This is a genomic window from Metallibacterium sp. (genome assembly GCF_054637675.1).
Genome location: NZ_JBTSRB010000002.1, coordinates 57,213 through 156,393 on the forward strand (window position 1 = coordinate 57,213; position 99,181 = coordinate 156,393).

At 67.5% G+C, this 99,181-nt stretch carries 89 protein-coding genes, 2 tRNA genes and 1 pseudogene (1 of these 92 running past the window's edge); 52 read left to right on the forward strand and 40 right to left on the reverse strand.

From position 1 onward, the window contains the following. From dnaG to ACYDAT_RS01050, 12 genes and pseudogenes are all read left to right on the forward strand, one after another. On the forward strand, nucleotides 1-207 hold the final stretch of the coding sequence (gene dnaG / locus ACYDAT_RS00995) for a DNA primase (protein ID WP_461441265.1). It extends 1,512 nt beyond the left edge of the window; 207 of the gene's 1,719 nt are visible here — the last part of the coding sequence; the start codon falls outside the window, past its left edge; its stop codon occupies nucleotides 205-207. Nucleotides 208-520: 313 nt separating this feature from the next. Continuing rightward, nucleotides 521-1,405, forward strand: a complete 885-nt coding sequence (locus ACYDAT_RS01000) for an NAD(P)-dependent oxidoreductase (protein WP_461448231.1) — start codon at nucleotides 521-523, stop codon at nucleotides 1,403-1,405. A 69-nt stretch (nucleotides 1,406-1,474) separates the two neighbouring features. Further along, nucleotides 1,475-1,801 carry a divalent-cation tolerance protein CutA gene (gene cutA / locus ACYDAT_RS01005; protein ID WP_461441263.1) on the forward strand — a complete coding sequence of 109 codons (327 nt, stop codon included), beginning with the start codon at nucleotides 1,475-1,477 and terminating at the stop codon, nucleotides 1,799-1,801. A gap of 29 nt (nucleotides 1,802-1,830) precedes the next feature. Then, nucleotides 1,831-3,732: a protein-disulfide reductase DsbD gene (dsbD, locus tag ACYDAT_RS01010; protein WP_461448232.1), complete on the forward strand. Its 1,902-nt coding sequence runs from the start codon at nucleotides 1,831-1,833 to the stop codon at nucleotides 3,730-3,732. A 12-nt stretch (nucleotides 3,733-3,744) separates the two neighbouring features. Beyond that, nucleotides 3,745-4,290 carry a TlpA family protein disulfide reductase gene (locus tag ACYDAT_RS01015; RefSeq protein WP_461440648.1) on the forward strand — a complete coding sequence of 182 codons (546 nt, stop codon included), beginning with the start codon at nucleotides 3,745-3,747 and terminating at the stop codon, nucleotides 4,288-4,290. An 89-nt stretch (nucleotides 4,291-4,379) separates the two neighbouring features. Further along, complete coding sequence (aroQ, locus tag ACYDAT_RS01020; protein ID WP_461440649.1) at nucleotides 4,380-4,826, forward strand: type II 3-dehydroquinate dehydratase; 447 nt, start codon at nucleotides 4,380-4,382, stop codon at nucleotides 4,824-4,826. Between the two features lie 53 nt (nucleotides 4,827-4,879). After that, nucleotides 4,880-4,966, forward strand: a pseudogene (locus ACYDAT_RS01025) (acetyl-CoA carboxylase biotin carboxyl carrier protein); the annotation flags it as partial. 114 nt (nucleotides 4,967-5,080) lie between these two features. Beyond that, nucleotides 5,081-5,566: an acetyl-CoA carboxylase biotin carboxyl carrier protein gene (accB, locus tag ACYDAT_RS01030; protein WP_461440650.1), complete on the forward strand. Its 486-nt coding sequence runs from the start codon at nucleotides 5,081-5,083 to the stop codon at nucleotides 5,564-5,566. A gap of 123 nt (nucleotides 5,567-5,689) precedes the next feature. Then, nucleotides 5,690-7,060, forward strand: coding sequence for an acetyl-CoA carboxylase biotin carboxylase subunit (gene accC / locus ACYDAT_RS01035; RefSeq protein WP_461440164.1), 1,371 nt, complete (start codon nucleotides 5,690-5,692; stop codon nucleotides 7,058-7,060). 180 nt (nucleotides 7,061-7,240) lie between these two features. Further along, the gene (locus ACYDAT_RS01040) at nucleotides 7,241-7,678 is read left to right on the forward strand and encodes a rhodanese-like domain-containing protein (RefSeq protein WP_461441260.1); all 438 of its coding nucleotides are present in this window, start codon (nucleotides 7,241-7,243) and stop codon (nucleotides 7,676-7,678) included. 69 nt (nucleotides 7,679-7,747) lie between these two features. Further along, nucleotides 7,748-8,650, forward strand: coding sequence for a 50S ribosomal protein L11 methyltransferase (prmA, locus tag ACYDAT_RS01045; RefSeq protein WP_461440158.1), 903 nt, complete (start codon nucleotides 7,748-7,750; stop codon nucleotides 8,648-8,650). An 80-nt stretch (nucleotides 8,651-8,730) separates the two neighbouring features. After that, nucleotides 8,731-11,385 carry a M16 family metallopeptidase gene (locus ACYDAT_RS01050; protein WP_461448233.1) on the forward strand — a complete coding sequence of 885 codons (2,655 nt, stop codon included), beginning with the start codon at nucleotides 8,731-8,733 and terminating at the stop codon, nucleotides 11,383-11,385. Nucleotides 11,386-11,522: 137 nt separating this feature from the next. On the opposite strand, the gene uvrD is transcribed toward ACYDAT_RS01050, so the two are convergent. The 5 genes from uvrD to polA all read right to left on the reverse strand — a co-directional run bounded on the left by uvrD (nucleotide 11,523) and on the right by polA (nucleotide 18,853). After that, nucleotides 11,523-13,712 carry a DNA helicase II gene (gene uvrD / locus ACYDAT_RS01055; protein WP_461448234.1) on the reverse strand — a complete coding sequence of 730 codons (2,190 nt, stop codon included), beginning with the start codon at nucleotides 13,710-13,712 and terminating at the stop codon, nucleotides 11,523-11,525. A gap of 70 nt (nucleotides 13,713-13,782) precedes the next feature. Then, nucleotides 13,783-14,001 (reverse strand): hypothetical protein, encoded by a 219-nt coding sequence (locus ACYDAT_RS01060; RefSeq protein WP_461440161.1) that lies wholly within the window; start codon nucleotides 13,999-14,001, stop codon nucleotides 13,783-13,785. 46 nt (nucleotides 14,002-14,047) lie between these two features. After that, a complete protein-coding gene (locus ACYDAT_RS01065; RefSeq protein WP_461440162.1) occupies nucleotides 14,048-14,617 on the reverse strand; it encodes a TIGR00645 family protein in 570 nt (189 codons plus the stop codon). A 66-nt stretch (nucleotides 14,618-14,683) separates the two neighbouring features. Further along, nucleotides 14,684-15,748, reverse strand: a complete 1,065-nt coding sequence (locus ACYDAT_RS01070; protein WP_461448235.1) for a saccharopine dehydrogenase family protein — start codon at nucleotides 15,746-15,748, stop codon at nucleotides 14,684-14,686. Nucleotides 15,749-16,114: 366 nt separating this feature from the next. Next, entirely contained in the window at nucleotides 16,115-18,853 is a 2,739-nt protein-coding gene (gene polA / locus ACYDAT_RS01075) for a DNA polymerase I (protein ID WP_461439891.1), read from the reverse strand. 120 nt (nucleotides 18,854-18,973) lie between these two features. Between polA and ACYDAT_RS01080 the strand changes: the two genes are divergently transcribed. Beyond that, nucleotides 18,974-19,420 carry a DUF2782 domain-containing protein gene (locus ACYDAT_RS01080; protein WP_461439892.1) on the forward strand — a complete coding sequence of 149 codons (447 nt, stop codon included), beginning with the start codon at nucleotides 18,974-18,976 and terminating at the stop codon, nucleotides 19,418-19,420. Nucleotides 19,421-19,433: 13 nt separating this feature from the next. On the opposite strand, the gene purH is transcribed toward ACYDAT_RS01080, so the two are convergent. The 3 genes from purH to ACYDAT_RS01095 all read right to left on the reverse strand — a co-directional run bounded on the left by purH (nucleotide 19,434) and on the right by ACYDAT_RS01095 (nucleotide 22,761). Next, entirely contained in the window at nucleotides 19,434-21,014 is a 1,581-nt protein-coding gene (gene purH / locus ACYDAT_RS01085) for a bifunctional phosphoribosylaminoimidazolecarboxamide formyltransferase/IMP cyclohydrolase (protein WP_461448236.1), read from the reverse strand. Nucleotides 21,015-21,141: 127 nt separating this feature from the next. Beyond that, entirely contained in the window at nucleotides 21,142-21,420 is a 279-nt protein-coding gene (locus ACYDAT_RS01090) for a helix-turn-helix domain-containing protein (RefSeq protein ID WP_461439894.1), read from the reverse strand. A 135-nt stretch (nucleotides 21,421-21,555) separates the two neighbouring features. Next, nucleotides 21,556-22,761 carry a zinc-ribbon and DUF3426 domain-containing protein gene (locus tag ACYDAT_RS01095; RefSeq protein WP_461441257.1) on the reverse strand — a complete coding sequence of 402 codons (1,206 nt, stop codon included), beginning with the start codon at nucleotides 22,759-22,761 and terminating at the stop codon, nucleotides 21,556-21,558. Between the two features lie 90 nt (nucleotides 22,762-22,851). On the opposite strand from ACYDAT_RS01095, the gene ACYDAT_RS01100 reads away from it, so the two are divergent. The 5 genes from ACYDAT_RS01100 to ACYDAT_RS01120 all read left to right on the forward strand — a co-directional run bounded on the left by ACYDAT_RS01100 (nucleotide 22,852) and on the right by ACYDAT_RS01120 (nucleotide 27,966). After that, nucleotides 22,852-24,366 (forward strand): S8 family serine peptidase, encoded by a 1,515-nt coding sequence (locus ACYDAT_RS01100; RefSeq protein ID WP_461439896.1) that lies wholly within the window; start codon nucleotides 22,852-22,854, stop codon nucleotides 24,364-24,366. A 283-nt stretch (nucleotides 24,367-24,649) separates the two neighbouring features. Beyond that, nucleotides 24,650-24,940 carry a co-chaperone GroES gene (gene groES, locus ACYDAT_RS01105; protein ID WP_297899370.1) on the forward strand — a complete coding sequence of 97 codons (291 nt, stop codon included), beginning with the start codon at nucleotides 24,650-24,652 and terminating at the stop codon, nucleotides 24,938-24,940. 58 nt (nucleotides 24,941-24,998) lie between these two features. Further along, nucleotides 24,999-26,648: a chaperonin GroEL gene (gene groL, locus ACYDAT_RS01110; protein WP_461439897.1), complete on the forward strand. Its 1,650-nt coding sequence runs from the start codon at nucleotides 24,999-25,001 to the stop codon at nucleotides 26,646-26,648. A 192-nt stretch (nucleotides 26,649-26,840) separates the two neighbouring features. Next, complete coding sequence (locus tag ACYDAT_RS01115; protein WP_461439898.1) at nucleotides 26,841-27,116, forward strand: hypothetical protein; 276 nt, start codon at nucleotides 26,841-26,843, stop codon at nucleotides 27,114-27,116. Between the two features lie 85 nt (nucleotides 27,117-27,201). Further along, nucleotides 27,202-27,966, forward strand: coding sequence for an SCO family protein (locus tag ACYDAT_RS01120; protein ID WP_461448237.1), 765 nt, complete (start codon nucleotides 27,202-27,204; stop codon nucleotides 27,964-27,966). A 9-nt stretch (nucleotides 27,967-27,975) separates the two neighbouring features. Here the strand turns inward: ACYDAT_RS01120 and ACYDAT_RS01125 are convergent, their stop codons facing one another. After that, the gene (locus tag ACYDAT_RS01125) at nucleotides 27,976-28,782 is read right to left on the reverse strand and encodes a TatD family hydrolase (RefSeq protein WP_461448238.1); all 807 of its coding nucleotides are present in this window, start codon (nucleotides 28,780-28,782) and stop codon (nucleotides 27,976-27,978) included. A gap of 85 nt (nucleotides 28,783-28,867) precedes the next feature. Here ACYDAT_RS01125 and hrpB point away from each other — a divergent pair, with 85 nt between their 5' ends. Next, nucleotides 28,868-31,381, forward strand: a complete 2,514-nt coding sequence (gene hrpB, locus ACYDAT_RS01130; RefSeq protein ID WP_461448270.1) for an ATP-dependent helicase HrpB — start codon at nucleotides 28,868-28,870, stop codon at nucleotides 31,379-31,381. Between the two features lie 254 nt (nucleotides 31,382-31,635). On the opposite strand, the gene glmU is transcribed toward hrpB, so the two are convergent. Continuing rightward, nucleotides 31,636-33,012, reverse strand: a complete 1,377-nt coding sequence (gene glmU / locus ACYDAT_RS01135) for a bifunctional UDP-N-acetylglucosamine diphosphorylase/glucosamine-1-phosphate N-acetyltransferase GlmU (protein WP_461440312.1) — start codon at nucleotides 33,010-33,012, stop codon at nucleotides 31,636-31,638. A gap of 148 nt (nucleotides 33,013-33,160) precedes the next feature. On the opposite strand from glmU, the gene ACYDAT_RS01140 reads away from it, so the two are divergent. Then, on the forward strand, nucleotides 33,161-33,961 hold the full coding sequence (locus ACYDAT_RS01140) for a sel1 repeat family protein (RefSeq protein WP_461448239.1): 801 nt from the start codon (nucleotides 33,161-33,163) through the stop codon (nucleotides 33,959-33,961). A 144-nt stretch (nucleotides 33,962-34,105) separates the two neighbouring features. Beyond that, nucleotides 34,106-34,312 (forward strand): LPS translocon maturation chaperone LptM, encoded by a 207-nt coding sequence (gene lptM, locus ACYDAT_RS01145; RefSeq protein WP_461440311.1) that lies wholly within the window; start codon nucleotides 34,106-34,108, stop codon nucleotides 34,310-34,312. On the opposite strand, the gene ACYDAT_RS01150 is transcribed toward lptM, so the two are convergent. After that, nucleotides 34,219-34,446: a hypothetical protein gene (locus ACYDAT_RS01150; RefSeq protein WP_461448272.1), complete on the reverse strand. Its 228-nt coding sequence runs from the start codon at nucleotides 34,444-34,446 to the stop codon at nucleotides 34,219-34,221. The genes lptM and ACYDAT_RS01150 overlap by 94 nt on opposite strands. Between ACYDAT_RS01150 and dapF the strand changes: the two genes are divergently transcribed. The 4 genes from dapF to ACYDAT_RS01170 all read left to right on the forward strand — a co-directional run bounded on the left by dapF (nucleotide 34,360) and on the right by ACYDAT_RS01170 (nucleotide 37,733). Continuing rightward, on the forward strand, nucleotides 34,360-35,154 hold the full coding sequence (dapF, locus tag ACYDAT_RS01155) for a diaminopimelate epimerase (RefSeq protein ID WP_461448271.1): 795 nt from the start codon (nucleotides 34,360-34,362) through the stop codon (nucleotides 35,152-35,154). The two genes, ACYDAT_RS01150 and dapF, sit on opposite strands and share 87 nt — an antisense overlap. A 73-nt stretch (nucleotides 35,155-35,227) precedes the next feature. Continuing rightward, on the forward strand, nucleotides 35,228-35,905 hold the full coding sequence (locus ACYDAT_RS01160; RefSeq protein WP_461440310.1) for a DUF484 family protein: 678 nt from the start codon (nucleotides 35,228-35,230) through the stop codon (nucleotides 35,903-35,905). Beyond that, entirely contained in the window at nucleotides 35,902-36,798 is an 897-nt protein-coding gene (locus ACYDAT_RS01165; RefSeq protein WP_461440309.1) for a tyrosine recombinase XerC, read from the forward strand. Before ACYDAT_RS01160 ends, ACYDAT_RS01165 begins: the two co-directional genes overlap by 4 nt. 137 nt (nucleotides 36,799-36,935) lie before the next feature. After that, nucleotides 36,936-37,733 carry an AMP nucleosidase gene (locus ACYDAT_RS01170; RefSeq protein ID WP_461448240.1) on the forward strand — a complete coding sequence of 266 codons (798 nt, stop codon included), beginning with the start codon at nucleotides 36,936-36,938 and terminating at the stop codon, nucleotides 37,731-37,733. A 147-nt stretch (nucleotides 37,734-37,880) separates the two neighbouring features. On the opposite strand, the gene grxD is transcribed toward ACYDAT_RS01170, so the two are convergent. After that, nucleotides 37,881-38,495: a Grx4 family monothiol glutaredoxin gene (gene grxD / locus ACYDAT_RS01175; protein WP_461440307.1), complete on the reverse strand. Its 615-nt coding sequence runs from the start codon at nucleotides 38,493-38,495 to the stop codon at nucleotides 37,881-37,883. Nucleotides 38,496-38,623: 128 nt separating this feature from the next. Here grxD and hslV point away from each other — a divergent pair, with 128 nt between their 5' ends. From hslV to ACYDAT_RS01195, 4 genes are all read left to right on the forward strand, one after another. Further along, on the forward strand, nucleotides 38,624-39,163 hold the full coding sequence (gene hslV, locus ACYDAT_RS01180; protein WP_461441755.1) for an ATP-dependent protease subunit HslV: 540 nt from the start codon (nucleotides 38,624-38,626) through the stop codon (nucleotides 39,161-39,163). Nucleotides 39,164-39,311: 148 nt separating this feature from the next. Beyond that, nucleotides 39,312-40,655 carry an ATP-dependent protease ATPase subunit HslU gene (gene hslU, locus ACYDAT_RS01185; protein WP_461440373.1) on the forward strand — a complete coding sequence of 448 codons (1,344 nt, stop codon included), beginning with the start codon at nucleotides 39,312-39,314 and terminating at the stop codon, nucleotides 40,653-40,655. Between the two features lie 107 nt (nucleotides 40,656-40,762). Beyond that, the gene (locus ACYDAT_RS01190) at nucleotides 40,763-41,377 is read left to right on the forward strand and encodes a hypothetical protein (RefSeq protein WP_461440374.1); all 615 of its coding nucleotides are present in this window, start codon (nucleotides 40,763-40,765) and stop codon (nucleotides 41,375-41,377) included. Next, the gene (locus tag ACYDAT_RS01195; protein WP_461440375.1) at nucleotides 41,374-41,727 is read left to right on the forward strand and encodes a gamma-butyrobetaine hydroxylase family protein; all 354 of its coding nucleotides are present in this window, start codon (nucleotides 41,374-41,376) and stop codon (nucleotides 41,725-41,727) included. Before ACYDAT_RS01190 ends, ACYDAT_RS01195 begins: the two co-directional genes overlap by 4 nt. Before the next feature lie 12 nt (nucleotides 41,728-41,739). Here the strand turns inward: ACYDAT_RS01195 and ACYDAT_RS01200 are convergent, their stop codons facing one another. Further along, complete coding sequence (locus ACYDAT_RS01200) at nucleotides 41,740-42,639, reverse strand: LpxL/LpxP family acyltransferase (RefSeq protein WP_461440378.1); 900 nt, start codon at nucleotides 42,637-42,639, stop codon at nucleotides 41,740-41,742. 138 nt (nucleotides 42,640-42,777) lie between these two features. Between ACYDAT_RS01200 and dtd the strand changes: the two genes are divergently transcribed. From dtd to ACYDAT_RS01235, 7 genes are all read left to right on the forward strand, one after another. After that, on the forward strand, nucleotides 42,778-43,218 hold the full coding sequence (dtd, locus tag ACYDAT_RS01205) for a D-aminoacyl-tRNA deacylase (protein WP_461440376.1): 441 nt from the start codon (nucleotides 42,778-42,780) through the stop codon (nucleotides 43,216-43,218). A gap of 97 nt (nucleotides 43,219-43,315) precedes the next feature. Next, nucleotides 43,316-45,169, forward strand: coding sequence for an RNA polymerase sigma factor RpoD (gene rpoD / locus ACYDAT_RS01210; protein ID WP_461440377.1), 1,854 nt, complete (start codon nucleotides 43,316-43,318; stop codon nucleotides 45,167-45,169). A gap of 241 nt (nucleotides 45,170-45,410) precedes the next feature. Then, nucleotides 45,411-45,486: transfer RNA gene (locus ACYDAT_RS01215), tRNA-Ile, on the forward strand. Nucleotides 45,487-45,820: 334 nt separating this feature from the next. Then, nucleotides 45,821-46,273 carry a MarR family winged helix-turn-helix transcriptional regulator gene (locus ACYDAT_RS01220; protein WP_461448241.1) on the forward strand — a complete coding sequence of 151 codons (453 nt, stop codon included), beginning with the start codon at nucleotides 45,821-45,823 and terminating at the stop codon, nucleotides 46,271-46,273. Between the two features lie 58 nt (nucleotides 46,274-46,331). After that, nucleotides 46,332-46,907: an isochorismatase family protein gene (locus ACYDAT_RS01225; RefSeq protein WP_461448242.1), complete on the forward strand. Its 576-nt coding sequence runs from the start codon at nucleotides 46,332-46,334 to the stop codon at nucleotides 46,905-46,907. Nucleotides 46,908-46,954: 47 nt separating this feature from the next. Next, the gene (locus tag ACYDAT_RS01230) at nucleotides 46,955-48,640 is read left to right on the forward strand and encodes an MFS transporter (protein ID WP_461448243.1); all 1,686 of its coding nucleotides are present in this window, start codon (nucleotides 46,955-46,957) and stop codon (nucleotides 48,638-48,640) included. 328 nt (nucleotides 48,641-48,968) lie between these two features. Further along, on the forward strand, nucleotides 48,969-49,793 hold the full coding sequence (locus ACYDAT_RS01235; protein WP_461448244.1) for a DUF929 family protein: 825 nt from the start codon (nucleotides 48,969-48,971) through the stop codon (nucleotides 49,791-49,793). Between the two features lie 171 nt (nucleotides 49,794-49,964). On the opposite strand, the gene radC is transcribed toward ACYDAT_RS01235, so the two are convergent. Further along, entirely contained in the window at nucleotides 49,965-50,633 is a 669-nt protein-coding gene (radC, locus tag ACYDAT_RS01240) for a RadC family protein (RefSeq protein ID WP_461440041.1), read from the reverse strand. A gap of 167 nt (nucleotides 50,634-50,800) precedes the next feature. On the opposite strand from radC, the gene coaBC reads away from it, so the two are divergent. The 3 genes from coaBC (at nucleotide 50,801) to ACYDAT_RS01255 (ending at nucleotide 55,032) form a co-directional block, all read left to right on the forward strand. Next, the gene (gene coaBC, locus ACYDAT_RS01245) at nucleotides 50,801-52,039 is read left to right on the forward strand and encodes a bifunctional phosphopantothenoylcysteine decarboxylase/phosphopantothenate--cysteine ligase CoaBC (protein ID WP_461448245.1); all 1,239 of its coding nucleotides are present in this window, start codon (nucleotides 50,801-50,803) and stop codon (nucleotides 52,037-52,039) included. Beyond that, nucleotides 52,036-52,491 carry a dUTP diphosphatase gene (gene dut / locus ACYDAT_RS01250; protein WP_461440039.1) on the forward strand — a complete coding sequence of 152 codons (456 nt, stop codon included), beginning with the start codon at nucleotides 52,036-52,038 and terminating at the stop codon, nucleotides 52,489-52,491. The genes coaBC and dut overlap by 4 nt, the downstream gene beginning before the upstream one ends. Before the next feature lie 174 nt (nucleotides 52,492-52,665). Continuing rightward, a complete protein-coding gene (locus ACYDAT_RS01255; protein WP_461448246.1) occupies nucleotides 52,666-55,032 on the forward strand; it encodes a phosphomannomutase/phosphoglucomutase in 2,367 nt (788 codons plus the stop codon). A gap of 244 nt (nucleotides 55,033-55,276) precedes the next feature. On the opposite strand, the gene ACYDAT_RS01260 is transcribed toward ACYDAT_RS01255, so the two are convergent. The 4 genes from ACYDAT_RS01260 to def all read right to left on the reverse strand — a co-directional run bounded on the left by ACYDAT_RS01260 (nucleotide 55,277) and on the right by def (nucleotide 58,813). Beyond that, on the reverse strand, nucleotides 55,277-55,951 hold the full coding sequence (locus ACYDAT_RS01260) for a DUF4124 domain-containing protein (protein WP_461440037.1): 675 nt from the start codon (nucleotides 55,949-55,951) through the stop codon (nucleotides 55,277-55,279). 83 nt (nucleotides 55,952-56,034) lie between these two features. After that, complete coding sequence (gene rsmB / locus ACYDAT_RS01265) at nucleotides 56,035-57,354, reverse strand: 16S rRNA (cytosine(967)-C(5))-methyltransferase RsmB (RefSeq protein WP_461441771.1); 1,320 nt, start codon at nucleotides 57,352-57,354, stop codon at nucleotides 56,035-56,037. Then, entirely contained in the window at nucleotides 57,351-58,286 is a 936-nt protein-coding gene (gene fmt, locus ACYDAT_RS01270) for a methionyl-tRNA formyltransferase (RefSeq protein ID WP_461441772.1), read from the reverse strand. The genes rsmB and fmt overlap by 4 nt, the downstream gene beginning before the upstream one ends. Nucleotides 58,287-58,303: 17 nt before the next feature. Next, on the reverse strand, nucleotides 58,304-58,813 hold the full coding sequence (def, locus tag ACYDAT_RS01275) for a peptide deformylase (RefSeq protein ID WP_461448247.1): 510 nt from the start codon (nucleotides 58,811-58,813) through the stop codon (nucleotides 58,304-58,306). Between the two features lie 216 nt (nucleotides 58,814-59,029). Here def and ACYDAT_RS01280 point away from each other — a divergent pair, with 216 nt between their 5' ends. Together ACYDAT_RS01280 and dprA are read left to right on the forward strand one after the other, a co-directional pair. Then, nucleotides 59,030-60,178 carry a LysM peptidoglycan-binding domain-containing protein gene (locus ACYDAT_RS01280; protein ID WP_461448248.1) on the forward strand — a complete coding sequence of 383 codons (1,149 nt, stop codon included), beginning with the start codon at nucleotides 59,030-59,032 and terminating at the stop codon, nucleotides 60,176-60,178. 136 nt (nucleotides 60,179-60,314) lie between these two features. After that, on the forward strand, nucleotides 60,315-61,445 hold the full coding sequence (gene dprA, locus ACYDAT_RS01285) for a DNA-processing protein DprA (protein WP_461448249.1): 1,131 nt from the start codon (nucleotides 60,315-60,317) through the stop codon (nucleotides 61,443-61,445). A gap of 314 nt (nucleotides 61,446-61,759) precedes the next feature. Here the strand turns inward: dprA and purD are convergent, their stop codons facing one another. The 3 genes from purD to ACYDAT_RS01300 form a co-directional block, all read right to left on the reverse strand. Further along, on the reverse strand, nucleotides 61,760-63,043 hold the full coding sequence (gene purD, locus ACYDAT_RS01290) for a phosphoribosylamine--glycine ligase (RefSeq protein ID WP_461448250.1): 1,284 nt from the start codon (nucleotides 63,041-63,043) through the stop codon (nucleotides 61,760-61,762). A gap of 128 nt (nucleotides 63,044-63,171) precedes the next feature. Then, nucleotides 63,172-63,843: an SDR family NAD(P)-dependent oxidoreductase gene (locus ACYDAT_RS01295; protein ID WP_461440614.1), complete on the reverse strand. Its 672-nt coding sequence runs from the start codon at nucleotides 63,841-63,843 to the stop codon at nucleotides 63,172-63,174. Nucleotides 63,844-63,845: 2 nt separating this feature from the next. After that, nucleotides 63,846-64,490: a class I SAM-dependent DNA methyltransferase gene (locus ACYDAT_RS01300; RefSeq protein ID WP_461448251.1), complete on the reverse strand. Its 645-nt coding sequence runs from the start codon at nucleotides 64,488-64,490 to the stop codon at nucleotides 63,846-63,848. 257 nt (nucleotides 64,491-64,747) lie between these two features. Between ACYDAT_RS01300 and ACYDAT_RS01305 the strand changes: the two genes are divergently transcribed. Further along, nucleotides 64,748-68,506: an EAL domain-containing protein gene (locus tag ACYDAT_RS01305; protein ID WP_461448252.1), complete on the forward strand. Its 3,759-nt coding sequence runs from the start codon at nucleotides 64,748-64,750 to the stop codon at nucleotides 68,504-68,506. A gap of 29 nt (nucleotides 68,507-68,535) precedes the next feature. On the opposite strand, the gene ACYDAT_RS01310 is transcribed toward ACYDAT_RS01305, so the two are convergent. The 10 genes from ACYDAT_RS01310 to ACYDAT_RS01355 form a co-directional block, all read right to left on the reverse strand. Beyond that, entirely contained in the window at nucleotides 68,536-69,894 is a 1,359-nt protein-coding gene (locus ACYDAT_RS01310) for an AMP-binding protein (protein ID WP_461448253.1), read from the reverse strand. Nucleotides 69,895-69,950: 56 nt separating this feature from the next. Continuing rightward, nucleotides 69,951-72,476, reverse strand: coding sequence for a DNA topoisomerase I (locus tag ACYDAT_RS01315; protein ID WP_461448254.1), 2,526 nt, complete (start codon nucleotides 72,474-72,476; stop codon nucleotides 69,951-69,953). Nucleotides 72,477-72,569: 93 nt separating this feature from the next. Beyond that, nucleotides 72,570-73,619 carry a glycosyltransferase family 9 protein gene (locus tag ACYDAT_RS01320; protein WP_461448255.1) on the reverse strand — a complete coding sequence of 350 codons (1,050 nt, stop codon included), beginning with the start codon at nucleotides 73,617-73,619 and terminating at the stop codon, nucleotides 72,570-72,572. A 109-nt stretch (nucleotides 73,620-73,728) separates the two neighbouring features. Further along, entirely contained in the window at nucleotides 73,729-75,450 is a 1,722-nt protein-coding gene (locus ACYDAT_RS01325; RefSeq protein ID WP_461439054.1) for a sensor domain-containing diguanylate cyclase, read from the reverse strand. Nucleotides 75,451-75,642: 192 nt separating this feature from the next. After that, a complete protein-coding gene (locus ACYDAT_RS01330) occupies nucleotides 75,643-75,921 on the reverse strand; it encodes a hypothetical protein (protein WP_461448256.1) in 279 nt (92 codons plus the stop codon). 91 nt (nucleotides 75,922-76,012) lie between these two features. Further along, nucleotides 76,013-76,879: a beta-lactamase induction protein gene (locus tag ACYDAT_RS01335; RefSeq protein WP_461439052.1), complete on the reverse strand. Its 867-nt coding sequence runs from the start codon at nucleotides 76,877-76,879 to the stop codon at nucleotides 76,013-76,015. Nucleotides 76,880-76,999: 120 nt separating this feature from the next. Beyond that, the gene (gene nudC / locus ACYDAT_RS01340; RefSeq protein ID WP_461439051.1) at nucleotides 77,000-77,899 is read right to left on the reverse strand and encodes an NAD(+) diphosphatase; all 900 of its coding nucleotides are present in this window, start codon (nucleotides 77,897-77,899) and stop codon (nucleotides 77,000-77,002) included. After that, nucleotides 77,896-78,264, reverse strand: a complete 369-nt coding sequence (gene erpA, locus ACYDAT_RS01345; RefSeq protein ID WP_461439050.1) for an iron-sulfur cluster insertion protein ErpA — start codon at nucleotides 78,262-78,264, stop codon at nucleotides 77,896-77,898. The genes nudC and erpA overlap by 4 nt, the downstream gene beginning before the upstream one ends. A gap of 31 nt (nucleotides 78,265-78,295) precedes the next feature. After that, nucleotides 78,296-78,694 (reverse strand): bactofilin family protein, encoded by a 399-nt coding sequence (locus tag ACYDAT_RS01350; protein WP_461439049.1) that lies wholly within the window; start codon nucleotides 78,692-78,694, stop codon nucleotides 78,296-78,298. Next, complete coding sequence (locus tag ACYDAT_RS01355) at nucleotides 78,675-79,415, reverse strand: DUF6776 family protein (RefSeq protein WP_461448257.1); 741 nt, start codon at nucleotides 79,413-79,415, stop codon at nucleotides 78,675-78,677. Before ACYDAT_RS01355 ends, ACYDAT_RS01350 begins: the two co-directional genes overlap by 20 nt. A 132-nt stretch (nucleotides 79,416-79,547) precedes the next feature. Between ACYDAT_RS01355 and ACYDAT_RS01360 the strand changes: the two genes are divergently transcribed. The 3 genes from ACYDAT_RS01360 to ACYDAT_RS01370 are packed head-to-tail and all read left to right on the forward strand — an operon-like array spanning nucleotide 79,548 to nucleotide 85,004. After that, nucleotides 79,548-79,964, forward strand: coding sequence for a CopD family protein (locus ACYDAT_RS01360; protein ID WP_461439047.1), 417 nt, complete (start codon nucleotides 79,548-79,550; stop codon nucleotides 79,962-79,964). 35 nt (nucleotides 79,965-79,999) lie between these two features. Further along, nucleotides 80,000-82,606, forward strand: coding sequence for a response regulator (locus tag ACYDAT_RS01365; protein ID WP_461448258.1), 2,607 nt, complete (start codon nucleotides 80,000-80,002; stop codon nucleotides 82,604-82,606). A gap of 10 nt (nucleotides 82,607-82,616) precedes the next feature. Beyond that, nucleotides 82,617-85,004, forward strand: coding sequence for a hybrid sensor histidine kinase/response regulator (locus tag ACYDAT_RS01370; RefSeq protein ID WP_461441783.1), 2,388 nt, complete (start codon nucleotides 82,617-82,619; stop codon nucleotides 85,002-85,004). A 19-nt stretch (nucleotides 85,005-85,023) separates the two neighbouring features. On the opposite strand, the gene ACYDAT_RS01375 is transcribed toward ACYDAT_RS01370, so the two are convergent. Then, nucleotides 85,024-85,569, reverse strand: coding sequence for an RNA pyrophosphohydrolase (locus ACYDAT_RS01375; RefSeq protein WP_461439044.1), 546 nt, complete (start codon nucleotides 85,567-85,569; stop codon nucleotides 85,024-85,026). 116 nt (nucleotides 85,570-85,685) lie between these two features. Between ACYDAT_RS01375 and ACYDAT_RS01380 the strand changes: the two genes are divergently transcribed. From ACYDAT_RS01380 to ACYDAT_RS01390, 3 genes are all read left to right on the forward strand, one after another. After that, nucleotides 85,686-85,762, forward strand: a tRNA-Met gene (locus tag ACYDAT_RS01380). Nucleotides 85,763-85,973: 211 nt separating this feature from the next. After that, a complete protein-coding gene (locus ACYDAT_RS01385) occupies nucleotides 85,974-86,186 on the forward strand; it encodes a hypothetical protein (RefSeq protein WP_461448259.1) in 213 nt (70 codons plus the stop codon). After that, complete coding sequence (locus ACYDAT_RS01390) at nucleotides 86,183-86,467, forward strand: type II toxin-antitoxin system RelE/ParE family toxin (protein WP_461448260.1); 285 nt, start codon at nucleotides 86,183-86,185, stop codon at nucleotides 86,465-86,467. The genes ACYDAT_RS01385 and ACYDAT_RS01390 overlap by 4 nt, the downstream gene beginning before the upstream one ends. Nucleotides 86,468-86,545: 78 nt before the next feature. Here the strand turns inward: ACYDAT_RS01390 and tyrA are convergent, their stop codons facing one another. After that, on the reverse strand, nucleotides 86,546-87,679 hold the full coding sequence (tyrA, locus tag ACYDAT_RS01395) for a bifunctional chorismate mutase/prephenate dehydrogenase (protein WP_461439042.1): 1,134 nt from the start codon (nucleotides 87,677-87,679) through the stop codon (nucleotides 86,546-86,548). A gap of 278 nt (nucleotides 87,680-87,957) precedes the next feature. Here tyrA and ACYDAT_RS01400 point away from each other — a divergent pair, with 278 nt between their 5' ends. The 4 genes from ACYDAT_RS01400 to ACYDAT_RS01415 are packed head-to-tail and all read left to right on the forward strand — an operon-like array spanning nucleotide 87,958 to nucleotide 93,439. Beyond that, nucleotides 87,958-89,904 (forward strand): pyridoxal phosphate-dependent decarboxylase family protein, encoded by a 1,947-nt coding sequence (locus ACYDAT_RS01400; protein WP_461439041.1) that lies wholly within the window; start codon nucleotides 87,958-87,960, stop codon nucleotides 89,902-89,904. A gap of 16 nt (nucleotides 89,905-89,920) precedes the next feature. After that, nucleotides 89,921-91,411 carry a UbiD family decarboxylase gene (locus ACYDAT_RS01405; protein ID WP_461448261.1) on the forward strand — a complete coding sequence of 497 codons (1,491 nt, stop codon included), beginning with the start codon at nucleotides 89,921-89,923 and terminating at the stop codon, nucleotides 91,409-91,411. Beyond that, nucleotides 91,338-92,522, forward strand: coding sequence for a ubiquinone anaerobic biosynthesis protein UbiU (gene ubiU, locus ACYDAT_RS01410; RefSeq protein WP_461448262.1), 1,185 nt, complete (start codon nucleotides 91,338-91,340; stop codon nucleotides 92,520-92,522). The genes ACYDAT_RS01405 and ubiU overlap by 74 nt, the downstream gene beginning before the upstream one ends. Before the next feature lie 11 nt (nucleotides 92,523-92,533). After that, the gene (locus ACYDAT_RS01415; RefSeq protein WP_461439038.1) at nucleotides 92,534-93,439 is read left to right on the forward strand and encodes a U32 family peptidase; all 906 of its coding nucleotides are present in this window, start codon (nucleotides 92,534-92,536) and stop codon (nucleotides 93,437-93,439) included. Here the strand turns inward: ACYDAT_RS01415 and ubiT are convergent. The 7 genes from ubiT to petA all read right to left on the reverse strand — a co-directional run bounded on the left by ubiT (nucleotide 93,415) and on the right by petA (nucleotide 98,845). Further along, a complete protein-coding gene (ubiT, locus tag ACYDAT_RS01420) occupies nucleotides 93,415-93,936 on the reverse strand; it encodes a ubiquinone anaerobic biosynthesis accessory factor UbiT (protein WP_461448263.1) in 522 nt (173 codons plus the stop codon). The genes ACYDAT_RS01415 and ubiT overlap by 25 nt on opposite strands. A gap of 48 nt (nucleotides 93,937-93,984) precedes the next feature. Continuing rightward, nucleotides 93,985-94,356 (reverse strand): chorismate mutase, encoded by a 372-nt coding sequence (locus ACYDAT_RS01425; protein ID WP_461448264.1) that lies wholly within the window; start codon nucleotides 94,354-94,356, stop codon nucleotides 93,985-93,987. A 121-nt stretch (nucleotides 94,357-94,477) separates the two neighbouring features. Beyond that, nucleotides 94,478-94,834 carry a hypothetical protein gene (locus ACYDAT_RS01430; RefSeq protein WP_461439036.1) on the reverse strand — a complete coding sequence of 119 codons (357 nt, stop codon included), beginning with the start codon at nucleotides 94,832-94,834 and terminating at the stop codon, nucleotides 94,478-94,480. Further along, on the reverse strand, nucleotides 94,831-95,643 hold the full coding sequence (locus ACYDAT_RS01435) for a cytochrome c1 (protein WP_461448265.1): 813 nt from the start codon (nucleotides 95,641-95,643) through the stop codon (nucleotides 94,831-94,833). The genes ACYDAT_RS01430 and ACYDAT_RS01435 overlap by 4 nt, the downstream gene beginning before the upstream one ends. A gap of 89 nt (nucleotides 95,644-95,732) precedes the next feature. Continuing rightward, a complete protein-coding gene (locus ACYDAT_RS01440; RefSeq protein WP_461448266.1) occupies nucleotides 95,733-97,166 on the reverse strand; it encodes a cytochrome b in 1,434 nt (477 codons plus the stop codon). Nucleotides 97,167-97,249: 83 nt separating this feature from the next. After that, entirely contained in the window at nucleotides 97,250-98,068 is an 819-nt protein-coding gene (locus tag ACYDAT_RS01445) for a c-type cytochrome (protein WP_461448267.1), read from the reverse strand. Between the two features lie 27 nt (nucleotides 98,069-98,095). Then, complete coding sequence (petA, locus tag ACYDAT_RS01450; protein WP_461448268.1) at nucleotides 98,096-98,845, reverse strand: ubiquinol-cytochrome c reductase iron-sulfur subunit; 750 nt, start codon at nucleotides 98,843-98,845, stop codon at nucleotides 98,096-98,098. Nucleotides 98,846-99,181: the final 336 nt, after the last annotated feature.

Sequence of the window (99,181 nt, forward strand, 5' to 3'; positions counted from 1 at the left end):
GCCCTGCACAAGCTGGCGTTGATCGACTTTCCCGAGGCCCACGATCTGCGTTCGGAGTTTCTCGGCGCGCTGGCCCAGCTCACCCGCCAGGCGCACGCCGAGCGCCTCGATCAATTGACCAAGAAATTGCAGCAGCAGGGCTTGAGCGCGCCCGAGAAAAGCGAGCTGCAGGCGCTGCACGCGATGCGCCGGCACGGGCAGGCGTGATCAGGGCCGGGACCGGCAATCGGCAACTGGCAACCGAATGGATCCGGCCCGGATGAATCGGACCATGTGACGCGGGCACGGCGCGCGCAGCCCCACTTCGTCACGCCCGCGCAGAGCCTGCCCTCGCGAAGGCGGGGGCGGGTATCCAATGCAGCGCACGGCACCTGTGCGCGTCCGGGGATGAAGGGAACAATCGAGTTCGCTCGAGCTTCCCCGCTGCCATCGCTATTTTCACGCCACTCCATCACCACACTGTTGCGCACAGCGCTGCAGGCTTCGTGGTGCAATGACGTTTTGCTCCGTGGGGACAGACATGCAGATCGGATTTCTGGGTACCGGCGGCATGGGCGCGGCGATCGCGCGGCGTCTGCAAGCGGCAGGCCACGAAGTGCATGCTTGGAACCGCACACCGGCAGCGCTGCAACCGCTGTTGGCTGCGGGGGTGAAGGCGGCGGCGGATGCGGCCACGGCCGCGGCGCAGCCGGTGGTGTTCAGCATGCTCGCCGACGACGCGGCGGTGTTCGCCGTGCTCGAGCAGGGCGGTGCACTGGCGGCATTCAAGCAGGGCGCAGTGCACGTGAACATGGCCACGATTTCGGTGGCGGCCGCGCAAAAAATGCAGGCGTTGCATGTGCAGCGTGGCGTGGGTTACGTGGCGGCGCCGGTGTTCGGCCGCCCCGACGCCGCGGCATCCGGCAAGCTACACGTGCTGGCGGCCGGCGCGCCGGATGCGCTGACGCGCGTGCGCCCGCTGCTGGAGGCCATCGGCCAGCGCGTGTGGCCGTTCGGCGATGATCCGCTGCGCGCCAACGCGGTCAAGCTGGCCGGCAATTTCATGCTGGCAGCGGCGATCGAAAGCATGGCCGAAGCCAGCACGCTGGCACAGGCGCATGGCGTGGCCGCCGCGGATTTTCTCGGCTTGATGAGCGAGACCCTGTTCGCCAGCCCGGCTTATCGGGGCTACGGCGCACTGATCGCGCAGCGCCGTTACGAGCCGGCCGGTTTTCGCCTGCGCCTGGGTTTCAAGGACATCAGCCTGGCGCTGGCCGCGGCCGATGCCACGGTGGTGCCGATGCCGTTTGCCTCGGTGCTGCGCGAAAATTTTCTCGACGCGCTGGCGCACGGTGCCGGCGAGCGCGACTGGGCGGCGTTGGCCGAGGTCAGCGCGCGCCGCGCCGGGCAGGACGCTGGCGCATGACGCAACGCCCGCGCATCCGCAATGCCGACAGTGCGATGATCGGCTTTCCGTCTGTTTCCGTGATCACGCATGCAAGCCCTGCTGGTGTTGTGCACCTGCCCCGACGAAGCCAGCGCCGCGTGCGTGGCCGAGGCGCTGGTGGCCGAGCGTCTGGCTGCCTGCATCACGCAGGTGCCGGGCGCGCGCTCGGTGTATCGCTGGCAGGGCGCCATCGAGCACAGCGTCGAGGTGCAGTTGTTGATCAAGACCACGCCGGCGCGCTTGGCGGCGTTGCAGGCGCGCCTGCTGGCCTTGCATCCGTATGAGATGCCGGAGATCCTCGCGCTGCCGGTGGTCGCGGGCCACGCGCCGTATCTCGACTGGCTGGATGCGCAAGTGACGCCGCCCACGCCGTGAATTTCACCTTGCAACGAAGCCAATTACCGATGAATCGTTTGTTCTTGTTGCTGTCAGTGCTGTTGAGTCTCGCGGGCGTCGTCACGCCGGCGCAGGCCGCCGACGGCCTGCTGCGTTTCAATCAGGCCTACCGGCTCAGCGCGCGCGCCGAGATTGGCGTGGCGCATCTGGACTGGGCCATCGCGCCGGGCTATTACCTGTATCGCGATCGCACGCACTTCAAGGCGCTGGATGCCGGCGTCACCCTGGGCAAGCCCGCGTTTCCGCAGGGCGTGGTGGAGAACGATCCCTACCTGGGCCGCCTCGTGGTGTTCTACAAGCACATGGACGCGACCCTGCCGTTCAGCGCGCCCGCCGGGCTCAAGGTGCTGCGCCTGGCGGTGACGTATCAGGGTTGCCATGCGGTAGCGCCGCAGATCTGTTTTCCGCCGCATACCGAGGCGCTGAACCTGCCGATCGGTGGCGCCATGGTGCAGGCCGGCAAGGCCGCCAACGCCCTCGCACCGCCAGCGGCTGGCGGCGCGCGGGCGGCGTTTGGCGTGGCCGCACCGAGCAGCGCCGCGGCACAGGCATTCGCCGCGCCGGCAGCAGCCGCGACGCCGTCGGCGTCAAGCAGCGCCGCGCCGGCCGGTGAGGCCGGACGTCTGGCCGGCTTGCTGGGCAAGGATCGCGTCTGGGCGCTGTTGTTGTTTTTTCTCGGTGGACTGGGCGTGGCCTTCACGCCTTGCGTGCTGCCGATGCTGCCGATCCTATCCGGCCTGATCGCCGGCGGCGGTACGCGTGCGCGGCCGGGGCGGGCGTTCGCGCTGTCGCTGGTGTACGTGCTGGGTGCGGCGCTGGTGTACGCCGCGGTCGGCCTGATCGCGGGTCTGGCCGGTACCAATTTGCAGGCGGCGCTGCAGAACGGCTGGGTGATCGGCGCCATGGCACTGCTGTTCGTGCTGCTGGCGCTGAGCATGTTCGGGCTGTACGAACTGCAATTGCCGGCACGCCTGCAGACGCGTCTGGCCGGGGCCGGCAATCGCCAGCATGCGGGCTCGCTGCTGGGCGCGGGGGTGATGGGCGTGCTCTCGGCGCTGATCGTCACCTCGTGCGTGACGCCGGTGCTGGCGGCCGGGGTGATCTACATCGGCCAGCAGGGCAGCGCGGTGTTTGGCGCGCTGGCGCTGTTCGTGTTCGGGCTGGGCATGGGCTTGCCGCTGCTGGCCTTTGGTACCGCGGCCGGCGCCCTGCTGCCGCGCGCTGGCGGCTGGATGAATACGGTCAAGGCGGTGTTCGGCGTGCTGTTTCTGGTGCTGGCGATCGGGATGCTGGATCGCGTCCTGACGCCGGGCTGGATTCTGGCGCTCAGCGGCCTGCTGCTGCTGGGCTGCGCGGTGTATCTGGGCGTGCTGCAGCGCTTGCCCGCCGAGGCCGGCGGCTGGCACAAATTGCGCATGAGTCTGGCGCTGATCCTGCTGCTGCTGGGCGCGGCGGAACTGGCCGGCGCGCTGGCCGGCAGCCGCGCGCTGCTGAATCCGCTGGCCGTGTTCGCCGGCACGGGCGTCGCGCCGCAGTCGTCCAGCGCGCTGCACTGGCAGCGCGCGACCACGCCGAGCCAGCTCGATACCGCGCTGGCGCGGGCGCGCGCTGCGCATCAGGGCGCGATCGTCGATTACTACGCCGATTGGTGCGTGGCGTGCAAGGAAATGGAGGCGACCACGCTGGTTGATCCCGCGGTCGAGCGCGCCATCGCCCCGCTGCGCCTGATCCGCGTCGATGTCACCACCGATGACGCCGCCAGCCGCGCGTTGCTCAAGCGCTACGACTTGCTGGGTCCGCCAGCCACGCTGTTCTTCGCGCCCGATGGGCGGGAGCAGCGCGCCGAGCGTCTGATCGGGACCGAGGGCGCGGTGGCCTTCTTGCAGCGCATCGATCGCGCCGGGCTGTAAACAGCAGCGCGCATGCGGAACCTGCCGGTTGTGATCCTGATTCTGGCCCTGGCGGCGGCGCTGGCTGGCTGGGTGTTGCAGCGCGCGCTGCAGCCACAGCCGCAATCCATGCTGGCCGTGCCCGAGGCGCCCGCGTTCGACGCCGGCGCGCAGCGCCCCGATCCGCTGCTGACCGATCTCGACGGCCGCCCGGTACGTCTGGATGCGTGGCAGGGCAAATGGCTGCTGCTGAATTTCTGGGCGCCGTGGTGCCCGCCGTGCCGCGAAGAACTGCCGCTGCTGCGCGCCCTGCAGCAGCGCGCGGCGGCGCATGGCCTGCAGGTGATCGGCATCGCCGAGGACACACCCGCGGCGGTGCAAGCCTTCCTGAAAGCCACGCCGCTGGATTATCCGGTGTTGCTGCCGGGCGCCGATCACCCCGGTCTGGCCTTCGGCAATACCCGCCAGGGTCTGCCCTACAGCGTGCTGATCGCACCGGATGGGCGTATGCTCAAGCGCCACTACGGCGCCTTTACCGCGCCGGAGTTGAGTGCTTGGCTGCCTCCAACGTTACAATAGCGACGAACGTCGTCGAATGGCGCCGAACTGGACAAGTTTTGCGCGACGGTCCAGACTTCTCCACCCGGTTTTGACTCTGGACGACTGGCGTGGCGCAACTGCTGGCCCTGCACGGCCCCAACCTCGATCTGCTCGGCAGCCGTGAGCCCGGCTACTACGGCCACACCACGCTGACGGCCATCGACGCCGAGCTGCGCAGCGAGGCCGAGCGCGCCGGGCACCAACTCAGTGCCTTCCAGTCTGGCGCCGAGCATGCCCTGATCGAACGCATCCACGCCGCGCGCCGTGAAGACGTGGTCGGCATCGTGTTCAACCCCGCCGGCTACACGCATACCAGCGTGGCGCTGCGCGACGCGCTGCTGGCCGTGGCCATTCCGTTCGTCGAGGTGCACCTGTCCAATCCGCAGGCGCGCGAGCCGTTCCGGCAGCACTCGTATTTCAGTGACATCGCCATCGGCACGGTGGTTGGCTTCGGGGCGGACAGCTATCGCCTCGGCCTGCTTGGTTTGATCGCCCACTTGGCGCGCGCGGCTTGAGCCGGATACCGCGCGCCCGTCATCCCTTTCCTTTCCGCCGCACGAGGCCCCGCATGGATCTGCGCAAAATCAAGAAGCTGATCGACCTGCTGGAAGCATCCAATCTCGCCGAGCTTGAAATCAAGGGCAAGCCGGAAGCTTTCGCGTGATGCGTTGAAGCGCATCACGCGCCGGCGAGCGCCCGGCCAAGGAGGGCCGGGCCGGCGCCACGCACCAGGGACGGTTCGTCATCAATAATTTCATCGAGGCCGCTCATGGATCTGCGCAAAATTAAGAAGCTGATCGACTTGCTGGAAGCATCCAATCTAGCCGAGCTTGAAATCAAGGAAGGCGAGGAAGTCGTGCGTTTGTCGCGCGTGCCCAAGAGTGGCGTTGCCGCACCAGCCGCGGCGCCGGTGACGCATATGCACATGCCGACGTCGCGCACCGAGGACGCCGCGCCTGCGCCGGTTGCGCCGGTTGCACACGCGGCTCCCGCAGCACACCCCGGACCCGCCCTGCCCGCCGGACACGTGGTGCGCTCGCCCATGGTCGGCACCTTTTATGTTGCCGCCAGCCCCGAGGCGGCACCGTTCGTCAAGGTCGGTCAGAGCGTCAAGCTGGGTCAAACCCTGGGCGTGATCGAGGCGATGAAGATGTTCAACCAGATCGAGGCCGACAAGAGCGGCACGGTGGTCGCCATCCTGGTCGAAAACGGCCAGCCGGTGGAGTTCGACGAACCCATGTTCGTGATCGGCTGATGATCCTGCGCGGGCCTCGATCCTTGCCACGCGAAAAACGCATCGCAGCGCGCTGGCGCCGCCGTGCCGACATCCCGGCTTGGGTCGAGTCCCGAGTCCCGAGTCCCGAGTCCCGGTGTCCCCATGCTTGAAAAAGTCGTCATCGCCAACCGCGGCGAAATCGCGCTGCGCATCCTGCGCGCCTGCCACGCGCTGGGCATCAAGACCGTGGCCGTGCACTCGGTGGCCGATCGCAACCTCAAGCATGTGGCCATGTCCGACGAGGCCCTCTGCATCGGCCCGGCGGCGCCACGCGAGAGCTATCTCAACGGCCCGGCCATCATCGCCGCCGCCGAGGTGACCGACGCCGACGCGATCCATCCCGGCTACGGCTTTCTCAGCGAGAACGCCGATTTCGCCGAGCAGGTCGAGCAGTCAGGCTTCGTGTTCATCGGTCCACGCGCCGAAACCATTCGCCTGATGGGCGACAAGGTCGCGGCCATCCGCGCCATGCAGGCCGCCGGCGTGCCCTGCGTGCCCGGCTCCGGCGGACCGTTGCCGGCCGATGACATGGACACCTGCCGCCGCTGCGGCCGCGAGATCGGTTACCCGGTGATCATCAAGGCCGCCGGCGGCGGCGGCGGTCGCGGCATGCGCGAGGTGCGCGGCGAGGCCGATCTGGAAGCCGCCGTGCAGATGACGCGCAGCGAGGCGCAGGCGGCGTTCGGCAATCCCGAGGTGTACATGGAGAAGTTCCTCGAGAACCCGCGCCATATCGAAATCCAGGTGCTGGCCGACGGCCAGGGCCACGCGATTCATCTGGGCGAACGCGACTGCTCGATGCAGCGCCGCCACCAGAAGGTGGTCGAGGAAGCGCCGGCGCCAGGTTTGTCCAGCGGGCAGCGCGAGCGCATCGGCAAGGTGTGCGTGGATGCCTGCCTGCGTATCGGCTATCGCGGCGCCGGCACCTTCGAGTTTTTGTATCAGGACGGCCAGTTCTATTTCATCGAAATGAACACGCGCATCCAGGTCGAGCATCCGGTGACCGAGCTGGTGACCGGCATCGATCTGGTGCGCGAGCAACTGCTGATCGCCGGTGGCGAACCGCTGCGCATCCAGCAGAGCGACATCGTGATGCGCGGTCACGCCATCGAGTGCCGCATCAATGCCGAGGATCCCGATACGTTCATGCCCTCGCCCGGCTGCGTGAGCAACTTCCACGCCCCTGGTGGCCCCGGCGTGCGCATGGATACGCATCTGTATTCGGGTTATCGCGTGCCGCCCAACTACGACTCGATGATCGGCAAGCTGATCGTGCATGGCGCCGACCGCGACATCGCGCTGGAGCGCATGCGCGTGGCCCTGGGCGAGCTGATCGTCGAGGGCGTGAAAACCAATATCCCGCTGCAGCTGCGCATCATGGCCGATGCCGGTTTCCGCAAGGGCGGGCAGAACATCCACTACCTCGAAAAGCGCATCACCGAGCGCAAGGACAAAAGCATCAAGCTGGGTTGAAGCAGGCCGTGAAGCTACGAAACGCTCACGCCGGGCCGGCGCGACGCGCGCCAAGCGCATTTGTTCAGGTCCGTTTGGAACCGCGCGTCACGGCGCTTGTCCATGCCATGGTGCGTTGCGAGATCGCCCGCGAGCGCGCACCCTTCCTGCAGCCCGCGCGCGGCACCGAATGGACTTGCGATGAACCCGAATTCCGAACGCCAGGCCACTGCGCAGGCCGTTGCGCCCATCGAGTGCAGTGCTGCCGAGGCACTGGCCCTGGCGCGTCAGGGCGCGGCCTGCCTGATCGACATCCGCCAGCCCTTCGAGCTGGAACTGAAGGGCACGCTGCCCAACGCGTTGCACGTGCCGTTCTTCCTGTTCAAGCAGCATCTGGGCTTGAATCTGGACGAGGAAGAACAGGAGATCCTCGACGCCGACGCGCCCGGCGAGCTGGACATGCGTGAGTTCGTCGGCACGATCGAGCAACTTGAGCAGCGCCGTGACACCCCGCTACTGTTGGTGTGCAACAGCGGGCGCCGCAGCCTGATCGCCGCGCACCTGCTGCGTGGCATCGGCTATCCACAGGCCTACTCGGTGCAAGGCGGCATGCACGCGCTGCTGCACGAGATGGCCTGAGATCCGCCTGCTTTGCGGGCACGCGCGGATGTCCGATCATGGCGCCTGCCCAGCCATCACGCAGCGCGCATGCCCTTCCTCGAACTTGCATTCACCCTGCCCAGCAGCCAGCAGCAGCGTGCCGAACAGGCGCTGGAGGATCTCGGCGCGCTGGCCGTGACCCTCGCCGACGCGCGCGCCGACACGCCCGACGAGCGCGCCATCCTCGAGCCCGGCGTGGGTGAGACGCCGCTGTGGGAGGCGGTGCGCATGCAGGCCCTGTTCGCCGATGGCGCCGATCGGCGCGGGTTGCTGGCGGCGCTGACCGAGCTGCTGCCCGAGCTGGCGCCCGAGCACATCGAATTGCGCGTGGTGGCGGACCGGGACTGGACGCGCGCGTGGATGGATCGCTATCAGCCAATGCGCTTCGGCCAGCGCCTGTGGGTGTATCCGTGGAACATCGAGCCCACGGATCTGGACGCCGAAGCCGTGGTGCTGCGTCTTGATCCCGGGCTGGCCTTCGGCAGCGGCACGCATGCGACCACGGCGCTGTGTCTGGAGTGGCTGGAAGCGCAGGATCTGCGTGGCAAGACGGTACTGGATTACGGCTGCGGCTCGGGCATCCTCGCCATCGCCGCGCTGAAACTGGGCGCCGCGTACGCGCTGGGCGTGGACAACGATCCGCAGGCGCTGACCGCCAGCGCCGACAACGCGCGGCGCAACCGCGTCGACGCGCAGCTTGCGCTGTATGTGCCCGAGGCATTGCCCGCACCGCGCTGCGATGCGCTGGTGGCCAACATTCTCGCCGCTCCGCTGCTGGAACTGGCGCCTCGGCTGCTGGCCGCGCTGGCGCCGGGTGCACCCTTCGCGTTATCCGGAATCCTCATCGAGCAAGCCGAGGAATTGCGCGCGCATTACGTCACGCTGGGCGCGTTCGAGCTGAGCATCGCCCATCGCGAGGACTGGGCGCGGCTCAGCGGTCGGCGTGGCTGAACACACGGCGGCGGGAACCGGTCGCGCTGTGTGCTGTCAGTAAGATAGCGCCATGCGGCGCGGCCTCGCAGGGAGATCGCATGCAGACCCTCTCACGCTGGATGAGCGCCGCATGCCTGTTGCTGCTGCCGCTGGCGGCCGCGGCGGCTTCGTCGGGCGTGGTACGCGCCACGCTGGACAACGGCCTGCGCGTGGTCATCGTGCGCAATACGCTGGCGCCGGTGGTGACCACGCAGGTCAGTTATCTGGCCGGATCGGACGAGGCGCCGGCGGGCTTTCCCGGCACCGCGCACGCGCTGGAGCACATGATGTTCCGCGGCAGCCCGGGGCTGAGCCGCGATCAGTTGGCGGTGATCGGTGCCGGCATGGGCGGCGATTTCAACGCCTTCACCACGCAGGCGGTGACCTCGTACTACTTCACCGCGCCGGCGCAGGATCTGGACGTGGCGCTGCACATCGAGGCGCTGCGCATGCGCGGGCTGGATCTGAGCCCGGCGGGATGGGCCAGGGAGCGTGGCGCGATCGAACAGGAAGTCGCGCGCGATCTGTCCGATCCGTTCTACGTGTTCAACACGCAACTGTTGGCGGCGATGTTCAAGGGCACGCCTTACGCGCACGACGCGCTGGGCACGCGGCCCTCGTTCAACAAGACCGGGGCGCCGTTGCTGAGAAAGTTCTATGACACCTGGTATGCGCCCAACAACGCGATTCTGGTGGTGGCCGGCGATGTCGATCCGCAGACCACGCTGGGCGAGATCAAGACCCTATTCGGCGCGATTCCGCGCAAGACGCTGCCGGCGCGGCCGCGCTACGACTTCCAGCCGGTCAGCGCGGGCACGCTGCGCTATCCCACCGATTACCCGGTGGGCGTGGCGGTGCTGGCGTATCGCATGCCCGGTCTGAGAGCCAGGGACTACGCCACCGCCGATATTCTGGCGCGCGTGCTGGGCAGCCAGCGCGGTGATTTGTATGCGCTGGTGCCCGCGGGCAAGGCGTTGTTCGCCAGCTTCCAGAGCCAGTTCCTGCCGCGTGCCGGCATCGGCTACGCCGTGGGCGCGTTCCCCAAGGGCGGTGACGCCGAAGCGCTGCTGGCGCAGATGCGCGCGATCCTCGCCAAATACGCTGCGGATGGCGTGCCCGCGGATCTGGTCGATGCCGCCAAGCGCAAGGCCATCGCGCAACTAGCGTTCCAGAAAAACTCCATCACCGGGCTGGCCAATGCGTGGACCAACGCGCTGGCCTTTCAGGGCCTGGACTCGCCCGAAGACATGGCTGCAGTCTATGCCGCGGTGACTCCGGCCGAGGTCGATCGCCTCGCGCGCAGCGTGCTGCAGCCAGCGCATGTGATCACCGCGATTCTCACCCCGGAGCCCTCCGGCAAGCCCATTGCCGGCAAGGGCTTCGGTGGCGCCGAAAGCTTCGCCGCGGCGCCCGAGAAACCCGTGGCGCTGCCGGCCTGGGCCAACGCCGCGCTCAATCGGCTCGAGTTGCCCAAGTCCACGCTGCAGCCGTATTCCACGACGCTGCGCAACGGCCTGCGCCTGATCGTGCAGCCGGAGAGCATCAGCGACACCGTGACTGTGCTCGGCAGCGTGCGCACGCAGACCGACCTGCAGCAGCCCAAGGGCCAGGACGGCGTCGGCGAGGTGCTCTCGGGCCTGTTCAACTTCGGCACGACGACGCTGGACCGGCTGGCGTTTCGCAAGGCGCTGGACGACATCGCCGCCAGCGAGAACGCCGGTTACAGCTTTGCCATCGCGGCGCCGTCCGCGCACTTCGCGCGCGCGGTGCAACTGCTGGCCGGCAACGAACTGCACCCGGCCTTGCCCGAGGCCGCGTTCAAGATCGTGCAGCAGCAGACCGCGCAGGCGCTGGCCGGGCAGATGGAAACCCCGGATTACCTTTTCGCGCGCGCCATCAACGAAGCGCTGCTGCCGCCGAACGACCCAGCGCTGCGCGAGGCCACGCCGGCCTCGGTGCTGAAGCTCAGTTACAGCGATGTCAAAAACTACTATGCGCAAACCTTCCGCCCCGATCTGACCACGATCGTGGTGATCGGCAAAGTCACCCCGGTCGTGGCCGAGCGCGTGATCGCCGCGCGGTTCGGCACCTGGCACGCAGGTGGCCCCAAACCCGATCTGAACCTGCCGGCAGTGCCGCCGAACCCGTCCACGCAACTAGTCGTGCCGGACAAGACCAGCGTGCAGGACACCGTGGCGCTGGTGCAAAACACGCCGCTGACGCTGCGCGATCCGGCGCGCTACGCGCTGACCGTGGGCAATCAGGTGCTGGGTCAGGGCGGCTTCGCCTCGCGTCTGTGGCGCGATCTGCGCGTCAAGACCGGGTTGGTGTACGGGGTCAGCTCCAGCTTCGATATCGGACGCACGCGCTCGACCTATCGGGTGACGCTGGGCTGCGATGCGGACAAGGTACGCAAGGCGCGCGCGATCGTGGTGCGCGACATCGAGCAGATGCAGCAGCAGCCGATCAGCGCGCTGGAACTCAAGCGCGCGCAGGGCATGCTGATCCGGCGCATCCCGCTGGGCGAGTCCAGCGTCAACGCCATCGGTGGCGCGCTGCTGTACTACGCGCAGCACGATTTGCCGCTGGATCAGGCCCGCATCGCCGCGCAGCAATATCTGCAAGTCACCGCGCCGGAAATCCGGACTGCTTTCGCCAAGTACATCCGGCCCCAGGATTTCGTCGAGGTGGTGAAGGGACCGGCGCCGCGCTGAGCCTTGAAGCCGGGAGTGGATAGTGGGGAGTAGGTAGTAGGTAGTAAGCAGTAGGGAACCGGTGACGGGAACGATTTGTTTGCCTGCGGTTGTTTTCCCCACTCCCCACTCCCCATTCCCGATTACCGGCTCCCGAGTCAGCACGCCTCCAGCTTGGCATAAGCCAGCACCAGCCATTTGCTGCCGGCCTGCGCGAAGTTGATCTGCACGCGTGTGTGTGCGCCACCGCCCTCGGCGGCGGTCACCACGCCCTCGCCGAATTGCGCGTGGCGCACGTGCTGGCCGAGACGCAGCGCGGGCAACTCCAGTTCCTCTTCCACTTCGCGCGCGTGCGATGGGGCGTACAGCGGCCGGCTGACCTGCACGCGCGGGCGCACCTCATCGATCAGCGCCGCGGGCAGCTCGGCGAGGAAGCGCGACGGCCGCCCCAGCATCTCCGTGCCATGCAGGCGTCGCGACTCGGCGTAGCTCAGCAGCAGGCGCTGACGCGCGCGCGTCAGGCCGACATAAGCCAGACGGCGCTCCTCCTCCAGACGGCCATCCTCGTCCAGCGATTTCTGGCTGGGGAACAGGCCTTCCTCCAGCCCGACCAGAAACACGATGGGAAATTCCAGGCCCTTGGCCGCATGCAGCGTCATCAGTTGCACGCAGTCCTGCCCGGCCTCGCCCTGCGCCTCGCCAGCTTCAAGCGCGGCGTGGCCGAGAAAGCTGGCGAGCACACTCAGACCAGCTTCGGTGTCCTCGGCGCTGGGCTCGAAACGGCCGGCGACGTTGCCCAGTTCGTCGAGATTTTCCACGCGCGATTCGGCATTGCCGCGGCTGTCCTTTTCGTAGAACGCGCGCAGCTCGGACAGCGCCAGCATCTGTTCGACGTGCTCGGCCAGGGTCAGCCCGCCGCTGGCATCCGGTGCGCTGGCGGCGATGCGCTGGATCAGTTCCATGAAGCCGCGCAGCGCGTTGCCGGCGCGCGCGCTCAGCGCGGACTTGTCGGCCAGCAGCAGGCTCGCCGCCTGCCACATCGACACGCGCGCCGCGCGCGCCTGCGTGCGCAGCGTGTCCAGGGTGCGCTCGCCCAGGCCGCGCGGCGGCGTGTTGACCGCGCGCTCGAAAGCGGCATCGTCGTGGTGATTGGCGGGCAGACGCAGATACGCCAGCGCATCGCGGATTTCGGCGCGCTCGAAAAAGCGCAGGCCGCCGTACACGCGATAACCGATGCGCTGCTGCATCAGTTGTTCCTCGAACACGCGCGACTGCGCATTGGAGCGATACAGGATCGCGCAGTCCTCGGCGCGGCCGCCGCCATCGAGATGCTCGGCGATACGCTGCACCACGTGGCGCGCCTCGTCCAGCTCGTTGTAGGCGGCATACAGCGCGATGCGCGCGCCGTCCTCGCCGGCGGTCCACAACTGCTTGCCGAGGCGCGTGCCGTTGTGCGCGATCAGCGCATTGGCGGCCTTGAGGATGGTCGCCGTGGAGCGGTAGTTCTGCTCCAGACGCAGCGTGCGCGCGCCCGGGAAATCGCGCAGGAAGTGCTGCACGTTTTCCACGCGCGCGCCGCGCCAGCCGTAGATGGCCTGGTCATCGTCGCCGACCGCGAACACCTGACCGCTGTTGCCGGCGAGCACGCGAATCCACGCGTATTGCAGGGTGTTGGTGTCCTGGAACTCGTCGATCAGCAACTGGCGCCAGCGCTCGCGGTAGTGCGTGAGCAGGGCGGACTGCTCCAGCATCAGCTCGTGCGCGCGCAGCAGCAGCTCGGCGAAATCGACCAATCCGGCGCGGTGGCAGGCATCCTCGTAGGCGCGGTAGATGTCGATCAGCGCGCGCGTTTGCGGGTGGCCGCGATCCTCCAGCATGTCCGGGCGCCGGCCTTCGTCTTTCCAGGCGTTGATCTGCCAGGTGGTCTGGCGCGGCGGATAGCGCGCTTCGTCCAAGCCGAGGCCACTGATCACGCGCTTGAGCAGGCGTTGCTGGTCGTCGGCATCGAGGATCTGGAACATCTGCGGCAGTTTTGCTTCCTGCCAGTGGCGGCGCAACAGGCGGTGGGCGATGCCGTGGAAGGTGCCCACCGACAGACCCTGCGTGCGGCCTTGCAGCAGCGTGTCCAGGCGCCCGCGCATCTCGCCGGCGGCCTTGTTGGTGAAAGTCACCGCGAGGATCGCCCACGGCGGCACGCGCTCGACCTCGATCAGCCAGGCGATGCGGTGGGTCAGCACGCGGGTCTTGCCGGAGCCGGCCCCGGCCAGCACCAGCAGGTGGCCGGCGGGCGCGCTCACCGCCTCGCGCTGGGCCGGGTTGAGCGCGTCGAGCAAATGCGAGACATCCATGCGCGCATTGTATCGGCCACGCGCCGGGCTGACCGGCGTCGGCGCGCTGAGCAGGGCGCGCCGATGGCGCTCAGCGTCGCCGCAGCGCGCCGACGCCGATCAGCACCACGCCGATCGCGATCAAGCCATAGCCGATGGGTGCCGGAATGCTTTGCTCGCTGGTGGTTTTCAGCGTCAGCGGGCCGACGCTGGCGGCGGTGCGGGTGCGATCGTAGTGGCCGTGACCGAAGCCGATCCACAAACCGCCGAGGGCAAGCAGTAGTCCGATCACGATGAGGGTGGTGCGCATGGCATTGCTCCTGGGTGTGGCGTGGGAAATTGAATGGCGGGTTGCCTCAGGCTTGCGCTGCTGCGCGTGCCGGTGGTGGGCTCATGATGCGGTCGATCAGGGCAATGGCCACGGCCGAGACCACGAAGGTCAGATGCAGCAGCAACTGCCAGAAGATCACGCGATCAAGCAGGTCACTGGCCTTGATGAAACTGGCCAGCAGGTGGATCGAACTGATGCCGATGATGGCCGTGGCCAGCTTGACCTTGAGCACCGTGGCGTTGACGTGGCTGAGCCACTCGGGTTGGTCCGGATGACCTTCCAGCCGCAGCCGCGAGACAAAGGTTTCGTAACCACCGACGATCACCATGATCAGCAGGTTGGAAATCATCACCACGTCGATCAGACCGAGCACGGTCAGCATGATCATCACTTCGGGCGAATACGGCCCGGCGCCCGCGCCGCCGCCGAGCAGGGTGGTGTCGATCAGATGCCACAGTTCGCGCAGGAACTGCACCACGTAAATGCCCTGCGCCACGATCAGGCCCAGGTATAGCGGCAACTGCAGCCAGCGCGAGGCGAAGATCAGATGCGGCAGTGGCGCGAGGCGGCGGCTGGGATCGGGTTGAGTCGTCATGCGTGGCGTGGCGTGCGGGGGGATGTGACCCGAGTGTATACGCGCGCGTCGCGCCTGCCGCCTGCCTCAGGTCATGCTTGTTTGTGTTTCGACGCGATGCACGCCCGGCAGACTCAGCACGAATTCCGCGCCCAGCCATTGCGCCGGCGTCCAGTAACCGGGCACGGGCGGTTGCTGCAGCATGCGCTGCACGATGGCCAGCGCGGTGACGACGGTCAGCGCGTAGCCGTTGGGTGCATCCAGCTCGATGCGCGCCACGCTGCCGTCGGCGCTGCGCGCCTCGCCCCAGACATGGCTGCGGCCGCGCGCGCGCGCCTCGGCACCGGGGCCGGACACGCCGCGCTCGATGCGCGCCAGCAAATACCGCGTCACCGGCTTGAAGCCCAGCAGCGGGCGCAGCCAGCGCACGCGCTTGAGCGTGGCGATGGCGCGCGGCGGCAGCACCATGTAGGTCTCGATGTTGGCGATACCGGTGGATACCCACGCGGTGTGCAAATCACCCCACGGGATCGTTACCGCCTGCCGCGTCTGGCCGGCGCGCGTGAAGTTGCGCGTCTTCCATGCCAGCGGCACCCGCTGCAGTTGGCCGCGCACGCGCGCTCGGCCACCGCCGCGCGCGCCTTCGAGACTGGTCTTGGCGGTGCCCGGACTCATGCCGCCGCCGCCCTCGATGGCGAGGATCAACTCGTCGGCGCGCGGCAGCGCGTGCTTGAGCATCAGCGCCACGCAGTCGGTGGGCACGACATCGAAACCCACGCCGGGCAGCACGACGATGCCGACCTCCTGCGCGCGCTCGTGCTGCGCGTGACAGTGCGCGAAGCTGTCGATCTCGCCGCTGATGTCCAGGTAATGCGTGCCGTCGGCCAGACAGGCTTCGAGCAGCGGCGCGGCCGTTGCCGAAAATGGCCCGGCGCAGTTCAGCAGCAGACCCACGCCCTCCAGACTGGTTGCGATCGAACGCTGTCCAAGCAGCGGAAAGATGCGTTTTTCCAGGCCCAGACGCTGCGCCAGTGGCCCCACCGTTTCGCGGTTGCGCCCGGCCAGCAGCGGGCGCAAGCCGGCCGCGGCGGCGGCTTCGGCAATCAATCTGCCGGTGTAGCCGTTGGCGCCGTAAATCATCCAGGGTTTCATGCGCGGCCTCCTGTGCCGACAGCGTGCGCGATGCTAGCAGGCGCGGCGCGGCGCGCGGGCAAAAACAACCCCGAGAGCCAGGGGGGAGCTCTCGGGGTTGGGGTGGAGTCAGCACCAGGGGAGGGATCTGACTCCGTGAGGCCCGCACCAGGGGAGGGGAAACGGACCTCGGGGACGCCGTTGCGTGCGTCCGAAAACTTAGATGATGCTACCCAGCAAAAGTTCAAAACCCCGCGCTGAAAACGTTTACTGTTGATTCATGGGCATGGAAAACAGGGAGTTGTTCGAGTTTTGTGTGGCGAGAGCGGAGAAGTGGAGAGTAGGAAGTGGGACAAAGATCCCTACTCCCTACTGTCCACTTCCGCCTCAATGCGCCTGCCCCCAGTTGGCGCCATGACCGGCTTCGACCAGCAGTGGCACCGCGAGTTCAGCGGCGGCCTGCATGCGCGCGACCAGGCCGGCCTTGATCTCGTCCAGTGCGCGCAGTTCGACTTCCAGTACCAGTTCGTCGTGCACTTGCATCAGCAAGTTGGCGTCCGCGCGCGGCGCCAGCCATGAGTCCACGGTGATCATGGCGCGCTTGATGATATCGGCCGCCGTGCCCTGCATGGGCGCGTTGACCGCGGCGCGCTCGGCGCCGGCGCGGCGCGCGGCGTCGCGCGATTTCAGATCGTCGAGATACAAGCGCCGGCCGAACAGGGTTTCCACATAGCCGTCGCGCTGTGCCTGCGCGCGGATCGCGTCCATGTAGATGCGCACGCCGGGATAGCGCTCGAAGTAGCGGTTCATGTATGCCTGCGCCTCGCCGCGGCCGATGCCGAGCTGGCGCGCCAGACCAAATGCGCTCATGCCGTAGATCAGGCCGAAGTTGATCGCCTTGGCGGCGCGGCGCTGTTCGCTGCTGACGTTCTCTGGCGTGGCACCGAACACTTCGGCGGCGGTGGCGCGGTGGATGTCCTCGCCGCGCTGGAACGCCGCGCGCAGGCCGGCGTCGGCGGACAGGTGCGCCATGATGCGCAACTCGATCTGCGAGTAGTCGGCGGAGACGATCACCCAGCCCGGCGGGGCAATGAACGCGACACGGATCTGGCGGCCCTCCTCGCTGCGCACCGGGATGTTCTGCAGGTTCGGATCGGACGAACTCAGGCGCCCGGTGGCCGCCACCGCCTGGTGATAACTAGTATGCACGCGGCCAGTGCGCGGGTTGATCATCGCCGGCAGTTTCTCAGTGTAGGTCGAGCGTAGCTTGGCCAGCAGGCGGTAGTCGAGCACCAGCCCCGGCAGCGGGTGCGCGTCACGGATCGCCTCCAGCGCTTCCTCGTTGGTGGAAGGCTGGCCGCCCGGTGTTTTCACATGCACCGGCAGGCCCAGCTTGTCGAACAGGATGGCCTGCAGTTGCTTGGGCGAGTCGAGATTGAACGGCTGCCCGGCCTCGCGTTCGGTCTGTTGTTGCAGCGTGTGCATGCGCACGGCCAGCACCTGACTCTGGCGGCGCAACTGATCGGCGTCGATCAGCACGCCGTGGCGCTCCATGCGCGCCAGCACCGGCACCAGCGGCAGTTCGATGTCTTCGTAGACGCGACGCAGGCCGGGCTGGCATTGCAGGCGCGGCCACAGTGCGTGATGCAGGCGCAGGGTGATGTCGGCGTCCTCGGCGGCATAGCGCGTGGCGGTGCCCACATCGACTTGCGCGAACGGAATCTGCTTGGCGCCCTTGCCGGCGACTTCCTCGAACTTGATCGTGGTGTAACCGAGATAACGCCGCGCCAGCGAGTCCATGTCGTGGCGCGTGGCGGTGGCGTTCCACACGTAGGATTCGAGCATGCTGTCATGCGCCACGCCGCGCAGCGCGATGCCGTGATTGACCAGCACTTCCATGTCGTACTTGGCGTTTTGCAGCAGCTTGGGCCGCGTGGGGTCTTCCAGCAGTGGCTTGAGCGCGGCCAGCACTCGCGCGCGCTCGAGCTGCGCCGGCGCGCCGGGATAGTCGTGCGCCAGCGGCACATAGGCGGCCACGCCCGGCTGCACGGCGAAGGACACGCCAACGATCTCGGCGTCGATCGCATCCAGCGAGGTGGTTTCGGTATCGAAGGCGATCAGCGCCGCGTCACGCAGTTGTTCGAGCCAGGCGTCGAAATCCTGCGCGGTCGCGATCAGCGTGTACTGGCCGGGCGCGGCCAGCGCCGGGTCGAGCGCGGCTTCGGTCGCGACTGGCGCGGGCGTCGGCGCGCGCGCGGCCGGGCGCGGCGCGGGTTCCTCGTCGCCGCGCTCCAGCGCCGCCAGCGCATTGTTGAAACCATAGCGCTGATACAGGCCGCGCAAGGCCTCGACATCGCGCGCGCGCCGCGCGAGCTGCTCGGGCGCGGTGTCCAGATCGAGCGTGGTCAGGATGGTGGCCAGTTGCCGCGAGCGCGGCAAGAACGCCAGCGCCGCGCGCAGGTTCTCGCCCAGCTTGCCGGACACGGCGTCGGCGTGCGCCATCACCCCGTCCAGATCGCCGTACTCGGCCAGCCACTTGGCCGCAGTCTTGGGCCCGCACTTGTCCACGCCGCGGATGTTGTCGACCTTGTCGCCCATCAGCGCCAGGTAATCGACGATGCGCTCGGGCGGTACGCCGAACTTGTCCTGCACGCCGGCACGGTCCAGTTGCGTGCGATCCATGCTGTTGACCAAGGTCACGCGCGGGCCCACCAGTTGCGCGAAATCCTTGTCGCTGGTGGAAATCTCCACGTCCATGCCAGCCGCCGCCGCGCGCGTGGCCAGGGTGCCGATCACATCGTCGGCTTCGACGCCGGACACGCGCAGCGTGGGCAGGCCCAGCGCCTGCACGATGGCCAGCATCGGCTCGACCTGCGCGCGCAAATCATCCGGCATCGGCGGGCGGTTGGCCTTGTACGCGGGATCGATCTGCTCGCGGAAGGTCGGCCCCGATGCATCCAGCACGAAGGCCAGGTAATCGGGTTGGGCCGCGAGCGTGGCGCGCAGCATGTTGACCACGCCAAACAGCGCGCCAGTGGGTTCGCCCGCGGCGTTGCTCAGCGGTGGCAGCGCGTGAAAAGCGCGGTACAGGTACGAAGACCCGTCGATCAGCACGAGTTTGGGCATGCCGCATTGTCGCATCGTGATGCCGCGCACGCGGTTTTCATATCGGGCCTTGCCGCACAGCGCACCGGCCGCACCTCGCAAGGTATAGGCTGGCGCCGTCAGCCCGTTGGAGTATTCGTCATGGACAGAAAATCCACGCAAGTCCTGGTTCTGATCGGCGCGTTGCTGGCTGGCAGCGCTTTCGCGCACGCCGTACCGCCCGCGCCACCGGCCAGCATCCCGCCACCGCCGGATCTCGATCAACCAGTGCAGCCGCAGGCGCTGCCGCCGCAGCCACCACCGCCCACACCGGCGCAGGCCGCCAGCGCGCTGCACGAATCGCTCGCGCCGACGCTGCCGCCGCACGACGCCATGGGCCAACCGCCGCCGACGGTGAGCGTGCGCAAGGTCAAGGGTAACGTGGTCGAGGAATATCGCGCCGGCGGCAACCTGGTGATGATCCGCATCATTCCCAAGCACGGCCCGGTGCAGACCTTTTACGCCAACCCGCAAGGCCGCTTGCAGCGCAACGAACACGAAGGTCCGGTGCAGCCGGTGTTCTACACGCTGTACCAGTGGGGGCACTGAGGCCCCGCGCGCGTCAGTGGCGGAAATGCCGCACGCCGGTGAACACCATGGCCATGCCGTGTTCATCGGCGGCGGCGATCACCTCGGCGTCGCGCATTGAACCACCGGGCTGGATGACCGCTTGCAGCCCGACCGCGGCGGCGGCGTCGATACCGTCGCGGAACGGGAAGAACGCGTCCGAGGCCAGCACCGCGCCGTGCAGGTCGAGTCCGGCTTCCTGCGCCTTGAGCGCGGCGATGCGCGCGCTGACCACGCGGCTGGTCTGTCCGGCGCCGATGCCCAGCGTGCGCCCGCCCTTGGCGTAGACGATGGCGTTGGATTTGACGTACATCGCCACGTGCCAGGCGAACAGCAGATCGCGCAACTCCTCGGCGCTGGGTACGCGCCGCGTGACCACTTTCAGATCGGTCAGCAGCAGCGTGTCGCGGTCGCTGTCCTGCACCAGATAGCCGCCGGCGATGCGCTTGAGCTCGCGCGCCGGCAGGGCCTGCTCGGCCCACGCGCCGGTGGCGAGCACGCGCACGTTGGGCTTCTTCACGAACGCGGCCTGCGCCTCGACGCTGATTTCCGGCGCCAGCACCACCTCGACGAACTGTTGCGCGAGGATGGTCTGCGCGGTGGCGCCATCGAGCGCGTGGTTGAAGGCGATGATGCCGCCGAAGGCCGAGGTGGGATCACAGGCGTAGGCGGCGCGGTAGGCGGCGCCAATGTCCGCGTCCAGCGCCACGCCGCAGGGGTTGCCGTGCTTGACGATGACGCAGGCCGGGGTGCGCTGGAACGCCTTGACGCATTCCAGCGCGGCGTCGGCGTCGGCGAGATTGTTATACGACAGTTCCTTGCCGCCGATCACGCGCGCGGTGGCGGCCAGGCCTTGCGCCGCGCCCGGCTCCAGATACAGCGCGCCCGCCTGATGCGGGTTTTCGCCGTAGCGCAGGCTGCGCGCGCGGCGCAGTGCCAGATGCAGCGTCGGTGCAAACGGCTCGCCGCGCGCGCTTTCGATCTGCGCGCCCAGCCAGTCAGCAATCAAGCCGTCGTAACGCGCGGTGTGCGCATAGGCCTTGGCGGCCAGACGCCGGCGCAGCATCAGCGAGGTACCGCCCTCGTTGCGCAGCGCCTCGATCAGCGTGGCGTAATCACCCGGGTCGACCACCACGGCGACGTGGGCGTGGTTCTTGGCCGCCGCGCGCAGCATCGCCGGTCCACCGATGTCGATGTTTTCGATGGCCTCGTCCAGCGTGCAATCAGGCCGTGCGACCGTTTGCTCGAATGGGTACAGGTTGACGATCAGCAGGTCGATCGGCGCGATGCCGTGCTCGGCCATCACCGCCTCGTCGATGCCGCGCCGGCCGAGCAGGCCGCCGTGCACCTTCGGGTGCAGCGTCTTGACGCGCCCGTCCATGATCTCGGGGAAGCCGGTCAGCTCGCGCACCTCGCGCACCGGCAGGCCGGCCTCGCGCAGGCTGCGCGCGCTGCCGCCGGTGGAGATCAGTTCCACGCCGAGCGCATCCAGCGCGCGCGCCAGATCAATCAACCCGTGCTTGTCGGAAACGCTCAGCAATGCGCGCCGCACCGGCGCCAGCGTGGTGTCGAACATGATGCACTCCAGATGGGGGCATCGGTCGATGCCTGATCGGATCAACGCGGGGCGTCGTGATGCTGCGCGATGCGCCGCGCCCGGAATCAAGTGGCCGATTATAAGCCGCGCAAGGCGGCTGCCGCGCTCAATCCAGCCCGTGTTGCGAGAGCTTTTTGCGCAGCGTGGCGCGGTTGATGCCCAGCGTGGCCGCGGCGCGGCTCTGGTTGCCGCCGTGCCAGGCCAGCACCTCGCGCAGCAGCGGCGCCTCGGCGCTGTGCATCACCAGGTTGTGCAACTCGGCATCGGCGGCATTGCCGTCGAGATCGCGCAGGTAGCGGCGCACCAGTTGCGTGACGCATTGGGCAAGCGCGTTGTCGCCGCAATCGCTCTCGGCGGCATTGGGTTTTGCGGAAGCGGCTGACATCGAATCCAATCCCCGGGGGCAGTTCGTGCGCGGCGTTTTGTTGCTGCAACACCGTCGCGCCCCGCCGGCGAGCGGGGGGAGGAAAGTTTACTCGCGTCCCTGGGCGCTGTCAGGCGCGGTGGTCGTCGCGGCGACTCAGCGCGGATGAATCGCGAACGCTACCGCCTGCCGACCGGGATCGCGCACCTCCAGGCTGATCGCGGCGCTGGCGTCGGCGGGCAGGCCGCGCGCCGCCAGCGCGCGGCTGCCGAGATACGCGTCGGGCGCGAACACGCGCAGCGCCACCGGTTTGCCGGAGAGGTCGGACAGGCTCACCTCAAGCAGGGGATACGGTTGCGTCCACGGCGCGCGGTTGCGCAGCGTGGCGCTGATCAGCAGCGCGCCGGGCACGTCGGGATGCGGGCGGATATCGCGCGCGCCCAGTTGCAGCAGCGCCAGATCGCGCACCTGCGGTGGCGGTACGCGCAGCAGTTGGCAGGCGCTCAGCAGCCATGGGCGCGTGAGCGCGTTGCGCGTCAGCGCGGCGCGTTCGATCCACGTCAGTTGCACGCCGAGGCTGAGCGTCAGCAGCAGCGCCAGCAGTCGCCACAGCCAGCGCGTGCCGCGGCGGCGCTTGCGCGCGAACGCCGGCGCGGTGGCAGGCGCGAGCGTATCCGTGTGCCGCGCAGGCAAGGCCTGCGTGATCGCGTCGATGATGGCGGCATCGCGCGCGAGTGCGACCGTGTGTTCAGCGGTGGCGGCGTCGGCTCCCGCTGCCAATGCGGCGCTTGCCGCGGCCGACGCATCGGGTTCCGATGCCATGGCGAACGCTCGCGTGTCGCCGACAGTGGCGTGGACATCCGCCGCCGCCACGGGTTCTGCAACAGCATCAGCATCGTCGGTGTCGTCGCGCGGCATCAGCTCAGCAAAATGCCACGGGTCATGCGCTCGCGATGCTGCAGGCGGCAACTGCGGCCGGAGCTGATCCACGGCAGCGGTGGCGGGCGCGGGCGGCGCCGGCATCCGCGCCGCCGATTCAGCCGCCGCATGCTCGGCGGCGGCCAGCGCGGCGGGCAGCTCGGGCGGCGTCATCAGCGCATCCAGTTGCGGTGGCGACGCGGTACCGTCCTGACGCAGCAGGGTGACGTAAGGCTCGGGCGGCAGCTCGTCGCACAGCGTTGGCAGCGCATCGAACAGCGCCGCGCACTGCCCGCAGCGCACATGGCCGTGCGCGCTGCCGAGGCGCTCGGCCTCGATCACGAACACGCTCAGGCAGTGCGGACATTGGGTGTACATGACGCGAGTGTAGCCCGCCTGAAACAGTGCGCCGCGCGGGCTGTAGCGCGTGCGCAACAAATGCACCGTCGGCGTCGGTTTGCGGCGTGGTGATGCGGGCGCGCTGCTAGCGTCGCCAGCGCAGGGGCTGCTTTTTTCATGCAAAGGGGAACACCGATGAGCAGCAAACAATGGTGCGCCGGCGTTGCGCTGGCGCTGGTCGGCGCAACGAGCGCCGACGCGGCTTCGTATCTGGTACTCGGGCGCACGGGCAGCAATGCGCAAACCCTGCAAAAGCAGATCGAAGCCGCGCCTGGTGGCACGCTGCAGCGCGCCCTGCCCGGTCTGCTCACGTTCGCGGTGCAGTCGGATGACGCGGCTTACCTGGCGCGGCTGCGCGCGCTGCCCGGCGTGCAATACGTGGCGCCGGATCGCAGTTTCACCCTGGGCGAACCGCGCCAGGTGCCGCTGGCGGGCGATGCCGCCGAGGCCGCCGCGCAAATGCAGCGCGCCCTGGCTGGCGGCGCGCCACGCGCGCTGAGCGGCGCGGTGGATCAAGGCCTGCTGGCCGGCAATGCGCTGTATCAGATGCAGTGGGCACTGCGCGATGTGCAAGCGCCCGACGCGTGGAATCGGGGTTACAGCGGTGCCGGAGTGCGCGTGGCGATCCTCGATTCCGGCATCGATTGCGGCAACGCCTGGCTGGCGCCAAACATCGACTTCTCCGCCGCCGCATCGCTGGTACCCGGCGAGGGCGTATGCGTGCGACCTGGCTTCTACTTCAACCACGGCACGCATGTGGCCGGCATCGTCGCGGCGCTGCCCAGCAGTTTCGGCAGCGTCGGCATCGCGCCGGGAGCCACGCTGATTCCGGTCAAGGTGTTGTCCGAATACACCGGCAGCGGCGCGTTCTCGTGGGTGCTGGGCGGTGTTGTGTACGCCGCCGATGAGGGCGCGGACGTGATCAACATGTCGCTGGGTGCCTACCCGATGAGCACCTCCGATCCGAACACGCAGGCCTACTTGCTGGCCTTCGGGCGTGCCGCCGATTACGCCAGGGCGCGCGGTGCCGCGGTGATCGTGGCGGCGGGCAACGACGCCGCGCAGCTCGGCGCCGGTGGCGACGTGGGCGTGCCGGCCAATGCGCCGGGGATGATCACCGTGTCGGCCAGCGGCCCGGCCGGCTGGGCCACCGGCAATCCGGCCTATGCGTGGCTCGATTATCTGGCCGACTACACCGACTACGGTCCACCCATCGCCAACGCCGGCCCCGGCGGCACGTTCTGGTATGCCTATGTGAACCCGTCCCAAGCCTGCAGCATCGCTGGCATCACGCGCAGTTGCTATGTGTTTGATTTGGTGATCAGCACCATCCCTGGCGGCTGGAGCTGGGCTGCCGGCACCAGCATGGCCACCCCGGCGGCCTCGGCCGTGGCGGCGTTGGCCATCCAGCGCGGGCGCGTCAGCAGCGGCGCCAATTTGAGTCCGCAGGGTCTGGCCAATTTCCGCAAGACGCAGGTCGATTTCGTGCGCAAGACGCTGCAAGCCGGCAGCGACGACCGCGGCCCGCGTGGTCGCGATCCGTACTTCGGCGATGGCCGCGTCAATGCTGACAATGCCAGCAACGTGTTCTACCACGCGCCGCGCGTGTCGCCGGCGCCAACCCCGCTGACCCCGCCCTACGCGCTGTAAACGGCGCGAGTGCAATCTTTCGGCACAGGGACGTGCCACACGCAGGTACCCAGCCGGTCACGGGCAATTCATTGGCCATGAACCGGCTTCCCCGCTCGAGCGGGCGCTACGGCCCGCGCCGGCCCTTGAAATGCCCGCGCATGGCCACCAACTCAGCGCTGCCGCCACGCTCTGTCCGGCCACAAGGCTTGGGATGGGAAGCGTGTGCGAGTAAACTTGGCACTCATTGCTGTCGAGTGCTAGCAAGGCAGCAACCCCCTTTATCAACCATCGTGGAGTTCCTATGAAACTGCGTCCGCTGCATGACCGCGTGATCGTCAAGCGTCTTGAAGAAGAGCGGGTATCCGCGGGCGGCATCGTCATCCCTGACAGTGCTGCCGAAAAGCCCAGCCGCGGCAAGGTGATCGCCGCTGGCCCCGGCAAGGTCAACGACGAAGGCAAGGTGCGCGCGCTCGACGTGAAGGCTGGCGACACCATCCTGTTCGGCAAGTGGTCCGGCACCGAGGTCAAGATCGATGGCGAAGAACTGCTCGTCATGAAGGAAGAAGACATCCAGGCCGTGATCGAAGGCTGAGTTCCCGCCGCGATTCGCACGCAATCCCGCATGACCCCACTTTTCGAGGAATCAACTCATGGCAGCCAAAGAAGTCCGTTTCAGTGAAGACGCCCGCGCGCGCATGCTGCGCGGCGTGAATATTCTCGCCAACGCGGTCAAGACCACGCTCGGCCCCAAGGGTCGCAACGTCGTGCTCGAAAAGAGCTACGGCGCCCCGACCATCACCAAGGACGGCGTGTCCGTCGCCAAGGAGATCGAGCTGGCCGACAAGTTCGAGAACATGGGCGCGCAGATGGTCAAGGAAGTCGCTTCCAAGACCTCCGATATCGCCGGTGATGGCACCACCACCGCCACCGTGCTGGCCCAGGCCATGATCCGCGAGGGCATGAAGTCGGTCGCCGCGGGCATGAACCCGATGGACCTCAAGCGCGGCATCGACAAGGCCGTGATCGCGGCCGTGGCCGAGCTGAAGAAGCTGTCCAAGCCCTCCGCCGATTCCAAGTCGATCGCCCAGGTCGGCACCATCTCGGCCAACGGCGACGAGAACATCGGCAAGCTCATCGCCGAGGCGATGGACAAGGTCGGCAAAGAAGGCGTGATCACCATCGAGGACGGTTCGGGTCTGGAGAACGAGCTCGACGTGGTCGAGGGCATGCAGTTCGATCGCGGCTACCTGTCGCCGTACTTCATCAACAACCAGCAGTCGATGCAGGCTGATCTGGAGGATCCGTACATCCTGCTGCACGACAAGAAGGTCTCCAACGTGCGCGAGCTGCTGCCCGTGCTCGAGGCCGTGGCCAAGTCCGGCAAGCCGCTGCTGATCGTCGCCGAGGAAGTCGAGGGCGAGGCGCTGGCCACGCTCGTGGTCAACACCATCCGCGGCATCGTCAAGGTGTGCGCGGTGAAGGCGCCGGGCTTCGGTGATCGCCGCAAGGCGATGCTGGAAGACATGGCCATCCTCACCGGCGGCCAGGTGATCTCGGAAGAGGTCGGCCTGCAACTGGAGAAGGTCACGCTGAAGGATCTCGGCCGCGCCAAGAAGGTGCAGGTGGCCAAGGAAAACACCACCATCATCGATGGCGCCGGCGACACCAAGGCAATCGAGGCGCGCATCAAGCAGGTCAAGGCGCAGATCGAGGACACCTCCTCCGATTACGACCGCGAGAAGCTGCAGGAGCGCGTGGCCAAGCTGGCCGGCGGCGTGGCGGTGATCAAGGTCGGGGCCGCGACCGAGGTCGAGATGAAGGAAAAGAAGGCGCGCGTCGAGGACGCCCTGCACGCCACGCGTGCTGCGGTGGAGGAAGGCGTGGTGCCCGGCGGCGGCGTGGCGCTGATCCGCGCCATCGCGGCGGTCAAGTCGCTGAAGGGTGACAACGAGGACCAGGAGCACGGCATCGCCCTGGCGCGTCGCGCCATGGAAGCGCCGCTGCGCGAGATCGTCGCCAACGCCGGCGACGAGCCCAGCGTGGTGCTGGCCAAGGTCGCCGAGGGCAAGGGCAACTACGGCTACAACGCCGCCACCGGCAAATTCGGCGACATGATCGAGATGGGCATCCTCGATCCGACCAAGGTCACGCGCTCGGCGCTGCAGAACGCAGCCTCGATCGCCGGCCTGATGATCACCACCGAGGTCATGGTGGCCGAGGCGCCGAAGAAGGACGACAAGTCTCCGGCCGGCGGCGGTGACATGGGTGGCATGGGTGGCATGGGCGGCATGGATTTCTGATCCATCCGCGCCCGTTACTTGCAACACACGAAGCCCCGCACTGCGGGGCTTCTTTGATTTGTGCGCCAGGCATGGCGCGTAGCGCCGTGGCTGGCGCTCGGGCGCGGTGTGAGCGCATTTGATCCAGATCATGCGTCACGCTTGCGGTGTGCCCTAGGCTGCGCACGGCAACCCTGCGTTGAGTGCGTACCCATGGGCGAGGAAGTCATCGAAGTTTGGCAATGCGTGGGCTGTGGTCGCATCGAGGCGCCGCAGACCTGCATCGGCGTATGCCGCGATCGCAAGCTGCGCGTGGTCGATGCTGACGCATTCGACGCGATGCGCGCCGAGCGCGATGCGGCGCAAGCATGCATCGCACGCTATGCGGTCGTGCTGCGCCAGATCGCCAGCAGCACCCCGCGCGCCGATGTCTGTGCGCGGCATTGGCAGGTTTTGCAGGCGCAGGCGCGCGCGGTGTTGGCTGATTGATACACGCGTGGGGTTTGCGTGGAACCTGTTTGCAAAGGCACAGCGCCGGAACTTTGCAGGCAGCGGCAAGGTCCATACGCAGGCGATGAATGACCTCGACAAAGCATCCGTCGATGCCGCGCGCCGTGCCGGACACGCGCGTGTGGCGTGGATCATGGCCACGCCGCTCATCGTCCTGATCGCGCTCGGTTTCGGTTTTTGGCTGGGCCGCGAGCACGCGCCGCGTGCCGATACGCTGCCCATGCTCGGCCGCGCGCCGCCGTTCCGCGATTTCCGCAACCAGCTCGGGCAGCCGGTGGATTCCGCGCAGTTCGTCGGCAAGCTGCAGGTGGTGACGTTTCTGGACCCTTACTGCACCAGCGATTGTCCGCTGATCGCGCTGCATCTGGTCGGGCTGGAGAACGATCTGCGCCTGGCCAAGCTGCAACATCGCGTGCAGATCGTCGCTTTCAACGTCGACCCGTGGCACACCGGCCCGGCGCAGGCCGCCGCGTTCATGCGCGAATACGGATGGAATCCTGCCGATCTGCGCTGGCAGTTTCTCAGTAGCACACCGGCGGCGACGCGACGCGTGGTGCGGCAGGGTTATCACGTTGATTACCAACAGGTGTCCTTTGCCCAGGAAGCGGCCGATGCCGCGATGCAGAAAGCCGCAGGCGACTATGTGCCGCAGCCGCGAGTGGCCAACGCGCTGACGACGAAGGCAAAGCCCGACTACGACGTGGCGCACAACGACATGCTGGTGCTGGTCGGCGCGCATGGGCATCTGCGCTGGCTCAGCGCCGATGCCGACAGCATCGGTGATGTGCATTTGCTGAACTTGATCCGTGGGCTGCTGCGGCAGCGCTGAGGGTGCAGGTCAGTCCTGCGCGGCGGGTGCCGCGAGGCCGAACACCGCGCGCGCATTGGCGCTGGTTTGGCGCGCGATGCGCGCGACGTCCTCGCCGCGATCGCGCGCCAACGCCGCCACGATATGTGCCAGATACATCGGCTCGTTGCGGCGGTGGCTGGGCTGCGGACGCACGCTGCGCGGCAGCAGGTACGGCGCGTCGGTCTCGATCAGCAGACGCGCGGCGGGAATCTCGCGCACCAGCTCGCGCAGATGCGTGCCGCGGCGCTCGTCGCACAGCCAGCCGGTGATGCCGATGTGGCAATCCAGATCGAGGTAGTCGTGCAACGCCGCGCGCATGTCGGTAAAGCAGTGCACCACGGCCGCGGGCACCCGGTCGCGCGCGGTCTTCAGCAGCGCGATGAAATCGCTGTGCGCCTCGCGCTGGTGCAGGAATAGCGGTTTGCCCAGCTCCATGGCCAGCGCCAACTGCTGCTCGAAGGCACGCAACTGCGCGGCGCGCGGGGCGTAGTTGCGGTAGTAGTCCAGCCCGGTCTCGCCCAGCGCGCGCACGGCGGGATCGCGCAGCAGCATGCGCAGCGCGGCCTCGGTGTCGGCGTCATAGTCAATGGCGTGATGCGGATGCACGCCAGCGGTCGCGTAGAGCACGCCGGGATGCGCGCGGGCCAGCGCCAGCGCCTGCTCGCTGCCCGCGCGCGAGGCCCCGGTGACCAGCATCTGCGCCACGCCCGCGACATGCGCGCGGGCCAGCACGGCGTCGACGTCGTGGCGGAAGGATTCGTGCGTCAGGTTGGCGCCGATGTCGATCAGGTCCATGGGGGCGTCCGCTAAGCGCCGCATTCTGGCAGCAGCGGCGCGTCATCGCAGCGAGGCGCGCAGGCCGCGCCGCTACCATGCGCACATGGTGCCACCCGAGTTTCCGATCGCGGCGTTGCTGCCGCAAATTCTCAGCACGCTCGCCGCGCGGCCGCGGTTGGTGCTGGAGGCTCCACCCGGCGCCGGCAAGACCACACAGGTGCCGCTGGCGCTGCTGCGGGCGCCGTGGCTGGCGGGGCAGCGCATCCTGTTGCTGGAGCCGCGCCGTCTGGCCGCGCGTGCCGCCGCCGAATTCATGGCGCAACAACTGGGCGAGACGGTGGGTCAGACCGTGGGCTACCGCGTCCGCTTCGAGCAGCGCATCAGCGCGGCCACGCGCATCGAGGTGCTGACCGAGGGCATTCTCACGCGCATGCTGGTGGACGATCCGGAACTCGCCGGCGTGGGCGCGATCCTGTTCGACGAGTTTCACGAGCGCCATCTGCACGGCGATCTCGGTGCGGCGCTGGCGCTGGAGGTGCATCGACAATTGCGCCCCGAACTGCGCCTGCTGCTGATGTCGGCCACGCTGGACGGCGTGCGCCTGGCCGCGTGGCTGGATGCGCCGCGCCTGAGCAGCGCCGGGCGCGCGTATCCGGTACGCATCGCGCACCCCGCGCAGGCGTCACACATGCCGCCGCAGGCACAGTTGCGCCGCGCGGTGCAGCAGGCGCTGCAGGAAACCGACGGCGACGTGCTGGTGTTTTTGCCCGGACGGCGCGAGATCGCGCAGGCGCGCCTGTTGCTACAGCAAGCCTGGAGTGATGACGAACGCGGGGCGCCGGAAATCGTGCCGCTGCACGGCGAGCTGAGTCTGGGCGAGCAGCATGCCGCGCTGGCGCCGGGCGCGGCGGGTACGCGGCGCGTGATTCTGGCGACCAACCTGGCCGAGTCCAGCGTCACGCTTCCGGGCATTCGCGCGGTCGTCGACAGCGGCCTGGCGCGTGAACCGCGCTTCGATCCCAACACCGGATTCACGCGTCTGCAGACGGTGCGCATCGCGCAGGATTCCGCCGATCAGCGTGCCGGCCGCGCCGGGCGCGTGGCGCCCGGCCTGGCGCTGCGTATGTGGCCGCAAAGCCAGCGCCTGGAGCCCGCGCGCACGCCGGAAATCATGCAGGCCGAATTGTCCGGCGTGGTGCTGGAGCTGGCCGTCTGGGGCAGTGCGCAAGTGCCGTGGCTGGATGCACCGCCCGCCGGCGCATTGGCGCAGGCGCAGGATTTGCTGCGCGCGCTCGGCGCGCTGGATGGCGCAGGCCACATCACCGCGACCGGCCGCGCGCTGCGCGCACTGGGCGCCACGCCACGTCTGGCCGCGGCCGCGCTGCGCGCGCCAGCGAACTTGCTGGCGCTGATGGCCGATCTGCTGGCGCTGATCGAAGCGCGCTCGCCACTGCGCGGCGCGGCGGCACGCAGCGACGATTTGCGCATGACGCTGAGCGCGCTGCATGCCTGGCGCGATGGCGGCGCGCGCGCGGCGCAGGCGCACGGTGCCGATGCCGGCGCGCTGGCGGCCATCGAGCAGTCCAGCCGCGGCTGGCGCCAACGCCTGGGCGTGCGCAGCGCTGCCAGCGGTGTGCCGGCCGCGCACAGCGTCGGCGATCTGCTACTGCCGGCGTTTCCTGATCGCATCGCGCATCAGAGCAGTGCAGCGGTGCTGCGCTACCAGCTCAGCAATGGCCGCGGCGCACGCTTGCAAGAGTCCAGCGCGTTGCGCGGCGAACCATGGCTGCTGGTATGCGAGCTGCGTCAGGAAAGCGGCGACAGTTTGATCCTGCGCGCGGCGCCGTTCGATGACGCGCTACTGGCGCGCGACTGGCCCGAGCGTTTCGCACGCACGCGCGAGCTGCGCTGGAACGCGCAGCGTGGCGCGGTCGAGGCGCATGTGATTCAGCGCTTCGATGCGCTGCTGCTGGACACGCAGCGCGTGTCGGTGCGCGCCGACGAAGCCAGCGCGGCCCTGCTCGCCGCGCTGCGCGCGCAAGGGCTGGCCGCGCTGCCGTGGAACGACGCCGCGCGCGCGCTGTGCCAGCGCGTCACCGCGCTGCGCGGCTGGCTGCCCGAACTGGACTTGCCGGATTGCGGCGCGCAGGCGCTGCTGGACAGCGCCGAGGACTGGCTGGCGCCCCATCTGATCGACCTGCGCAGCCTCGACGCGCTGGGCGGCGAGGGTCTGCATCGCGCGCTGCGCGATCGCCTCGATCATGCGCAGTACGAGGCGTTGCAGCGCGAGGCGCCGGCGCGCTTGCAAGTACCCAGCGGACGCGAACTGGCGCTGGATTACACCGATCCCACCGCGCCGGCGCTGGCGGTCAAGCTGCAGGAATTGTTCGGTCTGGCGCAAACCCCGTGCGTGGCGCGCGGCACGGTGCCGGTCACGCTGCGCTTGCTGGCGCCCAACGGGCGGCCGATCCAGGTCACGCGCGATCTGCGCGGGTTTTGGGATCGCACCTATGCCGAGGTGAAAAAGGAACTCAAGGGCCGCTATCCCAGGCACCCGTGGCCGGACGATCCGTGGCGCGCGGCGCCCACGCATCGCGCCAAGCCGCGCGGCGCGTGATTCCCGGATATCTCCGAACAAGTCCATCCGGAACTTGTCAGAGGCAAGCCCGGCATGGCTTGCGGTTGTTCAAACAACCCGAAGCCGCTTTGCTCGTCATCCCCGCGAAGGAGAGGATCCAGAAGTTATAACCGCGTCGTATACGCACTGGGTTCCCGCCTTCGCGGGAACGACGAAAGGCGGCTGGAATGACGAAGGGAGGACGGGAATTCTGCTCGTCATCCCCGCGCAGGCGGGGATCCAGAAACCAACCCTCAACGCCGCGGTTTGTGCGGGCGCTTCCAGTCCGGCAGCGTGACCTGACGCGCGCGCGCCACGCTGAGCGCGTGCGCCGGGGCGTCGTGGGTGATCACCGAGCCGGCGCCGATGGTGGCGCCAGCGCCGATTTCGACTGGCGCCACCAGCGCGCTGTTGGAGCCGATGAACGCATCCGCGCCGATCACCGTGCGGTGCTTGTCCAGGCCGTCGAAGTTGCAGGTGATGGTGCCGGCGCCGATGTTGGCGCCGGCACCGATCTCGGCATCGCCCAGATAGCTCAGGTGCCCGGCCTTGGCGTGCGCGGCGAGGCGCGCATTCTTGGTTTCGACGAAGTTGCCGATGGCCGCGCCCTCGGCCAGCACGCTGCCTGGGCGCAGGCGCGCGAACGGTCCGATGCTGCAGGCGCCGGTGCCGACCACACCATCCAGGTCGCAATGCGCGTGCACCTCGCTGCCGGCGGCCAGCTCGACGTTGCGCAGCCGGCAGAACGGCCCGATGCGCACGCCATCGCCCAGCACCACGCGGCCTTCGAGGATCACGTCGATGTCGATCTCGACATCGAGGCCGCAATCGACGTTGCCGCGCACGTCGATGCGCGCCGGATCGACCAGACGCACGCCGGCATCGAGCAGACGCGCGGCTTCGCGCGCGCGCAGGCGCTGCTCCAGCGCGGCGAGCTGGCGCGCGTCGTTGGCGCCTTCGGCCTCGGCGGCGTCCGCTGCCAGCAGGCACAGCGCCGGCATGCCTTCCTCGGCGGCCTGCGCGAACACATCGGTGAGGTAGTACTCGCCCTGCGTGTTGTTGCAATCGAGGTTGGCCACCCACACGCGCAGACGGCGCGCGTCGGCGGCAAGGATGCCGGTGTTGATCACGCGCAACTGGCGCTGCTCGGGATCGGCGTCGCGCTCCTCGACGATGGCGCGCACCTGCCCCAGGCCATCGCGCACCACGCGGCCGTAGCCGCGCGGATCGCGTACCTCGGCGGCCAGCACCGCCAGCGCCGCGCGCGCCTCGACCAGCGGGCGCAGCGTTTCCGCGCGCAGCAGCGGCACGTCGCCGTACAGCACCAGCACGCGCGCGTGCTCGGGCACCTGCTCCAGCGCCAGACGCACGGCATGGCCGGTGCCGCGCTGCTCGACCTGCTGCACCCAGAGCAACTCGGGGCGCTCGGCGAGGGCCGCGCGCAGTTGTTCGCCGCGATGACCGTAGACCACCACGATGCGCATCGGATCGAGCGCGCGCGCGGTTTCCAGCACGTGCGCCAGCAGCGGCCGGCCAGCCAGCGGCAGCAGCACCTTGGGCTGCTGCGAACGCATGCGCTTGCCCTCGCCGGCGGCAAGCACGATCACGTACAGAGGCTGCATGGTGCTCATGTGGGTTCCATCATTGCATCGTGTGCGAAGGATGGCGCAAGGTAACGGATTGTGTTCTCCGCGTCATGCAAGCGTAATCGTCCGCTCGGCACTGGTGGCGCAGTAGCAGCGGCGCGACACTCCGCGCACTCATTCAAGGAGGTATGCCATGACCATCATGCCCCGAGTCATACGGCTGCTGTTGTTGCCAGCGCTGCTGTGTCCGTTGCTTGCGTGGGCCGCAGTCCCCGCGGCAAGCGTTGCCGCGCCTGCGCAGGCGAAATCCGATGCGATCGCCAAGGACTCGGCGCATGATCCCAAAGTCGAGCGCATCCTGCGCGCCATGGGCAATTCCTCGACGGTGGGCCATCCCGATTTTTTCGGGCGGTTCACCGGCATGCGCTGTTTCGCTGATCATGATTACGCCTGCGCGCTGAAATACTTCAAGTACGGCGCCTATTACGCGGACAAGTTTTCCGAGTTGGCGCTGGGGTTGATGTACGCCCACGGCAATGGCGTGGCCAAGAATCCGTCCACGGCCTGGGCGTGGCTTTCGCTATCGGCTTCGCGCGGCTACCCGGAGTTTGTCGCCACGCGCAAGCGCATTGGCGCGCGATTGACGCCTGCGCAGCGCAAGGCCGGCGAAGTCGAGTTGGCCACACTGGAAAAAACCTACGGTGACAAGGTCGCCATGCCGCGCATGCTCAGTGCGCTGCGTCTGGCGATGATGAGCGACCTGACCGGCTCGCGCCTCGGCTTTGATCAGGGTGTCTTCACCTATTACGCCCACAGCTTGCCGACCGGCCCGCAGTTGACACCGCGCGGCTTTGGCAATCTGCGCGATCGCTGGTACTGGAACCCCAAGGATTATTTCCAGCAGCGCGACGCGCAGTGGGGCAGCGGTACCGTCACCGTCGGCGAACTGCAACAGCCTGCCCCCGCGCATGCCAGCAGCGTCGGGAAGCGGTGATCAAGGGCCGGGAGCGGGTAGCCGATTGGGAGCGGGTAGTGGGTAGAAAGTCAGAAACCACGGTGGGCGCGGATGTTTCATTCACTACCCCACTCCTCACTCCCCGCTTCCAACATCACCACTCCCGGCTCCTATACTGCGCGCATGAATTCACGCCTTCTTCTGCTTGCGTTACTCGTGTTGCTGGCCGCGCTGGGGTTGAGCGCTTGCGGCAACAGGGGTCCATTGGTGCGCCCCGGCGCTGAGCCGCGCACGCATCACGCGGTGCCCGTTTCCGCGCCGGCACCGGCTGCGACCAGCGCCCTGCCGAGCAGTCCCGCGACCGCGGCCACGGCGTCGCCGCGCGGGTGAGCCTGGCGTTCACCAAGATGCACGGTCTCGGCAATGACTTTGCCGTGGTGGATGCGCGTGCGCAGGCGTTTGCCGCAGATCCCGTCCTGATCCGGCGCATGGGCGACCGTCGGCGCGGCATCGGCTTCGATCAATTGCTCACCCTGCTTCAGGCCACGGCGCCGGATTGCATCGCGGCGTTTCACGTGTGGAACCGCGACGGCACGCGCGCCGAGCAATGCGGCAACGGTTTGCGCTGCATCGCGGCATGGCTGGCGCGCGCGGGTGAAATCGCGCTGGGCACGGAGGCGCGACTGCAGACTGACAGCGACGTGGCCACAGTGCGCGTGCACGTCGCGCACGATGTCGAGGTGAGCATGGGCGAACCCGATTTCACGCCCGCCGCGGTGGGCTATGCCGCGACCACGGTCGGGCCGCCTTACCGTCTGCAGCTTGCTGCCGGGGTGATTGAACTGGACGTGGTGTCGATGGGTAATCCGCATGCGGTGGTCGCGGTGGATGATCTGGCTGCGCCCGCGCTGGAATCGCTCGGCCCCGCGTTGACCGCGCATGCGGCCTTCGCGCACGGCGTCAATGCCGGCTTCGTGCGCGTGCTTGATCGCACGCATCTGGCGTTGCGCGTGCATGAGCGCGGTGCCGGCTGGACGCAGGCTTGCGGCAGCGGCGCCTGCGCGGCGATGGCGGTGCTGCGCGCGACCGGACGCGTCGATGCCGAGGTCGAAGTGGCGCTGCCCGGCGGCACACTCGGCATCCGCTGGGATGGTCCCGGCGCGCGCCTGTGGATGCGTGGCCCCGCCGCGTTTGTCTACGCGGGGGTGTGGCTGGACGCGCGCGGTGCTTGAACGGGATCGACGCGGATTGCGCGCGCCGCGCGCGCGCCGCACACTTGCCGCGGCCCAAACGGAGCACCCGAGCATGGCCGAGCTGACGCTGAAGACCGGACTGGAAGCGATGGACGTGGCCGCCTGGTTGCGCCGTCATCCGACCTTTCTCAAGGATTTTCCGGACATCGCCGAAACCCTGGTGATTCCACGCGAGCGTGGCAGCGCGGCCTCGCTCGCCGGCTATCAACTGGAGCTGCTGCGCGAGCGCCAGCGCGAGCTGGAAGCGCGTCTCGCCGATCTGGTCGAGATCGCCGGCGAGAACGAGCAGCGCGTGGTGCAGGTGCACTCGTACACGCTGACCCTGCTGCGCGCCACGGACCTGGCCGCGTGCGCGCGCGCCATCGTCGCCGGCCTGCGCGAGGATTTTCATACCGAACAGGTGAGCTTGTTGCTCAACGGCGCGCACGCCGCGCTGGCCGGGTTGCCGTGGGTGCGCGACGTACCCGAAGGCGTCGACAAGCTGCCCGCGTTCGCCGATTTCTTCCCGCGCGGCGAGCCGCTGTGCGGACGTCTGGCGCCGCCCAAGCTCGACGCGCTGTTCGCTGCCGCCGCGCCCGAAGTGCAGTCCGCGGCGTTGCTCAAGCTGGGCGCGCTGGGCGTGCTCGGCATCGGCAGCAGCGATCCCAATCGCTTCCACCCCGGCATCGGCACGCTGTTCCTCAAGCTGATCGCCGAGGCGGCCAGCGTCGCGCTGGGTCGCTACGTGTGAGCGGCGACGGCGCGCCGCTGCACGAGGCCGTCGCGCGTTTTCTGGTTTACCTGCGCGTCGAGCGCCGCTACGCGCCGCGCACCGCCGACAACTACGCGCATGAACTGGCGCTGCTGGCGCGCCACGCCGAGGCGCAAGGCGTGCGCGACTGGCGCGAGCTGGCACCGGCGCAGGTGCAAACCCTGGTCGCCAGCGAGCATCGGCGCGGACGTGGCCCCGGCAGCCTGCGGCACTTGCTGGCCGCCAGCCGCAGTTTCTTCCGCTGGCTGCTGCGCGAGGGCGTGCTCAAGTCCAATCCCGCCGTCGGCGTGCGCGCACCCAAACTGCGTCGCAAGCTGCCGCACGTGCTCGATGTGGACGAGGCGCAGCGATTGATGGAGCTGGATGCCGATGACGCGCTGCAGGTACGCGACCGCGCGCTGCTGGAGCTGCTGTATTCCAGCGGTCTGCGTGTGGCCGAGTTGTGCGGTGTGCGCTGGCGCGATCTGGACCTGGACGAAGGCCTGGTGCGCGTCACCGGCAAGGGCTCGAAGACGCGCGTGGTGCCGGTCGGCGCCAAGGCGTTGCAGGCGCTGCGCGCGCTCAAGCCAGCCTTGGCGGACGCCGATGCGCCGGTGTTTCCTGGCCGCCGCGGCGCGCCGCTCACGCCGACCGCGGTGCGTCTGCGCCTGAAGCGCCGCGCCATCGAGCAAGGCGTGGCCAAGCGCGTGCATCCGCATCTGCTGCGCCACACCTGCGCCAGCCATCTGCTGGAATCCTCGGGCGAGCTGCGCGCGGTGCAGGAGCTGCTCGGCCACGCCGACATCGCCACCACCGAGATCTACACGCATCTGGATTTTCAGCGCCTCGCGCAGGTTTACGACCGCGCCCATCCGCGCGCGCGGCGGCGCTGAGCTGATCGCGCCGCGCGCAATGCGGGCGCAGTGCCAAACGCGGACTGGCGCCGCTACACTGGTGACGATCCCCAGCGCGTTTCCTGCCGGCGTGGCGTCGCCGGTGCCGCCCAGCGAGGCGTTCAAGAGTTTCCGTCATGCGAGAAAAGCACGAGATCGTCAGCAACTGGCTGCCGCGTTATACCGGTACGCCGCTGGAAAGTTTCGGTCAGCATCTGCTGCTGACCAATTTCGGCCATTACGTGGATTTGTTCGCCGCGTGGCATGGTGTCGAGGTGCAGGGCCGCGACCGGCCCATGCCCAACGCCACCAGCGACGGCATCACCCTGATCAACTTCGGCATGGGCAGCCCCAATGCCGCCACGGTGATGGATCTGCTCAGCGCCATCGCGCCGAAAGCTTGCGTGTTTCTGGGCAAGTGCGGTGGCTTGAAGAAGAAAAACCAGATCGGCGATCTGGTGCTGCCGATCGCGGCGATCCGCGGCGAGGGCACCAGCGACGACTATCTGCCGCCCGAGGTGCCGGCGCTGCCCGCGTTCCAGTTGCAGCGCGCGGTGTCGACCATGATCCGCGACCTCGGCCACGACTACTGGACCGGCACGGTGTACACCACCAACCGCCGCGTGTGGGAGCACGACGAGGTGTTCAAGGCGCACCTGCGCGCGACGCGCAGCATGGCCATCGACATGGAAACCGCGACCATTTTCGCCGCCGGTTTCGCCAACCACATTCCCTGCGGCGCGCTGTTGCTGGTCTCGGATCAGCCGATGATCCCCGAGGGCGTCAAGACCGAGGCCAGCGATCGCGCGGTGACCACGAGCTTCGTCGAAGCACACATCAAGGTCGGCATCGAGGCGCTCAAGCTGGTGCGGCGCAACGGGCGCAGCGTCAAGCACCTGCGCTTCGAAGAGGATCTCGAGACCGACGCCGATTGATGCTTCGCCGGCTGCGCGGGCCGTGTCGTGCGGCGCGCGCGTTCGATCGATGCAGGAGCGGTATGCAAAACCGACGAAGGTGGCGCGGCTCCGCCGCGACCGTTGGCATGCAAACCGCGGCGGGATGCCCGGTTTTGCAAATTGATTTCAGTGCCCGGTGCTGCCCGGGTAACTCAGGCTGAGGCCGGCGCCCTGCACGGTTTCCACCCAGTCGATCTTGATGCCGCGCGCGCGCTGCGCGCTGGCGGGGTCGAGGTGGATGCCGAGGCCGTTGGCTTCGCTCACGATGTCGCCCGCGCCGGCCGGCGCGAGCTGGAAGCCCGCGTTGCGATCCGGGCCAATTTGCAGGTGCAACGCCATGCCGGGGTTTTCCTGCATGCCGGCGCGGATCGCCTCGGCGGCCTTGTCGGTGATGGTGATCGTCGGTGGCGTGCGATCCGGCGGCGGCAGGCCCAGCGCCTGCTGCAGCTCGCCGTTGGCATACATCTGGCGCACGATGTCGGCGCCGCCGACCAACTCGCCGCCGATGTACAACTGCGGAATCGTCGGCCAGTTGCCGTATTGCTTGATGCCCTCGCGCAGCTCCATGTCCTCGAGCACGTTGACGGTGTGGTAATCCGGCAGCAGCTCGTTGAGCACATTGGTCGTGGCCGCGGAAAAGCCGCACTGCGGCTGCTGGCGCGTGCCTTTCATGAACAGCACCACGCGATGCTGTTGCAGCAGCGCATCGATGCGCGCGCGGGTTTCTGGAGCGATAGACATGGCGGTATCCGGCAGGGCGGGGGCGCATTTTAGCGCGCCACGGCGGGCGCGGCAGGTACCGGTCGGCAAGGGCTTGAGTGTCGCCGTCGCGGCTCCATATCCCGAGTTCAGCGAACGCCGGAGCCGACATGGAAAGCTTCCACGCCACCACCATCATCAGCGTGCGCCGCGGCGGGCGCGTGGTCATCGCCGGCGACGGCCAGGTCACGTTGGGCGCCACGGTGATGAAGTCCAACGCGCGCAAGGTGCGGCGCCTGGGCGCCAACGGCAAGGTGCTGGCCGGATTCGCCGGCGCCACCGCCGATGCCTTCACCCTGTTCGAGCTGTTCGAGGACAAGCTCACGCGGCACAACGGCAATCTCACCCGCGCCGCGGTGGAGCTGGCCAAGGACTGGCGCACCGAGCGTCGTCTGGGCCGGCTGGAAGCGCTGCTGGCGGTGGTCGATGCCGAGGCCTCACTGCTGATTTCCGGTAACGGCGACGTGATCGAGCCCGAGGACGGCCTGATCGCCATCGGCTCCGGCGGTCCCTACGCGCTGGCCGCGGCACGCGCGCTGCTGGCCAATACCGAGCTCGACGCGCGCACCGTGGCCGAACAGGCGCTGGTCATCGCCGGGCAGATCTGCATTTACACCAACGGCAACATCACCCTGGAAGAGCTGGTTTGAAATCTCGGGACTCGGGACTCGGGACCGGGGATCCGGGATCCGCAGAGTCAAACCCGATGCGGTGCATCGCTCCGCGAGCTATCGGCTACCGGCTCCACACTTCCCACTCCGCCACTTCCCACTCCCTATTCCACCATGCTGAAACGCCATGTCCGAACTGACCCCGCGCGAAATCGTCAACGCCCTCGACAAGCACATCATCGGTCAGCACGCGGCCAAGCGCGCGGTGGCAATCGCGCTGCGCAACCGCTGGCGGCGCATGCAGTTGCCGGAGGAGTTGCGTGAGGAAATCACGCCTAAGAATATCCTGATGATCGGCCCCACCGGAGTTGGCAAGACCGAGATCGCGCGGCGTCTGGCGAGCATGGCCGACGCGCCGTTTCTCAAGATCGAGGCGACCAAGTTCACCGAGGTCGGCTACGTCGGCAAGGATGTCGAATCGATCGTGCGCGATCTGGTCGATGTCGCCTTCAAACTGGTGCGCGCGCGCGCCGCCGGGCGCGTGCAGAACCGCGCCGAGGATCAGGCCGAGGATCGCCTGCTCGATGCCCTGCTGCCGCGCCGCGGCGGCTGGGAATCGCAGCCTGGCGCGGCGGATGCGCCCGCCGACCACGACACGCGCCAGAAGCTGCGCAAGCAGTTGCGCGAGGGCACGCTGGACGAGCGCGAGATCGAGCTGGAACTGACTCAGGGCAGCGGTCACGCCGAAATCCTCACCCCGCCCGGCATGGAGGAAATGGGCCAGCAGTTGCAGCAGATGTTCCAATCCCTGGGCAACCCGCGCGCGCAGCGGCGCACGCTGAAGGTGCGCGAGGCGCGTCGCGCGCTCATCGAGGAAGAAGCCGGCAAGCTGCTCAACGAGGACGAACTGCGCCAGCAGGCGGTGCAGTCGGCCGAAGAGCAGGGCATCGTGTTTCTGGACGAGATCGACAAGGTCGCCCAGCGCGGTGGCGCCAGCGGCAATACGCCCGGCATCAGCCGCGAGGGCGTGCAGCGCGACCTGCTGCCGCTGGTCGAGGGCACCACGGTGTCGACCAAGTACGGCGCGGTGCGCACCGACCATGTGCTGTTCATCGCCTCGGGTGCATTCTCGCTGGCCAAGCCCTCGGACCTGATCCCGGAGCTGCAGGGGCGCCTGCCGATCCGCGTCGAGCTGCAGGCGCTGGGCGTGGAGGACTTCGAGCGCATCCTCACCGAACCGCGCCATGCGCTGACCCTGCAATATCAGGAGTTGCTGCGTACCGAGGGCGTGGCGCTGAGCTTCGATGCCTCCGCCGTGCGCCGTCTGGCCGAGCTGGCGTGGCAGATCAACAGCCGCACCGAGAACATCGGCGCGCGTCGTCTGGCCACCGTAATGGAGCGACTTTTGGAGTCGATCTCCTTCGAGGCATCGGATAAGTCCGGCGAAAAATACGTGATCGACGCCGAATATGTCGATGCACACCTGGCCGATCTGGCCGCCGATGAAGACCTCTCGCGTTACATTCTTTGAACCTTGGCCGCGGTCGGCGCTGTTAAGCTGCCCGACCTGCGGGCGGCTGCCCACTGCGCGCTGACGGCGCGCGATCCATCCATCCCTGGCACGACCAATCATTATCTATGGGCAAGATCATTCCCCTGAAAACACCGGGCTTCCGCGCGCGTCTGCGCGAGGCGGCGAGCGCCGGCGAGCTGGTGCGCGTGTGGCGCGGCAACCTCGAGCACGGCAGCTTTTGTGGCTATGTCGCCGGCATCGGCCGCGAATACTTCCTGCTGTCCGTGGTCGGCGACACGCTGGGTTTCGACGGCCTCTATGCCATGCGCCACCGCGACCTGACCGAGCTGGAAGCGCCCGAGGAGCACGCCAATTTCATCACCCGCGCGCTGGAATTGCACGGCGTGCAGATCCCGCGGCCGCAGGATTTCCCGCTCGACGATATCGTGCAGGTGGTGCAGGCCGCCAGCAGCCACGCGCCGGTGATCGGCGTGCACGTCGACAGCGAGGAGGAGTCCGAGGTGTGCTACATCGGGCGCTTGCTCGGGCTGGAGGACGACGGCTTCAACATGCAGGAAGTCTCGCCTGATGCCGAGTGGCTGACCGAGCCCTCGTTCTTCGCCTGGTCCGAGGTGTCCACGGTGAGCTTCCGCGAGCCGTATGGCCTGGCCCTGGCCGAGGTGGCGGGCGCCGCGCCGGCGCTGAAGCTGGACGGCCCGGACGTCGGGCGTCTGCATTGAGCACCGCGCCCAGCGAGCTGTGCCTGCGCCGCGCCGAGCGCGTGCTTGAAGTGAGCTGGACCGACGGCACGCGCTACAGCCTGCCGCTGGAATATCTGCGCACGCACTCGCCCAGCGCCGAGGTGCAGGGTCACGGCCCTGGCCAGCAAATCCTGGTGGCTGGCAAGCGCAACGTTGGCGTCACTGCCATCGAGCCGGTCGGACAATACGGCGTGCTGCTGCGCTTCGACGACGGCCACGACACCGGCATTTTCAGTTGGGACACGCTGGCGCGGCTGGGCCGCGATTACGCAAGTAATTGGCAGACCTATCTCGCCGCGCTCGAACGCGCGGGGCTGGGCCGCGACTGAGCGGCTGTTGATTCAGCGCGACTGGCGATACAAATCAGCATCGCCCGGCGTGGGGCGCAGCGACCAGCGCCGGTAAGTCCACTGGTACTGGGTGAAAGCGCTGCGCACGCAGTCCTCGACGCAGGCATTGAGCGCGCTGCAGGCGAGCAGCGCATCGGCCGCGGCGATCGCGGCGGGCGCCGCGCGCCAATGCAGGCGAAACCCGGCGCCGCGCGGCAGGCGCTCCATGAAGCCGAACAGCACCGTGGCGCCGGTGCGCTCGGCCAGGCGCGGCAGCAGCACCATGGTGGCCGCGGGCAGGCCGAAGAACGGCGCGAACGCGCCCTCACCACCGCGCGGTTGCTGATCCGGCAGAATGCCGACCACACCGCCAGCCGCCAGACGCCGGTACAGGCTGCGCACGCCGCTGCCCTCGGCGCGCACCTGCTCGGGCGCGAAACGGCCGCGCGCGCGGCGCAGCAGCGGTTCCCACGCCGGCTGCCGCGGCGGCCGGTACAGGATCGCCAGCGGCGTGCGCGCGCCGATCCAGTGGTTGAGCAACTCCCAGCAGCCCAGATGCGGCGCTGCCACGATCAGACCGCGGCCGCGCACCAGCGCGGCATCGAACAGCTCCTGACCGCGCACCTCGCGCACCAAGCGCAGCGCGCGTTCGGCGCCACCGCCCCAGACCTTGCCCAGCTCGGCGATGCCGCGGCCGGTTTCGCGCAGACACTCGCGCGCCAGCGCCGCGCGCGCGGCGGGCGACTGTTCAGGGCAGGCGATGCCGAGGTTTACCTCGACATTGCGCCGCTCGCGATCGTCGGCACGCCACAGCAGCATGCCCAGACCCGCGCCCAACGCGTGCAGGGTGCGCAGGGGCAGACGGCCGGCCAGACGCAGCAAGGCATAGGTGAAAGCGACGTGCCAGCGCATGCGCGCCTGCGCGGGATCGTTCATGGTGACTCGCAGCGAGGCAATGACGCAGTGTATTCAGCGCGGCAGTGCGCCGCATCGGTTCGTGATACCTGCGGGCATCGCGGCGACAATACGCGCAACAGCGAAGGAATCCACATGATCGCCCTGATCCAGCGCGTGCAGCGCGCGCATGTCGAGGTGCAAGGCGCCGTGATCGGACAGATCGCGGCTGGACTGCTGGCGCTGGTGGCGGTGCAGCCCGAGGACGGCGAGCAGCAGGTACGGCGGCTGCTGGATCGCATCCTCGGTTACCGCGTGTTCGCGGACAGCGCCGGGCGCATGAACCTGAGCCTGAGCGAGACCGGCGGCGGCCTGCTGCTGGTCAGTCAGTTCACCCTGGCCGCCGACACCCGCAAGGGCATGCGCGCCAGCTTCACCGCGGCCGCGCCGCCGGCGCAGGCCGAGCACTTGTTCCGGCTGCTGCTGGAACAGGCGCGCGCGCGTCATGCGCCGGTCGCCAGCGGGCGCTTCGGCGCCGACATGCAGGTGCATCTGCTCAACGACGGTCCGGTGACGTTCTGGCTGGAGGCGCATTGAATGCAGGCTGCGCGCCGGGGAACCCGGCGCTTGAATAGTGGTCAGAGCATCGCCAACTGGCTAAACTGAAAGGTTCATTCACCCCATGGTGCACGGCATGGCCAATACTCCCAACGAGCAGCAATCGGAAATCAAGCGGCTCATCACCAAGGGACGCGAGCAGGGCTACCTGACCTACGCTGAGGTGAACGACCATTTGCCCGATGACATCGTCGATCCGGAGCAGATCGAAGACATCATCGGCATGATCAACGGCATGGGCATCGAGGTGCACGAGATCGCGCCCGAAGTCGGCCTGTTGCCCGAAGCTGCGCCCACCAACGAAGACGACGAAACCGCCACCGAGGAAGCCGTGGCGCTGCTTTCCGTGGTCGATTCCGAGGTCGGCCGCACCACCGATCCGGTGCGCATGTACATGCGCGAGATGGGCACGGTGGAGCTGCTCACGCGCGAGGGCGAAATCGCCATCGCCAAGCGCATCGAGGAAGGCCTGGCGCAGGTGCAGACCGCGCTGGCCAGCTTCCCGTGGACGGTGCGCCTGCTGGTCGAGGAATTCGATCAGCATCTGGACGGCAAGAAGCGCCTGTCCGAGGTCATCGCCGGCTTCAACGACGGCGAGGAAGAAGTCGCGCCGCCGCCGGTGGTGGTGGTCGCCGTCGCCAAGGACGACGACGAAGAAGAAGAAGGCGTCGTCGCGGTCAAGGTCGAGGGCGAGGAAGAGGAAGCCGGCCCGTCCGGACCCGACCCGCTCGTGGTGCGCCAGCGCATCGACGATCTGCGCCAGCTCTACGCCAAATTCGAGAAAGCCGCGCACAAGGCCGAGGTTGGCGACAAGAAACTCGACAAGCATCGCGCCGCGTTGGGCGAGGCGTTCCTGGGCTTCAAGCTGCCCTCGGCGCTGATCGACCTGCTGGTGAGGAAATTGCGCGAAGTGGTCGGTGAAATCCGCGGTCACGAGCGCGCCATCCTGGAAATGTGCGTGAAGAGTTCGCGCATGCCGCGCGCCGAGTTCCTCGCCAGCTTCCCCAGCCACGAAACCGATCTGACCTGGGCTGACAGCCTCGCGCGCAAGCGTCAGAAGTGGGCGCCGGCGATCAAGGCGCGTCGCGACGCGATCGTCGCCGAGCAGGAAAAACTGCTCGCCGTCGAGCGCCTGCTGTCGATGCCGCTGACCGACGTCAAGGACATCAACCGCGCGCTGTCCATCGGCGAAGCCAAGGCACGCCGCGCGAAGAAGGAAATGGTCGAGGCCAACCTGCGTCTGGTCATTTCCATCGCCAAGAAATACACCAACCGCGGCCTGCAGTTCCTCGATCTGATCCAGGAAGGCAACATCGGCCTGATGAAGGCGGTCGACAAGTTCGAATACCGCCGCGGCTACAAGTTCAGCACCTACGCGACGTGGTGGATCCGCCAGGCGATCACGCGCTCGATCGCCGATCAGGCGCGCACCATCCGCATCCCGGTGCACATGATCGAGACCATCAACAAGCTCAACCGCATCTCGCGCCAGATGTTGCAGCAGTATGGCCGCGAGCCGACGCCGGACGAGCTGGCCAAGGCCATGGAAATGCCCGAGGACAAGATCCGCAAGGTGATGAAGATCGCCAAGGAACCGATCTCGATGGAGACCCCGATCGGTGACGACGAGGACTCGCATCTGGGCGATTTCATCGAGGACGGCAGCATCCTCTCGCCGATCGACTCAGCCACCGACACCGGCATGGTCGAGACCGTGCAGCAGGTGCTGTCCTCGCTCACCCCGCGCGAGGCCAAGGTGCTGCGCATGCGCTTCGGCATCGACATGAATACCGATCACACGCTGGAAGAAGTCGGCAAGCAGTTCGACGTCACCCGCGAGCGCATCCGCCAGATCGAGGCCAAGGCGCTGCGCAAGCTGCGTCATCCCAGCCGTTCCGAGCAGTTGCGCTCGTTCCTCGACACCGAGTAAACGCACGTCGCGGCACCACGAGCACGCTGCACACGACGCCCGCCATGCGCGGGCGTCGTGCTTTGCCGCCAGCCGCTACACTGCACAGCGCAGCATCGGGCCTGTAGCTCAATGGTTGAGCAGGGGACGAGGCGGGGTTTCGCGCAGCACGGCTGCGCGCCGGCGAGCGCCCGAGCCGGGAGGCGCGGGTCGGAGAGAGTCCGGCAATTTTTTCGCCCGCTACACTGCGCAGTGCAGCACCGGGCCTAGAGCACAATGGTTACAGCAGGGGACTCATAATCCCTTGGTTCCAGGTTCGAGTCCTGGTGGGCCCACCACGCCGCTGCAAGTTTGACCCTCTTGTGGCTGAAACCATAATTTGGCCACTTTGGCCAAATTATGATGGAAAGCCACCATAAACTGGCCATCTGCGTGCGCACTGTTGATCTGACTTGGCTCGTCAGATCGCCTTCTGGGGTCGTGAAAGTGCGGTCCCTTGAGGAACCCAGCGCGCGGCGCCTTGCCGGTTTGCTTGCAATCGAGCGCATGAGTTCCGCGCAAAGCATGGTTCCAAAAGTGCGCAGACGTCTCGATACGGCCTCGGTCGCATGATGGCATTGGTGTATTAAGGCAAACTTGGTAGTCTTGCTTCATACAAGCTAGAATTCGCATATGAACGCGCCACCAAACGATCCCGAGGCCGCGCGCGCCGCAGCGGTGGCGGGGGAATTGCGCGTTGTGGTTGGCAAACTGATCCGACGGCTGCGCGAACAGGCGCAGCCGGGAGATTTCACCTGGTCGCAGATGTCCGTGCTTGGTCGTCTGGAGCGCGACGGCCCTGCCACGGTGACAACCCTCGCTCGGGCTGAGGGTGTGCGGCCGCAATCCATGGGCGCCACTGTTTCCGTCCTCCAGGGGGCCGGACTCGTGCGTGGCGCAGCGGACCCGACCGATGGTCGGCAAACCATTTTGTCGCTCACGCCGGCCTGCCGGGAAATGATCAAGGCCAGCCGCGCGGCACGCGAGGACTGGTTGTTCCGTGCCATTCGAACAAACCTCGCGACAGCGGAGCAGGAAGAACTGGCGAACGCCGTCGAACTGCTCAAACGCCTCGTCGACTCGTAGTCAAACGCCGCTGGCCCCATTCCCGGCTCGCCGCAGCAATCACCCGCAGGAGAACAACATGGCCCTCACCACGCTTGACGCGAAGACCGCGCTGGTCGTCATCGATCTGCAAAAAGGCATCGTCGCGCTGCCCACCGCGCACCCGATCGCGGCGGTCGTGAAGCACGCCCGCGCGTTGGCCGATGCATTCCGCGACCACGGTCTGCCGGTGGTGCTGGTCAACGTTGCCGGTGGCGCGCCGGGCCGGACCGAACAGGTGCGCCGCCTGGACGAGCTTCCCGACGACTGGGCCGATCTCGTCGCCGAGCTCGATCGGCAGCCGCAAGACCACGCGGTGACCAAGCGCACGTGGGGCGCGTTCACTGGCACGGACCTCGCGGAGCACCTGAAGAAGCTGGGCGTGACGCAGGTCGTGATCGCCGGTGTCGCTACCAGCATCGGCGTCGAGTCCACCGCGCGTCAAGCCTACGAGCACGGATTCAACGTCGCCCTCGCCGTCGACGCCATGACCGACATGAGCCCCGAGGCGCACCTCAACAGCGTCACGCGCATTTTCCCGCGGCTGGGCGAAACCGGCACGACCCGGAAGATCATCGATCGCCTCGCCCAAAGCCATCCCCGGCGCGCGCGATGATTCACCGCTCCGCCGCGCATCGACCGCAGGTCGACATCGCGGTTTCAATGTCAGCACCATCAAGTTCGGCAAGCATCTCCCCGCACTACAAGTGGCTGGCGCTGTCCAACACCACCATCGCGGTGCTGTTGGCGACTATCGACTCGTCGATCATGCTGATCGCGATGCCGGATATTTTTCGCGGCATCCAATTGAATCCGCTTGATCCGGGCAACACGTTTTATCTGCTGTGGATGATCCTCGGTTTTCTGATCGTGAGTAGCGTGCTAGTGGTGAGCCTGGGGCGCCTGGGTGACATGTTCGGGCGCGTGAAGATGTACAACCTCGGCTTCGTCGTGTTCACCGTGGCCTCGCTGCTGCTGGCGCTCGATCCCTTCACGGCGCGTACTGGGGCGGACTGGCTGATCGTCGGCCGCATTTTCCAGGGCATCGGCGCGGCGTTCCTGATCGCCAACTCCGCTGCCATCCTGACCGACGCGTTCCCGCCCAACCAGCGCGGCCTGGCGCTGGGCATCAACAACATCGCCGGCATCAGCGGCTCCTTCATCGGCCTGGTCCTCGGCGGCGTGCTGGCCGCCATCGATTGGCGACTGGTGTTCCTGGTGTCGGTGCCGTTCGGACTGTTCGGAACCATCTGGTCGTACTTGAAGCTGAAAGAACTCGGGCAACGCCATCGCGCCCGGATCGACTGGGCTGGCAACGTCACGTTCGCCGCCGGGCTGATCCTGATCATGATCGGAGTCACGTTGGGTATCGAGCCGGCCAACGGAAATGCCATGGGCTGGACCAGTGCACCGGTCATTTCCCTGCTGGCGGCAGGCGTGGCGTCGCTGGCCGCTTTCGCCATCGTCGAAACCCGCGTGACCGACCCGATGTTCCGGTTCCCGTTGTTCAAGATCAAGGCGTTCACCTTCGGTACGCTCTCGACATTCCTGTCAGCCATCGGCCGTGGCGGCCTGATGTTCATGCTCATCATCTGGCTGCAGGGCATCTGGCTGCCCCTGCACGGCTACAGCTTCGCGCGGACGCCGCTGTGGGCAGGCATTTTCATGCTTCCGTTGACCGTGGGATTCCTGCTTTCTGGACCACTCTCGGGTTACCTGTCAGATCGCCTGGGTGCACGCTATTTCGCCACGGGCGGCATGATCGGAGCCGCCGCCAGTTTCCTGTTGTTGATGCTGCTGCCCATCGACTTCAACTACGCGGCGTTTGCCGCGATCCTGCTGTTCAGCGGGCTGTCCATGGGCGCCTTCGCCGCGCCCAACCGGGCAGCCGTCATGAACAGCCTTCCCGCACGCGACCGCGGCGCCGGGGGAGGCATGAATTCAACCTTCCAGAACTCGGCCCAGGTGCTTTCGATCGGAATTTTCTTCACGCTGATGATCATCGGACTTTCGACGACCCTGTCGACAACCCTGGTGCAAGGCCTGATGCAACACGGTGTATCCGCAACGGCCGCCAGGCAAGTCGGCGCTCTGCCACCGGTCTCGATCCTGTTCGCGGCATTCCTCGGCTACAACCCGATCCGAACGCTGGTCGGCGCGAGCGTGCTGGATCATCTTTCGCCCGCCAACCGCACGGCGTTGACCGGGCACTCATACTTTTCCAATCTGATTTCCCAGCCATTCCATGCCGGCCTCGCCGAGGCATTCACCTTCGCGGCCGTGGTGTGCCTGATCGCCGCGGCCGCATCGTGGTCGCGCGGTCGTCGATACGTCCACAACGAGCACTGACGGTCGGAATTCGATATCCGGCTGGCTGACCGCCGCGAACCGGCTGTTGCCGACAAGGCTGCTGTTGCGCAGACTCGGCGTCCGAGATTCCCCGCGCCCACTTGGCCACGCCGCGCGCGGAGTTCGGCCGGGTGGTGGCATGGACGTGCTGGTCGCGGCGCTGCATCGACCGCGTTGCAAACGTGTGCGGAGCATGATTTCTCGATCGCCAGCCTGCGCACAATCCGGATTGCCGCACTTTGCACGCGTGTTGCTGTCCAACCCAAGGCTGGACAATCCCGGGATTGGAACTGCGCGCCCGCAACCGCGCCCACACGAAGAGTCGATCATGTCGAGAATCCTGCGTTTTGGTCTCACGCTTGTTGTCGCGCTGGCGGGGCTTGCCCATGCGCGTGTCGGTTATGCCCAACTTCTGCCAGGCACGCCCCCGGCGCTCGCGGCCAAGCTGGGCCACCCGGTTGCACCGGCGCTCATGCGGCAACTCGAACGTGCCAGCGTGGCGGGCTTGCGCAGCACGCAGCGTCCGGCTGCCAGCTACATCAAGGCCGTCCAGGGGCCAAACCTGGGCAAGCCACCGGTGCTGCTGTACGTCGGCGCCGATTACTGCCCGTATTGCGCTGCGCAGCGCTGGGGGCTGGCGTTGACCCTGCTGCGTTTCGGTCAATTGTCGGGCGTGAAGTACATGCTGTCCTCGGCCGACGATGTGTTCGCCAACACGGCGACCTTCACCTTCCAGTTCGCGCATTTCAACAGCCCGTATCTGCGTTTTCAGGCCATCGAAACGGCCAATCGCGAGCAGCAGAAGTTGATGCCGATGACCGCGCAGGCGGCGCAGGTGTTCAAGACCTTCGATGTGCCGCCATATGTGCAGTTCAGCTATGGCATTCCGTTTGTCTATCTCAACGGCGCCTACCTGCTCACCCAGCCGATGATCTCGCCGGCCAGTCTGCAGGGCATGACTTGGGAGCAGATCGGCGCGCAGTTGGCCGATCCGCACAGCGCGCTGTTCGCGCAGATCATGCCGCAGGTCAACGCGTTCAGCGCTGCGATCTGTCGCGTGGACGGCAACCAGCCGGCGCGCGTTTGCGCGGCGCCCGGCGTGGTCGCTGCGAATGCGGGGCTGTCCGACCTCGGCGGGATCATGGCGCGCTAGCCGCGCGCCGGCCGTCACGTCAGCGTCATCGCGCCCGGTTACTTTGCGCGGGCTGACCGATCCTCTCCACGGGCCAGCATGGGGCAACTATCTTGGGTGCGGATCACCTCCGGCGCGGCGCTTGCAGCCGCGCCGTTTCTTTATGTGCGCCCAGGCGATGCCGCGCGCCGATCAGCACAGCCCGCGCTGGCACAGCGAAACCGGTGCGCCACTGCCGATGACCAGATGATCGAGCACGCGCACGCCGATCAGATCCAGCGCCTGTTTCAGCGTTTGCGTCAGCGCCACGTCGGCGGCGCTGGGCTCGGCCACGCCGGAGGGATGGTTGTGCGCGAGGATCACTGCGGCCGCGTTATGACGCAGACAGGCGCGCACCACCTCGCGCGGCGGCACGCTGGCGCCATCGAGCGTGCCGCGGAACAGCTCCTCGAAGGCCAGCACGCGGTGGCGGTTGTCCAGGAACAGACAGGCGAATACTTCGTAGGCGCGATCGCGCAGTTGCGCGCGCAGGAAGGCGGCGCTGTCGCCGGGGCTGCTCAGCGCCGGGCGCGCGGCCAGTTCCTCGCCCAGACAACGCCGCGCCAGCTCCAGTGCGGCGAGCAGGCGCGCGCGCTTGGCTGGACCGAGACCAGGCATGCGGCAGGTTTCCGGCGCGTTGAGCAGGGCCGAGACGCTGCCGGCGCGCGCCAGCAGGCGCTGCCCCAGTTCCACCGCGCTGGCGCCGCGCACGCCCTGTCCCAACAGCACCGCGACCAGTTCGGCCGGCGCCAGGTTGGCGGCGCCCATGCGCAGCAGGCGCTCGCGCGGACGGGAATCCTCGGGCCAGTCGCGGATGCTCATGACGCCAGCATGGCGTGACCGTGACGCGGTGCGCAGCGGCCGACGCCCGCGCATCCGGTAAGCTCTCCGCTTTGCTGGCTGTCGGGTTCCGCCCACATGATCGCCCACATGATCGCCCACATGATCGTGCTGCCCCGATGCGATTCCCGCGCCGCGGAGTTGGCGCCATGAGCGCCTGGCGCGGCCCGCGCCGCGTGCTGCTTGGCGTCAGCGGCGGCATCGCTGCGTACAAGTCTTGCGAGCTGGTGCGGCGCCTGCGCGCGCGCGAGGTCGAAGTGCGCGTGGTGCTCACCGCCAACGCCGAGCGCTTTGTCACCGCGACCACGTTTCAGGCGCTGTCCGGGCAGCCGGTGCGCAGCGGTCTGTGGGATGCCGCCGCCGAAGCCGCGATGGGTCACATCGAGCTGGCGCGCTGGGCCGAGTTGATCCTGATCGCGCCGGCCAGCGCGCACACGCTGGCGCGTCTGGCGCACGGTCTGGCCGACGATTTGCTCAGCACGCTGTGTCTGGCCAGCGAGCGCCCGCTGGTGCTGGCGCCGGCGATGAACCGGCTGATGTGGGCACACCCTGCCACGCAGGCCAACCTCGCGCTGCTGCAGGCGCGCGGCGCTCACGTGCTCGGCCCGGACAGCGGTGCGCAGGCCTGTGGCGAGACGGGCGACGGGCGCATGCTCGAGCCCGACGCCATCGTCACCGCGCTGGATGAGGCGCTGGATCAATCGGCCGCGGACGCGACGGCGCCCGCGCTGCAAGGCTTGCGCGTGCTGGTCAGCGCCGGGCCGACTTGCGAAGACCTCGATCCGGTGCGCTATCTGGGCAACCGCAGCTCCGGGCGCATGGGTTTCGCCATCGCCGCCGCCGCCGCGCAGGCCGGCGCCGAGGTGACGCTGGTGGCTGGTCCGGTCAGCCTGGCCACGCCACCCGGCGTGGCGCGACGCGTGGATGTGCGCAGCGCGCTGCAGATGCACGCCGCCATGCTGCAAGCAGCAGTCAATGCCGACATCGTGATCGCCGTCGCCGCCGTGGCCGATTACCGCCCGGCGCAGGTCAGCGCGCACAAGCTCAAGAAACACGGCGGCCCGTTGATACTGGAGCTGATCGAGAATCCCGACATCCTCGCCGCGCTGGCGGCGCTGCGCCCCAAACCATTCCTGGTCGGCTTCGCCGCCGAGACCGAGCAGCTCGAAGCCCACGCGCGCGCCAAGCTGCGGCACAAGGGCGCGGATCTGATCGCCGCCAATGTCGTCGGCGCCGGCCGCGGCATCGAAACCGCGGACAACGCACTCAGCATGTTCTGGCACGGCGGCCAGCACGAGCTGGCGCGCGCCGACAAGGCCACGCTGGCGCGCGAACTGGTGGCTCTGATCGCCGCGCGGCATGCCGTGGCGCGCGAGGCCGCGCCATGATCGAGGTGAAATATCGCGTGCTTGATGCGCGCCTCGGTGTCAGCATTCCGCTGCCCGCGTATGCCACGCCGGGCAGCGCGGCCATGGACTTGCGCGCCGCGCCCGAAACAGCGCTCACGCTCGCGCCGGGCGCCGCCGCGCTGGTACCCACCGGGCTGGCGCTGCACATCGGCGATCCGGGCTGGTGCGCGCTGATCCTGCCGCGCTCGGGCCTGGGCCACCAACACGGTCTGGTGCTGGGCAATCTGGTCGGCCTGATCGACGCCGATTACCAGGGTCCGCTGATGATTTCGTGCTGGAACCGCGGGCAGGCGGCGTTTACCATCGCGCCGGGGGATCGCATCGCGCAGTTGCTGCTGCAGCCAGTGGCGCAGGCGCGGCTGGTGCCGGTGACGGAATTCGCCCCCAGCATGCGCGGAACGGGCGGTTTCGGTTCCACGGGCACAGGTTAGCGGGGTGTTGAAAAACACTTCACTGACAGCGGGCGTGGATGCCCTGCACGCGGATCAAGCGCGCAAGCACCTTGATCTGGCGGGAGTGAGTACGGACCTGTGCCGGACTCACGATAGCGAGACGGTGCAGGACGGCACTGTCTCGACCTTCGGCTTGGCGCGGGGATGAGGCGCATGATGGCAGCGCAGAATCGATCAGCTCGGCATCCATCCGCCAGACCGCCGCGCGGCTGGCGCGCGCTGCTCGGCACCTTCGACTGGCGCCGCGAGTTGCCGCTGGCTGGCGCCACCGTGGCGCTGTTGTTCGGTTTGTTCGCGGCCTGGCAAAGCTGGGAGCTGTGGCAGGTGCAGCAAGCCGTGGCCGCGCTGACGCCGACGCGCGTGCAGGCGGCGCAAAATCTGGGCGGCCTCGTCGCCGACCTGCGCAAGCGAATCGCGCTGGCGCTGCAGGACCCCGCCGTGCAGGCGGACATGATCAACGGCCCCAGTGCCGCGGCGCAAGTGCGCCTGCACACGCTGCTGCCGCAAGTGAGCCGGATCGAGCTGTTCGGGCCGGATCTCAACGAAGTGCTGCGCGCCGATTACGCGCGCTTCGGCTATGCCAAGGCGGCGCAACTGGTGCGCGCGCAAAGCATCGCGGCTATGGTGCGCTTCGAAGTGCGCGGCAGCGCGGGTCGGCAAACCCTCAGCCTCGCTGCGCCACTGCGGGACGGCGCGCATCTGCTCGGCTACGCCTGGATCGAATACCCGTTCACGTTGCTGCAGGCGCGCTTCGATGCACTGCCCGCGCCGCATGGCGGTGGACGTCTCGAACTGCGCCAGCAGGGCGTGCTGTTGCTGGCGCATGGCGGCAGTGCCCAGCCCGGCGCCGAGGACGCCGGATTGCCGGTGCCCGGCAGCGCGCTGAGCGTGCGCGCGCTGCCGCCGAACAACTACGTGGTGCTGACCGAATCGCTGCCCCTGGCGCTGCTCTGGGTGGTGCTGGGATTCGGCGGTGGCATCGTGTTGCTATGGCTGCGGCGGCGCGCCTTCGGCGCGACTTCTTTTCATGGAGAACCCACCTTGGCTGATGTCATGCGCGACCAACCACAGACCGCGCCCAAGGCCCCCGAGGTGGCCAAGGCAGCCACCCCCACGCCTGCCGCCAGCGCCGCACCGGTGGCGCTGGATCGCAGCGTTTTCCGCGCCTATGACATCCGCGGCGTGGTCGGCACGCAATTGTCCGCAGAGATCGCGCGCCTGCTGGGTCAGGCAATCGGCAACGTCATGCGCGAGAAAAATCTCGGCGAAATCGTCATTGGCCGCGACGGCCGCCTGTCCGGTGCCGAGCTGGTGGCGGCGCTGGGCGAGGGCTTGCGCGATGCCGGTTGCCACGTCATCGATCTCGGCGCGGTGCCCACGCCGGTGGTGTATTTCGCCGGCTTCCTGCTCAACACCGGCTGTGGCGTGGCCGTTACCGGCAGCCACAATCCGCCCGAGTACAACGGCTTCAAGATCGTCGTCGGCGGCGAGACGCTGAGCGAGGACGCCATCCAGGATTTGTACGTGCGCATCAGCGAGGGCCGCCTCAAGCGCGCGGACGGCGGCAGCCTGCGCCAGCAGGACGTCGGCACCGATTACATCGAGCGCATCAGCAGCGACGTGCAACTGGAGCGCCCGCTGAAAATCGTGGTCGACTGCGGCAACGGCATCCCCGGCGCGTTCGCGCCGCAATTGCTGCAGGCCATCGGCGCCGAGGTGATCCCGCTGTACTGCGAGGTGGACGGCACGTTTCCCAATCACCATCCCGATCCGTCCGATCCGCGCAATCTCGAAGACCTGATGCTCTCGGTCAAGCGCATGGGCGCGGATCTGGGCGTGGCCTTCGACGGCGATGGCGACCGCCTCGGCGTGGTTACGCCCGGCGGCGAGAATATTTTTCCAGACCGCCTGTTGATGCTGTTCGCGGCCGATGTGCTGACGCGCGATCCGGGCGCGGTCGTGATCTACGACGTCAAGTGCACCGGGCATCTGGCGCCAGCGATCCTGCGCCATGGCGGCGTGCCGCTGATGTGGCGCACCGGGCACTCGCTGATCAAGGCCAAGATGCGCGAAACCGAGGCCGCGCTGGCCGGCGAGATGAGCGGGCATTTCTTCTTCCGCGAGCGCTGGTACGGCTTCGACGACGGCATGTACGCCGCCGCGCGCCTGCTGGAAATCCTCGCCGCCGACCCCGAACGGCGTGCGCCGGGGGCGATCCTCGCCGCGCTGCCGCGGGATGTGAGCACGCCGGAACTGAAAATCGCGCTGGCCGAGGGCGAGCACTACGCCTTCATCGAACAGTTTCGCCACAACGCGCGCTTCGAGGGCGGACGTATCAGCCTACTCGACGGCGTGCGCGTGGACTGGCCGGATGGCTTCGGTCTGGTGCGTGCTTCCAACACCACGCCGGTGCTGGTGCTGCGCTTCGCCGCCGACACGCCCGAGGGGTTGCAGCGCATCCAGGGGGCCTTCCGCGCGCAGTTGCTGGCGCAGCAGGCGGACCTGAAGCTGCCGTTCTGAGCCGGGAGCCGGGAGCAAACGCGTTGCGCAGCGTGCCCCAAACATCGTCATCCCCGGGCGCGCGCAGCGCGAGCCGGGGATCCAGTGCCCTGCCGAGCGCCGCAACTGGCTGCCCGTCACCGCGGGCATGACGATTTGAGGCAGCCTGGGACTCGGGACTCGGGACTCGGGACTCGGGACTCGGGACTCGGCAAGGAGCATGGCGCTTTTTCGCCGCTGCCCATCCCGTTCCCCACCCCCGTTTCTAGGGCATCTGCGCGTTGGCCTGCGCCTGTTGCTGCTGCTTGATCTGGCGGTAGCGCGCCAGTTGCGGCGCGATCGCCGCCCGCGCCGCGTCGCGCTGCTGTTGCTGGCGCTGCCAGGCCAGGCGCTGTTGTTCGACCACCGCGCGCTGCTGGGCGATGTCGTGGGTGAGATAAAGCGGCACGGGTTTTTTCTCGTGCTCGATCTCGGCGGCGCGCTGCAGCATGTCGGCGAGGCTGCTTTCCTGGCTCTGCAGGTTGATTTCGGTGGCGCGCATGGCTTGGGTGACGTTGCTCACCTGCGCTTCCAGCGATTTGCGCAGGTCGGCCTCGGTTGGATAAGCGGTCAGCAGTTGCGCGTCGACGGCCTGCTGGCGTGCACGTGCGGCCTCAAGCTTGGCCTGCGCGCGCGCGGCGGCTTCCTCGGCGCGGCGCTCGGCGGGGCTGGGTACGTGCTGCACCACCACGCCCTGCGCATTGACGATGTCGTAGCCGCGCGCGATGGCGTCGGCGCTGAGCGTGTCGCTGAAATGCAGATTGCCGTGGGTATCGTGCCAGCGGTACTGCACTGGGCCGGTGACGACGGCGGCCAGCGCCATGCCGCTGGCCGCCAAGCCGAGGGCCAGCACCAATGCCGGCGCAAGGCGGCGCAGCAGTCGCGGTGGGGTCTGGATCACGAGCAGGCTCCTGGATATCAGTATGGGCACGCGCAGCAGTGTAGCCGCGCTGTCGCCTTGCGGAAGTGGCGTGCTGCACGACTTCAGCACGTGGTGCGCTTGCGCAGGCGCGCGTAGAACATGCCGTCGAGGCCATCCTCTCCGGGCAGGATCTGCCAGCCGGGACCATCGGCGCGGCCGGCCGGCAGAGTGATGGGCAGTGCTTCGGCATCACCGTGCGCGGCCAGGAATGCCGCGGCTTGCGCGGCATTTTCGCCGCGCAGGATCGAGCAGGTTGCGTACAGCAGCGTGCCGCCGCGTGCCAGCAGTGGCCACAGCGCATCCAGCAGCGCGCGTTGCTGCGCGATCAGCGCGGGCAGATCGCTGGCGCGGCGATGCAGGCGCACGTCGGGCTGGCGGCGCAGCACGCCGGTGGCCGAGCACGGCGCATCGAGCAGGATGTGCGTGTACGTCACGCCATCCCACCACGCCGCCGGTTGCGTGGCGTCGCCCACGCGCAATTCGGCGTGCAGGCGCAGGCGCGCGAGGTTGTCGCGCACGCGCGTCAGCCGCGCCGGCGCCAGCTCCAGCGCGGTCAGTTGCACCGCGCTGCGTTCGAGGATGTGGCAGGCCTTGCCGCCGGGCGCGGCGCAGGCATCCAGCACGCGCGCGCCGGTCGGTGCATCCAACAGGCTGGCGGCCAGTTGCGCGGCGCCGTCCTGCACGGCGCACGAGCCTTCGAACCAGCCCGGCAACTGGGTGACATCGAGCGAGGCCGCCAGCGTTACCGCGCTGTCGATCCAGGCGTGCGCTTGCGCGTCGATGGCGGCGGCGGCGAGGCATTGCAGATAGTCCGCGCGGCTACCGCGCGCGCTGTTGACGCGCAACGTCGGCGGCACCTCGGCATTGCTGGCGCTGATGATGGACGCGGCGTACGCGGGCCAGTCCGCGTGCAGCGCTTGCAGCAGCCAGTCGGGCAGGCGCGCGCGGCTGACCGCATCCGCGTCGAGTCGCGCCAGCAATGCGTCGCGCTCGCGCAGCCAGCGCCGCAGCACGGCGTTGACCAATCCGCGTTGCGCGTCGTGGCCCAGCGCCCGCGCCGCGTCCACCGTGGCCGCGACCGCCGCGTGGGCGGGCACGCCGAGGTCTTCCACCTGCGTCAGGCCCAGCACCAGCAGCGCCTGCAGCGCGCCGAGACGTCGCGGCAGCGGTTTTTGCAGCAGTCGTGGCAGCGCCGCGTTCCAGCGCAGCCAGCCGCGTGCGCCGGCGTACACCAGCGCGCTGGCGAAGGCGCGCTCGCGCGACTGCGGCAGTTGCGGCAATTGCCGCGCCAGCACCTCGCGCAAGGATCGACCGTCCAGCGCGATCTCGGCGAGCGCGCGCGCGGCGACGGCGCGGGTGTCGGCCGGGGTGACGGTACTCATCGGCGCGCGCGCAGTTCGGGCCGTGCGTTGAGGTAATCGGCGGCGCTGATGCGGCGCGCGCCGGCGCGCTGCAGTTCGGTCACGCGCAGCACGCCGGCGGCGGCGGCCAGATCAATGCCCGCGCGCGTCGCGTCCAGCACGCTGCCGGGCGCGACGTCGGCAGCCGCGCTCGCGGGCAGCGCCTGCGCGCGCCACACGCGCACGCGCTCGCCGGCGATCTCGGCCGCGGCCACCGGCCACGGATCGAAGGCGCGCACCTGGCGCTGCAGTTCGATCGCGGGCTTGCTGAAATCGAGCATGGCCTCGGCCTTGTCCAGCTTGTGCGCGTAACTCACGCCCGCCGTGGCCTGCGTCTGCGCCGCTGGCAAGGTGCCGGCGAGCAGTCGCGCCAGGCCGATGCCCAGCACTTCGCCGCCCAGCGCGGCGAGACGATCGTGCAGGCTGCCGCCGGTGTCCTCGGCGAGGATCGGTGTGCGCCGCGTCAGCAGCACCGGACCGGTGTCGAGGCCGGCCTCCATCTGCATCAGGCACACGCCGGTTTGCGTGTCGCCGGCCAGCAGTGCGCGCTGGATCGGCGCCGCGCCGCGCCAGCGCGGCAGCAGGGAGGCGTGCACGTTCCAGCAACCGTGGCGCGGAATCGCCAGCACCCCGCGCGGCAGAATCAAGCCGTAGGCCACGACCAGCAGCAGATCGGGCGCCAGCGCCGCAAGCTGCGCCTGCGCCGCGCGCGTTTTGAGCGATTCGGGCTGGAACACCGCCACGCCCGCCGCCAGCGCGGCCTGCTTGATGGGGCTGGTGGCCAGCGCGCGCCCGCGTCCGGCCGGCCGGTCGGGCTGCGTCCAGACGCCCACCAGTTGTGTACCCGGTGCGTTGCGACACGCCGCGAAGCAGGGCAGGGCGAAGGCTGGCGTTCCGGCGAACGCCAGCCGCACAGGGGCGCGCTGCGTGCTCAGGCCGTGGCGGCCTGGCGGTGCCGCTTGTCCAGCTTGCGGCGCACCATCTCGCGCTTGAGCGGCGAGAGGTAATCGACAAACAGCTTGCCCTGCAGGTGATCCATCTCGTGCTGGATGCACACCGCCAGCAGATCGCTGGTTTCCAGGGTGAAGGTCTTGCCCTCGACATCCTCGGCCTCGACGGTAACCGTCAGCGCGCGATCAATATCGGCGAAGATGCTGGGCACCGACAGGCAGCCCTCTTGATAGGTCTGCGCGCCATCCTGGGCGAGGATGCGCGGGTTGACCAGGGCCAGCGGCTGGTCGTGATCCTCGCTGACGTCGCACACCAGCACGCGCTGGTGCACATTGACCTGGGTTGCCGCCAGACCAATGCCCGGTGCGGCGTACATGGTCTCGAACAGGTCGCGCACCAACTGCGCCAGCGCCGCGTCGAAACGCGTGACCGGCTGCGCCACGGTGCGCAGGCGCGGATCGGGGAATTCGAGGATTTCAAGCTTGGCCATGGCGATGCCTCCCAAGCGGAGATGCGGATCGCGGAGCCGATCACAAGCACGCCGCTGCGGCTGCGGCTATTGTAAGCACGCCGCGCGGGCCGCGCCTGATCGGTTGTTTCATCGGGCGAATGCCGTGATGTGTGGTCGTGCCAGCCGTGCTGTCGGAGTCGGTTCGAGTGCGTGTTACACTGCTAAAACCCTAAGGGGAACGGGGAATTGCCAGCCATGCTTAAGAAATCGCTTGCGCTTCTTTCCGGCGTGATGATCGCCTTCGCGGCCTATGCCGGTGGCAGCAACATGCTGCGTCACGGTCACCCCGACACCTACGTGGTGCGCAAGGGCGACACGCTGTGGAGCATCGCCGCCCACTTTCTCAACAAGCCTTGGCTGTGGCCGGAGTTGTGGCAGGCCAACCCGCAGATCCACAACCCGCACCACATTTATCCTGGTGACGTGATCAGCTTGGACTACATGGGCAACGGCGAGCCCTCGCTGGTGCTCAGGCCGCGCGTGATCGCCATGCCGCTGAACGAGGCGGTGCAGCCGATCCCGCTGTCCGAGATGCAGACCTACCTGGTCGATCTGCGCGTGTTCAACCATCGCGACATGCTGACCAAGGCTCCGTACGTGGTCGGCTTCGAGCAAGACCAGTTGCGCGGCGTGCCCGGTCAGTTCATCTACGTGATGGGCTTGCAGGATGCCAAGCCCGGCGAGCGTTTCGCCGTGGTACGCCCCACGCACGTGTTCACCACCTTCAATGCCGACGCCGGCAGCCGCGACCAGATCGCGCAGGATCTTGATGACAACGTCACCCAGTACGACGGCCCCTGGCACCGCAACACCACCGGCTACGGGCTGTTCGGCAAGGGCCACACGCTGGGCTACGAGGCGCAGGTGATTGGCACCATCGCGGTGTTGCGCATCAACAAGCCCGGCGAACCCGTCACCACGCTGCTGCAATCCTCGATCATGGAGATCCGCAAGGGCGATCGCATCCTGCCGCTGGATACCCATCCCTACGACAGCAACTACTACCCGCACGCGCCCAAGACGCTGCCACCGAACATGCGCGTGATCGCCTTCAACGCCGCCATGAATGCGGTGGGCTCCAAGCAGGTGGTGGCGTTGTCGGCCGGCAGCGAGGAGGGCGTGAGGAACGGCCAGACCTACGCCATCTGGCAGCCAGGCGAGCGCATCATCAACGACGTCGAGTCATCCAGCTTCGATCACACTTTCAGCAAGCGCGTCACCCTGCCGTCCGAGCTCGTCGGCCACGTGATGATCTTCCGCACCTTCGATCACGTCAGCTACGGCCTGGTGATGGACGCGCAAGGCCCGGTCAAGCTGGGCGCCAAGCTCGAATTGCCGCAGTAAGGATTCGATCCCACGTATCCCGTGCGCCCTCCTCGCGAGGGCGCGCGCGTTTTCGGCGCGCGCGCGCATGCTGTAGGCAGGCGCCGACAGCGCACGCCGGCACGCGCTGCGCGGCGCGATCCGCACACTGTCGCGCATGAGTGTTGACGCCGAACACGAAGCCTGGCTGATTCTGCTGCGCACGCCCGCGCTGGGTGGCGCCGGCCTGCGCGCGTTGCTGGCGCGCGACGGCAGCGCCGCGGCGCTGCTGGCACGTCTGCGCCGCACGCCACCGGCGGCGTTGCCGGACGCCGCGCGCGCCTGGTTGCGCGCACCCGAGCGCGCGCGCATCGCGGCCGATCTGCACTGGCTGCAGCAGCCCGACCAGCATCTGCTCACTTGCCGCGACGCCGATTTCCCGCCGCAGCTCGATGCCTGCCCCGGCGCACCCGCGGCGCTATTCGTGCGCGGCGACGGCGCGCGTCTGCTGCTGCCGCAGCTCGCCATCGTCGGCGCGCGCGCGGCCACGCCTGAGGGTCTGGCGCACGCGCGCCGCTTCGCCGCGCAACTGGGCGCGGCCGGGCTGACCATCAGCAGCGGACTCGCCGCCGGCATCGACGGCGCCGCGCATGCCGGCGCGCTGGACAGCGCCGGCGGCACCGTGGCCGTGGTCGGCACCGGCGGCGATGTGGTGTATCCGGCGCGGCACCGCGAGCTGGCCGCGCGCATCGTCGCGCGCGGCGCATTGGTCAGCGCGTTTCCGCCCGGCACGACGCCGCGCGCGGCGCATTTTCCCATGCGCAATCGCGTGCTGGCCGGGTTGGCGCTGGGCGTGCTGGTGGTCGAGGCCGGACAGCGCTCGGGCGCGCTGATCACCGCGCACGCCGGCACCACGCTGGGGCGTGAGGTGTTCGCCCTGCCCGGTTCCATCGCCAATCCGCTGGCGCGCGGTTGTCATCGCCTGATCCGCGAAGGCGCGCAGTTGGTGGAAAGCGCCGAGGAAATCCTCGATGCGCTGCGCCCGGCGATCAGCGCGCAAGGCCTGCGCCTGTCCGAGCGCCTGGCGCAAGACGCCGACGTCAGCGCTACATCCGTCGCGATCGCCACGCTGGATCGCGATGCCACGCGCTGGCTGGCCGCGCTGGGTCACGCGCCGGTGGCGCTGGAAACCCTGGCCTTGCGCATGGATCAACCCGTCGCCGCCGCCGCCGCGGCGCTGGGCCTGCTGGAACTGGAAGGCCGCGTCGCGCGCGCCGCCGGCGGGCTGTGGCAGCGTCTGCCCGGTTGAGCCGGATTTCGGCAATGCGCGACCGCAAGGCCAAGCGCGCGCCGCTCACGGCGCGGCCCGCCTCAAGACCTGCGCGTGCCATGTCCAGGAAAACAACGACTGGTGCAACTTGCTATTTCTGATACGTTCGCGTCGTCGGTGCGGTTTGTTTCCCGGAGCGCGCGATAACGCTGTTGCCGCATTTGGCGATTTGCATGGCGGTTTTCCAGATTTGGATGGACACGTCATGCAATGCAATTGCAGACCGCGCACAGCTCGCGTTGCGCGCAGTGTCTTTGGCGCATGCAGATCTGCTGCGCTTTTCCTGGTTGCGCTCAATCGCGATGCAGCGCGCGAAAACCGATGTCGTGGCGATAAAAGCCACCGTCGAGATGCACGTGCGCGAGCGCGGCGTAGGCGGCGCTGCGCGCGGCGGCCAGTGACTCGCCCAGCGCGCAGGCACTGAGCACACGGCCGCCGCTGGCCAGCACGCGACCCTGCGCGTCGAGCTGCGTGCCGGCATGGAAGATCTTCACCTCTGGCGCGAACTGCGTGTCGTGACCCGTGAGCACATCGCCGCTGCGCGTCGCGCAGGGGTAGCCGTGCGCGGCCAGCACCACGCCCAGCGCCGGGCGCGAGTCCCACTCCACGTCGATCTGCTCGAGGCGACCATCGAGCGCGGCCTCGATCAGATCGAGCAGATCCGAGCGCAGGCGCAGCAGCAGCGGCTGGGTTTCCGGATCGCCCATGCGCACGTTGTACTCCAGCACGCGCGCCTCGCCGGCGTCGTCGATCATCAGCCCCGCGTACAGAAAACCAATGAACGGCGCGCCCTCGGCGGCCATGCCGGCCAGCGTCGGGCGGATGATGGTCTGCAGCACGCGCTGCTCGATCGCGGGCGTCAGCACCGGCGCCGGCGAGTACGCGCCCATGCCGCCGGTGTTGGGGCCGAAGTCGCCATCATCGCGGCGCTTGTGGTCCTGGCTGGAGGCCAGCGGCAGCGCGTGCGTGCCATCGCACAGCACGATGTAGCTGGCTTCCTCGCCTTCGAGGAATTGCTCGATCACCACGCGCGCGCCGGCCGCGCCCAGCGCGTGGCCGCCGAGCATGTCGCGCAGCGCCTGCTCGGCATCACCGAGGGTCAGCGCCACCACCACGCCCTTGCCGGCGGCGAGGCCGTCAGCCTTGATCACGATGGGCGCGCCGTGGCGGCGCACGTGCTCCAGCGCCAGCTTGAGGTCGGTGAACACCGCGTAGTGCGCGGTGGGGATGGCGTGACGTGCAAGGAAATCCTTGGCGAAGGCCTTGGAGCTTTCCAGTTGCGCGGCGATGCGGCGCGGGCCGAAACAGGGCATCCCGGCGGCGCGGAAACGATCGACCACGCCCAACGCCAGCGGCGCTTCGGGGCCGACCACGGTCAGCGCGATGCCCTCGCATTGCGCCAGCGCCAGCAGGCCATCGATATCGGTGGCCGCGACCGGCGCGTTGCGCACGCGGCGCTCCCGCGCGGTGCCGGCATTGCCCGGCGCGACGACCACCTCGCGCACGCGCGGCGACTGCGCCAGCTTCCAGGCCAGCGCGTGCTCGCGGCCGCCATCGCCGATCACCAGCACCTTCATCACTTCGCTCCGCGTGCGCAAAACGCGATTGTAGCGGTGCGCTCAGCGTGCGCCGCGCGGCCACACGCGCGCGCCACGATGCAGTGCATGCGCCAGCCCCGCGCCGACGATCAACACCGTGTCGCCCATCAGAACGGTTCGTCGGCGCCACGCAGGTCCAGCTCGTGCGTCCATGCGCCCGGCGTCTGCTGCGTCAGGTGCCAATACGCATCGGCCACGGCGGCGGGATCGAGCCGCGCCGCGTATTGCCCGGCGCGCGCGCTGTCGGCCAGCACGCCATCCAGAATCGTGTGCGCCACGTGCACACCCCGCGGCTGGTAGGCGCGCGCCAGCGCCTGCGCCAGCCCGCGCAGCGCGAACTTGGCGCTGGCGAAAGCGGCGAACTCGGCGCCGCCGCGCAGGCTGGCGGTGGCGCCGGAAAAAATCAGCGTGCCGCCGCCGGCTTGCGTCATCGCCGGCAGCACCGCTTGCGCCACGCGAAACGCGCCCAGCGCCATGCCTTCCCAGCAGGCGCGGAAATCGTCCTCGCGCAACGCCGCGAACGCTGCGCGCCGAAACACGCCGACGTCGTACACCAGCACGCGCGGCGCACCGTGTTCGACGATCAGTTGCGCAAGCCGCGCCGCGCCGTCAGCGGCCAGCAGGTCGAGCGCAACGTGCGCGCCATTCGCCAGCGCTGGTTCGGGCGCGCTGCGCGACAGGGCCAGCACGCGCCAGTGCTCGCGCGCGAAGCGCGCCGCCAGCGCCGCGCCCAGGCCGGGGCCGTAGCCGGCGATCCAGAGCTGCGCGGGCGCGGCCATGCTCAGCGCCGCGCGGTGATCAGGAAAATCGGGTATTGCGCGGTCTTGCCCGCGCGGGTTTTCTCGGCGGTATGCGCGGTGCGCGCGCTGATGTCGCGGAAGCCGGTCGCTTGCAGCCAGCGCGTGAGTTCGGCGCGCTCGAAACCATGATGCGCCACGCCGGGCACGTCGGGGTTGTGGAAGCTGCCGTCCTCGGCGTCGAGATCGGCCAGCGCCACCCAGCCACCAGGCACCAGCATGCCGTGGAAAACCTTCAGCAACGCGGGCACATCGGGAATGTGGTGCAGGGTCATGCTGCTGAAGATCAAATCGAAGCGCTGCGCCGGTGGTGCCTCGCGGGTCAGATCGAGCACGCGCGTGTGCAGATTGTCGAGGCCGGCGGCGCGGGCTTTTTCATCGAGTACCGCCAGCATGCCGGGCGACAGATCACAGGCCAGCAGATGCCGCAGCCGCGGCGCCAGTTGCGCGCCGACCAGGCCGGTGCCGCAGCCGTATTCCAGCGCCTGCCACTGCGCTTGCAGCGGCACCGCGGCGGCGATGGCTGCGGCCACGCCGCCGGCCATGGCGCGGCGCATGGGCGAGTCGTCCCAATCCGCGGCGATGGTGTCGAAGCGTTGGCGATTCGAGTCTTGCAAGAGGCTGGACATGGGGTGACTCCGGGATGGGTTGGGGTGTGCGGCGGGGATCGGCACGATGACTTCATCGCAGGACGTGCGAATAAAGGTCCGCGCGATGCCAAGTTTTCCTCAAGCTGGTCCTTGCCTTGGCCGAAATCAAGGTGCAGGCTTGATCATCATGGCTGGTCGGCAAGCATTGCACTCGCTGCATCCTCCTGCCCGTGGGTCCGCGCATGGCGGGGGTGCTGATAATGGGTCACCCGTGGATTCAAGGCGGAGTCATGGCGATGGATGAGGTAGTCGCACTGCATCGCGCCGAGGCGTTGCGCGCGCGTTTTTATCGCAGCGTCGCGGAAACGCTGACGCAGTTGCGGCCGTCGCCTGGCCGGGATCGCAAAGCCGCAATGGTCGAAATCGCCGCCACGCTCACGCGCGTGATGGACCTGCCGCTGGTGTGGGTCGGCCTGCTGCCTGCGGGCGGCAGTGAAATCCAGATACTGGGCGCCGCCGGATCGGCGAAGAGTTACGCACAAAACCTTTTGCTGAATATCGACCCCGCCATGCCCAGCGCGCACGGACCCGTGGGTCGGGCTTTGCGCGATGGTCGTCCACGCCTCACGCGCACCGACGCGCCGGAGTTTGCGCCGTGGCGAGAGGCCGCGCGGCGCCATGGTTTGGGCGCCAGTCTGGCCGCGGTGGCGCCGGTCGCGGACGGCGCGAAGCTGGCGCTGTGCGTTTATGGCGACTCGCGCACACTCCTGGGTGATGACCTGCTGGACTGGGCGCAGCGCCTGATTGAGGAGATCGCGCGCTTCTGGGATCACCAGGCACTGCTCGATCGCGAGCAGCGCCTGCGCCGCTATCGCACCGCGCAACGCACGATTCAGCAGGCCTTGCTGGCGCAGCCCGATCCCGAGGCCATCTACCGGACGCTGGCCGCGGTGCTCGTCGATATCGCTGGCGCCCAGGCCGTGGATGTGTTCGCTGACGATGGCGGCGCGCTGCTACGGCGCATGGCGCTGGCCGGCCCCATGGCCGAGGCGATCCGCGGCGTATCCATTCCGCCGCGCGCGCCGCAAGGTGTGGTGGTGCCCGGCCCGACACGCGCCTTCAGCCAGGGGCAACCGTTCGTGCGCGTGCAATCCGCGCAGGATGCGTCGATTCCGGAGAATTGGCACCAACCGCCGCTGGCGCAGATGGGCGCGGTCGGATGCTGGCCGATTTTCGGTACGCCACCAGTGGTCGATGCGGCCGCCACGCTCGCGCCCAGCGGCGTGTTCGCGGTGATCGCGCGCGAGGCCGATACGTTCGATGTCGAGCTGTGCTCGCTGCTTGACGAAATCTCCAACGCCGCCGGGCTGGCGCTGCGCCAATACGCACAGCGCGAAGCACTGGCGCGCGAACGCGAGCGGCAGGCGCATCTGGCCCTGCACGACGCGCTGACTGGCTTGCCCAATCGCCGCGCGCTCGAACATCAGTTGGAAGGTGCGCTTGCGCGCTCTCGCCGTCATCACCTGCTGGTGGCCGTGGGCATGCTGGATCTCGATGACTTCAAGCCGGTCAACGAGCGCATGGGACATGCTGTCGGCGACCGTTTGCTGCTGGCCGCGGCCGAGCAGTTGCGCGGCGCGATGCGCGACGAGGATTACGTGGCCCGGCTTGGCGGCGACGAGTTCGTGCTGGTGTTCGAGGATCTGGCGCGCATCGAGGATCTCGAACCGCTGCTGGAACGGGTGCGTCTGGCGCTGGAGCGGCCTTGCCAGATTGATGACCGGCAGATCGTGCTGCACGCCAGCCTCGGCATGGCGTTGTTTCCGCTGCACGCGGACGACACCGGCGAACAGTTGCTGCGCCGCGCCGATCAGGCCATGTATCACGTCAAGACGCACAAGCACGAGGCGCATCGCTGGTGGGCGTTGCCGCCGCCCGTCGCGAATGCCGAAAGCACGCCCAGCGAGCACGAGGCGACCGATTTGCAGCCCTATGGCGAATCCGCGGTGCGTCTGCTGCGGACGCTCTCCGCCGCGGCGCAGGGCACGCTGGAAGCCGTGGTCGAGCCGTTCTACATCGAGCTGGGGCAGATGCCGGAGCCGGCGCGCATGCTGCAGATCCTGCCGGCAAACGAGCTGGCCGCGTTGCATGACAAGCAACGCGATCATCTGCGCCTGCTGCTGCGCCCGGATCTGGATGCCTCGACGCATCGCACGGTGGCCGAGCATGCCGGGCGCGCGCATGCCGGTTGCGGCATCGAGACGGTGTGGTTGTCGGACAGCGTCGAACGTCTGCGTGAGGCGCTCGATGCCGCGCTGGGACGCTACGTGCATCGCGATCGGCGCGCGTTGCTGGTGCTGCACCGGCGCCTGGCGCAGGATCGCCAATGGCAGCTCGAGGGCATGCGCGCCATGCAGCGCGAGCGCGACGCGTTGATCGCGCGGATCAGCGCGCTCGCCTGGTCGTCCGACGGCTACGCGTCGCTGATGCAGGGCGTGGTGGATACGCTGGCGCGTCACGACGAAATCATTTCCTGCAGCGTCGGTCGGCCCGACGCCAAGGGCGGTTTCGCCTACGAGGCAGTCGGCGGGACGGCCTTCGCCGACTATCTGCGCGCGCTCGCGCATGGCGAGGTGATGGCGATCACCGCCGATGCCGACAGCGCGATGGGACGCGGACCCAGCGGCCGCGCCTGGCGCAGCGGCGGCATCGAGCGCTGCCTGCATTACGCCACCGATCCGGCCATGGCGCCATGGCGCGATTTCGCCCTGAAGGTGGGCGTGCGCTCCAGCGTGGTGTTGCCGCTGGGGCCGAAGCCAGGCGCGCCGCTGGCGTTGCTGGTGCTGTACAGCCGCTACCCGGGCGGATTTTCCGGCGACGCGCAGCAGGCCTTCGTCGCGCAGCTCAAGACCCTGCTCGATCTGGCCCTGGCGCGGCTGGCGCCGGATCGACCCGGCACCGAGGTGCTGCCATTCACCTTGCGTGAGCGCTGGCGCGAGCGCCTCGCCGGTGATGGCGTGGAGATGCACTACCAACCCATCTTCGCGCTGGCGCAGGGCCGCGTGGTCGAGCTGGAGGCGCTGGCGCGCCTGCGTGATGTCGATGGCAGCCTGTTGGCGCCGGGGCGCTTTCTGCCGGCGCTGAACGCGGACGATCTGTTGCGCCTGTTCCGCGAAGGTCTGCGTCAGGCGCTGGCGCAACGCGCGACGCTGGCCGCGTCCGGCCACGCGCTCGATATCACCGTCAACCTGCCACCCGCGGCGCTGTATGACCCGCGTTACGCCGCCGCCACCGCCGCCGCGCTCGGTGTCAGCAATTGTCCGCCGCGCGCGCTGCTGCTGGAGATTCTGGAGAACGCCAGCGAGGCCGAGCACGCGTTGGGCAGCGCCGTGGCCGGCATGCTGGCGTTCAAGGCGCTGGGCGTGCGCATGGCCGAGGATGATCTCGGTGCCGGGCACAGTTCGCTGGCGCGATTGCGGCAATGGCCGTTCGATCGCGTCAAGATCGACCAGACCCTGGTGCGCGACGTGGCCGCCGACCCGCTGCGCACGCTGCGCTTCATCCGCCAGCTCACCTTGCTCGGGCAGGCGCTGAGCATCGAGGTCGTGGTTGAGGGACTAGAAACCGCCGGCCTGGTGGAGGCAGCGCTGCTGCTGGGGGCGGATTTCGGCCAGGGTTACGCGCTGGCGCGACCCTGTGCGGCAGCCGCGCTGCCGGAACTGCTGGCGCAGTTCCACTGGTCCTTCGATGCGCACGCGCCGCGCACCGCGCTGGGCGCGCTGGCCGGCACGCTGCTGTGGGAGGAGCGCTTCGAGCAATTCGCGGAAGACCGCGCCGGCTGGCAGCGCATCGCCGAGGCGCCGTGTCTGGTCGGCGCGTATCTCGCGCAGCACGGCGCGGCGAATGCGACGCTGATCAGCGCGCACGACGCCATGCACGGCGCCGCGCATCAGGGGCCGCGCAGCGCGGACTATCGCGCGTCGCGCACGCACTTCATCAAAGTGCTGATCGCGCAGGTATGCGCCGAGGAAGTCGCGCTCGCTCGCACCACTTGAGCTTCCACCGCGCGGCGCTGACCCGCGCCTCAGCCGCGCAGCAGGTCCAGCAGCGCCGCGCGCGGCAGCTTGCCCAGCGCGTTGCGCGGCAGGCGCGGCACGCGCCTGAGCGGGCGTGGCAGGAACGCGGGGTCGAAGCTGGCGCGCAGCGCGGCCATGATCGCGGCGTCGCTGGCGCTGGGCGCGACCACCAGCGCGGCGAGGCGGCGCACGCCGCCGGCGTCGGCGTCCTCGTGCTGGATGATCACGGCATCCTCGACGCCGGGTATCGCCAGCAAGCGGCGGGTGAGATCGACCAGCGAGGCGCGCTTGCCGGCGATCTCGATCAGATCGCCGACGCGCCCGGCGAGCAGGAAGCGCCCATCCGCGGCGCGCTCGACCAGATCGCCCAGCAGCACCGGCGCGGACAATTGCGGTGCCTCGATGCGCACGCCGTCGGGCTCGGGCTGCACGCTGACGCCGGGGTAGGGCGTCCACAGTTGTTCGTGCGCGGTGCGCCGCGTGGCCACCACGCAGGTTTCGGTGGCGCCATACACCTCGATCAGCGGCGCGCCGGTACGTGCTTCGGCGGCGCGCGCCAGCGCGGCATCCAGTGGCGCGGTAGCCGAAACGATGGCCTCGCAGGGCAGCTCCAGGCCGGCATCGAGCAGCGCGCGCAGGTGCAGCGGCGTGGTCGCCAGCAAGCGCGGCGCGGGCAGCTTGCGCAGTTCGGCGGCGACATCGGCGGGCAACAATGGTTGCGCGTCGGCCACCGCGCCGCCGCCGAGCAACGCTAGCAGCACGCTCATCTCGATGCCGTACATGTGCTGCGGCGGCACCGTGGCGACGATATTGAATCGCGCGCCCAGCTCCGCGGCGAGGCGCGCCTGGTTGGCGGCGTTGCTGGCCCATAGCGCGCGCAGGCTCTTGCGCTGCGGCTGCGGCGCGTCACTGGAACCCGAGGTGTGGCCGACCAGCACCACGCGCGCGGCATCCAGCAGCGGCAGGTTGCGCGGTGCGGCAGCGGACGCGGGCGTGGTGCCCAGCGCGTCCAGCCGCAGGCCGCCAAACTCATGCGCGGTACCCGGCTCGTGCAGCGCCAGCGCGCCCGGCCAAGCCTGCCGGACCTCGACCAGCGCCGCGTGCGTGCGCGTTGGCAGCAGCAGCGTGGGCAGGCCGGCGCGCAGCGCGGCGGCGAAGGCCAGCAGAAACGCGTAGCGCCCGGCGCACAGATTGATGATCGCGCTGGCCGACTCGGGCAGCGCCGCGGCCACGGTTTCGGCCTGTGCTGCGAACGCGCCCATGTTGATGGTTGCGCCGCCGCGCCAGATCAGCGCGCGCGTCGCCTCGCCGGCCAGCCAGGGCAGGTACGCGGCGTCGGATGCGTTGGCGGGCGATGCGGTCGACATGGCGGTTCAGCCGCGTCCACTGACAGACCGATCGGCATGGTTGCGCGCGTGCATGTTCAATCGCCGGGGCTTGGTGACGCGCGTTTGGTCGGTGCGCGCCTGGTTATGGCGGTCTTGGCCGCGGTCGCCTTGCGTGGCGTCGATTGCGGCGTGACCGTCTTGCGCGCCGCGGTTTTCTTGACGCTGGCTGCGCGATTGCGCATCGGCGCGGCCTGCGCTGCCGCCGGAACAGCCTTTTTCGCGGCGGCCTTCTTCGCGGGCGCGGCCTTGGTGTTCTTGCGCGCGGCACCGCGTTTTGGCCGGAACGGCGCCACCGCCAGCAGCGCCGCGCATTCCTCGGCGCCGAGGCTGGCCGGCTCGCGCTCCTTGGGGATGCGCGCGTTCTTGTCGCCATCGGTGATGTACGGCCCGTAGCGGCCGTTGAGCACCTGCACGCCGTTGCCGAAATCCTTGATCACGCGGTTGGCGGCGGCCTCGTGCTTGGCCTGCACCAGCGCCAGCGCATGCGCCAGGTCGATCGTGTACGGATCGTCTTCCTTGCCCAGCGAGGCGTAGGTGTCGCCCTGCTTGACGAACGGCCCGAAGCGGCCGATGCCCACGCTGACCGCTTCGCCCTGCGGTGAATCGCCCAGCACACGCGGCAGCTTGAACAACTCCAGCGCATCAGCCAGCGCGATGGTATGCATGCTCTGCCCCGGACGCAGCGAGGCATAGCGCGGCGTATCGCCGTCCTCCTTGCGACCGATCTGCGCGAATGGCCCGTAGCGGCCCAGGCGCACGCTCACCGGCTTGCCGCTGACCGTGTCGATACCGATTTCGCGCGCGCCGGTGGCTTCGCTGCGCTCGACCGATTCGGTCTTGTCATCGACCAGGCGCTTGAACGGTGTCCAGAATTTTTCCAGCAGCGGCACCCAGGCTTCCTCGCCGCGCGCGATGGCATCGAGTTCATCCTCGAGGCGCGCGGTGAAGTCGTAATCGACGTACTGGGTGAAGTGCTGGCTGAGAAACTTGCCCACCGCGCGGCCGACATCGGTGGGACGAAAGCGGCGCTGGTCCAGCAGCACGTATTCGCGCGCCAGCAGCACCTGGATGATGCTGGCATAAGTCGAGGGCCGGCCGATGCCGTATTCCTCCAGCGTCTTCACCAGCGAGGCCTCGGAGTAGCGCGGCGGCGGCTCGGTGAAATGCTGCTCGGCGAGGATGTCGGCCAGCGGCACGCGCGCGCCGGCGGCCAGCGCGGGCAGTTTGCCTTGCTCGTCGTCATCGTCCGACTTCTGGTCGCGGCCTTCCTCGTACACCGCCAGAAAACCGGGGTCGACCACGGTGGTGCCACTGGCGCGGAACGCGTTGTCGGCGCCGCAGGCCAGATCCACGCTGACCGTGTTGAGCGTGGCCGGGATCATCTGGCTGGCCACCGCGCGCTTCCAGATCAGCTCGTACAGCTTGCGCTGGTCGTCATTGAGAAATGCCGCCACCGACTTGGGCGTGCGCAGCGCCGAGGTCGGGCGGATGGCCTCGTGCGCCTCCTGCGCGTTCTTGGATTTGTTCTGGTAGAAATTGGGTTTTTCCGGCAGCGCGTGCGCGCCGAACTCGCGTGCGATCACCTCGCGCAGCTCGCCCAGCGCCTCGGCGGAGAGGCTCACCGAATCGGTGCGCATGTAGCTGATCAGGCCGACGTTGCCCTCAATGCCCAACGCCACGCCCTCGTACAGGCCCTGCGCCACGCGCATGGTGCGGCTGGTGGCGAAGCCGAGCTTGCGCGCGGCCTCCTGCTGCAGGGTCGAGGTGGTGAACGGCGGCGCGGCGCGGCGCTTGCGCTCTTTCGACACCACTTCGCTGACCACCAGCGCGCCGCCGGCCGCGGCCAGCAGCGCGGCGCGCGCGGCATGCGCGGTGGCGGCGTCGGTGATATCGAACTGCTCGAACTTCTTGCCCTTGAGTTTGCTCAGCCGCGCCGTGAACGCGACGCCCGCGTGCGCGAGTTGTGCGTCCAGCGACCAGTATTCGCGCGTCTTGAAGGCTTCGATTTCCTCCTCGCGCTCGACGATCATGCGCAGCGCCGGTGACTGCACGCGCCCGGCCGAGAGCCCGCGCTGCACCTTGCGCCACAGCACTGGCGACAGATTGAAGCCGACCAGGTAATCCAGCGCGCGCCGCGCCTGCTGCGCATCGACCAGATCCTGCGCCAGCGCGCGCGGCTTGGCCACGGCGTCCTTGATGGCGCGCGGCGTGATCTCGCTGAACACCACGCGTTGCACGCTGCGCCCTTCGAGCAGGCCGCGTTCGCGCAGGATCTCGCTGATGTGCCAGGAAATCGCCTCGCCCTCGCGATCCAGATCGGTGGCGAGGTAGATCGCCTCGGCCTTGCTGGCGGCGCGGGCGATGGCTTCGACGTGTTTCTCGTTCTTCTCGATCAAAGCATAGCGCATGGCGAAGCCGTGCTCGGGATCGACCGCGCCTTCCTTGGGCACCAGGTCGCGCACGTGGCCGTAGGAGGCCAGCACCTCGAAATCCTTGCCGAGGTATTTGTTGATCGTCTTGGCCTTGGCGGGCGATTCGACGATGAGTAGGTTCTTGGCCATGGATGCACTCGGATAAAGGATTGCGGAGGCGCTGCCAGCAGCGCCCAAACCGCACGCTCCTTATTTAGTCTGGGGGTCAGCGCCGGCGCGCTGTCAAGTCGGCGTGCGCAGCGGCAGTACCTGCCAGGCCGCGACGGCCTCCTCCACCGAGGTCTCGAGCAGGCGCTGACAACCGGCATCGGCGCCGCCGCGCCACAGCACCGGACTGTCTTGCGCCGAGCGCGGCAGCCACGCCGCGGCGCTGGCCGCACCGTACAGCACCAGCAGCGGGCAGCCCAGCGCGGCGGCGCTGTGCGCGGGGCCGGTGTCCACGCTGATCATGCCCGTGGCGCGCGCTTGCAGGGCCAGCAGGCGCGGCAGGGGCAGATCGTCACCGATGGCTTGCGCGGCAGCGAGGCCGCTGGCGCGCGCCAGACGCCGCAGCCAGGGCTGTTCGGGCGGGGTGCCGGTGAGCAGGATGACGGCTTCGGGAACGCGCGCGTGCATGGCCCGCAGCAGAGCCACCCAGCGCGCATCGGGCCAGGCCTTGCTGTCGCCCAGCCGTCCGCGCGCGCCGCCGCGCTTGAGCGTGCGCTTGTTGCCCGCGTGCAGCAGCAACAGCGGCCGCGCGCCGAAGCCGCGTGCCGTCAACCACGCCGCGCAGTCGGCCGCCGCGGCCGCGCTGACGAGCAACCGCGGCGCGGCGGCCACCGCGGCTTGGGCAGCGCCGGGCCAGCGCGGCGCATCCAGCACGCCGAAGGCCAGCCAGCGATCGACCCAGTGCGGGCGCGCGCACTCGCGGTGTGCGCCCACCCACAGCACCTCATCCGCGGCAAAGCCGGCGCGCGCCAGCAGCCGCGCCAGCGGCGCCGTGGCCAGTTCGTCGCAGACATAGACGGGGCGCGGACCCGTGGCGCGCAGTTGCGCCACCGCGCGCCACTGGCGCGGATCGCTCCAGTACGGGCGCTTGCGGCTGCCCAGCAGCAGCATCTGGTGCACGTCGGGGTGGTCGGCGTACAGCGACGGCGTCCATGCGCCCGCGCTGAGCACGTCCGGCGCCACGCCGTAGCGTTGCCGCAGCAGCGCCAGCAACGGGGTCAGCAACACCATGTCGCCGAGCGCGCCGAAGCGCACCACGAGCGGACGGGGCGGAGCAGTGGGCATGGGGATGCGAGTCAGCGGCGGCGGGGCGCGCAGCCTAGCAGCAGCACGCGACGCTGCGCTGCGGCGGGCCATGAGCGGCGCGCGCAGCACAAGCCGCGTGCCGCCAGCGCTACTCCTCGTTGCGCAGTTTCTGCAACGCGCTGACCGACAGCTCGGCGACCTGGTCGCGGCCGTTGCGCTTGGCGCGGTACAAGGCCAGATCGGCGGCGCGCAGCAACACGTCCAGACGCGCATCCGGGTCGGCCAGCATCACGCTGAAACCCAGGCTCAGGGTGACGTGGCCAGGTGCGCTGCCGCTGTGGGGAATGGCCAGCGCGGCCACCGCGGCGCGCGCGGCCAGGGCCAGTTCCTGGGCGCGGCGACGCGGTGCGGGCAGAAACAGCGCCATGAATTCCTCACCGCCGCTGCGCGCCAGCACGCGCGCGGCGCTGCCCAGGGTTTCGCGCAGCGCGGTGGCGACGCGGCGCAGGCATTCATCGCCGGCGGGGTGGCCGTAGGTGTCGTTGTAGGCCTTGAAGTGGTCGATGTCGCAGGCGATCGCGGCGATCTCGCTGTGGCCGTCTTGCGCCTCGCGCCACAGGCTCTCGGCCAGTTCGCGCCAACCGCGGTAATTGGTCAGTCCGGTCAGCGCATCGGTGCGTGCGCTCTCGCCCAGCGCGGCCACGGCGCGGCGCAGTTCGCGCGTGCGCTGCTCGATCTCGTGTTCGCGCTCGGCCAGGGTTTCCTCGCGTTGCGTCAGCAGCTCCTGGATCAACGCAACATGCGCTTCCAGCGCGTCGACGATAGGCTGCAATTCGTACGGCGCATCGCGCACGCCGGGCGGCAGCTCGGTGGCGCTGCCGGGGTCGAAGCGCGCCAATTCCTCGGCCAGGGCATGCACCGGCGCCAGCAGCCGTCGCGTGGTGTTGCGTATGAGCAGGCGCAAGGTCAGCGCCATGGCGAGCAGCAGCAGTGCCAGCAGTCCCAGTGCCAGCAGCAACGCGTGGGCGAAGAACTGCCGCGGCCCCAGCGCCAGTACCTGCCAGCCCCGCGGCAGGGTTTCGCGCAGGCCACGTTGTTCCCGCCACGGGCTGGGATCGACATCGGCCACGTGACCCACGGGCAGGGCCAGGGCGTGGCGCAGCGTGCGATTGTCGTGGGCCATGGCGCCGCGCCGCACATGCAGCGCCGCGCTGGCGGCAACGATGCGGCCCTGCGGGTCGAGCAGCGCCAACGCATCGCGCGGGCCAGCGAGGTGGTCGAGATCGGCCTGCAGTTTGTCCGCATCAAGCGCCGCGCCGACCACGCCGAGCAGTTTTCCATGGGCATCGAACACCGGCGCGGCGATGCCGATCAGCATGCCTTGCCCATGGCCGTGGCTGTGCAACATGCCCGAGACGGATGCCGCGCGGTTGCGCAGCGCGGCGCGGAAATAATCGCGATCAGCCAGGTTGACGCCGCGCCAGTAGTCGGCGCGCCCGGCGGCGTCGCGCGCCGGCGCGGCGATCAGCATCTGGCCGTCGGGCGCGGCGCCGAACGTGGTCAGCATGCCGGGATGCATCTGGCGCAGCAGGCGCAGGCGCGGTTGCAGGGTGCTGGCGTCGAACTGCGCGCGCAGCGTGGGAACAGCGGCGAGGGTGGCCACGGCGTCGCGGTTGCGCGCCAGATAACCGCGCAGCGCCAGCTCGGAGCCATCGGCCATGCTGCGCAGCATCGCCGCGGCATGACGCGCATCGGCGCGGCCATACCAAGCGCTCAGCGCCAATCCCAGCAGCAGTGCCGGCAGCAGCGCGAACAGCAGCAGCACCGCGGCGTTGCGACGAGCGAGTGAACCGGTTCGACGATGCGGCATGTGGCTAGCCTACAAGCGTCCGCCACGGATAGCGGCCGCGCGTGCGCGATCTGCTGCGTTGTGGCTGTGGTGTCGGGTCGCGGTAGCGCCGCATGCGCCTGCCAGGCTGCATCGTCATGAGCCGATTCCGATTCCGATTGTTGCGCCAGCGCCGCTTTCTGCCGTATTTCCCAACCCATGCCGGGGGCGCGTTCAACGACAACGCATTGCGTCAGGCCACGCCGATCCTGGTCGGATTCCAGGTGTCGCGGCGACGCTGCTGGCGACGCTGGGCTTCTGGCTGCACAGCATCCGGTTGCTGTGCTTGGTGCTGTTTCTGATGGGCGTGCATGCGAGCGTGTTCGCGCCGATCAAGTATTCGATCCCGCCGCGCGTGCTCGACCCGCGCGCGCGGATCGGCGGCAACGGTCTGGTGGAAATCACGACCGCGCTGGCGATTCCGCCGGGCATGGTCGCCGACGGCGTGGCCATGGCCAGCGGCGCGCACGGCGCGTGGCTGGTATCGCCGCTGGTGGCGATGGGCGCTTGTCCGCCATGCCGCGACGCGGCGCACACTCGGCCCTCAAGCCATCCAGCTACCCAGCACCAGCAGCGCGGCCAACACCAGCCATATGATCAGCACGCGGTTGAGCAAATGGGCGAGGTCTTCCAGCTCACCGGCCACGTCGGTGGCGTCCACGGCGTAGCCGTCGCCGGCCTCGACGTCGGCGTTGACCCCGGCCACGGCGATGGCGGGCAGGAAATTCGGGTCGAGTCCCAGCCAATTGCGGCCTGGTTCATTGTGCCAGGCGCGCAGGCTGCCGAGTACGGCATCGAAATTGGACACCAGTGCCATCGCCAGCACCATCAGCAGAGCCGGTGGCCATTCCAGCGCCGCGGCCATGCGTCGCGCGAAGTCCTGCTGCGTGGCGGGCAGCTCGACAGCGTGGCCACCCGCGCCGGCGGCCAGTCGCGCCAGTCGGTACAGCAGCGCGCCGCCCGGACCGAGCATGAAGAACCAGAACAGCACCGCGTAACGGCGCCGCAGCGCGGCGTTGATACCGGCGCCGACCACGCTGGACGCGCTCCACGACAGCGGGACATCGCTGCCATCGCCGAAGTTCTGCAGCGCGGCCGCGCGCGGCTCGCCCTCGGCGGCGTTGAGCAGTTCTTCGAGGTCGGCTTCCATCTCGCGCGGACCCAGCGTCCACAACAGGGTCACCAGCGCGAACGCCAGCCACAACACGCCCAGCCAGCGTCCCAGCAGTGCGTAGCCGATCACTCCGACCAGCACCGCTGGCAGCAGCACCGCGAGCACAACGCCCGTACGCGTGCTGCTCGTGGCGCGCAGCCAGGGCTTCAGCCAGCCGAAGCTGCGCAGGTGCAACAGGGTCGGAGCGCTGCGCGCCAGGAGCAGGGCCAGCAGCACGGCGAGCAGCTTCAGCGCCATGGACACTCCTTGGTATGAGGCGTGATTGTAATCACGTGGCCTGTCATCGTGCTCAGTGGGCGTGCACGCGACCCGGGCAATATCCCCGGCGTGTAGCGCGCGGCGAGCACTACCGCGCGCTCAGTGCGCTTGCTCCAGCCAGTCCGCGATCAGGTGATACGCCACCGAAAAACCAGGCGGCAGGCTCAGACCGCCATCGGCCAGTCCGGCGCGCAGCTCGGCGCGCGTGAACCAGCGCACTTCGGCCAGTTCGCCATCGCCGGCGGCCAGCGCGCGCGAGGCGGCCTGCGCGGTGAAGCCGAGCATCAGCGAAGCCGGAAACGGCCACGGTTGCGAGGAATGGTAGTCGCAGGCGCGGATCACGGCGCCGGATTCCTCGGCGATTTCGCGGCGCACGGCGTCTTCCAGCGTCTCGCCCGGCTCGACGAAGCCGGCAAGCGTGGAAAAGCGTCCGCGCGGCCATCCCGGCTTGCGCCCCAGCAGCGCCGCGTCGGCGTGCTCGACCAGCACGATCACCGCCGCATCGGTGCGCGGAAACTGGCTCAGGCCGCACTGCGGGCAGCGCGCGCGATGGCCGCCATCGTCGTGCTCGGTGGCGGCACCGCAGGCCGGGCAGTAGCGGCTGGTGCGCTGCCAGTGCGCCAGTGCCGCGGCGTAGGCGGCGAGGCCGGCGTGGAAGGCATCGGCGCCGGCGGCCAGCGCGCGCAGGCCCAGCGCCTGTCCCGGCTCTTGCGGCGGCTGTGCGCTGGCGATCTGGAAATAAGCCACGCCGGTTTCATCGAGACCGAGCAGGCTGGCGTGCGCGCGCTGCGCGGTATCCAGCGCGGCGGCATCGAGCCATTGCAGGCCGTCGCCCGTGGCGTTGGCCCACAGTTTGCTATCCGGCAGGGTCAACACGAAGCGCGTGCACGCGTCTTCACGCGCGCTGGTCAGCCAGACGGCGTCGCTGCGGCGCGTGTGCGCGCGATCAAGACCCAGCCCGGCGTAGGCATTGCGCGCCGAACGCTGGCTTGCGTTCACACCGAGAACGAGGAACCGCAGCCGCAGGTGGTGCGCGCGTTGGGATTGCGGATCACGAACTGCGCGCCGCTGAGATTCTCGCGGTAATCGATCTCGGCCCCGGCGAGGTATTGCAGCGACAGCGGATCGACCAGCAGGGCGACACCGTCGCGCTCCAGCACGTAGTCGTCGTCGGATTGCTGCTCGTCGAAACTGAAGCCGTACTGGAAGCCCGAGCAGCCGCCGCCGGAGATATGCACGCGCAGCTTGAGCGCGAGGTTGCCTTCCTCGGTGATCAGCTCGCGTACCTTCTGCGCGGCCGCCGCAGTAAAGCCCAGCGGGTGCTCGGCACTGCGGTAATCAGGAGTGGCGATCGCAATATCCATAATCAACATGCTTGGGGCAAGGGCGCCGGGTTCAAGCCTCGGCCGCCTCGGGCGCGGCCAGGCGCTTGGGAGCCTCGGCATCGTGCAGCATACGCCCATTGACCCGCGCGCCGGCGGCCATTTCCAGACTGCGGTAGTGCACATCGCCCTCGACCCGCGCCGCGGCCGCCAGTTGCAGACGCTCGCTGGCGTGGATGTCGCCGCGCACGCTGCCATTGATCACCGCGTGCGGCGCCAGCACGCTGCCCTCGATCACGCCCTCGGCGCTGAGCGTGAACAGCGCTTCACCCTCGCCGCGCACGTTGCCGATCACGCGTCCGCACACGTGCAGCGCGCCGCTGAAGACGATATCGCCGCGCAGCGTGGTATCGGTCGCGATCAGGCTGGTCGAGCCGCTGCCGGCGAAGGGCTTACGGGTTTTGCGGAACATGGGTCGTATCCTTGCCGGCCAGCGCGCTGACCCAGGCCAGATCGCGCGTGAGTGCGGCGGCGCCGGTGGGCTTGAGGGTAACGTGGATGCGCGCCGGCACGAACCCCGGCGGCAGCACCAGCATGCCATGCAATTGCTGGAAATACTTGAAGGCGAACGGCAATCCGTCACGTTGCCGCGCATCCGCCAGTTGCGCCCAGTCGTAACGTGCCGCGTGGCTGCCCTGCACGCCTTCCAGCGCCAGCGCCAGTCGGCCCTGGACGGGGTTGCCGCCGCGCGCGGTTTGCAGCAGGGTCAGGTTGAAGGTGTAGCCGCGCGTGCCGGCCACGGGACTCAGCGTCAGCGCGGCCACGCTCAGGCCCGGTGCCTGTTCGTCACCGCCGATCAGGCGCGTGTAGAAGGCCAGATCGGCGCGCAGGCTTTCGATCTCGGCGCCGCGATCGGACAGCGTGCGGCGCAGCGCGGCGATGGCCACGCGCGTCACCTGGCGGTCGCGCTGCAGGATCGCCAGGCGCTGCTTCAGCGTCCGCACCTCATACTGCATGGCCGCGGCATTGGCCCCGGTGTTGTCGCTGGGCCTGCTGCGAACGGCGCTCCAATGGCCCAGCGCAAAGCTGGCCGCCAGCAGCGTCAACGCCAGCAGCAGCGCCAGCAAACGTTGCGCGCGGCTGCCCGGCAGGCGCGGGCGTACGATGTAATCGGGGGGTGGCGTGACCGGCATCGCGGTAATCAGGGGCCGTATCTTGGAGGGGCCGCGATGGTGCCATGACCAAAGTTTGCAATTTGTAAGCCGCGTCACGGCGCGGCCGGCGCTGCTTGCTGTAGCTATACTCGGGGCTCGCGGGGTGTGTTCATGCTTTGGCTGAAAGCGCTTCACATCATTTTTGTGGTGACCTGGTTCGCGGGCCTGTTTTATCTGCCGCGGCTGTTCGTGTACCACGCCGAGGCATCCGAGCCGGTGGTGCGCGAGCGCCTCAAGGTGATGGAACGCAAGCTGATGATCATGACCCACATCGGCGGCGCGCTGGCGGTGGCGTTCGGCATTGCCATGCTGGTGCTGGTGCCAGGCTTTTTGCGCTTGCCGTGGATGCACGTCAAGCTGACCTTGGTGGCGCTGCTGATCGTCTATCACTTCTGGCTGCTGCACCTTAAAAACCGTTTCGCGCGCGACGCATGTGGATGGAGCAGCAAGCGCCTGCGCTGGTTCAACGAGATTCCGTCGATACTGTTGGTCGCAATCGTCATCCTGGTGGTGGTCAAGCCGTTCTGAGGACCACGCCGGGCACGGACGCAGGGGGCACAGGCATGAGGGTTACCGAGCAGCAGATCCGCAGCGAGGAGCTGAAAGGCGCCTTTCTGCGTCATCTGCCGCAGCGCATGAAGATCCTGTTGCGCCGCGCGGAGCGTCAACGCCGCGAGGGCTGGGACGTCAACGCGCTGTACCTGCTCGAAACCGAGTTCGCGCGCCTCGCCGAGGCCGCCGGACGCTACGGCTTGCCCGAGCAGGCGGCGCCGTTGCAAGCGTTGGCCGAATCGCTGCAGCCCTTCGTGCCTGGCACCGCGCTGCCCGATGCAGCCGCCAACGACGCCATCGCGCAGGCGCTGGAAGCTCTGCAGGCTCCCATGGGGCAGGCCGCCATGCTGGAGTTCGCCGCGCGCGCCGAGGCCGGTCTGGCAGCGCCGCTGCGCACCGGCGAGGCCGATGGCAGCAGCAGCGTCGGTTACGCGCAAATGGAAACCCCGCCACCAGGTTATTGGCGTGAGCTGGGCATTGCCGACCTCGAACCGCGCCGGCCCACCGCTGCGGCCGTGATCACCGATTCCGCAGGCATGCCTGTGCCGGTCGCTGCCGCCGTGGACGCCGCCATCATCGCGGCGCCCGCGCCCGCTGCGCCGCCTGCCGCCGCGCCCCAGGTGCTGCTGCTGGGCACCGACCCGGTGCTGCACGATCTGGCGTTGCACTTCGAGCAGGATGGACGCGTGGCGGCCCAGGTCGAAAGCGTCGAGCGCATGCTCGTCGCGCTGGGCGGCGATGCGCCGCCGCGGTTGCTGGTGGTCGGCGCGCGCTCACTGGCGGCGCTGCCACTGCTGGCCCCGGCGCTGCGGCACGCACGCGTCGAGGCTGGACACCGCATCGCGCTGCTGGCCATTCTCGAACAGGACGATCTGAGCACACGCCTCGATGCGTTGCGCGCCGGCGCCGATCACGCCTTGCCGCGCACATTGGGCTTGCACGCGTTGCTGGCGCAGGCCGAGCCGCTGCTCAAGGACGAAATCGGCGATGCACCCTACCGCGTGCTGGTGGTCGACGATGACGCCGCCCAGGCCGCCTTCGCCGAAACCGTGCTGCGCAGGGCCGGCATGCATACGCGCACCGTGGTCGAGCCGTTGGCCACGCTGGACGAGCTGGAACGCTTCCAGCCCGACTTGATCCTGATGGACATCAACATGCCCGGCGCCGATGGCCTCGAGCTGACCGCGTTGATCCGTGAGCGCGAGGCTTTCGTGTCCACGCCCATCGTGTTTCTTTCCGGCGATCCGGACGCCGACCGCCAGTACGCCGCGCTGGATGCCGGCGGCGATGATTTCATCGCCAAGCCGGTGCGGCCCAAGCACCTGATCGCCGCGGTCAGCAATCGCGTGCGCCGCGCGCGCGTTGCCATGCGGCGTGGTCCGCGCGTGGTCAACGGCAGCGAGGCGCTGGTCGACCGCAGCGTGCTGTTCGACCGCATCGCGCGCCAACTGGCCGCGCGCACGGGCGTCGCGCCCGGCGGCGGCCTGTTGCTGGTCGAACTGAACGACGCGCCGCGTCTGCGCGAGCGCCTCGGTCTCGGCGGTTTCGATCGCCTGCTGCAGCAGTTCGCCACGTGGGTGGCCGGGCAGACCCTGCCGCGCGAGGTGCTGGCGCCGTTCGGACCCAGCGCCATTCTGCTGTTTGCGCCGCAACGTGACGAAGTGGCGCTGGCGGCCTTCGCCGAGGATCTGGCCGCGCGCATCAGTCGGGAGCGTTTCGAGGCGGCGCACGCGGTGCCGTTGGCGCTCAGCGCCGGGGCTTGCGGCATGGGCGCCGGCGCCGATCCGATGGCCTTGCTCGGCGCCTGCGAACGCGCGCTGGAAAGCGCACGACGGCAGGGTGTCAGCGTCGCGCGCCACGATGCGCAGGCGCAGGGTCAGCACGCCCTGGTCGCGCAATTGCGCAGCGCGTTGGCCGAGGACACGTTGAGCTTGGCGTTCCAGCCGCTGGTGCCGATCGCCGGCATGGCCGCCGCGCCGCGCTACCAGGCGCTGCTGCGCCTGCGCGATGCGCGCGGCAGCGAGCACGCGGCCGCTGCGTTGCTGCCCGAGGCCGCCGCCGTCGGCTTGCTGCCGACGCTGGATGTCTGGGTGCTCAAGCGCGCGTTGGCGGTGCTTGCCGCGCGGCGCAAGCTGGGCACGCCGCTGATGTTGTTCGTCAGCCAGAGTTTCGAGGTGTTCGAAGAGGTCTGGCGTGACGGCAGCCTGGCGCAGGTGCTGGCTGCCGCCGAGCTGCCCGCGACCAGCCTGGTGCTGGAGTACCGTTGCGAGGCACTGCTCGGCAACTATCCCGATGCCGCGCGCCGTTTCGCGGACTTGCATCAACGTGGCTTGGCGGTGGCGCTGGCTGGGGTCAGCGCGCTGACCCTGGCGCAGCCCGGCTTCAACGATCTGCCGCTGGATTTCATCAAACTGGCGCCAGAGCTGGCGCGCGACGGTCAGGCACGCGCCGTGGTCGCCGCCGGACATGCGCGCGGCGCGCTGGTGATCGCCCCGCGCGTGCATGATGCAAGTACCGCCGCGGCGTTCTACGCTGCCGGCGCCGACCTCCTGCAGGGCAACTTCGTGCAGGAAGCCGGGGTGCAACTCGATTACGATTTTGTCGGCAACCCTGCCTGAGATGAGCCGCATGTCCGCCACGCACCGTGATCCGACTGCCATTGCACTGCTCGCCGGCAGCCTGGTACTGCTGGCCGCATTGGCGCTGCTGGCGCTGTGGCAAACGGCGATGCCGTGGAAGCTGATGCTGGCCGCTGCCGCGCTGCTCGCCGCCGTGCTGGCCGTGCTGTCCTGGCTGCGTCTGGCGCGGCGCTGGAGCGAGGCGGAAGCGCTGCAAGTGCCGCCGCCGGTCCCGAACGCCGCGCGCACGATCATTCTGGAAAAAGAACTGTCGGCGCTGCAGGGCATGCAGAAGGAGCTGGTCACCGCCAAGCGCGCGGCTGAGTCCGCGACTTTGGCCAAGAGCGAATTCCTGGCCACCATGAGCCACGAGATCCGCACTCCGCTCAACGGCATCCTGCCGCTGCTGGACATCGTGCTGGGCGGGCAGCTCAACGCCGACCAGCGCGATTACGTCGCCACCGCGCAGCGCTCGGCGCAGGAGTTGCTGCGCATCGTCGATGACATTCTCGATTACTCCAAGGTCGAGGCCGGCAAACTCGAGCTGGAAAACGTCACCCTCAACCTGCGAGATCTGCTCGACAGCGTGCAGGCACTGATGGACAAGGCCGCTGAATCCAAACGCCTCAGTCTGCGCCTGAGCGTGGACGAGGATGTGCGCACATTGCTGCGCGGCGATCCGGTGCGCATCCGCCAGGTGCTCAGCAATCTGGTTGGCAATGGGCTCAAGTTCACCGAGCGCGGCGGCGTGTCGGTACGCGTCAGCAAGCGCGCGGAAACGCCCACCCACGAGGAGCTCGTGTTCGCGGTGCGCGATACCGGCATCGGCATCACGCCGGCCGCCGCCGCGCGCCTGTTCCAGCCCTTCACCCAGGCCGAAAGCAGCACCACGCGCCGCTACGGCGGCACCGGCCTCGGTCTGACCATCTGCAAGAAACTGGTCGAGCTGATGGGCGGCAAGATCGGCCTGCGCTCCGAGCCGGGCAAGGGATCGGTGTTCTGGTTCAGCCTGCCGCTGGGCAAACTCCCGGGCGAGGTCGCGCAGGGCCGGCTCAGCCTGCAGGGCGTGCGTGGTTTGTATGCCGGCAGCCAGCGCGGCTACGAAAAACTCAACCCATTGCTGGCCGGGCTGGGCCTGCAGGTGGAATTTCTGTCGCAGCCGGCCGAGGCATTGGCGCGGCTGCGCCGTTCCGCGCCGCTGGGGCGCAGTTTCGGCCACGAATTGCTGGTCGCGGAAATGGGCGGTGCGCCGGGCGAAACGCAAACCCTGGTGCGCAACGTGTTGCGCGAGCCGACTCTGGAACGCGTGCGCATCCTGCTGCCCGGCGCGCCGGCCGAGGCCGGCGGCCCGCGCCTCGGCGTGCTGCCGCGCGAGCCCGATGAGTCCGCATTGCGCGCCGCGCTGGAAAGCCTATTCGCGCTGAGTTCGCACACGCGCCCGGAGCCGTTGATCGCGCGCGCCACGGCACCGGCGCGCGCACCCGCGCCGCCCACGGCCAACGAGTTGGAGCCACCGCTGCGCGGGCGCGTGCTGCTGGTCGAGGATCATCCCGTCAACCAGCAGGTGGCCACCAAGTTGCTGTCGCGCCTCGGTCTGGAAGTGGTGCAGGCCAACCACGGCAGCGAGGCGCTGGATCTGCTCGGCAAGGGCGTGTTCGATCTGGTGCTGATGGATTGCCAGATGCCGGTGATGGACGGTTATGCGGCCACGCGCGAGCTGCGCCGCCGCGAAGCCCAGATCAACTCCGCGCGCATGCCGGTGATCGCCATGACCGCGCACGCCATGGCCGGCGATCGCGAGAAATGCCTCGACAGCGGCATGGACGATTACCTGTCCAAGCCGCTCGATCGCGCGTTGTTGGCGCGCACTCTCAAGCAGTGGCTGCCGAGCACGCCGGTGGAGGAGGCCATTCCGGTCGCGCCCGCGCCCGTTGCCCCCGATCCCGGTCAAGTGTTGCGCGCCGCCGCGCGCGCCGCCGCGGCGCCGAGCCGCATCACCCCGCCGCCGCCGCGGCCCAGTTTCGCGCCGGTCGCGTCGGTGCCGATCGCGACTGGCGAGCTGCTCGACGAAGAGGTGTTGCGCGATCTCGAGGACATCATGGGCGACGAACTCAAGCCGCTGGTCACGGTATTCCTCGGTGACAGCCCGAAACGCATCGCCATGCTCGAACAATCCGCCGCGCAAAACGACATCAATGGCCTTTCGCAGCAGGCGCACGCGCTGAAATCGGCCAGCGCCAACCTCGGCGCCAAGCGCATGTCGGCCGAGGCCAAGGCACTGGAACTGGCCGCGCGCGCGGGCCGCGTCGACAACCCGGTGGCCCGCGTCGCGCAGTTCAAGGCGTTGTATCTGGCCACCGCCGACGCCTTGCGCGAACGCTTTGGCGCGCGCGCCTGAACCGCGCCACAGCGCGAGTTCAGTCGGTCGCGGGCGCGACGTTGGCGGGCGCCGACCACGGCGGCGGCAACTCGCGCGCGCACAGGCGTTCGGCGTGCACCACGAACTGGCGCAGCGCGCGTTGATACACCTCGCGCTTGAATGCCACGACATTCTCGCCCGGATACCAGAAATCCACCCAGCGCCACGCATCGAACTCGGGATGATCGACCGCATCCAGGCGCACATGGGCATCCTCGCCAGTGAAGCGCAGCAGATACCAGACCTGCTTCTGGCCCACGCACAGCGGGCGCTGGTGATGGCGCAGATAGCGGTGCGGCAGGCGGTAGCGCAGCCAGCCCGGTGTCGACGCCAGCACCTCGACTTGCGCGCCGGTCAACCCGGTTTCCTCGGTCAGCTCGCGATGCATCGCTTCCAGCGGCGTCTCGTCGCTGCCGATGCCGCCCTGCGGAAATTGCCAGCCGTCGCGCGTGATGCGGCGTGCCCAGAACACCCGGCCATCCGGGTTGAGCAACACGATGCCCACATTGGGGCGGAATCCATCAGTGTCGATGACGTCGGACATGGCGCGGCGCACAAGAGTTGCGCCGATTCAAGCACGCGCACCGCGAAGCGGCAAGCGCCGCGCCAGGCTCAACCTTGCGTCAGTCGCGGCGCGCCCATAAAATTGCGGGTTCGCGCGGCTATGTAGCTCAGCCGGTTAGAGCACAGCACTCATAATGCTGGGGTCGGTGGTTCGAGTCCACCCATAGCCACCACCGCGGCGGCGCGCGCCGCACTCCCTCGCAACCAGCGTCACTGCTTGCTTTCGGCTGGTGGTGGCTGCCGCATTCCGGCAGCAAGCCGTGCACGACAATCCGCAAACCCGGGCGTCGCGCCACAGGCCCGCCCGGGCAACAGCATCTAGACTGCCGCGCTTGCCCTTGTGGCGGAAACGCTCTGCTGCAGTCGCCTCGCATCCCCGCCACGATGAATTTGCAGAGACAGCTTTCCAGCCTGATGGAGCAATCCTTGCGCGAGCAGGTGATTCGTCGCCAACTGCGGCAGGAGTTCGTGGCGCGCGGTCTGGCCTCGCGCGACGAGGCGCGGCAGACCGGTGACTATGCCGAGGCCGCCGCAGCGCATGCCGAACTTCGCGGCATGCTGACCAAGGCCAAGGCTGCCAAGGGCAGGCGGCGGTGAGCTGGCGCGTCCGCTATACGCGGACGGCGCGCGCGGACCTGCTTTTGCTGGGACAGGACGTGGCCGCGGCCGAGCGCGCGCTACGGGTTATCGACAAGGGCGTGGAGCTGTTGCAGGCGTTCCCCTTCACCTGCCGCAAGGCCGATCGCGGCAACCCGTTCCTGCGCGAGCTGCTGGTTTCGTTTGGCGCATCCGGCTACGTGGCGCTGTTCGAGATCGAGCCCGATCACACCGTGACCATCCTCGCCGTCCGCCACCAGCGCGAGGACGACTACCACTGACGCGCATCGGCATACTCCGCGGCTGTCCGCGGATTCGATCTCGCGCTGCGCGCCACCCCACGCGCACCCGCTCGACCATCAGGCAAAACGCTCGGATAGTCTGTAGATCAGATACCCGCTCTCGCGGCGGGCGCGTTCCGCGAAGTCCGCGAAGAACGTGCTGATGTTGCGGAATTCCACGATGAAGGCCTCGCGGTCGTTGTCCTCGATGATGCGTGCCAGCGCGCGGTGGTGGTCGAGGAACTCGAGCAGCAGGCCGCGCCGTTCGGCGTTGGCCAGCACGATGTCGGCATACAACTGCGGATCCTGCGCGAACATGCGCGCCGTCATCATCAGTTCCATCCGGTAGACCGGGCTGGAGTAGTCGAGGATGTCATCCGGGCGCAGGTTGCATTGGCGCAGAAATGATCCGTGCAGGAAGGTCGTGAAGTGCCGCAGACCCTGGATCAGATGCATCGCGCGATCATGCTGATCGGCATCGACGATCTTGATGCGCATGCCCCAGAGCCGGCACTGCTCGAGCAGCCATTGACTGCGCTGCGGATCGCGTCCCAGGCAGACCAGCATCAGTTGCTTGGCCAGATTGGGGGCATCCGCTCCGTGCAACGGATGCAGACTGAGGACGGGGCCTGGGTGGACCTGCTGCATCAGCTCAAGCAGGCCGTTCTTGTTGGAGGTGAAATCGGCGAGTGCCGCAGTCGCGGGCAGGTGCGGCGCCAGGCGGCCGATCACCTCGGCGGTGACATCGATCGGCACCGCGACGATGGCAAGATCGATGCCGGCCGCGAGTTGCGCGACGCGCGGCCAGTCGTCGCGATCGAGCACGCGCACGCGGTGTCCGCTGCGCTCGAGGAAGCGACGGTACAGCGAACCCATGCCGCCCGCGCCGCCGACCAGAAGCACATCGCGCGGCTGCGTCCCCGCGCGTGGAAATTCTCCATGCGACTGGCGATCGCGCGAACTGCCCATGATCATGCGCAGGAAATCCTCGGCCCACTCCGCGTCCAGGCCACGTTCGACGGCCTGCTCGCGAAAGCGCGCGATTTTGTCGGCTTCGCGCGCAGCGTCGAAGATGGGCAGATGCTGCTGGATCTTGGTCGCGATGACGTCGCCGACCACGCGATTGCGTCGCTCCAGCAAGTCGAGGATCTGGCTGTCGATGTCGTCGATGATCTCGCGCGGGGCTGCGAGCGGCTGTTGGTTGGACGGCATGGCGGGTGCCTGCAGGTTGTGGTGATTGCCACGCCATGACGGCGCGCCGGGGTCGATAGTAGGGCTTGCCGCATGCTTTCGCGTGTTACGCCAAAACTGATCGAGATCAAGGCGAATCTCTGGATTCGGCGCGATCCTCCTCGGATATCGCTGCGGCAAAGCGAATCTGATCCGGGCTTGGTGCCTGGGTTTGCCGTGCGGGTTGCGTCGTCGGGCACCATCACCCAGGCGCCTGTTCAAGCCATGCAGCAACCAATGAATCGATCACCCGAGTGTCCATGACCGAGCCCAGCCTGTATCCGTGTTTCCTGGGGCCCTACGGGGAGAACGACACACTGCTGGAGCGGCTGGTGGTGGAGTTCCTGCGCGACCATGTCTACTGGCGGCGCAATCTTTATCCCGAGGATCCTCCGGCCATCCCCACGCGCGCCGCGCAGCAGCCCGCCTTCCAGGAATTCGAAGCGCGCCTGCGCCGTGAATTGCACACGTTGTCCGCGTCGCTGAAACGTTCCGTGCCCTTTCACAGCCCGCGTTACCTTGGGCACATGGTCTCGGATCTTCTGCTTCCCGGTCTGGTCGCGCAGATTCTTGCCCTGCCGTATAACCCCAACAACGTCAGCGACGAGGCCGCACCCGTCACGATCGATCTGGAGATCAAGGTCGGGTTGCAACTGGCCCGGTTGCTCGGCTATGTCAGCGATCCGGAACAGGACAATTGCGCATTCGGCCATCTGACTTCCGGCGGCACCCTGGCCAACTTCCAGGCCTTGCGCCTCGCGCTGGCATTGAAGTGCTTTCCCGTGGCACTGCGGGCCGCGGCACCGCCGGGGATGTCCATCCCCGAGGACGATATTCAAGCGTTCAGGCTGACGCCTGCCCAGGCCATCGACCTGCTGGTCGGATGGCAAGGCTGGCTGTCCACGCTGGAACCCCAGGAACGTGTCTGCTGGCGCAAGAAACTCGAGGCCGAACGTATCGAGCAGCTTGGCAGCGTGCGTTTCTTCGCCGTGCACCCCAAGCTCGCGCCGCCCGTCGTGCTGGCCCCGGTAACGGCCCATTATTCCTGGAGCAAGGGCATGAAGATGCTCGGCCTGGGGCGCGAGCAACTGGTGTTGATCCCGGAGCGCGGCATGCGCCTGGACATCGCCGCGTTCGAACAGACGCTGCGCGGTCTCGATGCCGCGGGCGCTTCTCCGCTGCTGGCGGTCGCGGTCTTCGGCACGACCGAGTTCGGCACCATCGATCCCGTGCATGAACTGGTGGCCCTGCGCGAGCGCCGCGCCGCGCAGGGCAAGGGTTTCGCCATCCATGTCGATGCCGCATGGGGCGGCTATCTCGCCACGCTGTTCCGACAGGAAGACGGCGCGCTGCGCAGCCGGGAAGCCATGCGCGGGGAATTCACGTCCTTCCCGAGCGCGAACACCCACGCCGCGACGGCTGCCCTCGGCCAGGCCGACTCCATCACGGTGGACCCGCACAAGCTCGGTTATCTGGCCTACGGCGCCGGCGCATTCGTGTGCAGAGACCACCGCGCCATGGAGCTGCTCACTGAAACCGCTGATTACGTGTTCGCGGGCACGACGCCATCCGGATATTTCGACCGCTATCGCAAGCTGGGCCAGTACATCCCGGAGGGTTCCAAATCCGGCGCGGCTGCGGCGGCTGTCTATGTGACGCACCGGGTACTGCCGCTGGATCACACCCACTTCGGGCAACTGGTCCGGCAAACCATTCGCGCGACCGAAGCCTTCGTCGCGCGCGCGGAACAATTTGCCCGCGAGATGAGATCACGACTCCAGGTGTGCGTTCCCTATCCGCCCGACAGCAATCTGGTGTGCATCGCCGCCAACCCGACAGGCAATCGGGACGTCGCCCTCGCCAATGCCTTCATGCGTCAAATTCACGGCGCGATGAGCATGGATGCCTCGGTCCCCTTGGTCCCGCTGCAGAATCGCGAATTCTTCGGCTCGACCACCACCCTGCGCGAGGAAATACTCGGCACGCAGGACATGCATCGAATCCTGGATGAACTGGGTCTGCATGCGTGCTCCATGCATGCGGATGACCCGCGCTCGGATCGCTTGCTGATCCTGCGCCACACATTGATGAATCCTTTCATCATCGATGACGAAAACGGCATCAGTTACATCGATCGCTACTTCGAATATCTGTCTCGTCGCGTGGCCTTGCTGCTGCCCGCGCAACCATCATCGAGCACAACCTGAGCGAGCAATCTGGATCATGGCTTTTCACGATCTGCGTGCTTTTCTCGCCTACCTGGAGGCGCGCCATTCCCTGCTCAGGGTCGCGGAACCGATCGATCCGGAACTGGAGAGCACCGCGTTCTGTCTGCGCACGCTGCGGGCCGGTGGACCTGCGCTGCTGTTCGAACGTCCGACAGGTTCAAACCACCCCATGCTCGGCAACCTTTTCGGGCATCGCGCGCGGATCGAGGCCGCGCTGGCCGGGAGACCGCTGGCATCATTGCGTGAACTGGGTCAACTGCTGGCTTCCATCAAGGAACCGCGCTGGCCCGGATCCGTGCGTGAAGCCTTGCGGATGTGGCCTGAATTCGGCCAGCTCGCGAATGTCGCGCCGAGGGTCGTGCGCGAGGCTGCGTTTCTCGATCAGATCATCGCGGGGTCCGACGTCGACCTGGCCCGACTGCCCATCCAGCGTTGCTGGCCAGAAGACATCGGCCCGCTGATCACCTTCGGGCTGGTGGTCACCCGCGGCACGCGGCAGAAACGCCAGAACGTGGCGATTTACCGGCAACAGGTGATTGCTCCGAACCGGGTGATCATGCGCTGGCTGCCACATCGCGGTGGCGCGCTGGATTTCGCCGACTGGCAAGCGGCTTGTCCGGACCAGCCGTTCCCGGTCCTGGTCGCCATCGGCGCCGACCCCGCCACGCTGCTGGCGGCCGTGGCGCCAGTCCCAGACACCTTGTCCGAGTACGAGTTCGCCGGCCTGCTGCGTGGCGAACGCACCCGCGTCTGGCACAGTTCACGCACTGGCCTGGATGCACCCGCAGGCGCGGAGATCGTGCTCGAGGGCGTGATCAACCCCGGTGACACCGCCATGGAAGGGCCATTTGGTGATCACACGGGCTACTACAACAGTCAGGCTCGGTTCCCCGTGCTCACCGTGCAGCGAATGCTGCTGCGAACCGGCGCGATCTATCACGGCAGCTACATGGGGCGCGCACCGCATGACGAACCCTCGGTTCTGGCGCTGGCGTTGAACGACGTCTTCGTGCCGATCCTGCAGAAGGTATTTCCCGAGATCGTCGATTTTTACCTGCCCCCGGAAGCCTGCTCCTACCGGATCGCCATCGTCAGCATCCGCAAGCAGTATCCGGGCCATGCACGCCGCGTGATGATGGGCATCTGGTCGTACCTGCGCCAGTTCACCTACACGAAGTTCGTCATCGTCGTCGACGCGGATATCGATGTACGGCAGTGGAGCGAGGTGATCTGGGCTCTTTCGACACGGGTCGATCCCGCGCGCGACAGCCTGCTCATCGAGCGCACCCCCATCGATTACCTGGACTTCGCCAGTCCAGTGGCGGGTCTCGGCTCCAAACTGGGGCTGGATGCCACCCGCAAGTGGGCCGGCGAGACCGACCGCAGCTGGGGACGGCCGATCACCGCCGATGTTGACATCGAGCGCCGTGTCGATGCCTTGTGGTCACGCGTATTCGCCAACGTCCCGGAGGTACGCCGCCCATGAACCGGACGCGCATGCCGTTCACCGCCAACTGCACCAGCCCGCGGGCCGCCCGGGCGATGTCGCGTCGGGCTGCGCGGAACTCGGCAATCCCCCCATTCCACCGCTTGGAAATGCCATGGATCTGATCTGCCCGGCGGGCAATCTGCCCGCGCTCAAAACCGCTGTTGATCACGGCGCCAGCGCGGTTTATGTCGGCTTTCGCGACCAGACCAATGCGCGCGCGTTTGCGGGGCTCAATTTCACCGAAGACGATTTGCGCCATGGCATCGACTATGCCCACGCGCGCAAGCGCAAGGTCTACATCGCACTGAATACCTATCCCGGCCCGGCACATATCGGCGACTGGCAAAGAGCAGTGGATCGGGCGGCCGACCTCGACGTCGACGCCATCATCTGCGCCGACCTCGGCGTACTCGACTACGCGACCCGGCAGTATCCCGACCTGCCGCGCCATCTTTCGGTCCAGGCTTCCGCGACAACCCACGCCGCCCTGCGCTACTACCGCGAACGCTTCGGCATCGCGCGCGCAGTCATGCCCAGGGTGCTGTCGCTGCAACAGATCGAGCGACTCTGCGAGCGCCAGGTCGTGCCCATCGAGGTATTCGCCTTCGGCAGCCTGTGCATCATGGTGGAGGGACGCTGTCAGTTGTCCAGTTACGTGACCGGCGTTTCACCCAATCGCCATGGCGTCTGTTCACCGGCCAAATTCGTGCGTTGGGATGAAGAGCCCGGCGGCGTACGCAGCGTTCACCTGAACGATGTCCTGATCGATCGCTACCAGGTGCACGAACCCGCCGGCTACCCAACGGTATGCAAGGGCCGATACGAGGTCGGCGGCGAGATTTTTCATGCCTTGGAAGAACCCACCAGCCTGAACACGCTGCAACTATTGCCGATGCTCAAGGCCGCAGGAGTCGCGGCACTCAAGATCGAGGGACGGCAGCGCGGGCTGGCCTACGTGGGCACGGTGACACGGGTCTGGCGACAGGCGATCGACCAGCTCGAATCGCAGCCTGGAGCAGCCACCAATCCGGCATGGCAGCGCGAACTCGACGCTCATGCCGAAGGTCACCAGACCACGCTGGGTCCCTATCACCGCTCGTGGCATTGAGGCACGCACGCATGCAACTCACCCTCGGACCCCTGCAATATTTCTGGCACCGCGATGATGTATTCAAGTTCTATCGTGCGGCCGCGCAATGGCCGCTGGACACGATTTATCTCGGCGAAACCGTCTGCAGCAAACGTCGCGAGCTCAGCACGCGCGACTGGATCGTGCTGGCCCACGAACTCGCCGAAAGCGGGCGCGAGATCGTTCTGTCCTCGCTGGCGCTGCTGGAAGCCGAGTCGGACTTGTCTGCGCTCACCAGGCTGGTCGAAAACGGGCACCTCCGCGTCGAAGCCAACGACATGTCCGCGGTACAACTCCTGCGCGAGCGCGCACTGCCGTTCATTGGTGGTCCAAGCCTGAACGTCTACAACCATGTCGCCTTGCGCCTGCTGTGCGCAGACGGCATGCAGCGATTGGTTCTGGGAATTGAACTGGGCCGGGAATTGCTGCAGGAGTTCAAGGACAGCGGCGAACCGCTCCCGGATTTCGAGGTGATCGCGTGGGGGCGTCTGCCACTGGCCTATTCGGCGCGCTGCTATACCGCGCGGGCTCTGGATCTGGCCAAGGACGACTGCGGCTTTCGCTGCATCGACTATCCCGATGGCCTGCCATTGAAAACGCGTGAAAGCCAGCCTTTTCTGACCATCAATGGCATTCAAATCCAGAGCAACGAGCACTGCGACCTGGCTCCGGACATCGCGGAGTTGCGTGCGGCAGGCATCCAGTTGCTGCGCCTGTATCCGCAGGCGAATGACATGGAGTCCGTGGTCGCTCGCTTTCGCGAGGCCATCGATTCGGGTCGCCCGCCACAGCGCATCGGCAAGGAGAGCGGCTATTGGCACGGACGGGCCGGCATGGAGCGGCTACCCGGCAGTGGTGTGGTAGACCCTGCTCAGGCGATCGTTTTGCCACAATGAACCGCGCGCGCCAGTCGAGCGAACCTGGCGCCTCGATTCAGGAAAACCCGAATATCCAGTGGAATCGTCTCCCACGGAAGCTGATCGAGCAGATTGCGCACCTGCAGCCCCAGTTCGGTGTCGCCCACCAACTGCAGGCGCCGCTGGAAAAACAGCGTATCGGCATCTTCCAGGCGGCTGGCCAGAAGCAGGAGATCAGTCGCGCTGCCACGTACGGTCGATTCCGGCTTTTCACCAGGTACATGCACATGCAGATCGCGCGCGCCGATCTCGACCACCCATCTCAGCTTGAGGTCGGTAACCTCGACACCGAGCCTGCGGCCCCGCAAATCATCAAACGCGCCATTGGCGAGTGGAGCAGCCATGACGCGCAGGGTCATTCTGCGCAGAAGGGCGCGCAGCAGCGGCGGCGGCAACACCCAGCGCAACGGTGTGCGCAACCGCGCAGGGGGCGGCAACAGCCGCAGAAGATTTTCCGCATAGGGAAATCTGAGCATCACGGAACTCCCCGAATCATGCAGCGATGATGGATCACCCGTGGTCTCTTACGCAGTTGACGACAGGCCCTGCAACGCGCAGGCATCAGCAATGAGCAGCTCCGTCAATTGTCGCGTCACGCCTTTGGAAAGAGCGAGCTTCGCGCCAAAAGCCTGTGCCCGATCATGCACCTGGCGCTCGCGTTCAAGGCTGCGTCCGGGCAACCCGGCCCGGTGCTTGACCGACATGGCACGGCGCACCAACCGGCGCCGACCCGCCAACAAGACGAGAAACATCTCATCGACCCGGTCGATCAGGGATCGCACCGCGCGCAGTTCAACCGAGCCAGCTTGCACCGGTCGCCAGTGTGCATTGCCAGCGAGGCCGGGAGCCGGCGCTTGCTGCTCGAATCGGGCTTGCGAAAACTCAACGTTGAGCATCGAGCACTCTGCGTGAGGCGGCGCGGGCAACGTTCGACGCAGCGAATAGGGGCGCGCGATGTTCAAACCAGAACCGCGGCGCGGCGCGGGCCATCATCAACGCGGCAGAAGGCGCGAAACTTCATATGACTCTTCGCAGTCCGAAATAAATCAGGCCTTTCAGCAACCGGTAAACAAACCACAGATAGACAGGTACAAACACCAGCACCGCAAACCCAAACGGTACGCAAAAGCCCGCGAGGATAGACCACATCATGAACAGGAACGCGGTGCGCAAACGCCATTGGCGATGGCTCTGCAAGAAAAAATCTGTGCAAGCCTCCGCTTCCTTGCGCGTATCGGCATACACCTGATACCAGATGGTGAAGATGAAAAAAACCAGACCCAGAGCAAGCGCCACATAAGCGTTGCGCGAACTGCGCAGTTGCCGGTCACTTGATTCCACGGCGACGCTCGATGCAGCGACAGAAGCGATCATCGCCCGATCCTCCACCAGCGCTCGTTGCTGGTAATCACCCGCCGCCAGTAAAGTTGGTAGATGAAATAGGTCAATATCGAGAGCAACAGAAACAGGCCGATAATCCAGGGTCCAAGCCGGGCCCTTTCCGCCTGATGCGGGTGCGCGACCGCGTACAAAAATGTGACAATGTCCCTCGCGGTCTGGTCAAACTGCGCCTTCGACATCGTGCCTTGAGTCAGGGGCAGCACACCGACCGCGATCCTGGCTGGGCTGCCGAAGCGAAGACCGTCAACCATGACCGGTTTTTGCAGTCCCTGCATGCTGGCAAAAACATCGGGCATGGCGACATTATAAAAGGCGACATTATTGACACCGGTCGGGCGCGCTGGATCAACATAAAATGACGTCAAGTAGGTGTATAGCCAGGCGGGCGAGCGGCGGTTGGCAATTTCGGTTAGATCCGGCGACGGCATATTTACGAATTTCGTCATCAGCTCGGGTGACATATTCGTGGTAATGGTATCGTGGTAGTGACGCCCGTCAGTACCGATGTATTTCAGGAATTGCGATTTGCTCAATCCAAGAACCGGTGGCAGCTCACTGTAACGCGCCCCCTGAATTCCGTGGCATGCGGTACACATATGCAATGCATACAGGGCGCCGTTTTGCAGCGCAGCCTTGTTATGCAGATTGATCTTGATGGGCCGCAGCGGTGGTTGCGTGGTCGTTACCGATGCCATCGCCGCATTGCCGAACAATACCAGAAGCAAAGCGGATAGAAGCACCACAAGCAACCCGGATTTCCATGATGGTGCGCGTGTTGTCATTGCTCGGTCCTGCCGAAAAGGAGTTCAGTTGTCTTCTGCGGACTTGTCGGGCGATCAACGCCCGACATTACGCGGATGCAAATCTGTCGTTAATGGAAGATGCCGCCAGCAGTAAGCCGTTCAGGCAGATGCTGGGTGTCCTGGGTGAGCGTCGGGAAAAGAATTGCCAAGCCGAACAGCAGCAGCAGATAGGTTGCCGGAATCCAGTCTGTCAACAGCATCAAGCCCCAGCTATGTGCATGAATGGAGTACATCCAAACGTCGATCAGCAAAACTGCGGCTTCAGTGGCGATTAGCCAAGCCACGCTGGCACCCAGCGAACGCCGCTTGTTGAAGAACGGCAGAACCAGGAACGTGGCGTAGAAAATCTCGGTGACATGAAGTCCGAAAACCATATTGTGTTCCGTGGCAAAGCCATGCGCGATATAACCCAGCCACAAAAATGATGCGGGCATCATTAAAATATTCAGTTTGTACAGCACCGAGCGATAGCGAATCGAGCGAATCGGATTGCGGTCGAGCAGCGGGAGACAAGCCAGTAGCGCAAACGAGCCGGCAAATGCCATGATCCCGTAGAGCTTGTCCGGTACGCCGCGCAGCATCGCGTAAAATGGCAGAAAAAACCACAGTGGATGAATATCACTCGGCGTGTGCAAAATATTTGCGGGCGTATAGTTCAATTTGTCCAGCAGAAAGCCCCAGCCATCGGGCTTGTAGAATACAAACCAGAAAAATATCACGAAAAACACGCTTACTCCGAACAGGTCCTTCACCGTGTAATATGGGTGGAAAGGAATCCCGTCGCGTGGCCATGAGGACTCGTTGGTATTAGCGTGAATCTCGACTCCATCCGGGTTATTCGACCCCACTTGGTGCAGCGCGATGAGGTGGACCAGCACCAGTGCCAAGAGCAATACCGGCATCAGAAATACGTGGAATACAAAGAACCGGTTCAAGGTCGGTAATCCGATTACAAATGAACCGCGTAGCCACTGCGCAATCGGTTTGCCAATACCTGGGATGGCGGTCACGAAATTGGTGACAACCGCAGAACCCCAGTACGACATTTGCCCCCACGGCAACAGGTAGCCGAGGAATGCCTCAGCCGCTAATGCCAGGTAAATGAATATGCCAATCAGCCACAGCAATTCTCGCGGCTTTTTGTAGGAGCCATACATGATGCCGCGGTACATGTGCAGGTACACGAGCACGAAGAATGCAGAAGCGCCGACAATGTGCATGTCGCGGATCAGCCAGCCCCAATGCGAATCTCTCTGGATCGTACGCACCACCGACCAATAAGCAAGATGCGGATTTGGCTGATAATGAATCGCCAAAAACAATCCGGTGGCCAGTTGCATGACCAAAACCAGCATGGCCAGCGAACCGAAGAAATACCACAGATTAAAGTTTTTCGGCGCCGGATACTCAGTCAGTTGCGTGCGCCAGAGCGATGAGATGGGCAGTCTTTGGTCAAACCAGCCAAACACTCGCTTTACTCTTGATTGGTCAATGTTGTTCATGAAATACGAAATCCTTCGCTGCGTGAACGTCGTGTGGATACTGCATCGTTTCGTTCAGCGTGTTGGTTTGGACTTGTTTATCGCTATTTGTGGTTGTGCGGGGTTGTGCGCTGCGGCGGCTGGGAGCGATTTCCAGGATTCCTGGTTTTGTCGACTGCTTGCACATATTCGCGATAATCTTTCGGGCCAATGCCGATGGCACTATCCGGATTCAGTTGCCGTAGGTATGCGGCGACCGCCGTCATCTGCTGCTTTGTCATTGCTCTGGCAATGCCGTTCATTACACGTCCGGGACTATTGTTCCGGGCGCCGCTGGCAAATTGATCAAGCTGCATCAGCACGTAAGCCTGGTGTTGCAGCGCCAATGCCGGGATTGCCATGGGCCCATTACCGTCGCCACCCAACCCGTGGCAAGCAGCGCATGCGGGAATGTTGTCGCTTGCCAGTCCCTGCGTATAGATTTTATGCCCCTCTTTCCACTGGGTAACGTTTGCGCGCGCGCGCGGCGCTGTCGATACGCCCGCAACTACAAGAGGCTGTTGCGAAAAGTATGCTGCGATTTCTTTCAAGTTTTGATTATCTATTGAAGGCGGTATGGTCATCGCCATGCCACTCATGATTGTTGACTTCCGCGCGCCATCCCGGAAATCCTCCAGTTGCTTCAACAAATAATTGTATTGCTGAGCCGCCAGATTGGGATATTCTGCCGTGGCACTGCTGCCGTTGATTCCATGGCAAGCTGCGCACACGGCAATCAGTGCCCCACCTTGTTTGGCCTCGGCCGCGCCTAGTGGTATCCCATGATAATCAGCTTTCGCATGCGCATTGGTGGTGCTGCAGGCTATCAGAAAAAGCATCGCGAAAGCGGAAGCCGGCGCAGCTTTTGATTTGACTATTTTCATCTTGACTTCCATCTGAAGAGTACTGGCTTACCAAATATCTGGAGTCCAATTCTTGTCGATGCCCGATTTGTTCACTTCGCCTATGGTGACGACTGTTGATGTTTTCCAGTAGTACGGCGGAATCGGGATGTTCAATGGTGCTGGCGAACCTTCGAGTACGCGGGCTGAAAAATCGTACATTGACCCATGACATGCACAATGGAATCCGCCTGGCCACCATGGCGTTACCGTATGTGGCGCGGGCCGATAATCTGGAATGCATTGCATGTGCGTGCACAGCGCCACGGCTATGAACATGTCTGGGCGCAGGGCACGATAGTTGCCATTCACATACTCTTGCGCTGGCTGCTGGTCTTGTTTGCTGTGCGGATCCTTGAGTCGCCGCAACAACGACGGTTCGGATAAAGTCTTCAGCATCCAGTCTTCGCGTTTCAAGATCCATACTGGCTTCTTCTTCCATTCCACGAGAAGCAATTGTCCGGGCTCCATCCGGCTGACGTCCACATCAATAGGCGCGCCCAGCGCCTGAACGGCTTTCCCGGGATTCATGTTGTCGATCAGAACGTCCGCAAACAGACCGACAGCCCCTGCGCCCAGTACCCCGGCAGCGGCAATAAGAAATTGTCTTCGATCCGGGCGTATTTCGCTCTCTGGACGGATCGAATCCATGATCATCTCGCCAGCAGTTGTTTTCTGAGTTGGGCCATTCGCCATAATCGTAACCTTGCCGTAAAGTTGCCGAACCTGATCTGCTGAAAATAATACCCTGCAACTCATGTTGACTTGATTCAGATCAAATTCCGCATGGATTGCGTCATCTTGTCACGCGCAGCCAACCAAGTGCTACTGGATTGCGGCTTGGTAGAATATGAGGTCCGCGCGCGTTGAGTTCTCCGACTTGACGGCTACGCAGCCAGAGCGGCCTTGAAGCGCACGGCGAGATATCACAGCCAGGCGGCATATGCTTGCCCTCAGCGCGAGTGCTTGCCCTCAGCGCGAGTCTTCGTCCTGGTGCTGCGTGGCGCGCTTGGCCTTCTGCCGCACCAGCATGGCGGCGACCAGCACGCCGGCCTCGTAGAGCAGCACCATGGGCACCGCCAGCAGGGTCATCGA

Coding starts and splice junctions, on each gene's coding strand:
- ACYDAT_RS01000 (WP_461448231.1), top strand. CDS start 521: ATGCAGATCGGATTTCTGGGTACCGGCGGCATGGGCGCGGCGATCGCG.
- cutA (WP_461441263.1), top strand. CDS start 1,475: ATGCAAGCCCTGCTGGTGTTGTGCACCTGCCCCGACGAAGCCAGCGCC.
- dsbD (WP_461448232.1), top strand. CDS start 1,831: ATGAATCGTTTGTTCTTGTTGCTGTCAGTGCTGTTGAGTCTCGCGGGC.
- ACYDAT_RS01015 (WP_461440648.1), top strand. CDS start 3,745: ATGCGGAACCTGCCGGTTGTGATCCTGATTCTGGCCCTGGCGGCGGCG.
- accB (WP_461440650.1), top strand. CDS start 5,081: ATGGATCTGCGCAAAATTAAGAAGCTGATCGACTTGCTGGAAGCATCC.
- accC (WP_461440164.1), top strand. CDS start 5,690: ATGCTTGAAAAAGTCGTCATCGCCAACCGCGGCGAAATCGCGCTGCGC.
- ACYDAT_RS01040 (WP_461441260.1), top strand. CDS start 7,241: ATGAACCCGAATTCCGAACGCCAGGCCACTGCGCAGGCCGTTGCGCCC.
- prmA (WP_461440158.1), top strand. CDS start 7,748: ATGCCCTTCCTCGAACTTGCATTCACCCTGCCCAGCAGCCAGCAGCAG.
- ACYDAT_RS01050 (WP_461448233.1), top strand. CDS start 8,731: ATGCAGACCCTCTCACGCTGGATGAGCGCCGCATGCCTGTTGCTGCTG.
- uvrD (WP_461448234.1), bottom strand. CDS start 13,712: ATGGATGTCTCGCATTTGCTCGACGCGCTCAACCCGGCCCAGCGCGAG.
- ACYDAT_RS01060 (WP_461440161.1), bottom strand. CDS start 14,001: ATGCGCACCACCCTCATCGTGATCGGACTACTGCTTGCCCTCGGCGGT.
- ACYDAT_RS01065 (WP_461440162.1), bottom strand. CDS start 14,617: ATGACGACTCAACCCGATCCCAGCCGCCGCCTCGCGCCACTGCCGCAT.
- ACYDAT_RS01070 (WP_461448235.1), bottom strand. CDS start 15,748: ATGAAACCCTGGATGATTTACGGCGCCAACGGCTACACCGGCAGATTG.
- polA (WP_461439891.1), bottom strand. CDS start 18,853: ATGCCCAAACTCGTGCTGATCGACGGGTCTTCGTACCTGTACCGCGCT.
- ACYDAT_RS01080 (WP_461439892.1), top strand. CDS start 18,974: ATGGACAGAAAATCCACGCAAGTCCTGGTTCTGATCGGCGCGTTGCTG.
- purH (WP_461448236.1), bottom strand. CDS start 21,014: ATGTTCGACACCACGCTGGCGCCGGTGCGGCGCGCATTGCTGAGCGTT.
- ACYDAT_RS01090 (WP_461439894.1), bottom strand. CDS start 21,420: ATGTCAGCCGCTTCCGCAAAACCCAATGCCGCCGAGAGCGATTGCGGC.
- ACYDAT_RS01100 (WP_461439896.1), top strand. CDS start 22,852: ATGAGCAGCAAACAATGGTGCGCCGGCGTTGCGCTGGCGCTGGTCGGC.
- groES (WP_297899370.1), top strand. CDS start 24,650: ATGAAACTGCGTCCGCTGCATGACCGCGTGATCGTCAAGCGTCTTGAA.
- groL (WP_461439897.1), top strand. CDS start 24,999: ATGGCAGCCAAAGAAGTCCGTTTCAGTGAAGACGCCCGCGCGCGCATG.
- ACYDAT_RS01115 (WP_461439898.1), top strand. CDS start 26,841: ATGGGCGAGGAAGTCATCGAAGTTTGGCAATGCGTGGGCTGTGGTCGC.
- ACYDAT_RS01120 (WP_461448237.1), top strand. CDS start 27,202: ATGAATGACCTCGACAAAGCATCCGTCGATGCCGCGCGCCGTGCCGGA.
- ACYDAT_RS01125 (WP_461448238.1), bottom strand. CDS start 28,782: ATGGACCTGATCGACATCGGCGCCAACCTGACGCACGAATCCTTCCGC.
- hrpB (WP_461448270.1), top strand. CDS start 28,868: ATGGTGCCACCCGAGTTTCCGATCGCGGCGTTGCTGCCGCAAATTCTC.
- glmU (WP_461440312.1), bottom strand. CDS start 33,012: ATGAGCACCATGCAGCCTCTGTACGTGATCGTGCTTGCCGCCGGCGAG.
- ACYDAT_RS01140 (WP_461448239.1), top strand. CDS start 33,161: ATGACCATCATGCCCCGAGTCATACGGCTGCTGTTGTTGCCAGCGCTG.
- lptM (WP_461440311.1), top strand. CDS start 34,106: ATGAATTCACGCCTTCTTCTGCTTGCGTTACTCGTGTTGCTGGCCGCG.
- ACYDAT_RS01160 (WP_461440310.1), top strand. CDS start 35,228: ATGGCCGAGCTGACGCTGAAGACCGGACTGGAAGCGATGGACGTGGCC.
- ACYDAT_RS01170 (WP_461448240.1), top strand. CDS start 36,936: ATGCGAGAAAAGCACGAGATCGTCAGCAACTGGCTGCCGCGTTATACC.
- grxD (WP_461440307.1), bottom strand. CDS start 38,495: ATGTCTATCGCTCCAGAAACCCGCGCGCGCATCGATGCGCTGCTGCAA.
- hslV (WP_461441755.1), top strand. CDS start 38,624: ATGGAAAGCTTCCACGCCACCACCATCATCAGCGTGCGCCGCGGCGGG.
- hslU (WP_461440373.1), top strand. CDS start 39,312: ATGTCCGAACTGACCCCGCGCGAAATCGTCAACGCCCTCGACAAGCAC.
- ACYDAT_RS01190 (WP_461440374.1), top strand. CDS start 40,763: ATGGGCAAGATCATTCCCCTGAAAACACCGGGCTTCCGCGCGCGTCTG.
- ACYDAT_RS01200 (WP_461440378.1), bottom strand. CDS start 42,639: ATGCGCTGGCACGTCGCTTTCACCTATGCCTTGCTGCGTCTGGCCGGC.
- dtd (WP_461440376.1), top strand. CDS start 42,778: ATGATCGCCCTGATCCAGCGCGTGCAGCGCGCGCATGTCGAGGTGCAA.
- rpoD (WP_461440377.1), top strand. CDS start 43,316: ATGGCCAATACTCCCAACGAGCAGCAATCGGAAATCAAGCGGCTCATC.
- ACYDAT_RS01220 (WP_461448241.1), top strand. CDS start 45,821: ATGAACGCGCCACCAAACGATCCCGAGGCCGCGCGCGCCGCAGCGGTG.
- ACYDAT_RS01225 (WP_461448242.1), top strand. CDS start 46,332: ATGGCCCTCACCACGCTTGACGCGAAGACCGCGCTGGTCGTCATCGAT.
- ACYDAT_RS01230 (WP_461448243.1), top strand. CDS start 46,955: ATGTCAGCACCATCAAGTTCGGCAAGCATCTCCCCGCACTACAAGTGG.
- ACYDAT_RS01235 (WP_461448244.1), top strand. CDS start 48,969: ATGTCGAGAATCCTGCGTTTTGGTCTCACGCTTGTTGTCGCGCTGGCG.
- radC (WP_461440041.1), bottom strand. CDS start 50,633: ATGAGCATCCGCGACTGGCCCGAGGATTCCCGTCCGCGCGAGCGCCTG.
- coaBC (WP_461448245.1), top strand. CDS start 50,801: ATGAGCGCCTGGCGCGGCCCGCGCCGCGTGCTGCTTGGCGTCAGCGGC.
- dut (WP_461440039.1), top strand. CDS start 52,036: ATGATCGAGGTGAAATATCGCGTGCTTGATGCGCGCCTCGGTGTCAGC.
- ACYDAT_RS01255 (WP_461448246.1), top strand. CDS start 52,666: ATGATGGCAGCGCAGAATCGATCAGCTCGGCATCCATCCGCCAGACCG.
- rsmB (WP_461441771.1), bottom strand. CDS start 57,354: ATGAGTACCGTCACCCCGGCCGACACCCGCGCCGTCGCCGCGCGCGCG.
- def (WP_461448247.1), bottom strand. CDS start 58,813: ATGGCCAAGCTTGAAATCCTCGAATTCCCCGATCCGCGCCTGCGCACC.
- ACYDAT_RS01280 (WP_461448248.1), top strand. CDS start 59,030: ATGCTTAAGAAATCGCTTGCGCTTCTTTCCGGCGTGATGATCGCCTTC.
- dprA (WP_461448249.1), top strand. CDS start 60,315: ATGAGTGTTGACGCCGAACACGAAGCCTGGCTGATTCTGCTGCGCACG.
- purD (WP_461448250.1), bottom strand. CDS start 63,043: ATGAAGGTGCTGGTGATCGGCGATGGCGGCCGCGAGCACGCGCTGGCC.
- ACYDAT_RS01295 (WP_461440614.1), bottom strand. CDS start 63,843: ATGGCCGCGCCCGCGCAGCTCTGGATCGCCGGCTACGGCCCCGGCCTG.
- ACYDAT_RS01300 (WP_461448251.1), bottom strand. CDS start 64,490: ATGTCCAGCCTCTTGCAAGACTCGAATCGCCAACGCTTCGACACCATC.
- ACYDAT_RS01305 (WP_461448252.1), top strand. CDS start 64,748: ATGGATGAGGTAGTCGCACTGCATCGCGCCGAGGCGTTGCGCGCGCGT.
- ACYDAT_RS01310 (WP_461448253.1), bottom strand. CDS start 69,894: ATGTCGACCGCATCGCCCGCCAACGCATCCGACGCCGCGTACCTGCCC.
- ACYDAT_RS01315 (WP_461448254.1), bottom strand. CDS start 72,476: ATGGCCAAGAACCTACTCATCGTCGAATCGCCCGCCAAGGCCAAGACG.
- ACYDAT_RS01320 (WP_461448255.1), bottom strand. CDS start 73,619: ATGCCCACTGCTCCGCCCCGTCCGCTCGTGGTGCGCTTCGGCGCGCTC.
- ACYDAT_RS01325 (WP_461439054.1), bottom strand. CDS start 75,450: ATGCCGCATCGTCGAACCGGTTCACTCGCTCGTCGCAACGCCGCGGTG.
- ACYDAT_RS01330 (WP_461448256.1), bottom strand. CDS start 75,921: ATGGCCACGCCGTCGGCGACCATGCCCGGCGGAATCGCCAGCGCGGTC.
- ACYDAT_RS01335 (WP_461439052.1), bottom strand. CDS start 76,879: ATGGCGCTGAAGCTGCTCGCCGTGCTGCTGGCCCTGCTCCTGGCGCGC.
- erpA (WP_461439050.1), bottom strand. CDS start 78,264: ATGGATATTGCGATCGCCACTCCTGATTACCGCAGTGCCGAGCACCCG.
- ACYDAT_RS01350 (WP_461439049.1), bottom strand. CDS start 78,694: ATGTTCCGCAAAACCCGTAAGCCCTTCGCCGGCAGCGGCTCGACCAGC.
- ACYDAT_RS01355 (WP_461448257.1), bottom strand. CDS start 79,415: ATGCCGGTCACGCCACCCCCCGATTACATCGTACGCCCGCGCCTGCCG.
- ACYDAT_RS01360 (WP_461439047.1), top strand. CDS start 79,548: ATGCTTTGGCTGAAAGCGCTTCACATCATTTTTGTGGTGACCTGGTTC.
- ACYDAT_RS01365 (WP_461448258.1), top strand. CDS start 80,000: ATGAGGGTTACCGAGCAGCAGATCCGCAGCGAGGAGCTGAAAGGCGCC.
- ACYDAT_RS01370 (WP_461441783.1), top strand. CDS start 82,617: ATGTCCGCCACGCACCGTGATCCGACTGCCATTGCACTGCTCGCCGGC.
- ACYDAT_RS01375 (WP_461439044.1), bottom strand. CDS start 85,569: ATGTCCGACGTCATCGACACTGATGGATTCCGCCCCAATGTGGGCATC.
- ACYDAT_RS01385 (WP_461448259.1), top strand. CDS start 85,974: ATGAATTTGCAGAGACAGCTTTCCAGCCTGATGGAGCAATCCTTGCGC.
- tyrA (WP_461439042.1), bottom strand. CDS start 87,679: ATGCCGTCCAACCAACAGCCGCTCGCAGCCCCGCGCGAGATCATCGAC.
- ACYDAT_RS01400 (WP_461439041.1), top strand. CDS start 87,958: ATGACCGAGCCCAGCCTGTATCCGTGTTTCCTGGGGCCCTACGGGGAG.
- ACYDAT_RS01405 (WP_461448261.1), top strand. CDS start 89,921: ATGGCTTTTCACGATCTGCGTGCTTTTCTCGCCTACCTGGAGGCGCGC.
- ACYDAT_RS01415 (WP_461439038.1), top strand. CDS start 92,534: ATGCAACTCACCCTCGGACCCCTGCAATATTTCTGGCACCGCGATGAT.
- ubiT (WP_461448263.1), bottom strand. CDS start 93,936: ATGCTCAGATTTCCCTATGCGGAAAATCTTCTGCGGCTGTTGCCGCCC.
- ACYDAT_RS01425 (WP_461448264.1), bottom strand. CDS start 94,356: ATGCTCAACGTTGAGTTTTCGCAAGCCCGATTCGAGCAGCAAGCGCCG.
- ACYDAT_RS01430 (WP_461439036.1), bottom strand. CDS start 94,834: ATGATCGCTTCTGTCGCTGCATCGAGCGTCGCCGTGGAATCAAGTGAC.
- ACYDAT_RS01435 (WP_461448265.1), bottom strand. CDS start 95,643: ATGACAACACGCGCACCATCATGGAAATCCGGGTTGCTTGTGGTGCTT.
- ACYDAT_RS01440 (WP_461448266.1), bottom strand. CDS start 97,166: ATGAACAACATTGACCAATCAAGAGTAAAGCGAGTGTTTGGCTGGTTT.
- ACYDAT_RS01445 (WP_461448267.1), bottom strand. CDS start 98,068: ATGAAAATAGTCAAATCAAAAGCTGCGCCGGCTTCCGCTTTCGCGATG.
- petA (WP_461448268.1), bottom strand. CDS start 98,845: ATGAGTTGCAGGGTATTATTTTCAGCAGATCAGGTTCGGCAACTTTAC.